This is a genomic window from Kineosporia mesophila, from assembly GCF_021129235.1.
GTDB lineage: Bacteria > Actinomycetota > Actinomycetes > Actinomycetales > Kineosporiaceae > Kineosporia > Kineosporia mesophila.
In genome coordinates, this window is sequence record NZ_JAJOMA010000031.1 from 1 (window position 1) to 83906 (window position 83906).

Here is an 83906-nt window from a genome sequence, read left to right on the forward strand (position 1 = left end):
CCACGACGTCCTCGCGGGTCAGGTACTCGTTCCAGCACATCGATCAGGGATTTGGCGTGGTTTGCGCAGGCGTGGGTGTGATGGGGGAAGATGACATCGACGGGCGTGGTCCTCGGCTGGCTGGTCAGGCGTGAGAAGCGCCATCCACACCGCAGCGGCCGCGTCCTGAGGTTCCCCCGGGATGGTGGGCACCAATTGAGCAGGACCGCAGTTCCTGCTGGAAGGATGCCCTCATGCCTCCTCGTAAGCGCCGGTCGTACTCGACCGAGTACAGGATCGAGGCTGCCCACCGCGTGATCGACTCCGGACGAACTATCTCTGAGGTCGCCCGGGAACTCGGGGTCGACCCAGGAATGCTGGGCGTCTGGGGCAAGGACGAACGCCGGCGCCTGACCGCCGCCGAAGCCGTCCGGGACTAGTCGTTGGGTGCCGCCGAGCGGGCCGAGCTGTTGCGGCTACGCAGCCGGGTTTCGGAGCTGGAGAAGGACAATCAGTTCCTGGCAAAAGCTTCGGCATACTTTGCAGTGAAGCAGCAGAACCCGCGCGGTTCGAACTGATGGCAAAGTACGCCGGTCCCGAGCAAGACCCCGAAAACCCATCTGAGAGCGACGTTATCGCTATCACGCAGGCGGCCCGGCAGGAGCAGGCCGGTTGGTTCTCGGTGCGGCGGATGGCCCGTCTGCTGAGCGTGTCCACGTCGGGTTTCTACGCCTGGCGCAAACGCTGCAGCGCAACCGGGCCCACCGAACGACAGCAGCGCCGGGTAGATCTGACGGTGAAGATCCTCGACGTTCACGCCGATTCCGACGGAACCTACGGCTTCCCAAGGATCACCGACGAACTGCACGAACGCGGAGAGATCGTGAACGCCAAGACCGTCGCGGCGATCATGGCCGAGATCGGGATCGAGGGCATCAGCCCCCGAACATTCAAGTCCGCACCACCGTTCAGGACCCAACCGCATCGTTCCCGCCCGACCGCATCGCCCGGCAGTTTGACCTGGGCCGCCTGAACGCCGCGTGGTCCACCGACATCATCTACCTGACCTGCGGCGAAGGCGACATGTTTCTCTGCGCAATCCGGGACGGGCACTCCCGTCGCGTTCTCGGCTACGCCATCGACGACCACGTCGACGCGCCGATGGTCGCACGGACCATCGACGCCGCCGTCGCCACCCGCCTCGAACAGGGCCAGGTCGTGGCCGGGATCATCCTGACGTGGATCCGCTGGTTCAATCACGAACGTCGTCACCCAGGAGCAGAAGGGCTCAGCTCCATCCGCTACGAGCAGACCCTGACAAGCACAGCCCACGCTGCTTAACCACCTGTCCACCGTTTCGGGGAAACCTCATTCGACGGCGTACTGGGTGTAGGTGCGTCGACCGCCGTCGTTCCGCTCCGGAGGCAGCAGCCCCTGCTCCTCGTAGTACCGCAGCGATCTGATCGACACGGCGGTGCGGTCCGCGAGTTCCCCGATCCGCATTGCCCCCCTCTCTGCGCTCCTCATGAGCTTCCGTGCGCGCGTGCGCGCACGCATTTGCACCTCACATTGGTGTGAGGTTGCAGTCTAGGTCCATGAACATCAACGAATCCATTGCACTGGTGACCGGCGCGAACCGCGGTCTCGGCCGCGCATCGCACAGGCGCTGCTCGAGCGGGGCGCGAGCAAGGTCTACGCCGCCGCCCGCAACCCGGAGGCCATCGACCTCCCCGGCGTCGAACCACTCAAACTCGACATCACTGACCCCGAATAGGTGGAAGCCGCAGCACAGCGGGCCGCCGATACGACGCTTCTGGTCAACAACGCCGGGATCATCACGGGCGGCCCGATCATGTCCGGCCCACTAGACGGTCTTCACGCCGAGCTCGGCACGCAGTTGTTCGGCACACTCGACATGATGCGTGCTTTCGCTCCCGTGCTCGGGCGCAACGGCGGCGGTGCCATCCTCAACGTGCTCTCGGCCATGGCGTGGTTCCCCTACGTCGGCGGCAACGCCTACCACATCAGCAAGGCCGCAGCGTGGGCTGCTACCAACGGCGCGCGCGTGGAACTCGCTGAGCAGAACACCCTCGTGACGGGTCTGTTCCTCGGTCTCGCGGACACCGACATGAGCGCATGGTCAGACGCACCCAAGCTGAGCCCTGCCCAGGTTGCGACCGCCGCTCTTGATGGCATCGAAGCCGGTGCCGCCGAAGTACTCGCTGACGAGTGGAGCCGCACCGTGAAGCGTCATCTCGCCGAGCCGCCGGAGGCATTCGCCTCGATCGTCATCCCCGACTGAGCGTCAACGCTTCGTACATACGATCCAATACAGAGGAAAAACACTCATGCTCCTGATCGCTGGATACGTCTACGTCCCGCCCGCCGACATCGACGAGTTCATCGCCGACGCACAGGCCACCTACCCGGTCGGTGCCGCCAACCCGGGGAACCACCTGCTGTCGTTCGCCCTTCACGATGCCACGGCAGGTGCCGTGACAGTGCTCGAGAAATGGGAGTCTCGCGAGGCGCTCGACCACCACCTCGCAACTCCCGAGGTCACCGGCATCTTCGCCAAATGGGCTCCCCGCATGCGCAACGAGGTGCGTCTCTACGACGCCCTCAACGAACGCGACCCGAGGGCCTGATCCCGGACGCCGTGCGGTCGTCCCCCGACGCAGGTGAACGTCCCAGACGAGCGTGCGGAAATAGGCTGAATCTCGGTTGGCGCGTCGGTGCCTGGGGCAGTGTCGAGGCCTCCCGAGTATGGAAGTTCTGACGCTCACCATCTGGAAGACCTCGACGTGTCCGACGCTACCGTGCCGGCCGGGTTCGGCCGCCCTGACCTGACGACCTTCGCCAGGCTCGACGGCTCGGCCTGACCGTGATCGGCCAGCGCCTGAGCCCGACCGTGCTGTGCTGGCCTGTCGTGTCGTCGAGCCCGACCGCTGGTGCCGACGCTGCGGCAGCGAGGGCATTGCCCGCGACGCCGTCATCCGACGACTCGCGCACGAGCCCCAGGGCTGGCGACCGACCACGCTGCAAGTCGCGGTGCGTCGTTACTGGTGCCGCGAGTGTGGCCACGTGTGGCGACAAGACACCACGGCCGCGGCCTAGCCAAGAGCGAAGCTCTCGCGCACCGGGCTGGCCTGGGCGCTGGAAGGGATCGTGGTCCAGCACCTGACCGTGACCCGGGTCGCCGAGGCCCTCGGGGTCGCGTGGAACACCGCGAACAACGCGGTCCTGGCCGAAGGCAGGCGGGTCCTGATCGACGACCAGCACCGCTTGGACGGGGTCACCACGATCGGCGTCGATGATCACGTGTGGCGCCACACTCGCCGCGGCGACAAGTACGTCACCGTCATCATCGACCTCACTCCCGTACGCGACGGCCGGGGTTCTGCACGGCTGCTCGACATGGTCGAAGGCCGCTCCAAGCAAGCGTTCAAGACCTGGCTCGTCGACCGCCCACAGGCCTGGCGCGACGCTGTGGAGGTGGTCGCGATGGACGGGTTCACCGGGTTCAAGACCGCTGCGGCCGAGGTAACCCCCGGTCGCGGTGATGGATCCCTTCCACGTGGTGCGACTGGCCGGCGACGCACTCGACCGGTGTCGACGTCGCGTACAGCTCGCGGTCCACGGACATCGTGGGTTCAAGGACGATCCGCTCTACAAGACCAAGCTTACTCTGCACACCGGGGCCGGGCTGCTCGCCGACCGCCAATGCGACCGCCTGCAGACCCTGTTTACCGATGACCGGCACGTCGAGGTCGAAGCCACCTGGGGCATCTATCAGCGGATGATCACCGCCTACCGCGAGCCCGATCGCGCTGTCGCTCGGAGCCGGATGAAGAAGCTCATCGCGGATATGAGCGCGGGCGTGCCGAAGTCGCTGGTCGAGCTCACCACGCTGGGCCGGACCCTGAAGAAGCGAGCTGATGACGTACTGGCCCACTTCGACCACCCGCGAACCAGCAACGGCCCGACAGGGGCCCTGAACGGAAGACTCGAACACCTCCGCGGCTCCGCGCTCGGGTTCCGCAACCTGGAAAACTACATCGCTAGATCACTGCTCGAGACCGGCGGCTTCAGACCCCAACTACACCCCCGATTGTGAAGAGCCCGTTTAGATAGCGGATCAAAAGCACCGCACGACAATGACTCAGGACACAAATCAATCGCATCTCGTCAGGCCGCGGCTGGAACTATGACCGTTCTAACGAGTGCTAGTAATGGGCCGGTCGAAGATGGCAAGAGTTTTGGTGGCGGCCTCACGGAGATCACGCCAGCCCTCCATAGTGTTCTGGTGCAATGACTTGTTAAGACAGCTGACGAAGCGGCTCAGAGAATCTACCTCATGCTCGTCGTAACAGATTTGTCCTAGCTGAATGGACGGTGATTCCAGGATTGCATAGAAATCAAAGATTTCAAGCATAGCCGCAAATCCTTCATCGCTCCGACCGTGCGCACCTTCTTCCCATTCGCCATTTTTCAGGTAGAGCAAGCTTTCGATCAACTTTTCCCGCACTCCAGGCATTTCCAGGCGCACGCTCTTACGGCGCATCCCATGTCCTCCACTTCTGCCACTCCTTGAGCGGAATGTGGGCCGCAGCTTCCTTGCTTGGCTTGGCACTTTGAAGTTGCTTTCTATCCGATCCGACGATATGCCCTCTAGCATGCACAACGACGTGATCCACTTGCCGGCTTGGCAGTTCAGGTTCGGGGTTTCCTCGGTCAATACGAACGATGTTGCCCTTATTGTCAGCCCAGCGCCAGCCAATTTTTACTCCTGTTGGCGTTGTTCCCCGAGTGACTTTTGGGCCCGACCATTTGCCACCGCGAGGAATCTTATTTGTGTCGTATGGAAACCATCCAGGACCTTGCTAAAGACTAGATGTGGTACTTTAAAATGTAATGGCTACCTCGCCGCCTGATGCGCGTGCTGCTCCAGTTCTGGAAATCGGTGCCCGTGCTGACCCAGCCCCGGCAATCAGAGAAGCCGCCTCACCGCTGGCATGGGTAGGGATCGCAACCGGAGTGAGAGCGGTCCCAGGGCATTGTCGATGCATGTTGCCCTGATCGTGTACGACGAATCGGCGCCCACGGTCCAGGCCAACTTCATCGGTGCGCGGGTTTACCTGCAGCACTCAGCTTCCAGGCCGCAGCGCTGCCCTCGGCCGTCGCGGTGGTGATGTCCCGGGGTGCGAGCGCGTCCCCGATCACCGTGGTCGCCGCGCCGGCTTGTTCCAGTTCGTCCTGGAGCGGGTTGAAGGACGACCACGGGTAGGCCGTGACGAGTTGGGTCACCTGGTCCAACGGGATGCTCACGTCCGGGCCGCCCCCATCTGAGTAGACCGAGACTGCCACCAGGATGCCGTCCCGGACCTGCACGCGGGTGGCTGGCCTGATCGTGACGCCGGCTGTGACCAGGCGGGCGTGGGCCTGGCTGCGGACGGTCTCGTTCGCTCCTTCGCCGATCACGTTCATCTCGGTCAGCAGGGTCACCCGGGCACCGTGGGCGGCGAGGTACTCGGCCGCGGAAAGGGCGGGGCGCCGGCCGATCGCGTCGGCGATGACGATGTGGGCTCCTGTCTTGACGGGGCCGAAGGCATCGCGGACGTCGATCGTGGGGACGACCCTGAGGAGATGGGCGGGTGGCTCGGCTCGGGAGCCGGTCGCCAGGATGACGGCGTCGGGCTGCTCCTGCAGAACGGTCTCGGCAGTGGCCAGGACGCCGGTGCGTATCTCGACGTCCGCGAGGTTCAGTTCCTGTTCGAACCAGTGGACGACTTCGGTCACCTCGCCACGGTGCGGTGCCTTGGTGAGGGTGTTGAGAAGGCCACCGACCTGCTTGGCTTGTTCGATGAGGATGACGTGGTGACCGAGAACCGCTGCTTGGCGGGCTGCTTCGAGTCCGGCGGGGCCACCGCCGACCACGACGACCTTGCGGCGTTCGTTGCCGTGCGGGGCGATGCGCAGGTTTTGGAGGGAGGCTTCGGTGCCGGTCTCGGGGTTGAACGCGCAGCGCATTTCCAGGCCCACCGAAACTCGTCCCCAGCAGCCGTCCTGTAGTCCTACGCACGGGCGGGTGCGGTGTTCCTGCTGGGTGGCGGCCTTGATCGGCAGGAACGGGTCGGCGGCCAGGGGGCGGGCCATCGCCACTGCGTCGCAGGCCTTCTCGCGCACCAGTTCGGCGCCCAGTTCGGCCGTCGCGATCCGGCCGACCAGGAAGACCGGGGTGCTGGTGCGCAGCTTCACCGCCGTGCCGTAATCGCGCCAGGCGCCGCGCGGGAAGCTGGAGTCGGGCAGGTTCTGGGCGGTGGCCAGGGCCGAGGAGTAGTGCCCGACCGACACCGAAAGGTAGTCCAGGACGCCGAGGCCATCGAGGTCGTCGATGCGGTCCAGGCAGGCCTGGGATGCGTCCTCGTCGCCGGGGACACCGCCGGTGACTCGTGCCCCGACGATGAAGTCGTCGCCGACCCGGGAGCGGACCGAGCGCAGCACCTGGGCCGCGAACCGCAGGCGGGCCTCGCGCGAACCGCCCCACGCGTCCGTGCGCAGGTTGGTTGCGGGGTGGTGGAACTGCTCGATGAGATTTCCGTGAGCACAGTGAATCTCGACGCCGTCCAGGCCGGCCGCCCGAGCGCGCTCGGCCGCGTCGGTGAACTGGCGGATGGCGCGTTGAATGTCGGTTTCGGTCATCGGCCGGGGGACGATGACCGGGCCGCCGAGGAAACGGATCGGGACCGGCGAGGGGGACAGCGTGGTGCCGGTTCCTGGTCCGGTGTAGACGCCCTGCGCGCCCGGGTGCTGCAGCTGGGCGATCGCCAGCGCGCCGTGTTCCTGGATGCGCTGGGCCAGCTGTTTCCATGGGGGGACGATGGAGTCGTCGCTCGCCGTGATGTCGCCGTAGTCGGGGGAGACGAAGTTGGCCTGGCTGATGACCATCGCCGCGCCGCCCCGGGCGCGCTCGGCCATGTAGGCCAGGAGCTGTTCGCTGTAGCCGCCGTGACCGAGACCGGTTCCGTGCCCGGCGTTGACGATCCGGTTGCGCAGAGTGCGTTGTCCCACCTGCAGGGGCGTGAAGAGCTCGGGGAAACGGGTGGTCATGGTGTGCCTTTCAGGCAGCGCCACAGGTCATCGACAGTCGCGGAGGGCTCGTCGAGCGTGGCGCGCAGATCGGTGATGTTTCGTGTGCTCAGGCGGGTGCTGAGCGCGGTGGTGTGCTTGCGTTGGAGTGTCTTCGGGGACAGGGGGCGGGCTGCGCTGCCGAGGTTGTCGCCGACGGCGTGCTCGAGGGTCGTTCCATCGTGACGACGCAGGCGAACCCGGGCCGGGTAGCCACCGCCCGGGGCGGTAGATTTGCCCGGGTGCAGTCGGACCCGTGAGGCCAGCCTCACCACATCGGGTGAGGCGAAGTCTTCGGCGCGAAGCTGAGCCGGCTCACCCCGCAGCAGGGTCACAGCCGCGAGCCAGGGCAGGGCGTACTGGGCCTCGCTCAGATTGGCTGGTTCGGCCACATCAAGTGTGACGGCACCGGGAACCACGTCCACATCGATGGTCTCGACGGTCTCGGTGTCGAGGCAGAGCAGGCACTCGATCATGGCGTGAGCAGCACGGCAGGTGGGCCACGGCTTGACATACGTCTCTAGGCAAGCAAAGCCTGCTGAATGCATGGCGGTTTCGAAAGGGGTCGGCCCAGCCGGGGCTCGGTGCCGCCGGTCCTCGTCTTCGGCGCCGAACCCCGCGGACGCCAGCTCGGCCGTGGCCACGGCAGTGGCCGCAGCCCAGCCAATCGATTCCCGGGAGGCCGCGGACGTCATGCGCGAGTGCGGCGCGTGCGCGAAGGCCGTGCGCACGGCGGAGGCAATCACGTCAGATGTGCCCCCTCGGACCGCCGTCAACGCGGCCGCGGCACCGATGCAGGCGGCGTAACCGCTGGCCCGGTACGACTCGCCGGTGTGCTCGGGCGCGTTGAGGGCCCCGGCGCGGATCGCGACCTCGTACCCGGCGACAATGGCGTGCAGCAGCCTGGCGATGGTGATGTCACCGGCCCCGGCCAGAAGGACCGGGACGACGGTGGATCCGGCGTGAATGCCGCCCCCGCGATAGTGACCGTCGTCGAAATCCAGTGCGCTGGCGGCCACCGAGCCCAGATGCGCGGCCCAGAGTGCCGAGGTGCCGGCCGGAACGTCGAAGGCCGGCCGCGAACCCGGGTGGGCGGCTGCGGTGCGAACGACGGCCTGATACAGCGGGGTCTGGGTTCCGGCGACGAGAACCGCGAGCGTGTCCTCGAGCGCCTGGCGCGCCCAGGCCGTCACCTCCTTCGGCAGAGACCCGTCGACGATGCGGAACACCTGCTGCCCGACCTCGAACGGCATGTCAGGCACCCTCGGACAGAGCCGGAGGCAGGCTGGCCAGCAGCGACTTGGTGTAGGCGTGCTGCGGACGCTCGTAGACATCGTCCGCCGTTCCGCTTTCCACCACGTGCCCGTCCTTGAGCACGATCACCTCGTCGCTGACCTGGCGCACCACGGCGAGGTCGTGCGAGACGAAGACCATGCTGATCCCTCGCTCGGCCCGGATCCGTTCCAGCAGAGCCAGAATCTGCGCCTGCACCAGTACGTCCAGGGCCGAGACGGCCTCGTCACACAGCAGCACCTCGGGCTCGGCGGCCAGGGCCCGGGCGATCGCCACGCGCTGACGCTGCCCGCCGGACAGCTCCAGAGGACGCCGCTGGAGTACGTCCACGGGCACGGCGACGGCTTCGAGCGCCTGTGCACACTCGGCCCGCCCGGCTTTTCCCGGTAGCGCCTCGGTCAGGATCTGGCGCACTGTCCAGCGTGGGTCGAAGGAGCTCAGCGGGTCCTGCGGCACCACCTGGATGCGTCGGCGCCGCTGGCGCCGGGCCTTCTCGGGCAGGTCACTCCACGGCTGCCCGTCCAGCAGGACCTGCCCGCTCTGCGGCTGCTGAGTGGCCAGCAGCACGCGCAGCAGCGTGCTCTTGCCCGAACCGGACTGGCCGACGACACCGACGGTCTGCCCGCGCTTGAGCGTCAGGGAGACATCGTCGAGGGCCGTCAGCGTGCGGTACTGCACCCGGATCGACTCGGCGTGGAGAACGACCTCCGGGGCAGGGCTCTCAGCGGTCCGTTCGGTCCTGTCGGGGCGGTGGTGGAGTCGGGGAATGGCCTGGACCAGTTCGCGCGTATACGGGTGCCCGGGGGAGTGCAACAGTGCGGAGGGCGGACCCTGCTCGATCACCTTCCCGCCACGCAGCACGATGACGTGATCGGCGATGTCGGCGACAGCGGCCAGGTCGTGGCTGACCAGCAGAATCCCCAGGCCCTCGTCCCGCTTGCGGGCGAGCAGGTCGAGCACCTGCCGCTGCACCGACACATCGAGCGCGGTGGTCGGTTCGTCGGCGATCAGGAGCCGGGGCGATCCGCCCAGCGCCGAGGCGATCAGCGCGCGCTGCCGCAACCCGCCGGAGAGCTGGTGAGCGAACTGGCCGGAACGTTTTTCGGGATCGGGGAAACCGACGTCGCGCAGCAGGCCGAGTACCTTCTCGGGGGCCTCTTTCCGGGAGGCTCCGCCGGCCCGGACCGCTTCGGTGACCTCGCGCCGCACCGAGCGCAGCGGGTCCAGGGAGACCAGCGCGTCCTGAAGTACCAGTCCGGCGAACCGGCCGCGAACACGACGCCAGTCGCGTTCTGTCCAGCCCGAGGCGTCCACCCCGTCAATCAGCATCGTCGTCGATGACGTCCGGGCCGCCTGGTCGCCCAGTCCGAGGACGGCCCGGGCGATCGTGGACTTGCCCGAGCCGGACTCGCCGACCAGAGCCACACAGGTGCCGGCCCGGACGCTCAGGCTGACATTGGAGACCGCGGTGTGTTCGCCGAAACGGATCGACAGGTCGTGGATCTCGACCAGAGGCGCGTTCATGAGTGCCGTCCCTGGACACGCCGCTGCAGGTAGCGGCCGACGGTGGTGATGGCGAAGATCGTCACGACGATGGCCAGGCCGGGGAACACGGTGGGCCACCACGCGTAGGAGATGACGGCCTGACCGTCCGCGAGCAGCGATCCCCACTCCGGGGCCGGTTTACCCGGCCCGAGACCGACGAAACTCAGACCCGAGACGGTGAGGATCGACGTCCCCACTTCGATGGTCGCCAGGAGCAGGACCGGAGAGACCGCGTTGGGAAAGATGTGGCGGACCACGATCGTCCACGGACGGTGTCCCAGGGTGCGGGAGGCGAGCACGTAGTCGGAACCGCGGATCGCGATGGCCTGACGCCGGATGATGCGGGCCAGGCTGGGGATCAGCGCCAGCCCGATGGCGGTGGTCAGGCTCACGGTCCCGGGGCCGAAGAAGGCCGAGAACAGCAGGGCCATCAGCACCGACGGGAAAGCTGAGAGCAGGTCGAACACCCGGGAGAGGCCCTCGTCGACCACCCGGCCCGACAGCGCCGCGGTGAGTCCCAGGACGACTCCGCCGAACAACCCGAGGGCGACCGCGAGGAAGGCGATCACCACCGAGTAGCGGGCGCCGTAGATCACCCGGGCGTACACGTCCCGGCCCAGTTCGTCGGTGCCGAACCAGTGATCCGCGCCGGGCGCCAGCAGGTTCGAGATCGGGTCGGTGTCGTTGGGCCCGCTCGCGGCGACCAGACCGGGGTGGATCAGCGCTGCGAGCACGATGAGCAGGTACAGGCCCGCGACGAGGACGCCTGCTGTCGGCCGGGAGGGCCGGGTTCTGGGTGCCTGACGGGCTGGTGCGATCTCGCTCATCCGTGCGCCTCCTGCCGCAGTCGTGGGTCGATGATCAGGGCCGCCAGGTCGATGGCGGTGGTGATGAGGACGTAGGCGGTGGTGATGATCAGGACGACGGCGACGGTGACCGGGGCGTCGGAGTCGGTCACCGCGTCCAGGGCCACGCGGCCCAGTCCCGGCCGTCCGAAGACTGATTCGACGATCACCGCGCCACCGATCAGCAGGCCGAGTGTGTTCCCGGCCACGGTGAGGGTGGAGATCGCCACGTGCGGCATGAGATGTACCGAGCGCAGCCGGAAGCCGGACGCGCCCCGGCTGCGCACGGTCAGGACCCAGGGCTGGCGCAGGGTGAGCGCTATCTCCTCGCGCATGTACTGCGACAGCAGCCCGGCGATCGGCAGCGCGAGGGTGATCATCGGCAGCACCAGCGAGGAGAAACCGTCCGCGCCGACCGAGGGGAACCACTGCAGGTGGAACGAGAGGCCCAGCTGCAGCAGGGAACCTACCCAGAAGGTGGGGAGGCAGATGGCCAGCAGCTCGAGCACGTGCAGCACCCGCTCGGTGCCGGGCCCGGCCCCGGCGCTGAGCACGGCGATCAGCCAGGCCAGTGCCCCGGCCAGGACCACCGAGGCGGCGGCCAGGCCCAGCGTGGGCAGCAGCTGGGCACCGACCACATCGGTGACGTCGGCGTTGAGCACGTACGAGCGCCCGAAGTCACCACGCAGCAGGCCCAGCAGGTAGTCGCCGTACTGCACCAGGAACGGCCGGTCCAGGCCCAGGCTGGAGCGCACCTGCTCGGCCAGTCCCGGGTCGTTCAGGTGCACGCCCAGCACCACCGACTCGACCGAGCCGGGCAGCGCCCGTAACCCGACGAAGGTCAAGGTCGCGGCCGCCCAGAGCAGGAGAACGGCTCCTGCGAGGCGTCGGGCGACGCCTCGCAGGAGCTGCAGACCTGAGGTCACTTGCTGAGCCAGACGTTGTAGTTGCTGTCCGGGACACCGCTGGAGTAGTCGAACCCGGTGCCGTGCAGTGCGCTGCCGGCAGCGATCTGGAAGGTGGACTCGACCAGGGGGATGAACAGCGCCTGGTCGTTCACCAGGTACTGCTGGATACCGTCCAGGGCCTTCGCGTACTGATCGGCGTCGGTGGTGGTGACGGCGTCCTGGGCGAGGTCGACAGCCTCGGTGGGCTTCCACTGGCTGGCGCCGTAGAAGTAGCCGGCCCAGGTGCCGATGACGCTGTTGGCGTAGTCGACCTTCCCGTAGCTGCCCGGGTAGACACTCCAGTTGCCGGCAGCGATGTCGGCCGAGAGCGCGGCCCAGGTCGGGGTGGTGAAGTCGACCTCGATGCCGGTGTTCTGCTTGGCGGCGTCCTGGATCGCCTCGATCAGGGTGTCGCGCTGATCGCGCACCGAGTCCGCGTCATAGGTGACCTTCAGGCTGAGCCGCTGACCGTCCTTGGTACGAAAGCCCTCGGAGTCGCGGGTGCTCCAGCCGGCCGCGTCCAGGGCGGTGTTGGCCGCGTCGACGTGGTTGCCCCAGCTGCCTTTCAGCGTGGTGTCGAACTCGGCGCTGTCCTTACCGACCCAGCTCCAGGCCCGCGTCTTCTGGCCCTTGTAGATGGCCTTGACGATGGTGTCCAGGTCGAAGCTGTCGCGGAAGGCCTTGCGCAGCTCCACGTTGTCCCAGGGGGCGTTCTCGCTGGAGCCGTTGACGGTGAGGCCGAAGGTGCTGGAGCTGGCCGGGCCGTCGGTGTAGGTGATGTCGTCGGAGCGGGTCAGGCCGGCCACGCTCAGCGCCGGGACGCCCGAGATGGCCTGCACCTGGCCGGACTGCAGGGCGCCGGTGCGGGTCGAGTCCTCGGCGATGAACTTGTAGGTGACCTCGTCGAGGTAGGCCGGGCCGTCGTGCGAGAGCGACTGCGGGGCCCAGGCATAGTCGGTGTTCTGCTTGAACACCACCTGGCTGCCGCGGGTGTAGGAGTCCAGGACGAACGGTCCGGACCCGGCCAGCTTCTTGCCGGGGGTGCAGAGGTCCTTGCCGTCCTTGATGCTCGCGGGGTCGATGATGCCCAGCGCCACGCTGCTCAGCGAGCTCAGCAGTGAGCTGTCGGCCTGGCTGAGGGTGATCGTCAGGGTGCTGCCGTCGGCCTTGATGCTCTTGACCGACCCCAGCAGGCCCGCATAGCTGGAACCGTGTGCGCTGTCGCGGGTGTAGTCCAGGTTCGCCTTGACCGCGGCGGCGTCCAGAACGGCTCCGTTGCTGAACTTCACGTCGTTGCGCAGCGAGAAGGTGTAGGTGGCGCCGTCGTCGGAGGTCTGCCACTGGGAGGCCAGCCAGGGCGAGAACGTGCCGTCCTGCTCCTGGTACACCAGCGAGTCGACGAAGTTGCGGGTGATCGCCCGGTCGGCCAGCACATCGTCGAAGGCGGGCGCGAAGCAGGAGGGTTCGGCCGCCACGGCCCAGGTGGCGCTGCCGCCGCTGACCGGAGTCGTGGAGGCGGCGTCCTGGGCGCCCGAGCCGGAGCCGGAGGAGCAGGCGGCCAGGGCCGCGACCGTGAGGAGGCTGGTGGTCGCAACGGTCAGTCTGCGAATGGTACGCATGGCAAGTCTCTTTCTCATGATGTCTGGAACCAGTCCGTGGCCGTGCCGGCCTCGATCACAGCGATGAAATCGGCGTCGTACTCGACGACCCGCTCATCGAGATGCTTCTGGGTGACGACGCGGTGCGAGATCCGCCAGCCGGCGTCTGTTTTGAGCCAGGTGTCGGCATACAGGCTGCTGCCCTCGGAGAGCTTCAGCGTCGTCGGGTCGTCGGTGCGCTGCAGGGTGAAGTGCAGGACCTCGCTGACGCTGCGGGCGGTGGGTGAGGTCACCTCGATCAGCGTGTTGGCGATCAGGTGCTGCCCCGACAGCCGCGTGGAGTTGAAATCCCTTAAGAACTGCCCGAAAGCCTGGGCCGGGAGGGTGCCAGCCGGCAGCCCGACCAGGTCGACCTGTGCTTCGTCGGTGAAGACGTGGTCGAGCAGGTTCCAGGCGTTCTGGTCCTGCGCCTGGGCGTACCGGTGCAGGGCGTCCTCGATGCCGGCCCGGTCGAGCAGTTCGTCGATGCTGATACTCATCGGTGGTCCTCCTACAGGCCCGCGACGGCGGGGTTACGGGCTGCGTTGCGGGTCAGCGCGGCGGTGCGCTGGTCGTAGTGGACGACCTTGCGGTTGTCGCTCTTGCGCACCAGGGTGCGGTGGGCGATCAGCCATCCGCCCTCGGCCCGGACCAGGTCGTCGACGTAGAGCCCGGCCGAGCGCTGCACCGCGACGTCCTCGTCCTGCTGCTCGGTGGTGTACGCCAGGAACTCGGTGACCGTGCGGGCCCGGTCGCCGCGCAGGTCGAACAGGGTGTTGCCCAGTACGTGCTGTCCCGACAGCCGGTTGCGGTCGAACGTCCCGGACAGGAATGTCACGAATTCCTTGGCCGAGATGCGCTTTTCCAGGTAGCCGGGAATCTCCACGGTGCCCTCGTCGGTGAAGGAACTCAGGTACAGGTCCCACTGGCGCTGGTCCACGCCCTGGCTGTACCGGCGCAGGGTGCGCAGGATGGCCGCCCGGTCCAGCAGGTCCTCGGGCGTCGTCATCGGGCGGCGCTGCCGGTCAGCGGCTCGGTGATGGTGAGGAAGGTGTTCGGGTGCTGCGGTTGCAGGGCCTCACCGATCGCGAACGTGGCCAGGTCGGCGTAGGTGATCCGCGAGGTCTCGTCCAGCACGATCTTCTCGTGTACAGCGTGCGGCGTCCCGAGCGGCCCCTCGTAGATGTAGGGGTTGCGGATCACGGTCCAGGCGATCTCGGTGTCCGTGTCGAGCAGCTGCTGTTCCATCCGGTCCTTGTCGAAGACCCGGTTGCCCACCATGTCGCGCAGCTTCACCACGTACGGGCTGCCGTCGTTGCTGGAGCCGGCGCCGTGGGTGCTCATCAGCACGATCCGGCGCAGCCCCACCGACGAGCCCACGGTCAGCAGATGACGGGTGGAGACCTCACACACGTCGACCGGCTGGGAGTCATCGATCTCGTCCTTGGTCCGGCCCGACTCCGGGCGCCCCAGGGAGGCGATCACCGCGTCCTGGCCCTGCGCGATGCTGCGGATCGTGTCCTTGTCGCGGGCGTCACCGACCACCACGGTCAGCAGGGCGTCCCGCACGGGCAGCGCCTCGGGGCGCCGCACCAGCGCCGTGACGTCGTGCCCGGCCTCGATCGCCCGGCGCACGATCTCCTGCCCGGTGCGTCCTGTCGCTCCCAGTACTGCCAGCCGCGCCACGTGTATTCCTCAGTCTTTCGGTCGAGAAACTAGAGAAGTACACTAGAACACAGTGTTCCAAAGATCCGGAACAACTTGTTCCTGAACTTCGCTTGTTTGTGATGTACGTCATGCGATGACTCATGGAGGAGACCAGCGTGGATCCCCGTCTCGAGCGGACCCGGCGCTCGGCGCACAGCGCCGCCCTGACCCTGCTGTCCGAGGGCGGGATAGCGCACCTGACTCCCCAGAACCTCTCGCGGGCCTCCGGGCTGGGGCGCACCACGCTGTACCGGCACTGGCCGACCACCCCACACCTGGTGCTCGACCTGCTCAAGACCTTCCGGATGCCGGACTTCGAGATGGTCGAGGGCGATCTGCCGGCCCGATTGCGGCACAACATCGCCGCTCAGCACGCCCGGCTGCTCGACCCGGAGTACAGCGTCATCTACCTGACGATCCAGACCGTGGCGCTGGACGCGCAGGTGCGCGCCGCGCTGGTCGAGATCAACCGCGAGCGGGTGGAATCGGTGGCCCGGGTGCTGGCCCCGGAGTACGACCTGCACGGTCAGACCGACGCCGTCACCGACCTCTTCGCGCTGATCAACGGCCCGCTCCTGCAGCTGACCACATTCACCGGTGCGACCAGCCCCCGGCTGATGCCGGCCATCGTCGAATCGGTGCTGGCCTACCTGCGGGCCAACGATCCGGCTGAGTAGCCCTGATCCTGCTGACTTGCCCGATCCCGCAGGGAGCCACCGATCGGCAGCCGGCCAGGCAGGGCGTGGGCGAAACAGATCGAGTCTGGCTCAGCGGAGTTGTCAGTCGCTTAAACGCCGAACACTCGGGTGCAGCCCATCCGTAGCGATCAAGGGCTGCTGAGCGATCGAGGGCTCGTGGATCCCAGGTCTCGGTAGCCCGCTTCGTAGGCGGCATCGGTCGACGGCCAGGGAGCGGCAGGAGGGACGGCCGGCTCAGCACCGGCGGCGATGAGCCAGCGAGTGCCGTCCCAGACCATGCGCTGGCAGTCGGCGATCGTGATCTGGGTGTTCTGGTTCCCGCGGACGATGTCGACGGTCATGTCGAGGCAGGGCACGGCCCAGTCTTCTCCCACGGCCTGAGCAGCAGCGTTTTTCAGTAGCCCCATGGACGGTTCGGCCGACATCGCGACGTTGGCGGATCCGGTGGCGGGAGCGTCGAAGTCGGCCAGGAGTTCGGTCATGGTCGCTGTCCATGCCCAGGTGGATGCTGTCGGCCCGCCCGGTGCGGTCCACTGCGCGATGATCGCTCGGATGCCGGTGGTCGAAGCGGAACGGATGACCGCGATCTCGATGCTGGCCAGCTGCGCGAGTGCGCCTTCCTGGGTCGGGGGATATCCGGATTGCACGCCGGCGATGCTGGAACCGTCGTCAGCAGGTAACAGGAGCGGCGCCGGTGCGTACGTGGCTTCTTCGGGCCGGCCGTAGGGGCGGCCGCTGCCGGTGTCGGGGAGCGGACTCGCAGCAACACGGTCCCGGGCCGCCGCAACGGGTTGGGAAACCGCTCGAACCCGGTGCGCTGCTGTGAATCCCCGTTGGTCTGATGCGTCCTGAGACGACGAACGGGCCGTGATGGAGCCCAGGTTATTGATCCAGCCGCCCTTGCCGAACACGCATGCTCCTACGAGGGACGCGGCTATCGCGGTGACGACGAGGACGCCGGCGATTTGGTGGTCACGCAAGACTCCCTTCACCGACGGCCACTCCGAACGAACGCGATGCGGTGGGCTGTCCGTGCGGTGAAGCATCAGCTGCCTCCTCGAGAATGAATGCCAGTCCGCTCATTCAGTCGAAGAGACCGTCCATCCTTCGTTCCACCCAGCACTCAGAACGACGTGCCGCTGGAGAGTTACCGGGCCAGGGACCGGCCTGACGCAACGAACGTGGGTGGTGGGGGAGAGCTCCTCGTTCGTCAGTGCCGGGTGCTGTCACAGCGGCGAACAGGTGCCGCAGTAGCGCTACCGCCACGGGCCTGCACTGCCCACGTGGTGGAACACCCAGGGCGCAAGCGTCCACAGGCGTCCCGGAATGGAACGAACCGCGGACGAGCACGTGGAACACATCGTGGACGGGTGCGGCCGTAGAGGATCCAGTCGCACCACCATGTCCGTGACGCGAGCTTCAGCGCAGGCCACTGCTGTAACTGCACCGGCAACGGACCAGCTATCGCACCACCATCCCGCCGCCGTCATCAACGCTCCTGCGAACCGTCGGCCACGAAAGCATCCCCGCCGCCCGCCGTGCCCTCATGCGCCCTTCGGTCGCCCTGCGTCTTATGAGCTCCTGGCATAAGGGGCAGCGACCCAGTGAGCCAGGGCTCTGCGCGACCCGCTCGGAAGCGCAGAAAGGACTAGGTATGGCCGCGCCGAGGTCCCACCTGTGACCACCCCCACGTTTGCGGCCGGGCAGGATGGCGCCTACGTTTGTTATTGGTCAATCACTAACCAGGGAGCGACGATGAGTTCCACTGCAGTCCGCGAGCAGCTCACCCCGGCACAGCACGCCCTGACCCAGCACCTTCGCCTGGTGTCGTCCGGTCAGATCGACGAATGGATCAGCCTGTATGCCGTGGACGGCATCATCGAATTCCCCTTCGCCCCCGCCGGCGTGCCCACCCGGGTGCAGGGACGCGAGGCGTTGATCGCTCACATGCGCGGCTTTCCCCAGACTTTCGATGTGCAGTTCGTCGATGTGAAGTTCATCGAGACCGTCGACTCTCGAACGGCGGTTGCCGAATACCGCTCTACGGGGCAGGCGGTCAGCACTGGCAAGCCGTACGAGCAGACGGTCATCTCGGTCATCCGCCTCGACAAGGAAGGCCTGGTCGAGCGTTTCGTCGACTACTGGAATCCTCTCGTGGCCATCGAAGCCATGACCCCTGACACGGCAACAAGCGACCACGACGTGTCGTGGCCATCCACGCACTGATCCCGGTTCGAACGAGGCGAGGCGGGGCGGGGCGCCCGCCCCGTCCCCCCGCGGGCGTGAAAGACTGCACGTCATGCCTGCCCCTGGCTCGAGCGTGAAGAGCGATCAGCGCCGTCGAGTCGTACTGGACGCCGCGGTGGCCTGTTTCGCCCGCAAGGGTTTTTACGGCACGACGACGGGTGAGATCGCCGAACAGGCCGGGATCTCTCAACCCTACGTCTACCGTCTGTTCGCCAATAAGGAAGCGCTGTTTGCTGGTGCCGTCCTCCATGTGTCCGAGCTCATCTCGAATGCTCTGACCGGGGCCGGCGTCGATCAGGCCGGGGCGCCCCGACCGTCGGAGGCTGCCATGAGCGCAGTCCGGTCGGCCTACGGCACCCTGATCCAGGACAGGGATGTCATGCGGTTCCTCATGCACGCCAACTGCGCAGCCGACGAACCGCTCGTCGCCGAGGCGGTGCGGGAGTGCTACGCCAGGCAGGTCCAACTCGTCAGTGAGATCCTGAACCACGACGACGAAGCAGTCCGGCACTGGTTCGGCGCAGGCATGCTCGAAAATGTCACATTGACCCTCGGTCTTGCCGACGTCGACGAGCCCTGGGCGCGGACCCTCAGCGGATGAGCCTGGTGGTCAAAGGACTCACCACGACTACCGTCCCCGCCGGCGTAGCTGACTGAAACTACGCCTCACCGCAGGCATGCCGCACCTCCATGACCTCCCTGCCGTGTGCCTGTCAAAATCCCACTTCTGGCGACATGCCTTCTGCGCATATCCAGATCGCAGCCGGTGTCGGGGAGCGGACTCGCAGCAACGCGGTCCCCGGGCCGCGGGAGCGGCCTGGAACTGAGGGGCCTGCTTTAGCGCAGGGGCAGGAGCCTGACCCGGAGAGCGTCTTTGCCGAAGGCAGCGATGGCGCCGGAGCGTAGCTGTTCTTCCCTGAGATCGAGGTGCCCGGCTACGGTGGAGGCGAGTTGGGCGGGGCGCTGGGTGATGATGGCGCGGACCAGGATGACGGACAGAGCGGTGGCCCGGCTGCTGGCCAGGAGGGCGCCAAAATCAGTGTCGGCCGAGATGATGATGCGGGACTGGGAGACGGTCAGAGCCATGATCCCGTCGTCCGGAACGCCCTGTGGGCCGAGCTCATCGACGTGGACGGCATCGTGACCCAATTCAACCAGAGTCTTTGCCGCTGCGGGCGAAAGGTCTCGTCGACAAGGAATTTCACGCAGAATCTCGCAGCGGGTACACGTGCACATTGGAAGCGGCGGCCGCGTATTCGAGAGCTTGGGTGATGTCGTCGCGCTCAAGGTTCGGATAAGACTCGAGGATCTCCTCGAAGGACCACCCGGCAGCGACCAGGCGAACGACGCTCTCGACTAAGATACGTAGGTCACGGATGCAGGGCTGACCTTCGAGCTTGTCTGGCTCGACCGTGATGCGGTCGAAGCGCATGGTCCACCCCCAACGCTCTGTTGCGGAACTACTACAAGAGCTCGGGAACCGTCTCCCGCTCATTGAATCGACAGGCTATCTGGCTGGCCGACTGGCGGCGAGCGGCCCCCACCGACCCTCGCGTGTCATGGGCTACTGGCCGTGGATCCGGCCGCTAGACCGAGCCGCCGTGTGCCGGTCTCAACCCCACGCCGCGAGCGCTCCGCGCGAACAGCGCGCTGGAGCACCAGGGCCGGGCATCGGACACCTGGCGAACGTAAGCAGGTTGGCCGGGTGCAAGGACGCCCGGACCGGTATCGCAACTGGATAGCGGGTGATCTCGCGGCTGGTGAGTCTGTGTTCGCGAGTAGGTGTCTCTGTGCGTGCACCCACCACGCCACGCCCGCTGGCCTTCCGGCACGGCACGGAGGTTCAGTCCGCGGCCAGCTCGCGCCGCAGGTGCTCCAGCCGGACAGGATCAGACCGCGGTCCTGGACCCACAGCGTCCGCTCGGCGAGACGAGCAGGAGGTCGGCGTCCCGAGAGGTCCCGGAGTGGAATGAACCGCGGACGAGCGCGTGGAATGAACTGCGGACGAGCGCTTGGAACGAATCGTGGACGGGCGCGGGCGTGGGATGGGCGCACGAACGGCGCGCAGAGTGCAAGGAGCCCCGATGCGAGGTCACCATCCTCACCCCCACGACAACGGAGGGCATGGCAGCCACCAGCACGTCACCGGCCGTCGCGACCGCAGCCGGCCGAGACTGATCAGCGAGGTGCACGGCCCGCTCGAGGTGCCATTTTTCCGGTTGCCCGGCACCCGGTCGATGCCCTGTGAAGCGTCGGCTACCGGGGGCCCGGAATGATGCGCGCGCCGCAACGTCTTCGAGCATTGGTTCTGGCCGCTGCCGCCGCTGTTGCGCTGGTGGTGCTGCTGCTGGGGCCACCCGTAGTCCTCTACCTCGCAGCCGGAGCGCCGTGGGAGACCGTCCAGCGGTGTCTTCAGGCTGCGTACACCGCGGAGGTCACCTCAGCGCTGCTTCACCTGATGGTGCTGGCGGGATGGTGCTGCTGGATCCGCCTTCTGGGACGGGCCGTTCAAGCCATCGGTGCTGTGCGCCGGATCCGCCGACAGCAGGGCAGCCTTACACCATCGCTTGCGCAGACTGCCCACCAGAGGACGATGCTGCCCAGTCGCGCCGGAGGCCTGATCGGTGGTCTCCTGCTGGCTTTCCTGGCCGTGCCTGCATCTGCGTCGACCCACCTCCCGTCGACGCACGCCACGGCCACCGACTCCAAGAGCATTGCCGACCACGGACGTACGACCGTGCTGGCGGAGCCGGAACGCATAGCGGCCGCCGTCACCAAAGCCCCACCCCTCTCCTCGGTGCAAGGCAAGGGCGGGCACCGCGAAGTACGGGTTCAGCCCTCCGGCCCGACCTCCACGTTGTGGGGGCTGGCAGAGGAGTACCTCGGCGACGGCACCCGGTGGCGGGAGATCTGGACCCTCAACGCCGGACGTCAGCAGGCAGACGGCACCGTCATGCACTCCCCGAACATGCTGATCCCCGGCTGGACGGTCCTGGTCCCCACCAGCTCGCCCGTGCCCGCAGCCGATGCCTCCGCCGGCGAGAACGACGAAGCCACGCTGAGGTACACCGTTGTCGCCGGCGACCGGCTCGGCGACATCTCCGCCCGATTCCTGGGAGACCTGGACTACCAGCCCATCCAACGGGCCAACCACGCCACCGTCACCGATCCCGACCACATCGAGACCGGCGACACCCTCACTCTGCCTGCCGGCGCGCACGACCGTGGAACCACCCGGCACGCCCACGGCTCGACGCACTCGCTCCGCGGCAAGAGACAAGGCCCGCCCGAGCCGACCTCCGCAGATCCCGACCGCGGCACACCCACGACAGCGCCCCGCCGCCCGCCCACCCCCAAGGATTCGTCCCCAACGCCCAGCGCGACGGCACCGACCGGACCCACGAGCACCCTGCAGCCCCAGAACGCACGACCCGGTCCGACGGGGGAGACCTCGGCCCCGGACAACCACACCACCAGCCCGGGGCAGGACAACCCAGCGTGGATCGTCCCCTCTGCTCTGTCCGCGCTCATCGCTCTGGTGGCCCTGCACCTACGGCGCCGATCCCGACGACGATCACGCCACTCCGACACCGCGATGCACGCGCAACCAGCCGCGCACGACGCCGGAGAAGACCTCCTCCCGCACGAGCAACCGCAACTGTCCGAAGCGGCGCTCCAGGACGGCCTGAGCTCTCCGCAGAAGGGCCCGTTCGAGCACACCGACGCCGCCGTCGACCGCGCACGTGCCCTCATCCATCGAACCGCACAAGACATCAACGAACGAACCACCGCCTGTCACCAAGGGCCAACTGCACCGGCAGAACTCACTGCGCCCGAACGCCCCTCGACGCCAGCCCGGACAAACCGGCACCGCCCAGAGCGGACCGCCCAGCCCCACCCATCCGCTGTGGCTCTCCGGCCTGAACACCGGCCCGATCCGGTGCCGTCCACGCGCGAAAACTTCCGGCCGCCCGATACCCAGCCTGCGCTCGCCACGTCAGCACCAGCCGTGGCGACTACCAGCAGGGGACGACACACGGCCCCGCCCACCACCACACCAGCCTCACCCGGTCGCCACGCACCCACGGATCCCTGGGCCGACCCTCGACCAGCCGACCCACTCGTCAACGACCACGACATCGAGCCCAACGCCGGACACCGTCACGTCCACCCAGCAGCCAATTCCGAAAAGATCAACTCCACCGCAACAACATTCACCACCGACACCCCTCAGAAACCGAACCCCGCGCTGCGCGTACGCGTCACTCTCTTCGCCGACCCCGCCGTCTGGGACCTCAACGGCAACCGCGTCCACGGACTACGCCGCAACGCCCTCCAGGTCCTGCTCTACCTCGCCCTGCACCCCGACGGCGCCCAACTCAACGCCCTGCGCGAACTCATCTGGCCCGACATCACCATGAGCAAAGCCGTCAAACGCCTCTCCACCGAAGTCGCCAACCTCCGCCGCACCATCCGCACCGCAACCGGAAACCCCGAAAACCTCGACATCAACGCCGTCATCAACACCGGAAGCCACTACAAGCTCGCCCCCTTCATCGACGTCGACACCCACGCCTTCGAACAAGCCCTCACCACCATCCAGAACGCCAACACCCCCAGCACTCGCGAAACCGCTCTGCGGCAGGGGCTCGCGCTGCACACCGGCCGTCTCGCCGACCGATCCAGCCTCGACTACCCCTGGCTGCAACCTCATCGACGTCGCCTGCTGCGAGCAGGCGCCAAGGTCCGCATCGCTCTGGCCGAGATCGTCCACGACGAGGATCCCGACGAGGCCGCCGCCCTTCTGCATGAGGCCGCCCAGCTCGACACCACGGATCGCGCCATCCACGAGCGGGTCAGCAGCATCCGCGCCCAGATCACCGCCTAACCCCGCCGCACGCGTCCAGCATGAGGATCTCCATGCCCAAAACTGAGCAGCAACAGTCACTACCCGCCATCATCGCCTGGATGCGCGCCGATCCGGACCGCACCGGCGCCGCCGTCGTCCTGGCCGGCCTGGGCCTCATCAACCTGGCCGGATCAGCCACCCACGTCCTGCACGTGGGCTCCTACCCCGACGTGGGCGTACGGGGCTGGATGGTCTGGACCGTCGCCGGGAGCCTGGAAGTCATGGCCGCCTATGCCGCCTGGGAGATGCGCCGGCGCACCGACTGGCGCCGGATCATCCCGGCCCTGGTCCTGCTCCTGACCGTGGCCTTCATCATCCTGGCCAACCTGGCCGCTGCCGACCCCCACAGCTGGGCCGCGCAACTGCCGTGGGCCGAGGCCTTCGCCGTCGCACCCCCGATCTCCTTCCTGTCCGTCGCCGCGATCGCCGAGACCCGCGGCTGGCAGCGCGCCAGCCGCCGCAGCCGCACGGCCAATGCCCACCAGCGACCAGCGGAGCGAAAGGCCACCACCGGACAGCGCCGACAGGCCAACCGCGGTGCCCCCACGGACGGTCGTCCAGCACTTCCGGCCAGAGACCGATCCCGTCGGACCGCCGGCGACCACGGGCCGGAACCGCTGAGAGTCGAACCCAGCGACCAGGACCGCACTCACACCATCTTGCGGTGGCTGTCCCAGGGCCACGACGAGAAGACGATTCGTTCCCGGGGACCGGCGATCCTCGGGGTGAGCGAATCAACGATCAAACGGGAACTGCGAGGCGTCTCAGCGCACGACACCGGTCACCGCGACGGGCCCTCCTCTCGACGACCGGAGCAGATCAACGCCCCCGCCGCCTAAAGGCAACGCTGCCGACATCTCGGCGATCGAGCGATCACGCTACCCACATCTCACGAAAGACGCTGCCATGGTCTGGTTCAGCATTGACGACGGGTTTCCCGAACATCCCAAAACTGTCGCCATCCAGCGAAGCCACCGCCTGAACGCAGTCGGCTTGTGGACGGTGTCAGGCATCTGGGTCTCACAGCAGCTGACCGACGGGCGCCTGCGCACCAGCCTGGTGACCGAGAAGGGCGGCCGGACCCTCCACATCCGCGCGCTGGTTGCGGCGGGACTGTGGCACGACAGCGACTCCGTATGCCGCCACGGTGCCAGTCACTGCCCCGGCATCCCGGACAAGGGCGGCCTGACCTTCCACGACTGGTTCGACTGGCAACGCAGCCGCCGCCAGATCCTGCGCGAACGAGAGCGCAAAGTGGCAGCCGGACGCGCTGGTGGGAAGGCATCCGGAGCCAGTCGTCGCGAACGCAGCCCCAGCAAACCTGAAGCACCTGCTTCGCCGACCGTTGAACCCCCTGTCCCTTACCTCAACCCTCAACTACTGACTTTGGTCTGTCGTCGTCTGTTTGGTGGGGCGCCCCTCGACGAGACGACGGTGAACGAACTGATGGCGGCTTGGGAGATGACCGTCGGCGCCGGTGACCTCGAGACCGAGCTGCGCAGCTTCCTGATGCACAACGTCGATACCGACCTGCGCAACCCCGCCGCAGCTCTGAAAGGGTGGCTGGCCGAAGCGGCCGAACGCGCCCGCAAGCCGGGCCTCAAGCCCGTGCTCGGCTGCGCGAACTGCCGTTCCGGGTGGCTGCCCGACGACGTCGAAACGGGGATGCCGGTGCCCTGCCCGGTGTGCAAACCCCATCGCTATGTGGCCCGTGCCGACGCCCAATGACACCTCATCAAGACGAGGCAATGGTTCGCCAGGACAACGAGCCGACTGGCCTCACCGTCCGCGTCGAAGGTGGCCGGCGGCAATACGGAGGCGCTCGGGCCCCATAGGCAAAACGGTCTCCACGATGGGACTGTCTGATCAAGGCTGGAACACAGCCCAGCTCGGCCGCGGCCGTGGAGATGGGTCCAAGATCCTTGGCGGGCTTGTCCCAGACCTGACGCGGTGCCTATCGAAAGGTTTCACTCAGCAAGTAGACGACGTGGCTCGGGACGATCGTCTTCGGCCACACGTTGCGGCCCGAGGCCGGTCGGCCCTTCAACCCGTCACAGACGAGCATGAGGACGTCCTCAACGCCCCAGTTCTTGACCTCTGTCACGAGGGGCGAGCCATTCTGTGTCCGGTCGGCGCCAAGGATGAGCGTGAGTCAGAGCGGTCGCAGCATCCAACCCTTGACGCTCTGGTATATCCACAGATGGAACTGCTCCTTCGGATCCTCCGGTATCCCGAAAGCAACCGATTCCTTCTCCAGGTGAGCCAGGGAGCCGAGCAAGCCGGCGCGATCCTCGAGGCTGGCCCTCACCCAGGCTTGCGCGGTCTCGACGAAAGCCACACAGGCAGGCGGTAGTTCCTCTGCATCAGAGGCGTCAATGCCGTACCGCGCGTACTTCTCGCGCTGGTCCTCGGCCAGATCGGTCCACCAGGTCAAGCCAGTCACATCCACGTCCATGCCAGGCACCGTAGTTGCCTACCGGCCAGTCTTCCGGTCCCGACACCTCGAAGCGAGAGGTTCGAAGAGGCTCTGTGCGGTGAGCAAGTCGATCGCGCCGAGATAGCTGATCAAAATCGACGGGAAAGGCGGTAATCGGGCCAGTCTGCGACCGACCTCGCCGATGGTGCCCCGGACCCGTCCTTCGCCAAGGAGAAGCCCGTTGCGGATCCGGTCCGCGACGAGCAACCTGGCCTTGCACTGCGCAACCTTCGGAGGTGGTGTGTGTCGCCGGCTCGCGAGACACATCAGAGCAGCGCGGGGTCCAGCGAGCTGAACTGCAGCGCAACCAGCCGCCAGCCCACCCCGGGCACCTCCACCCACACCGCGCCCACCCGGGTGACCAGCGTCATCGAAGTCCCACCCCAGACCGACGAACTGCGCTGGACACCCCGCAGGATCGCCGTCGACCCGTAGCGGCGCACGTCCACGTCAGAGACCTCCAGCACCGTGTACGACAGATCGGAGAACTTACCGATCCACTGCCGCTTGTCCAGCACATACCCGCGCTCGCCGATGGACGCGAAGTCCACGGCCAGCAGGTCGTCCAGTCGGGTGGTATCGGCCCGTAGCTCTGCCTCGACGAAGTCCTGGTGCAGTGCGCGGATGTCCGGTGTCATGACCTCACCCTGCCACGCCCATCCATCGGATCGGATCCACCCCTACTGCGCGGGGTTCCCGAACTCCGAGGTCTGTGAGTTCGCCGGATCCGGGGCGCTGGTTTCCGCTGCGTGCGGCTGCCCCGTCCAGCTGGCCAGGAAGGAGAGCGCCTGCTTGGAGGCGCTGTTCGGTTCCACCGTGTAGGTGATGATGACCAGGCCGGGGTCGCCGGGGAGGGTGAGCGCCTCGCCGGTGAGCTCGATCTCGCCGACGGCCGGGTGGTGCATCTTCTTGGTCGAGCGGGTGTGCAGCTTGACGTGGTGGGCGGCCCACCAGGTACGGAATTCCTCACTGCGGGTGGAGAGTTCGCCGACCAAGTCGGTGAGGGCGCGGTCGTAGGGGTTCTTTCCGGCCTCGACCCGCAGGGCAGCCACCAGATCCCGCGCCACCTTCTCCCAGCGGATGTAGAAGTCGCGTGAGCGAGGGTCCAGGAACAGGAAGCGGGCCATGTTGAACCCGTCGGCGTCATCGGAGTAGGCCGGGCTGAACAGCGCCCGGCACAGCGCGTTGGCGTACAGGATGTCCCCGCGGGTGTTCCGGACGTAGGCCGGGGCGGACATGCTGTCGATGATGCGCTTGATGCCTTCCCGCACGCGGGGCTGCCCGGCCGGGCGGGGCGATCGCGACGGGGCAGAGGCACCGACGGTGCGCCCGGCGCCGTTGGCGACCGCAGCCAGGTCGAAAAGGTGGATCCGTTCCGACTCGTCCAGTTGCAGGGCCCGGGCCAGCGCATCGAGGACGGACTGTGAGGCACCGGAGAGGTTCCCCCGCTCCAGACGGGTGTAGTAGTCGGTGCTCATCCCCGCCAGCATCGCGACCTCCTCACGACGCAAGCCTTTGACGCGTCGTCGACCGTTGTGCATCGCCACCCCCGCCTGGTCGGGAGTCAGCCGGTCGCGGCGGGTGGTGAGGAAGGTGCGGACCTCGCCCTGGTTGTCCATGCCATCGACGGTAGAGGCCGGCCGAAGGGCCAGGGAGGGTCTGGCATTACCGGGTAACGGCGTCACTGGTAGGCGCCGCCGAACCGGGGTTCCTTGGTACCGGCGCGACGGCGCGATGACCGTGCCCCCACTGACCTCCCTGACCCTGGATGCGGTCCCGACCGCGCAGGCAGGAACCACCGGCGCGGGTGCTCAACACGGCCCGCCAGGTCGGCGGCTCCCTGGGGGTGGCGGTCATCGCCGCAGCCCTCAGCAAGGGCATATCTTCCCGACCACCCCAAGGAGAGCGTGCATGACATCCTTCATCTCCCGAAGACTCCTGCTACAGAACGGCCTCATCGGCGCGGCGCTCACCGCCACCATGACCGGCTGCTCCAGCGACGAGCCGGTGTCAACCACCCCCGAAGCGACGCGAGCCAGCACCGATCCGGCCCCGTCGGTGCCCGGCGCCGGCGTCCTGCTCGTGTACTTCTCCCGGGCCGGCGAGAACTACTTCAACGGAGGCAGAAGGGTTCTGGAGGTGGGGAACACCGAGGTTCTGGCCGACATGATCACCGAACGCATCAAGTGCGACGTCTACCGGATCGAGGCGGCTGACTCCTACCCCGAAGCGTACGAACCCACGGTGCAGCGCAATTCACAAGAGCAGGAGGACGACGCCCGGCCGAAGATCGCCGAACCGCTCCCGGACCTCAACACCTACGACACGGTACTGATCGGCAGTCCGGTGTGGGGCACCCAGGCACCCATGATCATGCGGACCTTCATCGAGAACGCCGGCCTGGCCGGCAAGACCGTCCTGCCGTTCGTCACCTACGCGGTGAGCGGGATGAGCGGTGTCGACGCCGACTACCGCGAGGCGCTGCCGGACACGCGAGTGGGCCAGGGCCTGGCCGTGCGCGGCGAGACCGTGTCCGACGCAGCCGAGGAACTCGAAGCCTGGCTCACCGCAGCTGGACTCAACTGATGGCCGACAAGCCATGACAACCGCGCAAGGAAACATCATGAGTGCCACGAACGCTGGCGTCGCGGTCATCACCGGAGCCTCCTGCGGGATCGGCGCGGCCACCGCCCGAGCCCTGATCGCCGAGGGCTACCAGGACGTGGCCAGGGGCAGCCCCGCGGAAGTGGCCGAGCTCACTGCTTTCATCCTGGCCCGTCCCCGTCATCTGGTGATCAACGAGGTGCTCCAGCGTCCCGCCGACCAGCTCGGCTGAGCAGCCATCCGGTTCCGGCCCGCCGGCGCGGGGGACCGGAACCGGGAGGTTCATGCGTCGAAGTCTGTGCTCCGGCTGACCGTTTCCCAGGAATCCACCTCGGTACGCAGGTCGTCGAGGGCGGCCCGGAACGCGTCGGAGGCGTCGTTGCCGAGCAGCAGCATGTACGGCGGCCGCGAGGACTCCACCGCATCGATCAGGGCGGCGGCGGCCCTGGCCGGGTCGCCCTTCTGCGTGCCGTGGACAGTGTCGTGTTCCTTGCGGCGCCGGCCGGCAGTCTGGGCGTAATCCGCGATCGCCACGTCTGCCTGGGTGAGCGAGCGGCCTGCGAAGTCGGTCCGGAAACCACCAGGTTCGACGACCATGGCGGTGATCCCCAGAGGCGCAACCTCTTTACGCAAGGACAGGGTCAGTGCCTCGACCGCGGCCTTGACGGCTGCGTAATAGCCGGAACCCTCCGGCGAGATGCGCGCACCGATCGACGAAATATTCACGATTGTTCCCGAACGGCGGGCGCGCATACCCGGCAGGACGGCCTTGACGGTTCGGGCCGCCCCGAAGACATGAGTCTCGAAAAGCTGCCGGACAGCTTCGTCCTCACCTTCCTCGACGGCCGCCCGGTAGCCGTATCCGGCGTTGTTCACCAGCACGTCGATGCCGCCGAAACGTTCCACCCCGGCCGTAACCGCAGCCGAAACCTGCTGCTGATCGGTCACATCGAGGGGAAGAGCCAGGGCGGCGTCTGGGTAGCGATCCGCCAGGTCCTGCACCGTGGTGACATCTCGGGCGGTGACGACCGCGTGGTGGCCGCGGGCCAGCACCGCTTCGGCGAATGCGCGTCCCAGGCCGGTCGAGCAGCCGGTGATCAGCCAGGTGGTCATGGATTTCCTTCCTTCAGGACTCGGGGATCTCGCGGCCGAAGGTCTCCAGTGTGATGACGTCCGGTTCCGGGCCCCCGCGACGGCCGGTGTCGAGCTTGTCGATCGAGGCGAGCTGGTCGTCGGTGAGATCGAAGTCGAAGACGTCGAGGTTCTCGGCGATGCGCTCGGGACGGGTCGACTTCGGGATCGCGGAACGTCCCTGCTGCACGTGCCAGCGCAGCATGACCTGGGCCGGGGTCTTGCCGTGGGCCTGGGCGATCTCGCCGATCAGCGGGTCCTGCAGGGTACTGGTGTGCTCGCCGTCGCGGTAGAAGGTGATGCCGCCGATCGGGGACCAGGCCTGGGTCAGGATGCCGTGCTGGGCGTTGAACGCCTGGACCTGCGGCTGGGTGAAGTAGGGGTGGACCTCGATCTGGTTGACCGCCGGCACGACGCTCGCGTGCTCGAGCAGGGTGGTCAGGTGCTGCACCATGAAGTTGCTGACGCCGATGGCGCGGACCCGGCCGTCGGCGAGCAGCGTCTCCAGCGCGCGGTAGGCGTCCAGGGTCTTGGTGAAGTCCGAGGGCAGGGCCTGGTGCAGGATCAGCAGGTCGATCTGCTCCAGGCCGAGCTTGCCCACGCTCTTGCCGAACCCGTGCAGCGTCTGCTCGTAGCCGTAGTCGCTGATCCAGATCTTGGTCTCGATGAAGACCTCGGACCGGTCGAGACCGGACTGCCCGATCGCCTCGCCGACCTGACGCTCGTTGCCGTAGGCCGCGGCCGTGTCGATGTGCCGGTAGCCGGCCTGCAGGGCCGATGCGACGGACGAGCGGGTCTCCTCGGGCGGGGTCTGGAAGACTCCGAACCCGATTGCGGGGATCTGGACACCGCTGTTCAGGTTCAGGTGGGTAACGGGCGACATGAGCGAAAACCTCCGGTGGCGGGAACGCTGGCGTAGCCACGTGAATCGGCTACCTTCGCGAGGTTATGACGGCCATCCCGTAAATACCTGCCGGATAAGGCTCTTAAGGGGTGCCTGTCATTACCCCCTTGTCCGCGGCGCCCCCCAAAAATGCTGTCTTACGGTGCGTTCGGGCCGCGGCCGACGGGACTCCCTGACAGACCCACGATCGGCCGCGACCCTTCGATCCTATGCAGTCCGACACCGAAAAGTCACACGCCGGACACGTAGAGTGCCCTTTTTTGCACCTATGGACACCCGTGGGCGCCCTCGCTGCCTGCTGATCGGACGTCAGCCGCCGAACTCCGCGTCGGAGATCACCCGGTCGAAGCGGCCCTGTCCCAGGTCGGTCCGCCGGATCATGAACCGGGCGTTGGTGTCGGGGTAGTCGTCGTCCAGCAGCCCGAACTGAGCCAAGGGGAGCCATTCCCGCTGCACCTGGGCATGGGCCCGGTGGAAGTCTTCCCAGCTGTCCACAGAGGGAAGTAGCCCCTGGGTACCGAGCTCGTACATCACGGTCTGTTCCGGGCTGTTGTGGGCGACGTCCCCGTATCCGCCGATGCGCATCCGGTCGCGGCCGGGCTGATCGACCTCCGGCCAGTAGGTGCGGGCCAGTTCCGTCAGCTGGTCGAAGTGCCGGGTCGTGCTGGGATCCGGGGTGGTGTCGCGGCTGAACCGGACCGACGGATAGAGGTCGACCCGTTCATAGTGCGGAAGGTGGCTCTGCTCCGGCCCGAGGGCGGGAACGTGGAGCACCTGTTCCGGCAGTCCCGGCCCGTCGGTGTCCCAGGGCTCGTCGTGACTCTGGAAGAACAGGAGATGGCCCTGCTGGGGGAGGGCGAGGTCCGAGGCGGCCGGCCGAGGCAGCAGGGCGCAATGGATGGCGGCCAGGAAACCCAGCGGCTGGCCTTGCGGGTCCACGGGCCACGACACATCGGTGGGCAGCGTCGGCCAGCCATCGATCTGAGCGGCGGGCGGACCCTCGCCCGTGACGTCCAGTTGCCAGCAGAACCGGGTCCCGGCCAGCCATGCGTCCACCTGGGTGGTACTCGCGCCCTGCTGCCGGGCATCCGCCCGGAACGCTTCCAGCTCATCCATACCGGTATTCAACCAAAAGAGGTACGGGGCGAGGGCGCTCACACGTGGCCGCGGCAACCGTCGGGGTGGGCCATCCGAGGAGATTGAGGACGAGGATGCAGGTTTCGTTGCCGAGATCGACTGCTGGTTCGTCAGTCAGGAAGGGGGAAGAGCTCTTGGCCTTCTGGCTGCAGGAGTGAACTGGCCTTCTGGACATGGGTCTTCGAAGCCAGGGCCGGTGGCCCGGTCCGGGTCACCGGCCCCGTATCGTTCAGGGGCGATCAGCTGGCCGAGAGTTTGACAGAATTGTAAGGCGTGTAGTCGTAGTCGTAGTAGGTCCCGGCCCTCTGAATACCAGCGCAGTTCGTGCCGTTGGTGCCGTAGCAGTTACGGACGACAGCCCCGCCGGTCTGATTGTTGAAAAGGCGGTGGGTGCCGTACTGGTTCGTGAGATTGTGCCCGCCGTAGGTGTACCACTTGTACGACGGCACATCGTTGTTCCAGCCGGCGCTCTGCGGGTACAGACAGACGTATCCCGAAGGGCAACCGTGAGAAGTGGCGGCCTGAGCCGTCGCCGACGTCGCGATGCTCAGCGACACCGCGGAACCGGCCACCATCAGGGCCGTGGCGAACTTCTTCGTCAACCGATGCATGTCGTCTCCTGGATCGTGGGTGACTTCCTCGCACGGAACCCGCCGCTGCGGAACGTGTCCTGGGCCGGTCAGCCCGACCGACGGCGTGTACGGACGATCGTGCTGGCGTCACAGCCCCCACACCAGGAGTTTCCCATTGCCCATGGCGGTAGCGTCGATCGTCAGGGCCGCCGACCACGACATGGTGCACTCCATCATCGCCGACGAGAGCCGCCACGAGTATCTGCTCGGCCTCATCCTGCGCGGCATCCGGCGGATTTTCGACGCGGAGTAGGTCATGGTTCGGGTGATCGACGAGACGCCGAGGACTTCCGTGGCACGAACCCCGAACGTCCAGCTGCCCGGTGCCCGTCCCGGCCAACGGGACGGGCACCGGAACGCCGCAGGTGGCGGGGCGATCCTGGGCAGCCAGTAGCGCTGCCGCAGCGTACGGATCGAGGCCCACATGAGCTCATCACCCGCGCCCGACATGGCCAGGACCGTACAGGCCGCGCCCATCAGCCGACGCGCGGTCGGCACGACCATGGGATCTGCCCTGATCGCCGCCGTGGCCTACATCGACCCGGGAAACTTCGCCACGAACGTGACCGCAGGCGCCCGGTTCGGGCCCATGCTGGTCTGGGTCGTCGTCGCGGCGAGCGCCGTCGGCCTGCTCGTGCAGTACCTGGCGTCCAAGCTGGGACTGGTCACCGGGCGCAGCCTGCCCGAACACTGCCGCGAGAGGATGCCGTCCTGGGCGCGGGTCGGGATGTGGTTACAGGCCGAACTGGTCGTCATCATGACCGACCTGGCCGAGGTGGTCGGCGGCGCGATCGCCCTGCACCTGCTGTTCGGTGTTCCGATGCTCGCCGGGGCTACGGCCATGGTCCTGACGTCTCTGGCCGTTCTCGGCCTGAAGGTCAACGGCTACAGCCTCTTCCGCCCAGTGGTGTACGCAGGCCTGGCAACGGTGGCCGCGGCGTTCGGATACCAGGTCCTTCACGCGGACCTGGGCGCGGGGGAGTTGGCCTCCGGCCTGATACCCCGGCTGCAGGGGATCGACAGCGCCTACCTGGCCGCGGGTGTGGTCGGGGCGACGGTGATGCCGCACGTGGTCTACCTGCACTCGGACATGACCAAGACCGAGCTCGCGGTGTCGGGCCGCGCGGTGCCGGAGCTTCTGCGCCGTTCCCGCCGCGAGATCTCGGCCGCCATGCTGGTCGCGGCCTCCATCAACGTCTGCATCATGCTCGCCGCCACCACGCTCGGAGCGCAGCAGGCCGGTTCGCTGGCCGACGCGCACGCAGGGTTCGCCTCCGTGATGGGGGCCGCCGCCGGCTGGGCCTTCGCGCTCGCCCTGCTGGCCTCGAGCCTCGCCTCCACCTGTGTAGGCGTCTATAGCGGCCAGGCCATCATGGCGGGCTTCCTGCGCCGTCATGTGTCTGCATGGTTGTTACGCTGCGTGTCTGCCGTTCCGGCCCTGGCTGTCCTGGCCGCCGGGGTCGACCCGACGGCCGCGCTCGTCCTGAGCCAGGTGGCGCTGTCCTTCGGCATTCCGCTGGCCCTCGCGCCGCTGCTCTGGCTCACCAGCAGCAGCACGGTGATGGGGTCGGCGGCGAACACATCGTTGACGGTCGGTGCCATCGGAACGGTGCTCGGCCTCGTCATCGGGCTGAACGTGTTTCTCACCGGCAGCCTACTGATCGGCTGACACCGGTGCTCCCGCGCAGGACGAGATCGCATTCCTAGGAGGATCCGTGGCTCCGGTGAGTCAAGGTCTGTGCGCCGATCCAGACACGGTACGGCACGGGGACGGTGCTGGGACCGGGCCACGTCGGGTCCCGGCCGCGTGTCCGTGATCCGGGCAGGACGGCCGGGATACCAGTCAGTGGCCCGGCTGCTTCGCGGCCGGGATGTTGGGGATGGCCAGCGCGATGGCTGCGGCCAGGACCGAGGCGACGGCGCAGATGGCGAACAACTGCCGGTAGGCGTCGAGGCTCGGGATCTCCGCGCCGCCGAGGGCGATCGTGCTGGCGGCCATGATCGCCCCGCCGACCGCGCTGGCCAGGGAACTGCCGACCGAGCGCACCAGGGTGTTGAGGCCGTTGGCCGCCGCCAGTTCGTTCGTGGCGGTGTGGGCGTTGATGATGGCAGGCATGGCTGCGTAGCCGATCCCTGTGCCGGCGCCGACGACGGTCGTACCGACGATGACCTGCCACAGCGAGTCCGTGGCCACGATCCGCGCGGCCCAGCCGACCGCCACGATGACCGCACCGATGGCCAGGGTGCGGGGGGCTCCGATCCGCTGGGCCACCTTCGCCGAGACCGGCGCCAGGATCAGCATCGCCAGGCCGCTCGGGAGCATGGCCAGCCCGCCGGTCAGCACCGACGACCCGAAGCCGTAACCGGTGGCCGCCGGGGCCTGGACGTAGGAAGCCGTACCGATCAGTGAGGCGAACAGGGCGAACCCGAAAAAGATCGAGGCGATGTTCGTCAGCAGGATCGGACGGCGCCGCAACGTCGCCAGATCGACCAGCGGCTGGGCGATCCTGGTCTGAGCGACCGCGAAGACCACGAACAGCGCGGCGGACAGCCCCAGCAGACCGACGACCTCGACCGAGCCCCAGCCCCACTTGGTGGCCTGCGACAGGGGGAAGAGCAGCGACACCAGCGCGCCTCCCAGAAGAACCGTGCCCACGAAGTCGATCCGCCCGCCGGTGCGGGAGGCGTCCTCCGGGACCAGGGCCCAGATACCGGCCAGGGCGAGAAGACCGGCCGCGGCGGTGATCCAGAACAGGACGTGGAAATCGGCATGCTCGGCGATCAGAGCGGCGAGGGGCAGGCCGAGGGCACCGCCGACCCCGAGCATCGCGCTGACGGTGGCGATGGCCGTGCCCGCCTTCTCCCGCGGGACGAGTGCGCTCAGCAGGCTCACCCCCAGAGGGATGGCCGCGGCGGACAGACCCTGGATGGCGCGACCGACGATCAGCAGCGTGATGTTGCTGGTCAAAGCGGTGAGGAGTGATCCGGCGACAAGGGAGCCGACACTCACCAGCAGAAGGCGGCGCTTGCCGAACATGTCTCCCAGACGACCCATCAGCGGGACGGCGACCGCAGCGACCAGAAGTGTCGAGGTGAGAAGCCACTGCACGTTCGACACCGATGTGTCGAGTTTCTGCGGCAGTTCACCGAGGACCGGGATGAGGATCGACTGCGAGAGCGACACGACCAGAGCAGCTGTGCCGACGAAGAAGAGCCACAGCCCGATGGGCTGGTCGGTCTTCGCTACTGGGGTGTCGGCCGCGGGAACAGTTGCGGGCACGGGTTTCTCCCTCCATTAGGTTCAGATTCAGGCGGATTCGGGTGTGTCACGCAGCAGGGCGACCCCGGCACCGAGGGCGACCACTCCCATGCCGGCCGCGGTCATGACGGCCTGGGCGCCGTCCAGCGCGAGCGGCGCCACGACCGCGACCCCCAGGTTGAAGAGGAAGAGGAACCACAGGACGGCACGACTGGGCAGGAAGCGCTTCATGACGGGGTGTCTCCTTGGTGGACGGTGGCCGGGATCGGCATGACACGAGTGTCGGAGCCGGGGCCGGCCCGGTCGTCAGCCCACCGGTGCGGTCGGGGTACCGCTTTCGTGGGAGGCCCGGTCGTTGGGACGGCGCCCGCCCCAACGCCTACCGTGATCGCGGTAGGCGCGGTACAGCCACCGACCGACGATTTACGGTGCCCGGGTGGCCAGGCTCGTCGAGGCATACAGGTCACCGCAGGCTCATGTGCACCGCGGTCCGACCACGCTGCTGTCGCCTCGACATATCGATCTGGAGTCCTGATGAAGCGCCTCGAACTTGGTTCACGCACCCCTCGTGCCCTGGGCATCTGCGCGGTCCTGGCAGCAGTCGTCGTACTGTCCGGGTGCGACGACGCCACGGACGGCATCGGCTACACCTCGGGTCTTTCCGGCACCGAGACGGCCGGGCCGGGTACGGCTCCGGACAGCACCCCCGGTACCCGGGACGCCGGTGACGAGGCCCCGGTCACCAGTGCCTCGTTCTGTGCCTTTCTCGAGGATGAGGCCACGAAGGTCGACGGGATGAGCACGGTGACGGTGCGCCGGACCCTGGTCGACGACATCTCCGACCTCTACGCATCGGCCGGGACCGCACAGGTCGACGAGAGCGACAGGCTGGAGATGGATGCCCTGGCGAAATCCTGCCCGGGCGACGCCGCCGCGGTCATGCTGGAGGCCCGGATCATTTCGTTCGCGCAGTTGTGACGGCCAAGGGCAGCGTCGCTCGCACCCCTGCTGTGGTTCGCCGGCCGGCTCGTGTCCCTGACCGGCAGCCTGATCCTGGGCTACCGTCCCGTCTCGGGAGGTCCTGACCGGACGTCGCCGCCATGATCGCCCAGCTGTCCCGGACCCGGCCGGTCACCGGTTCGCTCGGTGCTGACCTCCTCGGCGACCCGGCCCAGGACCTGGGGCCCGTCCTGGTGTTCCTGGCCGGAACGGGCTCCCGCTTCATGACCGGTCAGCTGCTCCCGGTGACCGGTGGTTCCCTGATGCTGGGAGCGTGATCCCCGGCTGGGACCACGCGGGTCTCGGCGCCGTCGGAAGTCCAGGCCCGGGGCGGTGGCCGCCGGCGCGGTACCGCAGCAGACGTACGGCAGATGCTTCCGGGAGGTGATGTCCGGACCCCTGGGGTGCGAGATCGTCCTTGTACGCCCGATCGACCGGGGAGAAGCCCGGCCGACGGGCGGGATGAGGAAGGACCGCCATGACCGACTCCGAGAACGACCCAGGGGTCTACGAGTACACGAGGACGCAGGTCCCTCGGCGTCTGGAATGGGTGTACCGGGATGCCTACCGTCATTTCGGCTGGAACCTGGAGACCCAGGGGACCGGGCGCCGGATCGGCAGCACGGTGACCATGAGTCTTCGGCGCGACCGGTCACTGGTAGAGCAGCAGCCGGCGCTGCGGGAACTGGAGACCGAGTGCCGTCGGGAACTGGCGGTACTCGGCGCCAAGGAGACTCTGCGAGCGGCTGTTCCCGCCTCGGCTGCTCTGCTGTCCTTGGTCGTGGGTTCCGGACTCGTCATCAGTTCTCTGCTGTCCCTGCGGGCCGGGGACGACATGCTGACGACGGCAGGCCTGGGTGCTCTTGGTCTCATGGCCTGGTTGGTGGGGGCCGTGGGGTACCGGATCGTGCGTCGCAGCGTGAACGAGCACTATGCCGTCAGCGTCGCGGACCAGTACGCCGCGATCGACGAACTCGGTGAGCAGGCGGTCTCATGGGTCCGGCCGGGGAAGGCGCAGGACCCGAACGGTCCCGCGCGCTTCCCGGCTGCGGAGGTGCGGGTCAGGCCGCCGTCACCGCGACGGCCGGTGCATCACCCCGCGCCTCACGTTCTTCGGATCCCACGGCCCGCAACAGCGCCCAGATCATCATGATCTTCCAGATCAGGAAGCAGATCGACGGGATCACCATGGCGAAGAGGCCGTTCCAGGCGAACGGACCGTCGAAGTCGACATAGACGAAGACACCGGGGAAGAACCCGGCGGCCAGGACGAGGTTGGCCCACCCGAACCAGCGCGGGAACACCGGGTTCTCGCGTCGGTCCACCAGTGCCGAGATCCCGATCACGGCCACGTTCAGCACGAAGATGACGGCGACCCCCACGTACGTGAGCCAGTACTGGTCGCTGAGCATCTGGATGATCTCCGGCGGCCGCTGCCGGTAGGTCGCGGTGGCCACCAGGGCCAAAGGGTAGATCCAGCCGGTCGGTGCGACGATCGCGGTGGTCAGCTGGACCATGGACAGCAGGCCCCAGCCGCCCTCGATCCGGTTCATCTGCAGGCTCGTGACCACGGCGAACGGATAGAACAGCGGGGCGAAGATCCCCATCAGGACGACGGCCCAGAGGATGCCGTCGTGGTGCTCCTGGAAGAAGGCGACCAGGGAGTCGGTGCTGGCGCCGGGCGAGGGTGGGGCGAGCTGGCCCACCACGTAGTAGGACACGGTGGCGGCGATCGCCACGACCGCGCCGCACCACACCGACCATCGGTACAGTCTGAACTTCACTTTCTCGTCCACACAAATCTCCTTTGATTCGCCGTCGGGTGGGAAAGTGTTGTGAGACATTGAATCTCAGTTTCCGGCAAGGTCCAGCACGGCCTGGTAGGCGAAGGCGACGGACGAGCCGATCGGGGTGCCCGCGCCGGGGTAGACATGGCCGGACATCGCCGCCATCGTGTTTCCGGTCGCGTACAGACCGGGTATCGCCCGGCCGTCGGTCCCGAGCACGCGGGCGTCCACGTCGGTCTTCAGGCCGCCCTTGGTGCCGATGTCCGAGAGCAACACGGTGGCGACGTAATAGGGAGGGCTGTCCAACGGCGGCAGGAGAGGGTTCTTCAGGCTCTCGTCGGGCATCGCCAGATAGTTCAGGGAAGCCGGCGGCCCGGCCGGGTAGCCGACGATGTAAGACATCGTCCGGTCCCAGGTGCTCTCGCCGCGGTGGAACTTCTCGTCGACGCCGGTATCGGAGAAGTGGTTGTACTCCTCCACCGTCGCCTTCAGGTTCGCGTGCGGCACCCCGATGAGTTCGGCCACTCCCTCGAGGGTTTCGGCCTTACGCAAGGCACCGGAGGCGAACCACTCCGGTGCGGTCGGCTCCCCGGGTGGGCCGCCGATGTTGAAAGTGTCCAGGTGTCGCTGGTCGAACACCCAGGAGATCGGCAGGTGCGAGGTCGCCGTCGTGGTGTGGGCCCGGTAGATGGCGTGGCCGGACTGGTCGTAGGGAGCCGTCTCGTTGCAGAAGCGGCGGCCCTCGCCGTTGACCCAGACACCGCCCCGGGTGCCGGTGTGGAACAGTGGTTTTCCGTAGGGCTGGAGCACGCCGGGGATGAACCAGGCCTCGTCGAGCAGTTCGGTGTCGGCGCCGACGGCCACACCGGCCAGCAGCGCGTCACCGGTGTTGCCGGGTGCGCCGTTCGACCATGCGCCGGTCAGGTCCGACGACTGGTAGCGGGCCCTGAGTTCGGCATTCCGCTCGAAACCCCCGGCGGCCAGCAGCACGCCCCGGGTGGCGCGAAGGGTCACGTCGCCGTCCTCGACCGCGGCGACCAGCCCGACGACCCTGCCCTCCTCCACGACCAGGCTCTTCAGTGCGGTCCCGGTCCGGACCTCACCGTTGCCCGTCTCCAGGAACGCCTTCAGGGCCCGGCCGATCAGGGAACGCCCGCCCACCCAGACCGGCCCCTCGTCGATGCCGCGCTGCTCGGTGTAGATCGGACGGCGGACCAGGGCCGCCTCCTTGCCGAGCTTCGCGACCGCGAGGGCCGGTGGGAAGATCGTGCGTCCGGTCGGGCTGGCTCCCGGCAGCGCCGAGTAGTAGTCCGGCACGGGCTGGAACTCGAAGCTCTGGAACCAGGGGTTGCGCTCCAGTTCGTCGATGACGGCAATGCCGGCCCGCAGATAGGCATCCTGCAGATCGGCCCGGGAGTCGTCGGCCACGGCCGCGCGCAGGTACGTACGACCGGCCTCCACATCGTCGTCGGCCCCGGCCCGGGTGATCGGTGCCGAGCCCGGGTACCAGATACCGGCCCCGGAGTAAGCGGTCGTCCCGCCGACCTGATCGGTCTTCTCGATCAGCAGGGTCCGCAGCCCACGGGACGCGGCCAGATAGGCGCCCACCAGGCCACCCGCCCCGGACCCGACCACGACGACGTCGTACGTGGTCGCATCTTCAGATGTCACGATCTCTCCTCATCCGTGAGCCACATGGTTCTCGCGACAACAGCGTTCATCCCCATCCGAGGGACCAGTCGGGCAGGGCGGAGGCGTGCGGGCCGAAGGCGCCGTACTCGCCGCGGAAGAACAGCAGGGGCAGCTTGCTCGAGACCACCCGGAGGTCCTGCACGGCCCCGAGGGCCAGGAAGTGGTCACCGGCCTCCACCACCTGATCCATCGTGCAGTCGACCCGGGCCACGATGCCGTCCAGGACCGGTGCCCCGGTGGAGGAGGGTGACCAGGTCACTCCCCGGAACCGGTCCGGCCCGCGGCCCGCCATCGAGCGGCAGAGGCCGACCTGGTCGGCGGCCAGCACGTTGACGGTGAAATGCCCGGCGTCGCGGATCTTGGGGAAGGTACTGGATGCCCGGTCGGCCAGGAACATGACCATCGGCGGGTCGAGGGAGACCGAGGAGAACGAGCCGACGACCATGGCCAGCGGCTCGCCCTCGCGGCCCGGCGCCGTCACCACGACCACACCGGTCGGGAAGTTGCCCAGTACGTCGCGGAAGTACCGGGCCGGGGTAGCGCCCTCGGGAACACTGGGGAAGCCCCAGCCGGCGTCCGTCACCTCGGCCATCCGATCAGATCACCCCGCGCAGGTGGTCCGGCAGGTCGACACCCATCTCCAGGACGGCGCCGGCGTGGTAAACCGGGCCCGGCATGTGGATGAAGTGCTGCAGTCCCATGTGCGCATCGCGCCAGAAGCGCTGCAGCGGATTGTCGCGGCGTCCCGCGTTGCCACCGGAGCGGGCGAAGATCTCGTCGACCGCGTTCACCGCTCGCCAGGCACAGCGGATCTGGTTGCGCCGGATCTGCCCGGCCTGCTTCGTGGTGATCGGATGGCCGGCCTCGAGCTGGGCGTAGGCCCCGGTCACGCCGTCGAGCAGCTGGGATCGGGAGGCCGCGATGTCGGCCGCTGCCTCGGAGATCGCGTAGAGCGAGTACGGGTCGTCCTTCATCCGCCCGCCCGCGGCGTTGACCCGGTTGCGCTGATAGGCCAGGTGCTGACCGAGCGCGCCCTCGGCGATACCGACCACCGCCGAGGTGATGCCCAGCGGGAACAGCACCGCGAACGGCAGCCTGAACAGCGTCCCGGTACGCCCCACCCGTTCGGCCGCGATCCCCTGGGCCACGTCCAGGTGCGAGACCGTCCGGTAGGCGGGCACGAACGCGTTCTTGACCACCACGTCCTTGCTGCCCGTTCCCTGCAGGCCGATCACGTTCCAGGAGTCCTGGAGGATCTCGTAGTCCTGGCGGGGGATCAGCACGTGCAGATAGGTCGGTGAGGCCGCCGGCCGCCCCGAGCCGTCCCCGGTGAGCGCTCCGAGGAACACCCAGTCGGCGTGATCGGTCCCCGAGGAGAATTGCCAGTGGCCGGTGACGACGTAGCCGCCGTCGACGGGTTCGGCAATACCGCTGGGGGTGTAGGGCGAGGACACCCAGGTATCCTGGTTCTGGCCCCAGACCTCTTCGCCCACACGGGGATCCAGCATGGCGATCTCCCACGGATGAACGCCGACGACGCCGGCCACCCACCCGCTGGCACCGCACCGCCGGGCGGTGGCCATGACCGCCTCGCCGAATTCCCGGGGGTGGACCTGATACCCCCCGTGTTCCTCCGGGGCCAGCAGACGCATCAGACCGGCGTCCTTGATGGCCTGGACGCTCCGGTCGGACAACCGGCCGAGTCGCTCCGTCTCCTCCGCTGCGGCCTCGAACTCGTCGGCCACCTTCTCGACGCGACGGACGGCGTCGCTCCCGGCGGTATCCGTACTAGCTGGCGTGGGCACGGTGGCACCTCCAACTGCTGGTCGGTTCACGGCCTTCATCGGCTGCGATGCGCAACATCGTGCGGGCCGGTTGTTTTCCCGGAGAAGGGTCATCCCACTGATCGGGAATCGCCGTGCTGGCGAGCGCCGAACGTCTGCTTGAGTCGAGGTGGAGAGCGGAGGTTCGAGCCATGACCGAGACACCTGTGGCACCGGAATTGCTGACCCACGAGAGCACCCTGCGGGAGCTGACCACCGACAAGGGCGTGCTGCGCTACCACGAGGCCGGGCAGGGGCCACCTCTGGTGCTGCTGCACGGCTCGGGTCCGGGCGTCAGCGGCTGGCGCAACTTCAGCGGCAGCCTCGGCCTGTTCGCCGGGCACTTCCGTACCCTGATCCTGGAGTTCCCCGGGTTCGGGATCAGCGATCCCACCGATGAGCACGCGATGCTCGGCGCCCCGGCGACCGTGCTGCGGTTCCTGGACGGTCTCGGCCTGGACCGCGTGGACCTGATCGGCAACTCGATGGGCGGGCAGGTCGCCACGAAACTGGCCCTCACCCGCCCGGAGCGGGTGCGGCGCCTGGTCACCATCGGGGGCATCGGGCGCAATCTGTACGCGCCGATGCCCAGTGAGGGCCTGCGGCTGCTGACCGACTTCGTCGACGACCCGACCCGCCCGAACCTGGTGCGCTGGCTGCGCGGGATGGTCTTCGACCAGTCGCTGATCACCGAGGAACTGATCGAGGACCGCCTGAGCACCGGCACCGAGGCACAGACCCTGGCCACGGCCCGGTCCATGTTCGGCAGTGAGGCGCTGAAGTTCCTGATCGCGGCCGCCCAGGCCGGCGGTGTCCCGGAATGGGCGCAGCTGGGGAACATCACCGCGCCGACCCTGCTCACCTGGGGCCGGGACGACCGCGTCACCCCGCTGGACTCGTCCATCATCCCGATGCGCGCCATTCCCAACGGTGAGCTGCACGTGTTCCCGAACAGCGGGCACTGGGTGATGATCGAGGCGAAAGAAGCCTGGGAGAGCGTGGTCCTGGCCTTCCTGACCCGGCCCGACGCCTGCTCAGACGCGTCGTGACGACCGATCTCACTCTGCCGGGCCGTGTCCAGCAGGCCGCCGACCGACTGCTGACCGCGCAGCGGGAGCGCCGCCCCGGCGCGCCGGTCCGTGACCTGATCGGCAGCACCGACATCACCGCCGCCTATGCGGTCCAGCAGCGGGTCGTCGACTCCCGGCTGGCGGCCGGTGCTCGCCGGGTGGGCCGCAAGATCGGCCTCACCTCCGCGGCCGTGCAGCAGCAGGTCGGTGTCGACCGGCCGGACTTCGGGGTCCTGCTCGACGACATGCTCTTCCACCACGGCGACCAGATCCCGGCCGGACGGCTGCTCCAGCCCCGGGCCGAGGGGGAGATCGCTTTCGTGCTCGCGACCGACCTCGAGGACCCTGACCTGCCGCGCGAGCGGCTGCCACAGGCCGTCTCCCACGCCGTCGCCGCGATCGAGGTGGTGGACAGCCGGGTGCGTGAGTGGGACATCGCCATCACCGACACTGTCGCCGACAACGCTTCCAGCGGCGCCTTCGTCCTCGGGCGGGAGCAGGTGCCGCTCGACGCGTTCGTGCCCCGTGACGTCACCATGCGGATGACCGTCAACGGCACCGAGATGTCCACCGGCACCGGACAAGCCTGCCTCGGCGACCCGCTGGACGCGTTGTGGTGGCTGGCCCGCACGTCCATCGAATTCGGCGCCCCCCTGCGCGCGGGCGAGATCATTCTCTCCGGTGCCCTCGGGCCGCTGGTCCCGGTCCGGGCCGGGGATGCCCTGGACCTCGAGGTCAGCGGCCTGGGCCGTGTCTTCGTCACTTTTACGCGAGGTGAGTACTCATGACCACGAAGGTCGCCGTGATCGGTTCCGGAAACATCGGGACCGACCTGATGTTCAAGATCATCCGAAGGTCCACGGTCCTGGAAATGGCGGCCATGGTCGGCATCGACCCGCAGTCCGACGGCCTGGCCCGTGCCTCCCGGCTGAGCATCCCGGTCACCTCCGACGGGGTCAAAGGCCTGATCGCAATGCCGGGCTTCGACGAGATCGGGATCGTCTTCGACGCCACCTCGGCCCGCGGGCACCTGGAGAACGCGCAGGCCCTGGCGCCGTTCGGCAAGCGGCTCATCGATCTCACACCGGCCGCGAGCGGACCGTTCGTGGTGCCCCCGGTGAATCTGACCCAGCACCTGGACGCACCGGACATCAACATGGTGACGTGCGGGGGCCAGGCCACGATCCCGATCGTGGCGGCGGTCTCCCGGGTCACCCCGGTGCCCTACGCCGAGATCGTGGCCTCGGTGTCGTCGCGCTCGGCCGGTCCCGGTACCCGGGCGAACATCGACGAGTTCACCGAGACCACCGCCCACGCGGTCGAGAACGTCGGCGGAGCGGTACGGGGCAAGGCGATCATCATCCTCAACCCCGCGGACCCGCCACTGATCATGCGCGACACCGTCTACTGCCTGACCGGGGACGTCGATCACGACGCGGTCCGGGAGTCCATCACCCGGATGGTCGCCGACGTCGCCCAGTACGTCCCCGGGTACCGGCTGAAGCAGAAGGTCCAGTTCGCCGCAGTGGATCCCGCAGCCCTGACACCCCTGCTGGGTGACGCCGCTGCGGGCGTGCGCTGGAAGATCAGTACCTTCCTCGAAGTCGAGGGTGCAGCCGATTATCTGCCGCCCTACGCGGGCAATCTCGACATCATGACCGCAGCTGCCCTGCGCGTGGGTGAGCTCGTCGCCACCGGTACGACGTCAGGAGCCCGTCCGTGAACATCTACCTGCAGGACGTCACCCTTCGCGACGGCATGCACGCCATGCGGCACCGGATCGGCCTGCGCCCCCTGGCCGCCGTCGTCGCAGCTCTCGACCGTGCCGGGGTGAACGCGATCGAGGTGACGCACGGAGACGGGCTGTCAGGCTCCAGCCTGAACTACGGCATCGGCAGTCATTCGGACTGGGAGTGGATCGAGGCCGCGGTGGCGCAGATGCAGCAGGCCGTACCGACCAGCCTCCTGCTGCCCGGTGTCGGCACCATCGAGGACCTGCGCCGGGCTGCCGGGCTGGGCATCCGATCGGTCCGGATCGCGACCCACTGCACCGAGGCGGACATCTCGGCCCAGCACATCTCCGCCGCCCGTGAACTGGGCCTGGATGTCTCCGGTTTCCTGATGATGGCCCATCTGGCCCCGCCGCCGGAACTGGCCCGGCAGGCAAAACTGATGGAGTCGTACGGCGCCCACTGTGTCTACGTGACCGACTCCGCCGGCGCCCTGACCATGGCCGGCGTCCGGGACCGGATCCGCGCCTACCGGGAGGTGCTCGACGACGCCACTCAGATCGGGATCCACGCCCACCAGAATCTGTCGCTGTCGGTGGCCAACTCGGTGGTCGCGGTCGAGGAGGGCGCTCACCGGGTGGACGCGTCGCTGGCCGGTCACGGGGCCGGCGCGGGCAACACCCCGATCGAGGCGTTCGTCGCGGTCGCCGATCGTCTGGGCTGGGAGACCGGCTGCTCGGTGTTCGAGTTGCAGGATGCCGCCGACGATCTCGTGCGCCCCCGGCAGGAGCGGCCGGTGCAGGTCGACCGGGAGACCCTGACCCTGGGCTACGCCGGGGTCTACTCCAGCTTCCTGCTCCACGCCGAGGACGCGGCGAAGACCTACGGCCCGGACGCGCGGCGGCTACTCACGGTGGCGGGGGAGCGGGCCCTGGTGGGAGGCCAGGAGGACATGCTGGTGGACATCGCACTCGACATCGTCGACAAGTGATTCGCGACGGTTCGGAAAGACCCACAAACGCAGCCATTCCCATCCGTGAATCAGGCGTTATAGTCAACTGATTATCTGTTCGCCGACAAAGATGTCAGTGGGTCGATAGAGATGAGCGTCAGATCCTCGAACGGTCCGAAGGACGCTAACCCCTCTTCCGGGACTGAACCTCCGTCGATGGTGGAGCGAATCACCCAGATCATGGATGTTTTCGCCTTGCCGATGGCCACGCTGTCCCTGGATGAGGTCACCCGCCGGTCCGGGTTACCCCGCTCCACCACGCACCGGATTCTCACCAAACTCGTCCAGTTCGGCTGGGTCAGCTACATCGATGCTCAGTACAGCCTGGGCCAGCGGGCTCTCGGTCTCGGTGCCCGGGAACTGGTGTACAACCAGCTTCGCTCCGCCGCACACAGCCGGCTGCACGATCTGTCCTGCCAGACCGGGCTGACGGTGCACCTGGCCGCCCTGGACGGCCCGAACATCTACTATGTAGACAAATTTGGAGGCCAGGGGTCTGTGCGCGTGCCCTCCGAGGTCGGAGGCCGGGCCCCGGCTCACTGCACGGCGCTCGGCAAGGCCATCCTGGCGCAGTTGCCGCCCGAAGCCGTGCACGAGCAGTATGCCGACGTGCTCGGCTCGGCCCGGCACACGAACCGCACGATCGTCACCATGTCCGCCCTGCACCGTGAACTCGCGCGCATCCGCGGACGCCATGGCCTGGCCTTCGAGCGCGGAGAATGCTTCTCGGACATCGCCTGCGTGGGGATGCCGGTGAGCGACAGCCGCGGCCCGGTCGCAGCCGTGTCGGTGGTAGCCGATTTCCGTTCCAACATCGAACGTTTTGCGCCGCTGGTGGTGGAGGTGGCCCATGCGGTGTCACGCGACCTGATCCAGAAGGAGTCCGTGAGCACCGGTCAGCCGGCGCCCAATGCCTCGCGGGTCAGTCGCTGGGAATCGTCCTGGCTACTGGGGGATGGATCTCAGGTCAGCTCGGCCTGAACCGGAACGGTGGAAGCGGTGGGGAAGGCATCCAGGCCCTCTCCACCGCTTCGGTTCGACCGCTTCAGGACTTGGCGGTCCCCTTCTCCAGAACCGAGGCCAGGGGCGAAGAATTGGTTGACGACATCATCGAGCTGTCCGGACCGATCTCCAGCGGGTCGCCGTACCAGGTGGCTCCCCACTCCATGGCCGGAGTCCACTCCAGCGCTTTCCAGTCCGGGTCGAAAATGTGGTAACTGCCGGCGTACAGCTCGACCCGGTGACCCGAACCCGGATCCCGCAGGTACAGGTACATGGCCTGGGATACACCATGTTTGCCCGGGCCGAGGTCGAACGTGACGTCGTGGTCCCTCAGCACGTCCGCGGCCACCAGTACATCGCTGTGGTTCTCCAGGTTGAACGCCACGTGATGCATCTGGGCGTTCTTGCCGTCCGCGCTGACCGCGATGGCCAGGTCGTGCACCTGCGGTGTGACCGAGAGCCAGGAAGCCACGAGCATGTTGTTCGCCTCCGGAACATGGACGAATTCACGGCGTTTGAATCCGAACGATTCCCGCAGCCAGCCTTCTGCAGCACCGAGATGCTCGGGGGCAGCCTGCACGTTGAAGTGGTCAATGCGGCGCACCCCCAGGCCACGCCGACGGGAGCTGTTGCTCGGGAGTTTGGAACGGATCTCCTCGGGTGCCTGTGGGGCGTCGATGTCGTAGTACAGCTCGAAAGGGTGCTCGGAGTGCGGCAGCAGGAACCGTGTGGCCGTGCCGCGCCCCGCCTGGTGACCGGACGGTAGTTCGACCGCCTCGACCTCCTGCGCGATCAGCTGCTGGTGGAACAGCTCGACGTCCTGCGGTCGCGCCACCCGGAAGCTGTACGAGTCCACCACCGCCTCAGCGCTACTGAACAGCACCAGGGAATGATGTTTGAGTTCCTGGTACCCGCGCAGGTAAGAGGTATCGCCGATCCGTTCGACTTCTTCCATACCCAGCAGATCGCGGAAGAAGTGCAGTGACTTCTCCAGATCGGGCGTTCCCAGCGAGACGGCGCCCACCTGGGCGATTCTCGGGCCACCGGGTGGTGTCGTCGTCATGGAGTGCTCCTTCGGGAAGTCGTCGACGCACCGGGCTGATCGGTGCTTCTCAGCTCACCACGATTCTATTTTTCTGCTGGGCAACGACTTCCGAAACAGTCCCAGTGGCCGGGATGAGGCGCCGATGCGCCGCACAGCACACAGAACCTTGCTCGCAGGCTTCTGGCCGGATCCGGACCCTCAGGGCAGGTAGCGCCCGCCGTTGGGGCCCAGCGTCTGCCCGGTGACGTAGGAGGCCTCCTCCGAGACCAGGTACGCCACCGCGTAGGCGATGTCCTCGGGACGTCCCGCCCGCTTCATCGGCATCGTGGCGGCGACCTTCTCCACGTCGATCGGCCCCTCCCGCACGAGCGGTGTGTCGACGAACCCCGGGGGCACGTGGTTCACGGTGATGCCCGAACCGATGTACTCCACGGCCAGGGCCTTGGTCAGGCCGATGACACCCCCCTTGGACGCCACGTAGTGGGCCATCGCCGGGGCACCGGTCTGGGCGGAGGACGAGGAGATGTTGACGATCCGGCCCCAGCCGGCCCCCAGCATGTCGCCGATCAGGACCTGGGTGACCAGGAAGGGGCCCTTGAGATTGATCCGGATCATCCGGTCCCACTCGTCCTCGGTGAGGTCGGTGAAAGGGATGTAGTTCGTGGTCCCGGCGTTGTTCACCAGGATCGTCACCGGCCCGAGCTCGGCCCGGGTCTGCTCGGACGCTGCCACCACGGACGTGCGGTCGGCTGCGTCACCACCCACGGCCACGGCACGTCCGCCGGCTTTCTCAATCAGGGCGGCCGTCTCCTGGGCGCCTTCGAGGTTCAGGTCCCAGACGGCCACCGCGGCACCCCGGGCGGCCAGTTCGACGGCGATCCCCCGGCCGATGCCGCGGGCCCCGCCGGTCACGACAGCGTTCTTCCCGTCCAGGGACACGATTGCTCCTTTGCCTGCGCGTACTGATTCCGTCACTCGCCCAATGCCTCTCGGGTGGCCGTGCGTGCGGCTACCGCTCGCGGGAAACCGGCGTACCCGGCGGAGTGATAGATGACCTCGGCGATGTCCTCGCGGGTGAGGCCATTGGTGAGACCGATGCGTACGTGGGTCTTCAGCTCGGTCTCGGCGCCCAGCGCGATCAGCATGGCGATCGTGATCAGGCTGCGGTCACGGGGGGCCAGCTGCTCGCGGGCCCAGAGCGAGCCCCAGACGCTGGTCGTGCCGATGTCGACGAGTTCCTCCCCGAGCTTGCCGTCACGCAGGCTGATGGGCCCGTCGGGGAAGACGCCGGGCATCGCGGCCCGCATCGCATTCTCGCCGGCTGTTCGCAGGTCCGGGCCGGGGGCCGGGGACGCCGCACTGCGTTCCTCCGTCGTCATGCTGGAAAAATTAGACCAAGCGGTCGGTACAGACAAGAGGCAAGGACCGGTCCTGCGCGAGGCGGTCCCCGTAGGCGTTGTGCCGGAGGTGATCCGAACCCCCTGGCCGTTGTCGGCGTCCACCGGCTGTTCTACGCTCACTCTGATTCGTAGACCGACCGGTCGAAACAACACGGTCGCGTGAGTGACCGTGGTCTGGAGAAAAGATGAGCGAACCGTCGAAGGTGCCGGCCGCGCAGGTGCGCGAGGAGGTCGAGGTCCTGATCATCGGGGCCGGGGTGACCGGGCTCTACCAGTTGCAGCAGGCGCTCGAGGCAGGCCTGTCGGTGCGGCTTCTCGAGGCCGGGGGCGGCGTCGGTGGCACCTGGTACTGGAACCGTTACCCCGAGGCCCGTTTCGACTCTGAGAGTTACTCGTACGGCTTCCTGTTCTCGGAGGAGCTGTGGCGGGAGTGGGAGTGGAGCGAGAAGTACGCCGCCCAGCCCGAGGTGGAGCGTTACTTCAACCATGTGGTCGACCGGTTCGGCCTGCGGCAGTACATCACCTTCGGCTCGAAGGTGATCTCGGCCGTGTTCGACGAGGCGAGCGGCACGTACACGGTTGGGACGCAGGGCGGTGACTTCTACCGCACCCGGTTCCTGGTTGCGGCCAGCGGAAACCTCTCGGTGCCGTTCATCCCGGCGATCGCGGGGCGAGAGTCGTTCCGCGGCGGCCAGTACCACACCGGTCGCTGGCCTGAGGAGGGCGTGGACCTCACCGGTCAGCGGGTGGCCCAGATCGGGACCGGCTCCAGCGGGGTGCAGATCGTGCCCGCGATCGCCGGCCAGGTGGAGCAGCTGACGGTGTACCAGATGAAGGCCGACTGGGTCACCCCGCTGAACAACGGCCCCCTGACCGAGGACGAGAAGACCTGGATCCGGGAGAATTTCGAGGAGATCCGGCAGACGCTGAATACCTCGCCGAGCGGGTTCGCCCACGATATGAGGGGAGGAATGTCCACCGACGCCACCCCGGAGGAACATCAGGCGATGTTCGAGAAGATGTGGGCCAGCGAGGGGTTCCGCAAGCTGACCGAGACCTACTGGGACCTCCTCCTGAATTCCGAGATCAACGGCAAGTGGTGCGCGTACCTGGCCGGGAAGATCCGGTCGATCGTCAAGGACCCGGTGACCGCCGAGCGGCTGATACCGAAGGACAGCGGTTACGGCGGTCGCCGGCCCCCGTTCGGCACCGGGTACTTCGAGGCGTACAACAACCCGAACGTCGAGCTGGTGTCGCTGCCGGAGACCCCGATCCTGCGGATCACCGAGACCGGTATCGAGACCACCGAGGGCCTGCGTGAGGTCGACCTCATCATCTGGGGAACCGGCTGGGACTTCGGCACCGGAGCGCTGAACCGGCTGGGTCTGCGCGGGCGCGAAGGGCTGGCACTGGAGGAGTACTGGTCGGCCGGCCCGCAGACCTACCTGGGGATCATGACGGCGGGCTTCCCGAACTTCTTCTTCCCCGGCGGGCCGCACGGGGCCACCGGCAACAACCCGCGGTACGCCGGCGATCAGGTGGAGTACACCACCGAGGTGATCAGGGCGGCGAAGGAGCGGGGGAGCGACGTGGTCGAGGTCGAGCCGGGAGCGCAGGATCAGTGGACGACCATGGTCAACGACCAGTCGCACCTGTCGTCGTTCCTGGACAGCAGCTACTTCTCCGGCGGCAACATCCCCGGTAAGCCGGTGAAGCAGCTGCTCAACCCGACCGGACGGCCGACGCTGCAGAAGATGATCGCGGATGACACCTCAGCGGGGCATCCGGCGCTGCGGTTCTCGAGGGCGAGCCGGTCCGGGCCGGTTTCCTGACCGGAGCGCCTCATCCGGTGCCCGGGGGGCCGGCGGGCCTGACGCACAGGCCGCACCGACCCCCCGGGGGGGCTCCGGCCCGGTCAGCGGAACTGCAGCACGCGGCGGCTGAATCGCCACACGCCGTCGTCGAGCCGGAGGGTGTCCTCGTAACGGCCCACGAACGCAACGGCGAAACCGGCTTCACCGCGAGTGGTGAGGGCCAGGTCGCTGCGGGCCGAGGCGGTGTTCTCGTCCCAGTCGGTGATCAGTGTGTTGGTCACCAGGTGGACCTGTGGGGAGGCGGGCGGCCAGGCGGCGTAGGCGGCCTCGATCGCGGACCGGCCCTCGAAGGTGCCCTGGCCGGCGATCTCGGAGACACCGTCGGCGACGAACAGGCCGGCGACGTCGGCCGGGCGGTTCTCGTCGAGGGCCTGGGCGTAGGCGGCGATGGCGGCCAGGACGCCGCTGGCAACTGCGGCCGGAACGGGGGTGCCGGGGGTCTTGGGCATGAGGTCTCCTGCTGGTGGGCTCGGGCGGGCGATTCGGGTGGGGATCAGGACTCGAAGCTGGTGACGCGGCTGCGGATCTTCCAATGGCCCTCGTCCAGTGCGTACTCGTCCTGGTACCGCCCGCGGACCTGCGGGACCCATCCGCTGTCGGTGCGCTGGAGGAAGAGGACGTCGGCCCGGGCGGTGGCCCGGGTGTCGCTGAGGACGGTGACGTGGATGTTGGCGCCCAGGTGCAGCTGCGGCTGGGTCGGCGTCCACTGGCCGTAGGCGGCGAGCAGGGCGTCGTGGCCCTCGACGGGTTCGGCGCCGGGCAGTTTCAGGACGGCGTCCTTGGTGTAGAGCGCCACGATGTCACCGGCGCGGCCCTCGTCCTGGGCCTGGATGTGGGCGGCGATCAGGTTGCGTACAGAGGCCTCGGGGGAATCGGCCATGTCTTCTCTCCTGGGTCGGCCCTGACTCACGGAACAAACTATGTTTCGACCGGTCAGTCTAGAAGTCGAAAGAAGTACGACGGAAGAGGTCTGCCTCCCTTGAACTTTTCGATCGGTCGGTACAAGAATTCACTCACGCCCGGCGCCGTCGACGACGACGGTGACCATGAAGGAGGAGCGACCGTGACGAAGCGGTGGAAGAAACGCCCGCCCGACTCGACCTGGGGCGACTGGGGCGAGGACGACGAGCTGGGCCGGATCAACCTCATCACTCCGGAGAAAGTGCTCCAGGGCGTCCAGGAAGTGAAGGCCGGCAAGGCTTTCGGTCTCAGCATTCCCCTGGACTACCCGGGCGGGTCCGCGCTGAACCAGCGCCGGTACCCCCCGATCACCCACCCCACCGAGGACCTGCAGCACAAGCCCGACACGTTCTACAACGTCGTGGCCAAGGAGTCGATCGACCCCTCGTTCGTCGACGTCTGGTCGGACGACCAGGTCACCCTCTGGCTCCAGTACTCCACCCAGTGGGACGCCCTGGCCCACCAGGGGGCGCTCTTCGACGCCGACGACGACGGCGAGGCGGAACCGGTCTACTACAACGGCTTCCGGGCCCACGAGGACATCGTCGGCCCCAAGGAGGACGCCAAGGGTGACGGCAGCGGCAGCACCAGTTTCGCCCGTCACCTCGGGCTGGAGCACATGGCGGCGCACGGAGTGCAGGGCCGGGGTGTGCTGATCGACCTGGAGCACCACGTCGGCAGCGACTGGACCCCGGTGAACTACGCCACCCTGCGCGAGATCATGGCGGCCGACAAGGTCGTGGTCGAGCCCGGGGACATGGTCGTCCTGCACACCGGGTTCACCCGTCAGGTGATGGCCTGGGAGAAGAACCCGGACCCACAGAAGATCATGGCGATGCACCCCTATCTCGACGCCTCGGACCCCGAGATCCTGCAGTGGATCATCGATTCCCAGCTGTCGGCGCTGATTGCGGACAACTACGCCGTCGAGGGGTTCCAGGCGCCCACGCCCGAGCCGCACACGCTGCTGCCGATCCATCACCTCTGCCTGTTCAAACTCGGTGTGCCGCTGGGTGAACTGTGGTGGACCCAGGACCTGGCCGACTGGCTGCGGGCCCATCAACGCAACCGTTTCCTGCTCACGGCGCCGCCGCTGCGCCTGCCCGGCACCCAGGGCAGCCCGCTGACCCCGGTCGCCACCGTCTGACTCGCCCGCCCGTGGCCAGGTGTGGTCCCCCGGGGAGGCCGTGCCTGATCACGGGAGTCACGGGAGTCACGGGAGTCACGGGAGTCACGGGAGTCACGGGAGTCACGGGAGGTGCTCCAGCCGTCCCTGCTGACCCGATCGTGTACGGTGACCACCGAAGTTTGCTGGTATCGCTCGACCACGCAGGACGCACCCTCCTGACGTCCGGGTGGCGGTGGACCCGGACATCAGGAGAGGTGACATGCCCGCAGCAGGCGCCGAACGGGGTAAGACCGAGCGCTACTACCGCCAGCGCGAGAGAGTCATCGACGTCGCCGTCGAGCTGTTCTCCAAGAACGGTTACGCCAGTACCGGGGTGGCCGACATCGGCGAGGCCGCGGGCCTGGCCCGCGGTGCCCTCTACTACTACATCGGCTCGAAGGAAGCGCTGCTGGCGGAGATCCACGACCGGGTCATGGATCCGCTGCTCAGCGAGGCCGCGGCGATCGCCGAGCTGGACGTGAGCTTCGAGGTGCGGCTGCGGCTGCTGTCGGAGTCGCTCCTGTGGCAGATCATCAACCGGCACGATCACGTCTGGGTGTTCCTGCACGAGTATCACCAGATGCAGGGGGAGTACCGGGAACTGTTCCGGGACAAGCGCTCGAGGTTCGAGCAGCACATCCACGTCACGATCGCCCAGGGGCGCAAGCAGGGGCTCGTCCACGTCAAGGACATGGAACTGACCACCCTCGCCTTTTTGAACCTGCACAACTACACCTACCAGTGGCTCAGCGGCCGCCGACCGCTGAAGGTGGAGGAACTCTCGCAGTTCTACTGCCACATCTTCCTGACCGGCATCACGAACGCCTGGCAGCAGCCGGCCGGGGCCACCAAGGAACTGCGGCTCGGGCGGACCCGGCTGCAGGCGGTCCGCAAGGCCGCCGGCAGCTGAGGACCGCACCGGCTGCGGGAGGACGGGTGCAGGGCCTGTCCTCCCGCCCTCTCACCCGCCGAACTGGTGTTTCAGGAAGGATCCGGACCAGGCCATCAGGCCGTCCGGGACGTAGTAGCCCTTCTCGTCGTTGATCGTCTCCCAGGCGCCGGCGACGTCCTCGACCGTCGCATCCCCGTCCGTGTGCACATATCCCTCGGTGGCGGCGATGAACAGGCGGGCGAAACGCCCTCCACCCGCGATGTACACCTCGCCGCTCACCGGGCAGTCCTCGTGGGCGAGGTAGGCCACCATCGGCGCGACGGCCCGGGCGGGCAGGTGCGGCTCGCCCGGTCGGGCCGGGGCGTCGTCACCGCCGAGCGGGTCGCCGCCGCCCATCCGGGTCATGGCCGCGGGTGCGATCAGGTTGACCTTGATGTTGTGTGGTTCACCGGCGATCCGGGCGCTGCGGGCCAGGCCGATGGTGCCGGCCTTGGCCGCTGCGTAGGCCTGGTTGTTGTCCAGGCCCAGGAGCCCGGTGGAGGTGGTGTGCACGATCCGCCCGTATCGCTGGCGCCGGAGGTGCGGCCAGGCGGCGCGAGTCGTGTTGTAGGTGCCGTAGAGGTGTACGGCGATATGCCGTTCCAGGTTTTCCAGAGGCATGTCGGGAAGCGATCCGTACCGCACGATGCCGGCGTTGTTCACCAGGATGTCGACGCGCCCGAAGGTGTCCAGAGCGGTCCCGACGATGGCTTCGCCCCCTTCCGGGGTGGACACGTCATGGGTGTCGGCGACTGCCTCGCCACCGGCTGCGACGATCTCGTCGGCCACGACCTGGGCGGGCCCGGTGTCCTGGCCGTCGCCCTCGATGCTGCCGCCGAGGTCGTTCACGACGACCCGGGCGCCCCGGGCGGCCAGCAGGTGCGCGTAGGCCCGGCCCAGTCCCCGGCCCGCACCGGTGACGACCGCGACCCGGTCGTCGAAGCGGAACTCGCTCATCCTTTACTCCTGTCGTACATCATTGTGACTCAGGGTTGGGCACACGTTAGACCGATCGGTCAATACAATCAATACGTCCGACGGTGGTTCAGTCATGGCCGAAAGCGGCCTGGCCAGGTCCGTTACGGAGGAAACTGGACAGTCCCTCCTGACCGTCCCGGCTGCTGAAACACCACTCGATCGCCTCGGCCTCCAGAGCCAGGCCGTCCTCGATCGGAAGGTCCAGCCCGGCCTGCACAGCCCGTTTGGCGTGGCGAAGGGAGAGGGGGCCCCGGGCGAACGTCAGCGCCAGGTCGAGGGCGGTCTCGAACGGGTCGGGGGCTATCCGGTCGACCAGGCCCATCTGCAAGGCCTCCTGCGCCTCCACGTGGCGTCCGGACAGGATCAGATCCTTGGCCCGGGTCAGGCCGACCACCTGGGGCAGGCGCTGGGTGCCCCCGGACCCGGGCATGATGCCCAGGGTCACCTCCGGAAGCCCGAGAACCGCATCCGGCCCGCCGATCCGGAAGTCGGCGGCCAGGGCCAGTTCGAAGCCGCCGCCGAGGGCGTACCCGCTGATGGCCGCGACGCAGATCTGCGGCGCCGTGGCAATCAGGTGGAAGGCTCTCTGCAGGATCCGGTTGCGTCGGCCGAACTGATCGGGGGTGAGTCCGATCATCTGCTGGATGTCCGCACCGGCCGCGAAATGATGCTTCCCGCCGGTGATCACGACGGCCCGGTACCGATCGTCGGCGTGCAGGGCGAGACCGGCCTCGAGCAGTGCGTCCCACATTCCCTGGTCCAGGGCGTTGACCGGTGGGCGGCTCAGGCTGAGCACCGCAAGTCGTTCGCTCGCGGGATGGGGTTCGAGGAGAACAGTTCCTGGTTCGGGCGTTTTCGTCACAGCAGGACCTCCGTTTCTGCCACGGCAGCTGGCAGGATGTTAATGTACCGACCGGTCGAAAAGCTGACCATCGCCCGCGGCTCGCTGCCTGTACTGATGGAGAGTGATGCGCATGAACGGCCGCTACGGCGATCTTGCCGGCCGCCGGGTCGTGATCACCGGCGCCGGACGCGGTCTGGGGCGCATCCTGGCCTCGGCGTTCGACGAGAACGGGGCCCGGCTGGGGCTGGTGGCCCGTTCCGCCGGGGCCCTGCAGGACGTGGCCGACGGCCTGTCCGGGGAGGCCCTGGTGCTCCCGGGCGATGTGCGTGACGCCGAGTTCAACGAGGCCGTGGCCAAGGCGATGGTGGACCGGTTCGGTGGCGTCGACGTGTGGATCTGCAACGCCGCTGTCTCGCCGGAGGTCTCGCCTGTCGTGGAGATGGAACCGGAGTCCTGGCGCCAGATCGTCGACGTGAATCTGACCGGGGCCTTCCTCGGTGCCCGGGCCGGGGCGGCGGTGATGGGGACCGGCGGCCGGATCATCGTCACCGGATCGGTGCTCGGGTCCCGGCCCCGCGCGGGCCTGTCGGCCTACGCCGCATCCAAGAGTGGGATCGAGGCCCTGGTCAAGGCTTTGGCACAGGAGGTGGGACCTCGCGCAATCACGGCCAATGCGGTGGCCCTGGGCTGGTTCGACACAGGTCTGGGGGCGCACTGGCATCGTGACGCCGAGCTCGAGGGCGACATCGTCCGGCACACCGCCCTGGGCCGGTGGGGGCACTCGGGCGACCTGGCCGGGGCCTTCCTGTTCCTGGCCTCCGAGGCGTCGGCCTACGTCACCGGAACCACGCTCACCGTCGACGGCGGCTACTCGCTGATGTGATCCCGCCGGGGTATTGCGGTTCCATCCATCAGCCGACACAGTTGTACCGATCGGTCGAAATAATTGCGCAAGGGAGCGTGAGGACCGCGATGAGGGCTCTGCGCTGGCACGCCGCCCGCGACGTGCGACTCGAGGAGATCGACCGCCCGGTGCTGCTGCCGGGAACGGCGATCGTCGAGGTGTCCCACGTCGGGCTGTGCGGGACCGACGTCCACGAGTACGCTCACGGCCCGGTCATGATCAGGTCCGGGCCGCATCCATTGGGCGGTCAGGCCCCGCCGGTCACACTGGGGCACGAGTTCAGCGGGCGGATCGCCGAGATCGACATCGGCGAGAAGAACCTCGCGGTCGGTACGCGCGTCGTCACCGACCCGTGCCTGCGCTGCAACAACTGCCGGTGGTGCCTGCGGGGCGACTACCACGTGTGCGCCAAGGGCGGATCTCTCGGTCTGGCCGCGGACGGCGGGCTGGCCCGCTACGTGCGGGTCCCACTGATCCAGCTGCACGTCGTGCCGGACGGTGTCCCGGACCAGCACGCGGCCCTGGCCGAACCACTCGCGGTCGGCCTGCACGCCGCGGGGCGGGCCGGAGTCGAGCCCGGCGACAATGTTCTCGTCCTGGGAGCGGGCCCGATCGGCCTCGCCGCGCTCATCGGAGCACGGCTGCGCGGCGCCGGGCAGGTGTTCGTCAGCGAACCCCATCCCGCGCGGGCGAAAGTCGCTCTGGGACTGGGGGCCACCGGCGTCCTCGATCCGACCGGGACCGACGTGCGGCGTGAGTTGTTCGCCGCGACCGGCCGGATCGGGCCGGACACGGTCATCGACGGCACCGGGCGCCCGGAGGCGATCGAGCTGGGACTGCGCAGTCTTCGCCGGGGCGGCACGCTCGCGATCGCGGGCATCTCTCCCGCCGAACTCCGCCTCGATCTGCGACAGCTCGTGCTGTTCGAGCGGACCGTCACCGGATCACTCGGCTACAACTTCGACATCCCCCGGGTGCTGGCCCTGATGGCCGCCGGGCAGATCGACCCCTCGCCACTGATCAGCGACACCCGTCCCCTGTCGGCGGGCGTGCAGACGCTCGAAGAACTCGCTGAGCCCAACCAGCACATCAAGGTGCTGATCACCCCGCAGGAGCTGTGATGGACTTCTCGCTCGACCCCGAGATCGTCTCCCTGAAGAAGATGGTGCGGGACTTCGCCGACCGGGAGATCGCCCCGCACGCCGCCGGCTGGTCCGAGCGGCACGAGTTCCCGGTCGAGGTATTCCACCAGCTCGGCCGGCTCGGGCTGATGGGAATGCTGCTACCCGAGCGCTGGGGCGGCGCCGAGGCCGGGCACGTGGCCTACGTGGCGGTGATGGAGGAACTGGGCCGGGCCGACCAGTCGGTGGCGGCCGCCTGGAACGCCCACTCCACCATCGCTTCTCTGCCGCTGGCGTTGTTCGGGACCGACGAGCAGAAGGAACGGTGGCTGCGGCCTCTGGCCGAGGGCCAGAAGCTGGCGGCCTTCGGTCTCACCGAACCGGACGCCGGCTCCGATGCCGCCGGCATCATCACCCGGGCGCGCAGGGCGGACGGCGGCTGGATCCTGAACGGGGCCAAGCTGTTCATCAGCAACGCCGGCACCGCGATGACGCTCGGCGTGACCGTCCTGGCCCAGACGGGCGTGTCCGAGGCCGGGCGCAAGGAGTTCGGCGCCTTCTTCGTGCCGACGGGCACTGCTGGGTACGGACTGGGGGAGCCGCTGAAGAAACTCGGCTGGGGGGCGCTCGACACCCGCGAACTCTCCTTCACCGACTGCTTCGTCGGCGACGACCACGTGATCGGTGACCCCCGGGCCGGGCTGACCCACTTTCTGTCGGCCCTGGATCCCGGCCGGATCAGCGTGGCCGCCCTGTCTCTCTCCCTGGCCCAGGCGGCGCTGGAGATGGGCCTGGAGTATTCCAAGGAACGGCACCAGTTCGGCCGCCCGATCAGCTCCTTTCAGGCGATCGGGCACAAGCTCGCCGACATGGCCACCGAGGTGGAGGCCGCCCGCTGGCTGGTCTACCGGGCCGCCTGGCTGGCCGACGAGGGCCTGCCGCATCGCAAGGAGGCGGCCATGGCCAAACTCTACGCCTCGGAGGTGGCCAACCGGGTGGCCAGCGCCAGCGTCCAGATCCACGGCGGGTACGGCTGGATGCGGGAGTCCCGGATCGCCCGGTTCTACTCCGACGCCAAGATTCTCGAGATCGGCGAGGGCACCAGCGAGATCCAGCGCAACATCATTTCCCGCCTGATCCTCGACGCCCCGACCCGCTGACCCGCTGCTCACCCGGCCATCCGACGAAGGACCAGCTGTGGAGAATTTCGCGTCCACCCTCGACCACCACGCCGACCGCCGGCCCGACAAGGTGGTGCTCACCCACGGTGCGACCACCCGCACGAACACTGAGCTCCTGGCCCGCGTGAACGCCCTGGCAGCAGCCCTGCGCGGCGCCGGCGTGGGGCGCGGCGACGTCGTGGCCCTGCTGCTCGCCAACGGCGTCGAGTTCCTCGAGACGCTCTATGCCGTCAACCGTCTGGGTGCCGCCTTCCTGCCGCTGAACGTGCGCCTGGCCCCGGCCGAGTGGGAGTACATCCTGGGCAACAGCGAGGCGGTGGCCTTGATCGCCGGTGCCGAGTATGTGCCCCTGGCCCCGGACCTCCCGGCGATCCGCACCCGGATTGTGGTGGGTGAGCCGGCCCCGCCCGGGTGGGAGCCCTACGAGCAGGTGCTCGGTGCCCACCACGGACGCGAGGTTCCGGTCGAGGACGTCCCCGGGTCGGCTCTGCAGCGGCTGATGTACACGTCGGGCACGACGTCACGTCCCAAGGGCGTATGCATCACTCACGCCAACCTGCTCGCCAAGAACCTCGGTCTGATCATCGAGTTCGGGCTCACGCACCAGGACGTGACCGCGGTGGCCGGCCCGCTCTACCACGTCGGTGCCCTGGACATGGGCGGCCTGACCACCCTGCACGTGGGCGGGAGCCTGTTGCTGCAGAAGAGGTTCGACGCCCCGGGGCTGATCTGCCTGATCCAGCGGCACCGGGCCACGACCGTGTGGCTGGCCCCGGCCATGGTCAACGCGCTGCTCCAGGATGCGTCGCTCGCCGGGGCCGACCTGAGTTCGCTGCGGGTGATCATGTCCGGCGGGGAGAAGATGCCCGAGGCCCGTCTCAAACAGATCCTCGACATCCTGCCCGGGGTCTGGTTCGCCGACGCCTACGGGCTCACCGAGACCGTCTCCAGCGACACCTTCCTGCCCCGCGAGTACATGCACGCCAAGCTCGGATCGGTCGGCAAACCCCTGGCCCAGCACCGGGTACGGGTTGCCGACGACCGCGGCGACGAACTGCCGCCGGGTTCGGTGGGGGAGATCCTGGTGCGTGGCCCGAAGGTCTTCTCCAGGTACTGGCGGGACCCGGCGGCCACGGAGAACGCTTTCGTCGGCGGCTGGTTCCGCACCGGGGACATCGGCCGGCTCGACGAGGACGGGTTCCTCTACATCGAGGACCGCAAGAAGGACATGATCGTCTCGGGTGGGGAGAACATCGCCACACCGGAGGTCGAGCGGGTGCTGTACGAGCACCCGGACATCGTCGAGGTCGCCGTCGTCGGGCACCCGGACGAGCGCTGGGGAGAGGTACCGCACGCCTTCGTCGCCCTGCGCCCCGGAGCTGTGCTGACCCCCGCCGACGTCACGGCGTTCTGCACCGGCCGGCTGGCCCGGTTCAAGATCCCGGCCTACGTCACGATCGTCGAGGCGCTCCCACGCACCGCCTCGGGCAAGGTCGTGAAGAGGGAGTTGCGCTCGATGCCACAGACCGGAACCGACCCGGGGAACGGGGAGACGCGCGCATGAGCACTCTGGAACACCCGGCCGGGCCGGCGGCCGCCGCCGTGAGTGCCGAGGACCTGCTCGAGATGTACCGCCGCATGGTCACGATCCGCCTCTTCGAGCAATCGGCGTCGAGACTGTACGCACAGAGCGAGGTCCCGGGCTTCCTGCACCTGTCGATCGGGCAGGAGGCCACCGCCGTCGGGGCGTGCTGGAACCTGCGCCGCAGCGACGGCATCACCTCCACCCACCGCGGCCACGGACACTGCCTGGCCAAGGGCCTGGACCTCACCTCGATGTTCGCCGAGCTGATGGGCCGCGAGGGCGGTACCTGCCAGGGGCGCGGCGGCTCCATGCACATCGCCGACCCGGGTCTGGGCATCTTCGGTGCCAACGGCATCGTCGGGGCCGGCCTGCCCATCGTCACCGGTGCCGCCACCGCGGCGAAACTGCGCGGCGACGGGGGAGTGGCCGTCGGCTTCTTCGGTGACGGAGCCGTGGCCCAGGGCATGTTCCACGAGTCGGTCAACCTGGCGGCGGTCTGGGACCTGCCGGTGGTGTTCTTCTGCGAGAACAACCACTACTCGGAGTTCTCCCGGGAGCAGGACCAGCACCGGGCGGGCCTCGCCGCCCGGGCCGCGGGCTACGGGATCCGTTACGAAGCCGTCGACGGCAACGACGTCGTGGCCGTCGCCGAGCTGATGGGCGGCCTGGTGGAGGGCCTGCGCCGCGGTGAGGGCCCGGTGCTGGTCGAGGCGGACACCTACCGCTGGCACGGGCACTACGAGGGTGACCCGCTCCGTTACCGCACCAGCGACGAACTCGACGAGGCGAAGCTCCGGGACCCGCTCCTGATCGCCCGGGCCCGGCTCGCGGAACTGGGCACCCCGCCCGGGACGCTGGACGACGTGGACGCATCGGTCGCCGCCGACGTCGAGGCCGCGATCGAGGCGGCCCGCAGGTCGCCCCTGCCCGACCCGGCGACGATCTTCGATCACGTCTGGGTCGAGGAGGAGGACCCGGTGGAACCGGAACCCGAGCAGGGGGAACGGTTCCGGATGATGGACGCCGTACGTGAGGCGCTCACCCTGGAGATGGAACGCGACGAGCGGGTCTACGCCGCCGGGATCGACGTCGGCGAGGGCGGGAACGTCTTCGCCCTGTTCCGGGGCATGACCGAGCAGTTCCCCGGCCGGATGCTCGACACCCCCATCTCGGAGTCGGCGATCGTCGGCAGCGCCGTCGGGGCCGCGATGGCGGGAATGCGGCCCGTCGTCGAGATCATGTACATGGACTTCATCGGGGTCTGCCTGGACGCCCTGATGAACCAGGCGGCCAAGCTGCGGTTCATGACCGGGGGCCGGGCCGCACTGCCCCTGGTCGTCCGCACCCAGTTCGGCGCCGGCCGCTCCTCCGGCAGCCAGCACTCCCAGAGCCTGGAGGCGATGCTGGCCCACATCCCCGGGCTGACCGTGGTGATGCCCTCCGGCCCGGTGGAGGCGTACGGGCTGCTGCGGGCCGCGATCCAGAGCCCCAACCCGGTCGTCTTCGTCGAGAACCGGCTCCAGTACGGTCTGAAGGACGCCCGTCCGCAGGCCGACTACATCATCCCGCTCGGCCGGGCCCGGATCGTGCGCCCGGGCCGGGACATCACCGTGGTCACTTACTCCCGGATGCTCCAGGAGGTCGTCGCCGCGGCGGAAGAGGTCGCCGGTGACGGCATCGACGTCGAGGTCGTCGACCTGCGAACCATCTCGCCCCTGGACCGGGACACGATCCTGACCTCGCTGAAGAAGACCCGCAGGCTGATGGTCGCCCACGAGGGGGTGCAGGACTTCGGGGTCGGTGCGGAGATCGCGGCGCTGGCCGCCAACGAGGGTTTCTGGCACCTGGACGCCCCGGTGGTACGGATCGCCCCACCCGCCATGCCGGTGCCCTACTCGCCGTCGCTGGAGAAGGCCTGGCTGCCGGACCGGGTGGTCGTCGCGGATGCGCTGCGGCGCCTGGCGGAGGTCGGTCCCCGATGAGGATCCAGCGGGCCCCCCTGGCCTCCGAGCAACCCCAGAGCCCGCCTGCCGGGTACATCCACCCCCACCCCCATGAGCAGGCGCAGGAGCAGGCGCTGTCCGGGCCGCGCACCGCACCGGCTCCAGGGTCTCGCGCGGCCGCGGTCACCCCCTTCCGGTGCGAGATCGATGTGGACGTGACCCGGTCGGCGGCCGGTTCACGCCGTGCGGCGCTGGTGGCCGACCTGGTCGTCGCCCTGCTGGCTGCCGGTCGCCGGGAGGGCCTGATCGGCGACCGGAACGGAGTGCGGCTGGCCCGCTGGTCGCACGACGGGCTCGTCGGGGAGCACCTGGACGAGGTCTGGCTCAGGAACGGCTCGGCCGTGGCGGCGGCCCTCGACGCTCTCGGTCCCGGTCTTGAACCCGCGCTCGCCGGAACCCTGACCGTCGTGGATCTGGGCGAGCGGGCTGTGCGCCCGGCCGGAGACTGGGGCGCGGGTGGCTGGGGGGTGGTGACGATCGGGCCGGCCGAGGCCGTGATCCGGCCCGGGGACAGCGACGACGGAATGGTCATCACCCGGCGCACTCTCGTGCGGCTGGCGTTCGAGGTGGCGGACGCCGCCGGTCAGGCCGGCGCCGTGGTGAGGGCACTGGAGTCGGCGGCGTCCGCGTTGTCCCGTCTCCGTTGACGGGACCTGGATCAGGAGTCGGCCCCGGCGGATGACCTCCGCCGGACCGCGCTGCTGCTGCAGCACCCGGATCAGCTCGACCTGCTGCGGCGCCGTTCGGACGACGAGAAGTTCGTCGCCGGGGCGGTCGAGGAGTTGCTGCGGTACCTGTCGATCCCGCATCTGCTGGCCCGACGGGTGGCGATCGAGGACGTCGAGATCGAGGGGCAGCGAATCAGGGCCGGTGAGGGCGTCATCACCGCGCTGCCGGCGGCCAACGGGGATCCGGCCGTCTTCCCCGATCCGGGCCGGCTGGACCTGACGCGCAGGGCGTCGGGGCATCTGGCCTTCGGATGGGGACCTCACCAGTGTGTGGGTCAGCAACTGGCCCGGATCGAGCCGCAGGTCGTCTTCAGCACGTTGTTCCGGCGCCTCCCTGACCTGGCCCTGGCCTGCGATCCGCAGGATCTGCAGTTCACGGAGGACTCGCAGGCTTACGGCATTCACGAACTGCCGATCACCTGGTGATGTCGGGGGGCAGTGGGCCCGGGCCCACTGCCCCCCCAGTGGATCCAGCAGGATTACCAGGTCACGGGAAGCTCGTAGATTCCGTAGGCCTGGGAGTCTTCCTTGAACCTGAGCTCGCTCGGGTCGACGGCCAGGGCGAGGGTCGGGATCCGGCGGAAGATGGTGCTGTACACCACCTGTAGCTCGATGCGGGCCAGCTGCTGACCCACGCACTGGTGCGGTCCCCAGCCGAAGGCGTGGTGATGAGCGGCCTTGCGGGTCAGTTCGAGGCGCTCGGGCTCGGGGAAGGCCGCCGGGTCCCAGTTGGCCGCCGGCAGCGGCAGGATCACCCCGTCGCCGGCCTTGATCTGCTGCCCCTCGATTTCGATGTCCTCGACCGCCACCCGGCGGGCCAGGAGATGGGGAATGGTGAGGTAGCGCAGCAGTTCCTCCACCGCCCCCATGACGAACTTGTCGTCGTCGGCGTGACGGCGCATCAGCTCGAGCTGATCCGGGTTCTGCAGGAGGAGCGCAACGCCCAGGGTGATCATGTTGGCGCTGGTGTCGTGACCGGCCACCAGCAGGATGTGCCCGAGGGTCTTGGCCTCGTCCAGCGTGAGCGACCCGGAGGCGACCTTCTCGCCCAGGTCGCTGAGAACGTCCTCACCCGGGTTCTTGATCTTGGCTTCGATCAGGCCTCCGATGTACTCCTGAAGGGCCTGCATCGTGGCCGCCGACTCCTCGGCGGTCTTGAACCGGGCGTTGGTGACGCCGGCGTGCTCCTGGAAGAACGGGTGGTCCTCGTAGGGCACACCGAGCAGCTCACAGATCATCAGCGAGGGCAGGGCCAGTGACAGTTTCTCGTTCAGGTCAGCCGGTTTCGGGCCGGCCAGGAGCTCGTCGACGATCTCGTCGGTGATTCTCTGGATCTCCGGGCGCAGCTTCGCCATCCGGCCCCGGGTGAAGGAGTTCGTCAGGGATCGGCGGAACCGGGCGTGCTCGGGCCCGTCGGCACTGTTGATGGAGACCGGGAAGTGCCCGGCGTGCTCCTTCATGGCCTGGGTCGTGTGCGGGTACCCCGGCGTGCCGATGTTCGCGCTCAGGCGGGGATCGGTGAGGACCTGACGCTGGGCGGCATGGCTGGTGACCAGCCAGGGCGTGGATTCGTCCCAGGTCACCGCCTTCTGCACGGGGCAGCCGCCGCCGTGCAGGCGCAGCAGGTCCGGGGGCGGGGCGAACGGTGCCTGCGGGTCGCGTGGCGTGGGGTACGTGGGCAGCGGCACGGGCGTTCCGGCCTGGTCCTCGGTCATGATCGTCTCTCCTGTCGTCGGGCTTCGTCGTCCGGGAGCAGAGCTGTCAGCGATGGTCAGTCGACGATCGTGATGGCCAGGGCGGGGCACACGGCGGCCGCCTGGCGGACGTCGTCCTCCAGCTCTGCCGGCGGGGTCGCGTTCAGCAGGACCACCACGCCGTCCTCGTCGCGCTGGTCGAACACGTCCACCGCGGCAGCGACGCACTGACCGGCCGCGACACACTTCTCCTCGTCGATGACAACCTTCATCGGGACACCTCTTCGGACCGGGAACGGGTGGGGGACTGGTTCAGGGCGTCGACGATCTCTTGTCGCCGAAGACGCGCCTGCTTGGGCATGTTCCAGCCCAGGACGCCGGCGACCCGGCCGTCGATGTGATACCGGACGACGAATCGTCCTGCCGATACGGAGCCCTCGACGACCTCGGCCTCGGCGTCAGCGGCGATCATCCCGTAGACCTGGATCTTCACGTCGAACTGGTCGCTCCAGAAGTACGGCACGGGCAGGTAGGGCTCGTCGTGACCCAGGACGACCCGGGCGACGGCGGTGGCCTGCTCGGTGGCGTTCGTGCGGTTCTCGAGCCGGACCAGCCGGCCCAGCTGTTCGTGCCGGAAACGGGCGACGTCCCCGACCGCGTAGATGCCCTCCGCGGCCCGGCAGCGGGAGTCGCACACCAGTCCGTTCTCCAGGGGCAGGCCACTGTCCTGGAGCCAGTCGGTGTTGGGGACGGCGCCGACGGCCTCCACCACGACGTCGGCCGCAAGCTCCTGGCCGTCGAGCAGCCGCACGGACCGCACCCGCCCGTTCTCGCCCTCCAGTGCGGCCACCCCGATCCCCAGGCGCAGGTTCACCCCGTGGGCCCGGTGCCGTTCGGCCAGCAGGGCGGAGACCATCGGGCCGACCTGGAGCGCCATCGGGGCGGTCAGCGGGCCGGTCATGGTGGTGTGGAGCCCGAGCTGGGTTGCTGTCGCGGTGATCTCGGAGCCCAGGACGCCCTCGCCGACCACGACCACCCGCTGCGCGGCCAGTAGGTCGGTGCGCAGTGCCAGCGCGTGGTCGAGGGTGCGTAATCGGTGTACCCGCTCCAGGCCGTCGCTCCCCGGCAGAGAACGGGCCCGGGCGCCGGTGGCCACGATGATCACCTGCGCGGTGTGGGTGGCGCCGGAGGTGGTCCGCACCGCGCGTCCCGGCACGTCGAGGTCCACGGCGGCGTCGCCGAGCACGAGTTCCGCGTCCAGGCCCGCCAGTACCTCCCGGGAACGCAACGTTGAGCGCTCCGGTGGCCAGACACCGGAGAGGATCTGCTTGGACAGGGGCGGCCGGTCGTAGGGCGGATGTACCTCGTCACCCACCACCGTGATCCGGCCGGTGTACCCCTGGCGCCGCAGGGCCTCGACGCAGGCCAGACCGGCGGCGGATGCACCCACCACCAGGATCCGTTCCGGAATGGCGATCACACTCGCTCCGGACATGAAGGCCTCTCGGCCAAGAGCATTTTCGTCATCGATAGAGCTCCGTTCACACAGCAAAATTAGACCGAGCGGTCGGTACAGTCAACGCCTTGTCTTGTACCGACCGCTTGGTTTAAGTTCCGCGATGTGATGACCCGCACAGCGAGGTGCGAACGCCCTCAGGCGTTCCGGCCGTCACGGACAGGTCTGGGGGAAGGCCATGACGGTCAGCATCCTGAGACGGGCCGGGCACAGCCTGCTCGTCGTCATCCTGGTCTCGGTCACCGCGGTGGGGTTGCTCAGCCTCGCGCCGGGATCGGTCGCCACCGTGATCCTCGGGGAGAACGCGACTCCGGCGGCGGTAGCCGCGATGAACACCGAACTTGGTCTTGATCAACCACTTTGGCGCCAGTACGGGAACTGGCTGGGTCGGGCGCTCGGCGGTGACCTGGGCACCTCGCCCCTGACCGGGCAGGACGTCACCCAGGCGATCCTCGACCGGCTACCGGTCACTCTGGAGCTCTCGCTCCTGGCCCTGACCCTGTCGGTGAGCCTTGCCGTTCTGCTGGCCGTGCTCTCCGCAGCCGCCCCGGGCATCTGGCTGGACCGCGTGATCAACGCGGTCTCCTCGGCGTTCCTGGCCGTGCCGGCGTTCATCGCCGGGCCGGTGCTCATCTACCTTTTCGCGCTCAAGGCCGGCTGGTTCCCGGTGTCCGGCTGGGCGCACATCGAGGACGGGCTGGGGGCCAACCTGCGCAGCGCCCTGCTGCCCGCGCTGGCGGTCTCGCTGACCGAGATCGCGTCTTTCCATCGGCTCCTGCGCACTGATCTGATCGGGACACTCCGCGAGGACTACGTGGCGGCGGCCCGGGCCAAAGGGATGCCCCGTGGCTACGTGATGTTCCGGCACGCCCTGCGGCCGTCGTCGTTCTCACTCGTCACCCTCGCCGGTATCAGTCTCGGCCGTTTGATCGGGGGCACGGTGGTCGTCGAGATCCTCTTCGGGCTGCCAGGACTGGGACAGCTGGTCTCGGCATCCATCACCGCGCGGGACGTCATCACCGTGCAGGGGGTGGTGGTCTTCGTCGCCGTCACCTACGTCGTGGTCAACATGCTCGTCGACATCAGCTACGGATTCCTCGATCCACGGGTACGAAAGGCGGCGCGGGCATGAACCTGAGCACATCACCGCCACGGCCCAGAAGTCCTTTCGCCGCGCCGATCCTCCGGCCCGTGCGCAAGCGTCGCCCGGTTCTGGTTGGGGCCGCCTATGCCTGGCTCGCCCTGGTGATCGCCCTGGCGGTGCTGGCCCCCTGGCTGCCGATCGCCGGCTACTCCGTTCCCGCCGGTGCCTCCCGGCTGAGCCCCGGACCGGGCTCGGTGGACCTGCTCCTGGGTACGGACAGCTTCGGCCGGTCCCTGCTGTCCCGCTGTATCCACGGGGCCCGGGTGTCCCTGCTGGTGGGCACCGGGGCCGGGCTGGCCGGCCTCGCCGCCGGAACCGTACTGGGGCTGCTGGGCGGATACCTGCGGGGACGGGTCGACCGGCTCATCAGCCTGATCACCGATGCCCTGCTGGCCTTCCCGCCCCTGATCCTCCTGATCGCCCTCTCCGCCGTGCTGACCCCGAGCATCGAGGTCATCCTGATCGGGCTCACCCTGGTGACCGTTCCCAACTTCGTCCGTCTCTCGCGCGCCCAGGCCATCTCCTGGTCCTCCCGCGAGTTCGTGCGGGCGGCGAGGAACATGGGAGCGGGCAGTGCCCGGATCATGACCCGGGAGGTGCTGCCCAACCTGCTGCCGGCCCTCGGATCATTCCTGCCGGTCGTGGTGGCCGCGCTGATCGTCGCCGAAGGCTCCCTCAGCTTCCTGGGCCTGGGCGTCCCACCGCCACGGCCCAGCTGGGGCGGGATGATCAACGAGGGCAAGAGTGCGCTGGCCACGTCGCCGCACCTGGTGCTCGTGCCGGCGACCGTCATCTTCCTCACCGTCTTCTCGCTCAATCAGGTCGGTGACCACCTGCGCCTGCGGTTCGACCGCACGCTGTAGGACGCCGGCTGAACCTTCGGAACCGCTCGCGCTGTTCAACGTCGAACACACGAAAGGTGCAGTCATGCCAAGAAATCCCAGAACCCTTGCCGCGGCGAGCGTCCTGTCCGCGGGTCTTCTGCTCGGTGCCTGCGCCGGCGGCAGCGACGCGGCCGACTCTCAGGCGCAGGCCCCGCAGGGCGAGGCGGTGAAGGGAGGCACCGCTCGCATCATCGAGGACGCCGAACCCCGCAGCCTCGACCCGGCGGTGATCGCCAACTCGTACGCCAACTCGCCGATCCTGGGCAACGCCCTCTACGGAGAACTGCTGGTGGACAACCCGAAGACCGGAGAGATCGGCTACCGGATCGCCCAGAGCCTGACCACCGACGACGGAGGGACAACCTTCACCCTGAAACTCCGCCCCGGAGTCAAGTTCTCCGACGGAACACACTTCACCGCCGCGGCGGTGAAGTTCGCCTGGGAACACGTCAAGGACCCGAACACCAACAGCCCCGACCTGCCCCAGGCCGCACTGATCAAGAAGGTGACGGCAACCGACGACAGCACACTGAGGATCGAACTCACCGATGCGGTACCGCGGTTCGCCAACGCCGTGCTGCAGACCAGCCTGAACTGGGTCGCCCGACCGCAGAGCCTGCAGTCCGGAACGATCGACACCGCACCGGTCGGCGCAGGCGCCTACACACTCGAGCAGTGGTCCCGCCAGGACGTCATCAAACTGAAGAAGAACCCCGGCTACTGGGACACCGAGCACGTCAACCTGGACGCCCTCGAGATCCGCGCCGTGATCGACCCCGACCAGCGCTGGAACACCCTGCTCAGCGGCGGGGCCGACCTGGCGATGGAAGGACAGTGGCAGAACGTCGACAACGCGCAGCACAACGGTTTCCAGAACCAGACCCTCGACTTCGGCGGCGGCATCGCCCTGGTGCTGAACACCCGCAAACCACCCTTTGACGATGTGCGGGCCCGGCAGGCGCTCGCGGCCGCGCTCAACCTCGACACCGTCAACGACGCGGTCTTCAACGGCACCGGCCGGGTCCCGGACACCCTCTTCGACAAGAGCTCGACGTTCTACCAGGACATCCCGCTCCAGAAGAACGACCCCGCACAGGCCCAGAAGCTGTTCGACGAGCTCGCCGCCGAAGGCCGGCCGGTGTCATTCGCCGTCTCGCTCTTCCCGGGAAGCTCGGCCCTGGGGAACAGCATCCAGACCCAGCTGAGCCAGTTCTCGAACGTGCAGGTCAAGGTCGGCACCATCGACCTGGCCCAGTACGGCACGATCATGGCGAAGAAGGACTACGACGTGATCACCAGCTCAGTGACCTTCGGCGATCCCGAGCCCCGGCTCTGGTTCGGCCTCAACGGCCGCTCGAGCGGCAACTACAGCGGCATCGACGATCCCCGGCTGAACGCGTCGCTGGATCAGGGCCGGACCGCGCACGACGATGCCGAGCGCACAGCGGCCTATCGGTCGGTCCAGGAGCGGCTGGCCGAGCTGGTACCGGTGATCTTCTACACCCGGGCGTCTCCATCGGTGCTGGCAGCCAGGGACGTCGGCGGTATCACCCAGTACGGGTTCGGGTCGGTCCTGCCCGAGAACCTCTGGATCCAGCCGTGACCGGCGAGCCTTTGCTGCAGGTGCGCGGTCTGCACACCTACATCCCCACGTCCCGTGGGGTGGTCCGGGCGGTCGACGGCGTGGACCTCGACATCGGCCGGGGCCAGGCGCTGGGGGTCGTGGGCGAGTCCGGGTCGGGTAAATCGGTCATGGCCAGGGCCGTCATGGGCCTGCTGCCCGCCCACGCCCGGTCCACCGGGCAGGTCCTCTTCGACGGCGTCGACCTGCTCACCCTCGGGCGCAGACAGCGCGAGCAGGTGTGGGGCAGGCGCATCGCGATGATCTTCCAGGACCCGGGGCGGTCGCTGAACCCGGTCGTGCGGATCGAACGGCAACTGACCGAGGGCATGCGCCGTCATCTCGGGCTCTCCCGGACCTCGGCGCACGAGAGTGCGCTGCGCCTGCTCACGGAGGTCGGCGTCCCCGATCCGGAGCGCCGGCTGCGTAACTACCCGCACGAACTGTCCGGAGGCATGCGCCAGCGGGTGATGATCGCCATGGCCCTGACCTGCGGGCCGGAATTGCTGATCGCCGACGAGCCGACCACCGCCCTGGACGTGACGATCCAGCGGCAGGTCCTCGACCTGTTGCGCCGGGTCCAGACCTCGCACGGGACCGCCCTGATGCTGATCAGTCACGACCTGGCGGTGGTGGCCGGGCGCACCGACCGGGTGAGTGTCATGTACGCCGGGCGGCTGGCCGAGGTGGGCGCCACCCGGGAGGTGTTCCGGGCGCCACAGCACCGCTACACGCAGGCGCTGCTCGGCGCCACCCCCACGGTCGATCACCGGCGGCACACGCCGCTGAACCTGATTCCCGGTGCGATGGCATCACCGGTCGACCCCCCGCCCGGCTGCCGGTTCTCGCCCCGTTGCGAGTTCACGGTGCCCGGTTGCACCCGTCCCGGGCCGGATCTGGTCCGGGTGGGCGACGACCATGAGGTTGCCTGCCTGAACCCGGTGTCGGTGGCTCCCGGAGGTGAGCTCGTTGGCCGGTAGCGGAACCGCTCACCTGCGCGCTGAGGGGGACAGCCTGCTACGGGTCGAGGGCCTGCAGGTGGAGTACCGGATGCGGGGAGGAACGTTCAAGGCGGTGGATGGCATCAGTTTCGATGTCGGAAAGGGCGAGACGCTGGGCATCGTGGGGGAGTCGGGGTGCGGCAAATCCACCACGGGCCGAGCCGTCCTGCGCCTGGACCCGATCGCGGCCGGCCGCATCTGTTATGCCGGTGAGTGGATCGAGTCGGTGCCGGAACGACGCATGCGGGAACTGCGCCGGGAGATGCAAATGATCTTCCAGGACCCGGTCGCCTCGCTGAATCCTCGCCGGGCCGTGAAAGACCTCGTGGTGGAGGGGCTCACGATCAAGGGCGTTGCGGCCCGCGAGCGGGAGACGGCGGCGCAGGAGGTGCTGGCACAGGTCGGGCTGCCGGGCGTCCGGTTCGCGGGCCTGGTGGCGCGGCAGTTGTCGGGCGGTCAGGCCCAGCGGGTTGCGATCGGGCGGGCCCTGGCTCTGTCGCCACGTCTGCTGATCTGCGACGAACCGGTCTCGGCGCTCGACGTGTCGGTGCAGGCTCAGATCCTGAACCTGATCGAGCGTCTCAAGCAGGAGTTCGACCTCACCGTCGTCTTCATCGCGCACGACCTCGGGGTGGTCCGGGCCGTCAGCGACAACGTTCTGGTCATGTATCTGGGCAAGGTCTGCGAGTTCGGGGACGCGGTGGAGGTGTACGACCAGCCGGCGCACCCCTACACCCGGGCACTGCTGGATTCCGTTCCCCTGACCGACCCGGACCAGGGGTTCGCCGGACCGGCTCTGGGTGGGGACCTGCCGTCCCCGCTGGAGCCGCCCACCGGCTGCCGCTTCCGTTCGCGTTGCCCGACGGCCCAGGACCGCTGCTCGTTGGAGGAACCGGTCATGCGGGAGGTGCGGCGTGGGCAGTTCGCGGCCTGTCACTTCCCCCTGACCTGACCAGACGGGGCCGGGTCGGACGAATCAGCCGAACACGACCGAATGTGCTGCTGGGGAGGATGTCTCGTCCGTATCCGGGCCGGCGGCTGGTACACCGGGCGTGAAACACGATAATCGGCGATCACGGTGCTCCGGGACGTCGAAGGCGATCAAGGGAGATCCTCATGGCGGGACGGATGGACGGCAAGGTTGCCCTGGTGACCGGCGCAGCGAGGGGGCAGGGCCGCAGCCACGCGCTGCGACTGGCGCAGGAGGGCGCCGACATCGTGGCGATCGATCTCTGCGCGCAGATCGAGACGGTGAACTACGCGATGGCCACCGAGGCGGACCTGGCCGAAACCGTCCGGCTGGTCGAGGGCCTGGACCGGCGCATCGTGTCGGGGGTCGCCGACGTCCGTGACCGTGCGGCTCTGGCATCGGTGGTGGACGCGGCTGTCGCCGACCTCGGCCACCTCGATGTGGTGATCACCAACGCGGGCATCAGCCCGATCGGCCCGGACATCCCGATGATGGCGTGGTTCGACACGGTCGGCACCAACCTGAGCGGTGTCGTCAACACGCTCCAGGTGACATTCCCACACCTGAGTGAAGGCGCCTCGATCGTGTGTATCGGATCGATGGCGGCCCTGATGCCCGGCACGATGGACAGCCCCGCTGCCGGTCCAGGCGCCGGCGGTTACGGTTTCGCGAAGCAGACGGTCGCGCGGCTCGTGCACACCCTGGCCCTGACACTGGCGCCCCATTCGATCCGGGTCAACGCCGTGCACCCAGGCAACATCGACACGCCCATGCTCCAGAACGAGGCGATGTACAAGCTGTTCCGCCCGGACCTGGAAGAGCCCACCCACGAGGACGTTCAGGCGGCCTTCGGGTCCATGCACAAACTACCGGTGCACACGCTGGATCCCCACGACATCTCCGAAGCCGTCCTGTTCCTCGCCTCCGACGCTGCCCGGTACGTCACCGGCGCCCAGCTGCGGGTGGACGCGGGTGGGTTGCTGCCGTACCTGACCTCCGGTGCCCCCTCCTGACCGAGGACCGGCCTCACCGTCTTGGCTGTCCGAAACATCCCGGGCACACTCGGACCGTGGAACGTCACGAGTTCGGCGCTGCGGTGCGCCAGTTGCGGGAAAGTACGGACGCACAGGCGCTGGGGCTGGCGGTCGGGCGCCGGCGGGTGCGGGGGTTGCGGCGCGAAGAGCTCGGTGAGCTCGCGGGCATGTCGGCCGACTACGTACGGCGCCTTGAGCAGGGGCGCAGCCATCCCTCGGCGGGCGTGGTCAACGCCATCGCCCGGGCGTTGCGGGTCGGGCGGGGCGAGTACGAGCGGCTCTGCGCGCTGGCCGGGTACGCCGCGGCCGACGGACAGGTGCCGACCGAGATCGGTCCGGGCGCGATGCGCTTGCTGGAGCGGTTCTCCGACACCCCGATGTTCGTCTCCGACGCGGCAATGAACCTGGTCGCGGTGAACAACGCCTTCCTGGCGCTGGGGCACTGGGACCTGACCGGCGACCCGTGGGAGTGGAACGTCGCCTGGCGCACGTTCTGCGATCCGTTCGACGGATTCAAGCAGTCCTCGGCAGACGCGACCGATCATGAGGCGGTCCTGGTGGCCCGCCTGAAGGCCGCAGTACTGCGCTACCCCACCGACACGTCGCTGGCCGCGCTCGTGGACGAGATGCGCACCCGCAGCGGCCTGTTCGACATCCTGTGGCGCACCCCGCGGCCGGTCGCGGCCTACGAGAGCAGCGCCGCGTTCGTCCACCCGGACGGTGATGCCGTCACCCTCGTGGGCAACCTGCTGGCCATCCCGGGCGACGACCTGGCGGCCCTCATGCTCACCGCGGCCCCCCGCTCGACCGACGCGGCGCGTCTGGCCGAGCTCGTCGACGCGGCCGGAGAGCCCTCGATCATCAGGGTGGGCCAACCCGGCCCAGGATAACCGCGCCGGATCCTGCGAAGTTGAGTGACGTCCCCGGCAGCACTCATGAAAAGCAGGTACAGCGATGAAGGTAGTGCGTTTCCACGAGTTCGGCGGCCCCGAGGTCCTGCGCTACGAGGACGTCGAGCAGCCCACCCCCGGCGCCGGTCAGGTCCGCATCCGGGTCGCCGCGACCTCGTTCAACGGTGTCGAGGCCAACATCCGGGCCGGCTACATGCAGGGTCCGATCCCCGTCGAGCTGCCCCACACCCCCGGCATCGACGTCGCCGGCACGGTGGACGCGCTCGGTGAGGGAGTGGACGACCTCGCGGTCGGTGAGGCGGTCATCGGTTTCCTGCCGATGACCGGGACCGGCGCGGCCGCGCAGTACGTGATCGCGCCGGCGGAGATCCTCACCGGGGCGCCCAGGAACATCCCGCTGGCCGACGCGGCCGCGCTGCCGCTGGTGGGCCTGACCGCCTGGCAGGCCCTGTTCGAGCACGGCAAGCTCAGTGCCGGTCAGCGGGTGCTGATCAACGGCGCCGGGGGAGCGGTCGGCGGGTACGCCGTGCAGCTGGCCAAGGAGGCCCGCGCCCACGTGATCGCGACGGCCAGCCCGCGCACCGCCCAGCCGGTCAAGGACGCAGGCGCCGACGAGGTCATTGACCACACCGCCACCGACGTGACCGCAGCCGTCACCGAAACAGTCGACCTCGTCCTCAATCTGGCCCCCGTCACCCCCGAGCAGCTGGCCGCCCTGGTTCCGCTGATCCGCGACGGCGGCACCCTGGTCAACACCACCGTCTGGATGCCCGCCCCCTCCGACGAGCAGCGCGGCGTGCACGGCATCAACCTGTTCGTGCGCAGCGACGCCGACCAGCTCGCCGACCTGGCCGCCCGCGTCAGCACCGGTGAGCTGCACGTCGAGGTCGCCCGCCGGGTGGCCCTGGCCGACCTGCCCGCCCTGCACGCCCAGGCCGGTGCGGGTGAACTGGCCGGCAAGACCATCGTCCTTGCGCCCACCGCCTGATCCCGGCCGACTTCCCAGGAGAACCCGATGATTCCCGACGACGACCCGTCCCGTTCGCTGACCGTGGCGAACCCCGACGACCCCGGCACGACCTACGTCTCGCTGGTCGGTAACACCTACGGCATGCTGATCACGGGGGAGCAGACGAACGGGCAGTACTGCCTGATCGACATGCGCGTGCCCGACGGTGGCGGGCCACCGCCGCACCGCCACGACTTCGAGGAACTGTTCACAATCCTTCAGGGCGAGATCGAGTTCACCTTCCGCGGCGAGAAGCACGTGGCCCGGGCCGGTACCTCGGTGAACATCCCGGCCAACGCCCCGCACAACTTCCGCAACGTCTCCGGTGCCCCGGCCCGCATGCTGTGCCTGTGCACCCCGGCCGGTCAGGACGAGTACTTCCTGAAGATCGGTGACGTCATCGCCGGCCCGGACGCCCCGGCCCCGGAGCTGTCGCAGGACGAGGCCCTGGAACGACGCCGCCGGGCGGCGGAACTCGCCGACACCTACCGCAGCGTTTTCCTCTGACCCAGTCACCTCGTCCCCCGGTGCAGGAGCTCCTGTCCACGTGCGTTGCTCGTCACATTCCCGGGTGTTTACACCCAACCGACGGGGGTTGTGGCTTACGCTCCAACCGATAGCTGCCGTGCCACCCCCGGCCAGCGGCTATCCAGAACGGCCTCGCTCCTCCTCCCCCCCGAGGAGCGGGGCCGTTCGTCTGTCGGCCCGGGGGAGTGGGAGAGCCAAGCCATGGCCAGGTACTACCTTGGCGCGATCGATGACGGACCCTGGCAGCTGATCTTGAGTCGGGCGCTGGACCGGGCGGATGCCTTCCAGGTCCTGATGCCGGACGGTGAAGGCCCGCTCAGCTATGGACGTGAGCAGTTCCTGGCCCTGCCGGACCTCGCGGTGGAGAGCTCCAGCAGGATGTGGGATGCGGTCGTGTTCTCGGGGACGGTGACCGATCAGGTCCGCAGCTTCATCGCCTCGTCGGAGGCGTCCCTGACCGAGTACGACGCGGCGGTCAGGCTCTGGGACTTCCAGCTCCTGAGCAGCGGGGTCGAGATTCTGTCCATCAGCGACTTCACGGACCTGATGATCGAGGCGACGGACGTGGACATGGCCGACCTGGAATCGGCCGGTGTCCAGACCCAGGGGTGGATCCGGATCGAGCAGATGGAGGACGAGCGGGTTGAGAACGTGGTGGACGGCTGGGGGTGGTGAACTCGCGCTGCTTCGTCTCCGTGTAACAAGCGTGACCGTCGGCAACCGGGTCGGCGGCCGCTGATCGGGGAGAGGTTCCGCATGTTCCTGTCTGCTCCATCCCTGCGCCCTCGCCGTCTGCTGCTGCAGGCCGGCGCCGGACTGGTCGCACTCGCGATTCTCACCGCCGGCGCATCGAGTGCCCAGGCTGTGGCTCCGGCCTCCGGTGAGGTCCAGATCGACGTCGGCGGGAGCGGCGACGGGGCGACCTTCGTGCCGGACACGTACGGGTCCGGGGGCATCGTCGACACCAAGCCGGCATCGGTCACGGCCCTGCCCAACTGGAGCCAGACCGTCACCCACCCCATTCCGGCGGCGGTCTGGAACACCTCCCGTTTCACCGATTCCAGCTACTCGGTGCCGGGCCTGACGCCCGGTGGTAGCTACCAGCTGCGGCTGTATTTCATGGACTGGTATTTCAAGGGCGCCGGCAAGCGCCTCTTCAACGTCGAGGTCAACGGCACCCGCGTGCTGACCGATTTCGACATCAACGGCACCGCCATCGCCCGCGGCGCCGACGGCGGTGCTGCCTTCGGGGTCGAGCGTGACTTCGACGTGGTCGCCGACGACAGTGGCGTCGTAAAAATCGATTTCCTGCGGGGTTCCGTGGATCAGGTGCAGATCAACGCCATCAGCATCATCCCGCAGTAGGGGAGAGCGGGCTTCCTTCCAGGCCCACTTTCGCCCGCCGGTAGCAGCTGTTTGTTTTTCGTTGCGCCGGAAGGGGCGCCTCGGCCGGCTCCGTGCCGGGTCCGGCCGAGGCGTCCAGCAACATCAGTCAATGCGTTCGGGTGGGGACCGGCCAGGCGGCAGTGGCGGCCCACTGATCGAATGCCAGCAGCTCGGGGTGGATGGCACGTAACCCGTTGATATCGCGGTCCCGGGTGGCGATGTCACGTTCCTGCAGGAAGGCGCTCATCGCCGCGAGGTCATGGCCCACCTCGGGGATGGCGGCGACGACGACCTCCAGCGGAAGGTTCTGGTACTCGGCGGGAATGCCGGTGCGCTGCTCGACCGTCCGGGCGATGTCCGCGCCGGAGAGACGGTCACCGACCACGGCGAGGTCGCGGCTGCCCCAGGACTGCCAGTTGGCGAACATGTAGGCGGCGAACCACCCGATGTCCGAGAGCGCGATCATCGGGTAGTGGCCTTCGCCGAACGGCAGAACGAACCTGAGACCCTCACTCCCGCTGGTGAGCTCACCCGCGGTGGGTGCCAGAGCCGAGGTCAGGTTCTCGTAGTAGGGGGCGGTGGTGAGGATCGAGACGTGGTCGGTGAACCACCCGTCGTCCACCTGACGCATCATCTCCTCGGCCCGCTGCAGATTGATGGACGAGGCCACTGCCGCTTTGGCGTCGTAGTGCGGAACCGCGATGCTGCCGCCGGTCAGGGTCAGTGCGTCGTCGAGCGACGACCAGATGAACCGGTCGACCTGGTGGCGGTGCGCGCCCGCTCGCAGCTGTTCCACTACTTCCCGCAGGGCAAGAGCGGTCTGTTGCGGGCGGTCTTCGAGCATGAGATCGCCGAGCTGACGGCCGCGCAGGAACCGGCGCTGCACGACCTGTCCAGCCGGCAGTCATGGGAGGCGTGGCGCGAAGGCCTCGACGACTACTACTTCGTCCAGGGCCGCTGGACCTGTCCGCTCACGGCCCTGGCCGCGCAGGTGGTAGCCACCGACGAGGATCTCGGCGCCTGGCTGATCGCACAGAGCACCACCTGGCGGCGGGCGCTGGCCACCGGTGTCGCCGCCATGTGGCACCGGCAGCACCCGAACAGCCACGACGAGGACCTCGCGGCCACGATGATCTGTCAGCTTCAGGGTGGCTTGATCATGGGCCGGATCGACCGCAGCCCGGAGAGCCTACGCGCCGCTCTGCGCCGGATCCTCGACTGGATCCCCGCACAGGCGGCGTGACCCTCGAAGGGATGTGAAGGGTCGGGGGACATGCCGGGGGGATCCCGATATTCGCCTCAGAGGGTGAGGTCTCGCAGCAGCTGCTGGACTCGGTCCCGATCGAATCGGGTGCCCACGTCCTCGTACAGCTCGGCCGCCCTGGTCAGTTCCTGGACAGCGACGCCGGGATCACCGAGGTGGATCGCGACCTTGCCGAGGCCCTCGCGCGCGTGTGCCTCCTCGTAACGGTCGACGCCGTTGATCGAGGAGGCCAGCGCCTGCTCGTAGTCGAGTTGTGCGGCGGCAGGCCTACTCACCTCGAACTCCAGGTCTCCCAGGCAGTTGCGTGCTTCGATCTCCAGTATTCGGGAACCGATCGCCTGGGCGATCTCGATGGCCTGGCGGAGGTATTCCTCGCCCGCGTCGTACGTACCGGTCCGTCGGCAGACATTGCCGAGATTGGTGAGGGTGGCGCATCGCTGGGCCCGGTCGTCAATGGCGGAGCCCAGGTCCAGCGCTTCGGTGAGAGCTTCGCGGGCTTCGGCCAGCATCCCCATCCTCTCGTAGGCCAGGCCGACATTGTTGAGGGTCTGGGCTGTACCGATTCGCTGCCCGAGCGAGCGACGTAGGCTCAACGCGAGGCGATAGTGATCGAGCGCGGCCTGCCATTCGCCGAGTTGCCAGTGCACGGCACCGATATTGCTCAAAGATGTGCCCTGGCCCTTCTGGTCCCCGACGTGCTCCTGCAGGGCCAAGGCCTGGTGGTAGTGCTCCAGCGCCTGCGGGTACCGGTTGCGGTACCAGAAGATGTTGCCCATCTCTTTCAGGGCCGATCCCTGGCCTGCCTGGTCATTGATCTCGTCGAAAGCCTTGAGGGCGCCATTGCAATGGGTCAGGGCGGCCTCGTAGTTCCCGAACCTGACGCAGGACTGGGTCATCGCCAACTGGGTCAGGGCAATAGCCCTGACATTCGATGTCTTCCTCGCGGCACCCAGCCGTAACTCGGCCACCGACAAAGCAAGTGCGTACTGGCCGGCGATGAAAAGCGGACTCTCCAGCGCCTGTGCGAGGTCGATCACCACATCCGGTTCAGCGTGAGAGTTCGCTGCCCGGACCGTTGCCACCAGGTTGTCACGCTCGACGGTGAACCAGTCCCGGGCCGCTTCCACCCGTTCCGCGCGTTCGTCCGAGGCCAGCAGATCTGCGCCTCGGGATGACGCGGACCGGATCGTCCATTCGAAAAGTATTCTCAGTGCTGCACTCTCTTCGTCCCGGTTCTCAGCGGCCTTGCCGGCGGCATAGGCGCTCAACAGGTCGTGGAGCCGGTAGCGTCCAGCGGTGAGCTGGATGAGGAGATTCGCATCCAGCAGATCCTCGAGAAGGTGATCGGCTTCCCGTACGGTGAGACCGGTCAGTGCGGCAGCACGATCAGGGTCAATGTCGATACCCGGTGCTGCTCCCAGGAGCCGGAAGAACCGGCGTCCATCCGCGGGAAGGTCCGTATAGGACAACTCGAATGCGGCGACGAGATTGCGTTCTCCGTCGTCGATCTCGGAGAGCCCGATTCGCTGGTCGTCCAGGCGGTCCGCCAGGTGGCCGACGGTCCAGGCCTGGCGTCGCACCAGTTTCGCGGCGACGATCCGCAGGGCGAGGGGCAGACCTTCGCAGAAGCGAGCGATCCGCCGGAGGTCGGCCTCCTGGTCGTGCCTGCGCCGGGGCGGGATGATCGCTCGAAGGAGGTCCAGCGACTCCTGTTCGCTGAGCACCCTGAGGGGCAGGGGAAACACTTCGTTCAAGGACGGCAGCTGATGCCGACTGGTGATCACGGTGCGGCTGGGGCCCGGGCCGACGAGCAGACCCGCGAGTTGGTGCGAAGCCCGCACATTGTCCAGGATGATCAAGGTCGGTGATCCTGCCAGGAACTCGCGGTATGCCTCGACCCGCTGGTCAGGATCAACCGGTGCCTCTGTCTCAGGGTCCAGCTTGCGCAGCAGTAGGCCCAGCACATCGTAGGGAGTCCGCGGAGGAGTCGATCGCGAAAAACCGCGAAGATCGACGAAGTGGCACCCTCCGGGGAACAGGTCGGTCACGTCGTGCGCGACCTGGACGGCCAGGGCTGTCTTGCCGACGCCGGCCATCCCGTCGATGACCACGACGGCCGGCGCTACCGGGTCCGGAGACGTCAGGAGCGCGCTGCGGAGCTTGGCGAGGCTGGCGTCCCGTCCGTGAAAGATGGAGACAGGCAACGGCAACCGGCCCAGAAGCAGTTCCTGCCCGGCCTCGCTGCCGGCCGCCCGGTCGGACGGTAGGGGGCGGTTCCGGTGCCAGGCGGCGTGCCAGGCATCTTTCCGGTCGGGGTCGTATCTTCGCGCCAGCAGCTGAACGGTCGCTTGCTGGGGGAACTGGGCCCGGTCCAGAATCTGGGCGACGGTGGTCTTCGACACCCCGGTCTCGCGGGAGACTTCCCGGAGGCTGCCGCGCTCGCGCACCAGTTCCGCCAGCGCCTCCTGGAACTGCGCGGGGGTGTCAGCTGTATTCGGGTCGGGAATTTGCACGCTCGCGTGTCACCTTTCACGACTGCCTGGAAACCAGGCTAACCGCATGTCCCATTCGGGCGGACCGTCCCGCTTCACCGGGCGGACAGTTCGGGACAGCTCAGGTCATCGACCGGGTTACCGGGCGCGCCGGAAGATGCGAGGTATGAAAGATGTCGACACACGCGACACGCACCTGCCCGACCGGAGCCGTCGAAGGTCGCGCCGGCTCCTGATCGCTGCCGTCGTGCTCCTGGCATTGGGGGTGGCGTTCGACCTCTTCCTGGTCGAGGCCTACCGCTGGGAACGCGCTTCCGCCATCGTCCAGGTCACGAGCCTGCCCATCGCTCTGGTCTCTCTCCTGCTGGCCGGACTGAGCGTGCGCGGTGGCTCTCCCCGGGGCGCTGACGAACCGACCTCGCTCGGCCAGGTCGCTGATCAGCTGGCCACGGCGGTGCAGAGCCAGTGGGACGCGGAACTGAACATTCACGGTTTCCACGGTCACCGATTTCTGGCCGTCCGCTGGTCCGCAGTGGTGTCGGAGCTGACCGACGACTGGGACTCGCTGCGGAAACTGGCGACGACGTGGCCTTCGGAACGGCGTTCCGACGAGCATGGCTGGGCCGCGAGCCCCACCCACATCCACGGTTCCGACGGTGAACTGGCTTTGTGCCTGACCCAGGCGGTGCCGACCGCCCGGGTGATGGTGCTCGGCGCGGCCGGATCGGGGAAGTCGGTGTTGCTGATCAGAACCCTCCTGGAACTCATCGCGAGCCGGAGGGAGGGTGGATCGGTCCCTGTGCTCCTGTCGGTCGCGTCCTGGGATCCCGTCGAGCTCTCCTTCTCCTCCTGGATCGAAAAGCAGCTGATCAGGGACTATCCCGGTCTGGGCGAACCGGCACCGGGAGTGGGCCTCGCCACCACCAGAGCTGCGGATCTGCTCCGTCAGCGCAAGCTCATCCTCCTGCTGGACGGTCTCGACGAGATGGCCTCCGGTGCCGGCGGACGGGCCCTGTCCATGATCAACGACAGTCTTCTGCCCGGACAGGCGGTCGTCGTGTCCAGCCGGACCAGTCAGGAGGACGACCGGTACGACCCGATGGCAGGGTCGGGGGAGCGCCTGGCGGCCTGCGTCGTGGTCCGGCTGATCGACGTCAGCGCCGCAGCCGTCAGCGAGTACCTGAACGAGGTCTCGCGAACCAAGGTCTCCCGGGAACGCTGGGATCCGGTCGTCGCCGCCCTCACCTGGGAGGGGCCACTGTCCGAGGCGTTGAGAACCCCGCTCATGGTGAGTCTGGCCCGGGCGGTCTACAACCCGCAGTTCGGGGAGACCTCGGGAAGGATTCCGGATCCGGGAGAGTTGTGTGATGACAAGCGGTTCGACACTGCCGAGAAGATCCGCCAGCATCTGTTCGATCTGTTCGTGCCGGCCGCCTACCGACGATCGACCCGCTGGAGCGTCCCGGAGGCCGAACGCTGGTTACGCCTGCTGGCGGAGCACCTGAACGAACCAGGTCCCTCCGACATTCGCTGGTGGGAGTTCCGGCAGGCGGCCCCGCGCCGTCTGTCCGGGGTGGTCGCCGGGCTCGCCGCTGGTGGGGTCGCCGGGGTCACCGCCGCCTTCAGCGGCCATGAGCTCGGTGCCGGTATCGGCGCCGGCCTGCTGGGGGGAATGGCCATCGCCCTCCTGATCCGGCGCACGATGGGGGCCATCGGTTCGGTGAACGCCAGTTTCGCCGTTGCTGTTCTGGGGGCATCGATCGGAGGGCAGCTCGCGGTCCTGGCGAGCCAGGGAGTCTGGGGGTCGACGCCGTCGGCGACGGTGAGTCTGGTGGGCGGGGTGGAAGCCGGTCTCGCGGTGGCGCCGGTGGGACGCCTGGTGGGGGGATTCCTGGGCGGCGCGGTGGGCGGGGCGTTGGTGACGATCTTCGCGGGACACGGTTCCGGGCTTGTGTTCGGCCTGGTGGACGGTATCGCGGTCGCGGTCATCGTGGCGGTCACGGTCGAGCTGGAGGGCAGGCGCAGCCCGTCGAAAGGCTTGTCGGGTCTGCGATGGAACCCGCTGGGAAGCCTGGCCGGGATCGGGGTCGGCCTGGTCATCGGCACCAACGCTGGCCTCAGCCCCACCGGCCTGGTGCTGTGGGCCGTCGCCGGTCTGGCGACCGGGACCGTGGCCGGCCTGGCCGGCAGTGCGGCCGATCTGACCCAGGCATCGAGCCCGGCAGCGACGTTGCGGCGTGATCGCAACGGCTTCCTGATCACCGGTGTGGCCACCGCCCTCGCGCTCGGTCTGACAGTGGGGCTGGGGATTACGCCGGCGATCGGTATTGCGGCCGGCCTCTGCTACGGAGTGACCTTCAGCTTCCTGCAGGCCGCGTGGGGGTCCATGGCCGTGACCCGGCTCTGGATGTGGATGACGGGCCGTACCCCGCTGCGGCTGATGACGTTCCTGGCCGACGCGCACGAGAACCGTGAAATCCTGCGCCAGGTCGGGTCGGTCTACCAGTTTCGCCATGCGGAGCTACAACGATCGTTGGAAGTGAGCAGCCCTGCCCCGGTGCATCAGGAGGGTGCGGCGGCGGTTCCATGGATCAACGCCGAAGTGTGACCGGTGCTCCACCGCCTCACCCGGGCCAATACCTTCACACGGCAGGGGTCACTGGTTCGAACCCAGCATCGCCCACCCGAAAGTTGCAGGTCAGAGGCTCGGATCCCAGCCGCCCATCACGTACACCAGTAAATGAGTTTGCTTACTACTGCGGACTTTCATGAAATTCACCGACCTTCCCTGATACTGCCTGAGCCCGGAAGACACGAAAAGGCCCTCCCGAAAAGGATTTTGATGGTACTGAGGACGGCTCGAGCAAGACATCCGATGTTTTTAAGAGCGTAAGTCCCTGACCGGCGCCAGGTCATTGGAAGGCGTATCAGGGTTCTGGGCTGGTCAGGGAGTGGTGACTGGGGGTGGGATGTACGTCGAGCCAGAACAGGCCTAGACCGGCGGCCAGAGTGAGGAAGTTCTCGGCTTCCAGGGGTTTGGTGACGTAGCCGTTGGCCTGCACGTCGCAGCTGTCCAGGGCTTCCCGGTCGTGGGGTGAGCTGGTCAGCAGGACGACCGGCAGGTGCCGGGTGCGGTCCTTGACCCGCAGCCGCCGCAGGGTCTCGACGCCGCCCAGGCGCGGCATGTTCACGTCCATCAGCACGATCGAGGGTTCCAGGGGCTCGCGGCCGTCCTCGGGCAGGAGCAGGGCCAGGGCCTCCAGACCGTCACGGGCCACGATCAGGTCGTTGGCGATGTGACTGCGGTGCAGGGCCCACCGGGTCATTTCCACGTCGTTGTCGTCGTCATCGACCAGCAGGATGGATCGCTCACGAATACTCACCATCGTGATCAGCGGTTCCTTTCCGGGGCCTCAGGCCTGCGGCTGAGCGGTGATGTCGGGCTGACCCGAGCTACCTGCCGCAACCCTGGCGTGCGTGAGCAGGCCCGCGGTCCCGGCAGAACCCGGAGTTCCGGCCGTGCCGGCCGGGGTGAGT

Annotated in this window: 84 protein-coding genes and 4 pseudogenes; 48 read left to right on the forward strand and 40 right to left on the reverse strand. The window is 68.1% G+C overall.

All coding sequences use genetic code 11. The features are described from left to right. Positions 1 to 233 precede the first annotated feature (233 nt). Genes LR393_RS30515 through LR393_RS30525 form a run of 4 tightly spaced genes read left to right on the forward strand, consistent with a single transcriptional unit; the run spans position 234 to position 1320 of the window. On the forward strand, positions 234 to 419 hold the full coding sequence (locus tag LR393_RS30515) for a transposase (RefSeq protein WP_231488595.1): 186 nt from the start codon (positions 234 to 236) through the stop codon (positions 417 to 419). 3 nt (positions 420 to 422) lie between these two features. Continuing rightward, positions 423 to 557: a hypothetical protein gene (locus LR393_RS35925; RefSeq protein ID WP_269328146.1), complete on the forward strand. Its 135-nt coding sequence runs from the start codon at positions 423 to 425 to the stop codon at positions 555 to 557. Continuing rightward, positions 557 to 1012 carry an IS3 family transposase gene (locus tag LR393_RS30520; RefSeq protein ID WP_231488597.1) on the forward strand — a complete coding sequence of 152 codons (456 nt, stop codon included), beginning with the start codon at positions 557 to 559 and terminating at the stop codon, positions 1010 to 1012. The genes LR393_RS35925 and LR393_RS30520 overlap by 1 nt, the downstream gene beginning before the upstream one ends. Positions 1013 to 1062: 50 nt before the next feature. Beyond that, a complete protein-coding gene (locus tag LR393_RS30525) occupies positions 1063 to 1320 on the forward strand; it encodes a hypothetical protein (protein ID WP_231488599.1) in 258 nt (85 codons plus the stop codon). 30 nt (positions 1321 to 1350) lie between these two features. Here the strand turns inward: LR393_RS30525 and LR393_RS30530 are convergent. Beyond that, positions 1351 to 1482, reverse strand: a pseudogene (locus tag LR393_RS30530) (MerR family DNA-binding transcriptional regulator); the annotation flags it as partial. 92 nt (positions 1483 to 1574) lie between these two features. On the opposite strand from LR393_RS30530, the pseudogene LR393_RS30535 reads away from it, so the two are divergent. The 3 genes and pseudogenes from LR393_RS30535 (at position 1575) to LR393_RS30545 (ending at position 4096) form a co-directional block, all read left to right on the forward strand. Continuing rightward, positions 1575 to 2281, forward strand: a pseudogene (locus tag LR393_RS30535) (SDR family oxidoreductase). Between the two features lie 46 nt (positions 2282 to 2327). Further along, the gene (locus LR393_RS30540) at positions 2328 to 2627 is read left to right on the forward strand and encodes a putative quinol monooxygenase (RefSeq protein WP_231488603.1); all 300 of its coding nucleotides are present in this window, start codon (positions 2328 to 2330) and stop codon (positions 2625 to 2627) included. A gap of 156 nt (positions 2628 to 2783) precedes the next feature. Continuing rightward, positions 2784 to 4096, forward strand: a pseudogene (locus tag LR393_RS30545) (ISL3 family transposase). A gap of 99 nt (positions 4097 to 4195) precedes the next feature. Here the strand turns inward: LR393_RS30545 and LR393_RS30550 are convergent. The 10 genes from LR393_RS30550 to LR393_RS30595 form a co-directional block, all read right to left on the reverse strand. After that, on the reverse strand, positions 4196 to 4543 hold the full coding sequence (locus tag LR393_RS30550) for a hypothetical protein (RefSeq protein ID WP_231488605.1): 348 nt from the start codon (positions 4541 to 4543) through the stop codon (positions 4196 to 4198). A gap of 554 nt (positions 4544 to 5097) precedes the next feature. Beyond that, a complete protein-coding gene (locus LR393_RS30555) occupies positions 5098 to 7089 on the reverse strand; it encodes an oxidoreductase (protein ID WP_231488607.1) in 1992 nt (663 codons plus the stop codon). Beyond that, positions 7086 to 8360 carry an MmgE/PrpD family protein gene (locus LR393_RS30560; protein ID WP_231488608.1) on the reverse strand — a complete coding sequence of 425 codons (1275 nt, stop codon included), beginning with the start codon at positions 8358 to 8360 and terminating at the stop codon, positions 7086 to 7088. Before LR393_RS30560 ends, LR393_RS30555 begins: the two co-directional genes overlap by 4 nt. Position 8361: 1 nt before the next feature. Beyond that, a complete protein-coding gene (locus tag LR393_RS30565; RefSeq protein WP_231488609.1) occupies positions 8362 to 9924 on the reverse strand; it encodes an ATP-binding cassette domain-containing protein in 1563 nt (520 codons plus the stop codon). Further along, positions 9921 to 10772 (reverse strand): ABC transporter permease, encoded by an 852-nt coding sequence (locus LR393_RS30570; protein WP_231488610.1) that lies wholly within the window; start codon positions 10770 to 10772, stop codon positions 9921 to 9923. The genes LR393_RS30565 and LR393_RS30570 overlap by 4 nt, the downstream gene beginning before the upstream one ends. Continuing rightward, on the reverse strand, positions 10769 to 11716 hold the full coding sequence (locus LR393_RS30575; RefSeq protein WP_231488611.1) for an ABC transporter permease: 948 nt from the start codon (positions 11714 to 11716) through the stop codon (positions 10769 to 10771). The genes LR393_RS30570 and LR393_RS30575 overlap by 4 nt, the downstream gene beginning before the upstream one ends. After that, complete coding sequence (locus LR393_RS30580) at positions 11713 to 13356, reverse strand: ABC transporter substrate-binding protein (RefSeq protein WP_231488612.1); 1644 nt, start codon at positions 13354 to 13356, stop codon at positions 11713 to 11715. The genes LR393_RS30575 and LR393_RS30580 overlap by 4 nt, the downstream gene beginning before the upstream one ends. A gap of 14 nt (positions 13357 to 13370) precedes the next feature. Further along, the gene (locus tag LR393_RS30585) at positions 13371 to 13874 is read right to left on the reverse strand and encodes a nuclear transport factor 2 family protein (protein WP_231488613.1); all 504 of its coding nucleotides are present in this window, start codon (positions 13872 to 13874) and stop codon (positions 13371 to 13373) included. Positions 13875 to 13885: 11 nt separating this feature from the next. Beyond that, positions 13886 to 14383, reverse strand: a complete 498-nt coding sequence (locus LR393_RS30590; protein WP_231488614.1) for a nuclear transport factor 2 family protein — start codon at positions 14381 to 14383, stop codon at positions 13886 to 13888. Beyond that, positions 14380 to 15060, reverse strand: a complete 681-nt coding sequence (locus LR393_RS30595; RefSeq protein ID WP_231488616.1) for an NAD(P)-dependent oxidoreductase — start codon at positions 15058 to 15060, stop codon at positions 14380 to 14382. Before LR393_RS30595 ends, LR393_RS30590 begins: the two co-directional genes overlap by 4 nt. 137 nt (positions 15061 to 15197) lie before the next feature. Between LR393_RS30595 and LR393_RS30600 the strand changes: the two genes are divergently transcribed. Continuing rightward, complete coding sequence (locus tag LR393_RS30600) at positions 15198 to 15758, forward strand: TetR/AcrR family transcriptional regulator (RefSeq protein WP_231488617.1); 561 nt, start codon at positions 15198 to 15200, stop codon at positions 15756 to 15758. Between the two features lie 149 nt (positions 15759 to 15907). Here LR393_RS30600 and LR393_RS30605 read toward each other — a convergent pair whose 3' ends face one another. Beyond that, positions 15908 to 16690 (reverse strand): hypothetical protein, encoded by a 783-nt coding sequence (locus LR393_RS30605; RefSeq protein ID WP_231488619.1) that lies wholly within the window; start codon positions 16688 to 16690, stop codon positions 15908 to 15910. A gap of 844 nt (positions 16691 to 17534) precedes the next feature. Between LR393_RS30605 and LR393_RS30610 the strand changes: the two genes are divergently transcribed. Beyond that, a complete protein-coding gene (locus tag LR393_RS30610; RefSeq protein ID WP_231488620.1) occupies positions 17535 to 18005 on the forward strand; it encodes a nuclear transport factor 2 family protein in 471 nt (156 codons plus the stop codon). Positions 18006 to 18099: 94 nt separating this feature from the next. Further along, the gene (locus LR393_RS30615) at positions 18100 to 18627 is read left to right on the forward strand and encodes a TetR/AcrR family transcriptional regulator (RefSeq protein WP_231488621.1); all 528 of its coding nucleotides are present in this window, start codon (positions 18100 to 18102) and stop codon (positions 18625 to 18627) included. A 236-nt stretch (positions 18628 to 18863) separates the two neighbouring features. On the opposite strand, the gene LR393_RS30620 is transcribed toward LR393_RS30615, so the two are convergent. Continuing rightward, the gene (locus tag LR393_RS30620) at positions 18864 to 19262 is read right to left on the reverse strand and encodes a DUF5615 family PIN-like protein (protein WP_231488720.1); all 399 of its coding nucleotides are present in this window, start codon (positions 19260 to 19262) and stop codon (positions 18864 to 18866) included. Next, positions 19228 to 19458 carry a DUF433 domain-containing protein gene (locus LR393_RS30625; protein ID WP_231488622.1) on the reverse strand — a complete coding sequence of 77 codons (231 nt, stop codon included), beginning with the start codon at positions 19456 to 19458 and terminating at the stop codon, positions 19228 to 19230. The genes LR393_RS30620 and LR393_RS30625 overlap by 35 nt, the downstream gene beginning before the upstream one ends. 840 nt (positions 19459 to 20298) lie before the next feature. Between LR393_RS30625 and LR393_RS30630 the strand changes: the two genes are divergently transcribed. From LR393_RS30630 to LR393_RS30640, 3 genes are all read left to right on the forward strand, one after another. Continuing rightward, positions 20299 to 22914 (forward strand): LysM peptidoglycan-binding domain-containing protein, encoded by a 2616-nt coding sequence (locus tag LR393_RS30630; RefSeq protein WP_231488623.1) that lies wholly within the window; start codon positions 20299 to 20301, stop codon positions 22912 to 22914. 32 nt (positions 22915 to 22946) lie between these two features. After that, on the forward strand, positions 22947 to 23774 hold the full coding sequence (locus LR393_RS30635) for a hypothetical protein (RefSeq protein ID WP_231488624.1): 828 nt from the start codon (positions 22947 to 22949) through the stop codon (positions 23772 to 23774). Positions 23775 to 23841: 67 nt separating this feature from the next. After that, positions 23842 to 24663 carry a hypothetical protein gene (locus LR393_RS30640; protein WP_231488625.1) on the forward strand — a complete coding sequence of 274 codons (822 nt, stop codon included), beginning with the start codon at positions 23842 to 23844 and terminating at the stop codon, positions 24661 to 24663. 424 nt (positions 24664 to 25087) lie between these two features. On the opposite strand, the gene LR393_RS30645 is transcribed toward LR393_RS30640, so the two are convergent. The 3 genes from LR393_RS30645 to LR393_RS30655 all read right to left on the reverse strand — a co-directional run bounded on the left by LR393_RS30645 (position 25088) and on the right by LR393_RS30655 (position 27030). Beyond that, positions 25088 to 25390, reverse strand: a complete 303-nt coding sequence (locus LR393_RS30645; RefSeq protein WP_231488627.1) for a hypothetical protein — start codon at positions 25388 to 25390, stop codon at positions 25088 to 25090. A gap of 287 nt (positions 25391 to 25677) precedes the next feature. Beyond that, positions 25678 to 26049: a nuclear transport factor 2 family protein gene (locus tag LR393_RS30650; RefSeq protein ID WP_231488628.1), complete on the reverse strand. Its 372-nt coding sequence runs from the start codon at positions 26047 to 26049 to the stop codon at positions 25678 to 25680. Between the two features lie 42 nt (positions 26050 to 26091). Further along, entirely contained in the window at positions 26092 to 27030 is a 939-nt protein-coding gene (locus tag LR393_RS30655) for a helix-turn-helix transcriptional regulator (protein ID WP_231488630.1), read from the reverse strand. A 292-nt stretch (positions 27031 to 27322) separates the two neighbouring features. Here LR393_RS30655 and LR393_RS30660 point away from each other — a divergent pair, with 292 nt between their 5' ends. Next, positions 27323 to 27997, forward strand: coding sequence for a flavodoxin (locus LR393_RS30660; protein WP_231488632.1), 675 nt, complete (start codon positions 27323 to 27325; stop codon positions 27995 to 27997). Between the two features lie 37 nt (positions 27998 to 28034). Then, the gene (locus tag LR393_RS30665) at positions 28035 to 28247 is read left to right on the forward strand and encodes an SDR family NAD(P)-dependent oxidoreductase (protein WP_231488634.1); all 213 of its coding nucleotides are present in this window, start codon (positions 28035 to 28037) and stop codon (positions 28245 to 28247) included. Positions 28248 to 28297: 50 nt separating this feature from the next. Here the strand turns inward: LR393_RS30665 and LR393_RS30670 are convergent, their stop codons facing one another. From LR393_RS30670 to LR393_RS30685, 4 genes are all read right to left on the reverse strand, one after another. After that, complete coding sequence (locus tag LR393_RS30670; protein WP_231488636.1) at positions 28298 to 29128, reverse strand: oxidoreductase; 831 nt, start codon at positions 29126 to 29128, stop codon at positions 28298 to 28300. Between the two features lie 13 nt (positions 29129 to 29141). Next, complete coding sequence (locus tag LR393_RS30675) at positions 29142 to 30029, reverse strand: aldo/keto reductase (RefSeq protein ID WP_231488638.1); 888 nt, start codon at positions 30027 to 30029, stop codon at positions 29142 to 29144. A gap of 330 nt (positions 30030 to 30359) precedes the next feature. Then, positions 30360 to 31166: a DUF1963 domain-containing protein gene (locus LR393_RS30680; RefSeq protein ID WP_231488640.1), complete on the reverse strand. Its 807-nt coding sequence runs from the start codon at positions 31164 to 31166 to the stop codon at positions 30360 to 30362. A gap of 260 nt (positions 31167 to 31426) precedes the next feature. Further along, positions 31427 to 31798, reverse strand: coding sequence for a hypothetical protein (locus tag LR393_RS30685; protein ID WP_231488642.1), 372 nt, complete (start codon positions 31796 to 31798; stop codon positions 31427 to 31429). Positions 31799 to 31940: 142 nt separating this feature from the next. Here LR393_RS30685 and LR393_RS35930 point away from each other — a divergent pair, with 142 nt between their 5' ends. Both LR393_RS35930 and LR393_RS30690 read left to right on the forward strand, forming a co-directional pair. Then, positions 31941 to 32072, forward strand: a complete 132-nt coding sequence (locus tag LR393_RS35930) for a hypothetical protein (RefSeq protein ID WP_269328149.1) — start codon at positions 31941 to 31943, stop codon at positions 32070 to 32072. 171 nt (positions 32073 to 32243) lie between these two features. Then, positions 32244 to 33488 carry an Nramp family divalent metal transporter gene (locus LR393_RS30690; RefSeq protein ID WP_231488644.1) on the forward strand — a complete coding sequence of 415 codons (1245 nt, stop codon included), beginning with the start codon at positions 32244 to 32246 and terminating at the stop codon, positions 33486 to 33488. 174 nt (positions 33489 to 33662) lie between these two features. Here the strand turns inward: LR393_RS30690 and LR393_RS30695 are convergent, their stop codons facing one another. Together LR393_RS30695 and LR393_RS30700 are read right to left on the reverse strand one after the other, a co-directional pair. Next, positions 33663 to 35099 (reverse strand): MFS transporter, encoded by a 1437-nt coding sequence (locus tag LR393_RS30695; protein ID WP_231488645.1) that lies wholly within the window; start codon positions 35097 to 35099, stop codon positions 33663 to 33665. Between the two features lie 27 nt (positions 35100 to 35126). Then, the gene (locus tag LR393_RS30700; RefSeq protein ID WP_231488647.1) at positions 35127 to 35309 is read right to left on the reverse strand and encodes a hypothetical protein; all 183 of its coding nucleotides are present in this window, start codon (positions 35307 to 35309) and stop codon (positions 35127 to 35129) included. A gap of 303 nt (positions 35310 to 35612) precedes the next feature. Between LR393_RS30700 and LR393_RS30705 the strand changes: the two genes are divergently transcribed. From LR393_RS30705 to LR393_RS30715, 3 genes are all read left to right on the forward strand, one after another. Beyond that, positions 35613 to 36056: a hypothetical protein gene (locus LR393_RS30705; protein ID WP_231488649.1), complete on the forward strand. Its 444-nt coding sequence runs from the start codon at positions 35613 to 35615 to the stop codon at positions 36054 to 36056. A gap of 122 nt (positions 36057 to 36178) precedes the next feature. Next, the gene (locus LR393_RS30710) at positions 36179 to 36355 is read left to right on the forward strand and encodes a hypothetical protein (RefSeq protein WP_231488651.1); all 177 of its coding nucleotides are present in this window, start codon (positions 36179 to 36181) and stop codon (positions 36353 to 36355) included. Positions 36356 to 36555: 200 nt separating this feature from the next. Beyond that, positions 36556 to 37230: a hypothetical protein gene (locus LR393_RS30715; RefSeq protein WP_231488653.1), complete on the forward strand. Its 675-nt coding sequence runs from the start codon at positions 36556 to 36558 to the stop codon at positions 37228 to 37230. Here LR393_RS30715 and LR393_RS30720 read toward each other — a convergent pair. The 4 genes from LR393_RS30720 to LR393_RS30735 all read right to left on the reverse strand — a co-directional run bounded on the left by LR393_RS30720 (position 37139) and on the right by LR393_RS30735 (position 41361). After that, positions 37139 to 37861, reverse strand: coding sequence for a hypothetical protein (locus LR393_RS30720; protein ID WP_231488655.1), 723 nt, complete (start codon positions 37859 to 37861; stop codon positions 37139 to 37141). The genes LR393_RS30715 and LR393_RS30720 overlap by 92 nt on opposite strands. Before the next feature lie 66 nt (positions 37862 to 37927). After that, the gene (locus LR393_RS30725; RefSeq protein ID WP_345718727.1) at positions 37928 to 39538 is read right to left on the reverse strand and encodes an FAD-dependent oxidoreductase; all 1611 of its coding nucleotides are present in this window, start codon (positions 39536 to 39538) and stop codon (positions 37928 to 37930) included. Positions 39539 to 39581: 43 nt separating this feature from the next. Then, positions 39582 to 40148, reverse strand: coding sequence for a flavin reductase family protein (locus LR393_RS30730; protein ID WP_231488658.1), 567 nt, complete (start codon positions 40146 to 40148; stop codon positions 39582 to 39584). A gap of 4 nt (positions 40149 to 40152) precedes the next feature. Further along, complete coding sequence (locus tag LR393_RS30735; protein ID WP_231488659.1) at positions 40153 to 41361, reverse strand: acyl-CoA dehydrogenase family protein; 1209 nt, start codon at positions 41359 to 41361, stop codon at positions 40153 to 40155. A 170-nt stretch (positions 41362 to 41531) separates the two neighbouring features. Between LR393_RS30735 and LR393_RS30740 the strand changes: the two genes are divergently transcribed. The 5 genes from LR393_RS30740 (at position 41532) to LR393_RS30760 (ending at position 46172) form a co-directional block, all read left to right on the forward strand. Continuing rightward, entirely contained in the window at positions 41532 to 42428 is an 897-nt protein-coding gene (locus tag LR393_RS30740; protein WP_231488660.1) for an alpha/beta fold hydrolase, read from the forward strand. Further along, positions 42425 to 43237 carry a 2-keto-4-pentenoate hydratase gene (locus LR393_RS30745; RefSeq protein ID WP_231488661.1) on the forward strand — a complete coding sequence of 271 codons (813 nt, stop codon included), beginning with the start codon at positions 42425 to 42427 and terminating at the stop codon, positions 43235 to 43237. The genes LR393_RS30740 and LR393_RS30745 overlap by 4 nt, the downstream gene beginning before the upstream one ends. Beyond that, the gene (locus LR393_RS30750) at positions 43234 to 44172 is read left to right on the forward strand and encodes an acetaldehyde dehydrogenase (acetylating) (protein ID WP_231488662.1); all 939 of its coding nucleotides are present in this window, start codon (positions 43234 to 43236) and stop codon (positions 44170 to 44172) included. The genes LR393_RS30745 and LR393_RS30750 overlap by 4 nt, the downstream gene beginning before the upstream one ends. Then, the gene (gene dmpG, locus LR393_RS30755; RefSeq protein WP_231488663.1) at positions 44169 to 45170 is read left to right on the forward strand and encodes a 4-hydroxy-2-oxovalerate aldolase; all 1002 of its coding nucleotides are present in this window, start codon (positions 44169 to 44171) and stop codon (positions 45168 to 45170) included. The genes LR393_RS30750 and dmpG overlap by 4 nt, the downstream gene beginning before the upstream one ends. Before the next feature lie 177 nt (positions 45171 to 45347). Next, entirely contained in the window at positions 45348 to 46172 is an 825-nt protein-coding gene (locus tag LR393_RS30760) for an IclR family transcriptional regulator (protein WP_231488664.1), read from the forward strand. Between the two features lie 64 nt (positions 46173 to 46236). On the opposite strand, the gene LR393_RS30765 is transcribed toward LR393_RS30760, so the two are convergent. The 3 genes from LR393_RS30765 to LR393_RS30775 all read right to left on the reverse strand — a co-directional run bounded on the left by LR393_RS30765 (position 46237) and on the right by LR393_RS30775 (position 48617). After that, on the reverse strand, positions 46237 to 47256 hold the full coding sequence (locus tag LR393_RS30765) for a VOC family protein (RefSeq protein WP_231488666.1): 1020 nt from the start codon (positions 47254 to 47256) through the stop codon (positions 46237 to 46239). Positions 47257 to 47436: 180 nt separating this feature from the next. Then, a complete protein-coding gene (locus tag LR393_RS30770) occupies positions 47437 to 48177 on the reverse strand; it encodes an SDR family NAD(P)-dependent oxidoreductase (RefSeq protein WP_231488667.1) in 741 nt (246 codons plus the stop codon). A 32-nt stretch (positions 48178 to 48209) separates the two neighbouring features. Continuing rightward, positions 48210 to 48617 carry a carboxymuconolactone decarboxylase family protein gene (locus LR393_RS30775; protein ID WP_231488668.1) on the reverse strand — a complete coding sequence of 136 codons (408 nt, stop codon included), beginning with the start codon at positions 48615 to 48617 and terminating at the stop codon, positions 48210 to 48212. A 206-nt stretch (positions 48618 to 48823) separates the two neighbouring features. On the opposite strand from LR393_RS30775, the gene LR393_RS30780 reads away from it, so the two are divergent. Beyond that, the gene (locus tag LR393_RS30780) at positions 48824 to 50470 is read left to right on the forward strand and encodes a flavin-containing monooxygenase (RefSeq protein ID WP_231488669.1); all 1647 of its coding nucleotides are present in this window, start codon (positions 48824 to 48826) and stop codon (positions 50468 to 50470) included. An 83-nt stretch (positions 50471 to 50553) separates the two neighbouring features. Here LR393_RS30780 and LR393_RS30785 read toward each other — a convergent pair whose 3' ends face one another. Together LR393_RS30785 and LR393_RS30790 are read right to left on the reverse strand one after the other, a co-directional pair. Next, positions 50554 to 50961, reverse strand: coding sequence for a nuclear transport factor 2 family protein (locus LR393_RS30785; protein ID WP_231488670.1), 408 nt, complete (start codon positions 50959 to 50961; stop codon positions 50554 to 50556). 44 nt (positions 50962 to 51005) lie between these two features. After that, entirely contained in the window at positions 51006 to 51392 is a 387-nt protein-coding gene (locus LR393_RS30790; protein ID WP_231488671.1) for a nuclear transport factor 2 family protein, read from the reverse strand. A 183-nt stretch (positions 51393 to 51575) separates the two neighbouring features. On the opposite strand from LR393_RS30790, the gene LR393_RS30795 reads away from it, so the two are divergent. Together LR393_RS30795 and LR393_RS30800 are read left to right on the forward strand one after the other, a co-directional pair. After that, positions 51576 to 52619, forward strand: coding sequence for a cyclase family protein (locus LR393_RS30795; protein WP_231488672.1), 1044 nt, complete (start codon positions 51576 to 51578; stop codon positions 52617 to 52619). 241 nt (positions 52620 to 52860) lie between these two features. Next, positions 52861 to 53550: a TetR/AcrR family transcriptional regulator gene (locus LR393_RS30800; protein WP_231488673.1), complete on the forward strand. Its 690-nt coding sequence runs from the start codon at positions 52861 to 52863 to the stop codon at positions 53548 to 53550. A gap of 51 nt (positions 53551 to 53601) precedes the next feature. Here LR393_RS30800 and LR393_RS30805 read toward each other — a convergent pair whose 3' ends face one another. Together LR393_RS30805 and LR393_RS30810 are read right to left on the reverse strand one after the other, a co-directional pair. After that, positions 53602 to 54528 (reverse strand): SDR family NAD(P)-dependent oxidoreductase, encoded by a 927-nt coding sequence (locus LR393_RS30805; RefSeq protein ID WP_231488675.1) that lies wholly within the window; start codon positions 54526 to 54528, stop codon positions 53602 to 53604. 88 nt (positions 54529 to 54616) lie between these two features. Continuing rightward, positions 54617 to 55411 carry an enoyl-CoA hydratase/isomerase family protein gene (locus LR393_RS30810; protein ID WP_231488677.1) on the reverse strand — a complete coding sequence of 265 codons (795 nt, stop codon included), beginning with the start codon at positions 55409 to 55411 and terminating at the stop codon, positions 54617 to 54619. A 112-nt stretch (positions 55412 to 55523) separates the two neighbouring features. On the opposite strand from LR393_RS30810, the gene LR393_RS30815 reads away from it, so the two are divergent. From LR393_RS30815 to LR393_RS30845, 7 genes and pseudogenes are all read left to right on the forward strand, one after another. Continuing rightward, positions 55524 to 56276 carry an SDR family NAD(P)-dependent oxidoreductase gene (locus LR393_RS30815; protein WP_231488678.1) on the forward strand — a complete coding sequence of 251 codons (753 nt, stop codon included), beginning with the start codon at positions 55524 to 55526 and terminating at the stop codon, positions 56274 to 56276. Positions 56277 to 56365: 89 nt separating this feature from the next. Then, positions 56366 to 57418, forward strand: coding sequence for a zinc-binding dehydrogenase (locus LR393_RS30820; protein WP_231488680.1), 1053 nt, complete (start codon positions 56366 to 56368; stop codon positions 57416 to 57418). Next, positions 57418 to 58578, forward strand: coding sequence for an acyl-CoA dehydrogenase family protein (locus LR393_RS30825; RefSeq protein ID WP_231488682.1), 1161 nt, complete (start codon positions 57418 to 57420; stop codon positions 58576 to 58578). Before LR393_RS30820 ends, LR393_RS30825 begins: the two co-directional genes overlap by 1 nt. 37 nt (positions 58579 to 58615) lie before the next feature. Beyond that, a complete protein-coding gene (locus LR393_RS30830; protein ID WP_231488684.1) occupies positions 58616 to 60163 on the forward strand; it encodes an acyl-CoA synthetase in 1548 nt (515 codons plus the stop codon). Beyond that, positions 60160 to 62166, forward strand: a complete 2007-nt coding sequence (locus LR393_RS30835) for an alpha-ketoacid dehydrogenase subunit alpha/beta (protein ID WP_231488686.1) — start codon at positions 60160 to 60162, stop codon at positions 62164 to 62166. The genes LR393_RS30830 and LR393_RS30835 overlap by 4 nt, the downstream gene beginning before the upstream one ends. Next, on the forward strand, positions 62163 to 62834 hold the full coding sequence (locus LR393_RS30840; RefSeq protein ID WP_231488687.1) for a hypothetical protein: 672 nt from the start codon (positions 62163 to 62165) through the stop codon (positions 62832 to 62834). The genes LR393_RS30835 and LR393_RS30840 overlap by 4 nt, the downstream gene beginning before the upstream one ends. Positions 62835 to 62879: 45 nt before the next feature. Further along, a pseudogene (locus tag LR393_RS30845) lies at positions 62880 to 63341 on the forward strand (cytochrome P450); the annotation flags it as partial. A gap of 53 nt (positions 63342 to 63394) precedes the next feature. Here LR393_RS30845 and LR393_RS30850 read toward each other — a convergent pair. The 3 genes from LR393_RS30850 to LR393_RS30860 are packed head-to-tail and all read right to left on the reverse strand — an operon-like array spanning position 63395 to position 66104. Beyond that, positions 63395 to 64630: a cytochrome P450 gene (locus tag LR393_RS30850; RefSeq protein WP_231488690.1), complete on the reverse strand. Its 1236-nt coding sequence runs from the start codon at positions 64628 to 64630 to the stop codon at positions 63395 to 63397. Between the two features lie 56 nt (positions 64631 to 64686). Next, positions 64687 to 64881 carry a ferredoxin gene (locus LR393_RS30855; RefSeq protein ID WP_231488691.1) on the reverse strand — a complete coding sequence of 65 codons (195 nt, stop codon included), beginning with the start codon at positions 64879 to 64881 and terminating at the stop codon, positions 64687 to 64689. Then, positions 64878 to 66104, reverse strand: a complete 1227-nt coding sequence (locus tag LR393_RS30860; RefSeq protein ID WP_231488693.1) for an NAD(P)/FAD-dependent oxidoreductase — start codon at positions 66102 to 66104, stop codon at positions 64878 to 64880. Before LR393_RS30860 ends, LR393_RS30855 begins: the two co-directional genes overlap by 4 nt. Before the next feature lie 199 nt (positions 66105 to 66303). Here LR393_RS30860 and LR393_RS30865 point away from each other — a divergent pair, with 199 nt between their 5' ends. The 11 genes from LR393_RS30865 to LR393_RS30915 all read left to right on the forward strand — a co-directional run bounded on the left by LR393_RS30865 (position 66304) and on the right by LR393_RS30915 (position 76592). Further along, positions 66304 to 67257: an ABC transporter permease gene (locus LR393_RS30865; protein WP_231488695.1), complete on the forward strand. Its 954-nt coding sequence runs from the start codon at positions 66304 to 66306 to the stop codon at positions 67255 to 67257. Positions 67258 to 67316: 59 nt separating this feature from the next. Continuing rightward, a complete protein-coding gene (locus LR393_RS30870) occupies positions 67317 to 68132 on the forward strand; it encodes an ABC transporter permease (protein ID WP_231488697.1) in 816 nt (271 codons plus the stop codon). Positions 68133 to 68196: 64 nt separating this feature from the next. Then, positions 68197 to 69756: an ABC transporter substrate-binding protein gene (locus LR393_RS30875; protein ID WP_231488699.1), complete on the forward strand. Its 1560-nt coding sequence runs from the start codon at positions 68197 to 68199 to the stop codon at positions 69754 to 69756. Further along, positions 69753 to 70754 carry an ABC transporter ATP-binding protein gene (locus LR393_RS30880; RefSeq protein ID WP_231488701.1) on the forward strand — a complete coding sequence of 334 codons (1002 nt, stop codon included), beginning with the start codon at positions 69753 to 69755 and terminating at the stop codon, positions 70752 to 70754. Before LR393_RS30875 ends, LR393_RS30880 begins: the two co-directional genes overlap by 4 nt. Further along, on the forward strand, positions 70744 to 71727 hold the full coding sequence (locus LR393_RS30885; protein ID WP_231488703.1) for an ABC transporter ATP-binding protein: 984 nt from the start codon (positions 70744 to 70746) through the stop codon (positions 71725 to 71727). The genes LR393_RS30880 and LR393_RS30885 overlap by 11 nt, the downstream gene beginning before the upstream one ends. Before the next feature lie 164 nt (positions 71728 to 71891). After that, complete coding sequence (locus tag LR393_RS30890; RefSeq protein WP_231488705.1) at positions 71892 to 72758, forward strand: mycofactocin-coupled SDR family oxidoreductase; 867 nt, start codon at positions 71892 to 71894, stop codon at positions 72756 to 72758. Between the two features lie 56 nt (positions 72759 to 72814). Then, positions 72815 to 73669, forward strand: coding sequence for a helix-turn-helix domain-containing protein (locus tag LR393_RS30895; protein ID WP_231488706.1), 855 nt, complete (start codon positions 72815 to 72817; stop codon positions 73667 to 73669). Between the two features lie 64 nt (positions 73670 to 73733). Further along, positions 73734 to 74678 carry an NADP-dependent oxidoreductase gene (locus LR393_RS30900; RefSeq protein ID WP_231488707.1) on the forward strand — a complete coding sequence of 315 codons (945 nt, stop codon included), beginning with the start codon at positions 73734 to 73736 and terminating at the stop codon, positions 74676 to 74678. A 27-nt stretch (positions 74679 to 74705) separates the two neighbouring features. After that, a complete protein-coding gene (locus LR393_RS30905; protein ID WP_231488708.1) occupies positions 74706 to 75206 on the forward strand; it encodes a cupin domain-containing protein in 501 nt (166 codons plus the stop codon). Positions 75207 to 75428: 222 nt separating this feature from the next. Beyond that, positions 75429 to 75902 carry a hypothetical protein gene (locus tag LR393_RS30910; RefSeq protein ID WP_231488709.1) on the forward strand — a complete coding sequence of 158 codons (474 nt, stop codon included), beginning with the start codon at positions 75429 to 75431 and terminating at the stop codon, positions 75900 to 75902. An 81-nt stretch (positions 75903 to 75983) separates the two neighbouring features. Then, positions 75984 to 76592, forward strand: coding sequence for a malectin domain-containing carbohydrate-binding protein (locus LR393_RS30915; RefSeq protein ID WP_231488711.1), 609 nt, complete (start codon positions 75984 to 75986; stop codon positions 76590 to 76592). Between the two features lie 127 nt (positions 76593 to 76719). On the opposite strand, the gene LR393_RS30920 is transcribed toward LR393_RS30915, so the two are convergent. Further along, a complete protein-coding gene (locus LR393_RS30920; protein WP_231488712.1) occupies positions 76720 to 77409 on the reverse strand; it encodes an NmrA family NAD(P)-binding protein in 690 nt (229 codons plus the stop codon). Here LR393_RS30920 and LR393_RS30925 point away from each other — a divergent pair. After that, entirely contained in the window at positions 77383 to 77856 is a 474-nt protein-coding gene (locus tag LR393_RS30925; RefSeq protein WP_231488714.1) for an LmrA/YxaF family transcription factor, read from the forward strand. The genes LR393_RS30920 and LR393_RS30925 overlap by 27 nt on opposite strands. Positions 77857 to 77912: 56 nt before the next feature. Here the strand turns inward: LR393_RS30925 and LR393_RS30930 are convergent, their stop codons facing one another. Continuing rightward, on the reverse strand, positions 77913 to 80390 hold the full coding sequence (locus LR393_RS30930; protein WP_231488716.1) for an ATP-binding protein: 2478 nt from the start codon (positions 80388 to 80390) through the stop codon (positions 77913 to 77915). Here LR393_RS30930 and LR393_RS30935 point away from each other — a divergent pair. Next, positions 80359 to 82977 (forward strand): NACHT domain-containing protein, encoded by a 2619-nt coding sequence (locus LR393_RS30935; protein WP_231488718.1) that lies wholly within the window; start codon positions 80359 to 80361, stop codon positions 82975 to 82977. The genes LR393_RS30930 and LR393_RS30935 overlap by 32 nt on opposite strands. 319 nt (positions 82978 to 83296) lie before the next feature. Here the strand turns inward: LR393_RS30935 and LR393_RS30940 are convergent, their stop codons facing one another. Continuing rightward, a complete protein-coding gene (locus LR393_RS30940; protein WP_231488719.1) occupies positions 83297 to 83755 on the reverse strand; it encodes a response regulator in 459 nt (152 codons plus the stop codon). Between the last annotated feature and the right edge of the window lie 151 nt (positions 83756 to 83906).

What these genes read in the sequence shown, in the direction of transcription:
- LR393_RS30540 (WP_231488603.1), top strand. Translation starts at nt 2,328, where the DNA reads ATGCTCCTGATCGCTGGATACGTCTACGTCCCGCCCGCCGACATCGAC.
- LR393_RS30900 (WP_231488707.1), top strand. Translation starts at nt 73,734, where the DNA reads ATGAAGGTAGTGCGTTTCCACGAGTTCGGCGGCCCCGAGGTCCTGCGC.
- LR393_RS30915 (WP_231488711.1), top strand. Translation starts at nt 75,984, where the DNA reads ATGTTCCTGTCTGCTCCATCCCTGCGCCCTCGCCGTCTGCTGCTGCAG.
- LR393_RS30655 (WP_231488630.1), bottom strand. Translation starts at nt 27,030, where the DNA reads ATGGACAACCAGGGCGAGGTCCGCACCTTCCTCACCACCCGCCGCGAC.
- LR393_RS30785 (WP_231488670.1), bottom strand. Translation starts at nt 50,961, where the DNA reads ATGCCCAAGACCCCCGGCACCCCCGTTCCGGCCGCAGTTGCCAGCGGC.
- LR393_RS30515 (WP_231488595.1), top strand. Translation starts at nt 234, where the DNA reads ATGCCTCCTCGTAAGCGCCGGTCGTACTCGACCGAGTACAGGATCGAG.
- LR393_RS30635 (WP_231488624.1), top strand. Translation starts at nt 22,947, where the DNA reads ATGCCCAAAACTGAGCAGCAACAGTCACTACCCGCCATCATCGCCTGG.
- LR393_RS30815 (WP_231488678.1), top strand. Translation starts at nt 55,524, where the DNA reads ATGAACGGCCGCTACGGCGATCTTGCCGGCCGCCGGGTCGTGATCACC.
- LR393_RS30800 (WP_231488673.1), top strand. Translation starts at nt 52,861, where the DNA reads ATGCCCGCAGCAGGCGCCGAACGGGGTAAGACCGAGCGCTACTACCGC.
- LR393_RS30685 (WP_231488642.1), bottom strand. Translation starts at nt 31,798, where the DNA reads ATGCATCGGTTGACGAAGAAGTTCGCCACGGCCCTGATGGTGGCCGGT.
- LR393_RS30805 (WP_231488675.1), bottom strand. Translation starts at nt 54,528, where the DNA reads ATGAGCGAGTTCCGCTTCGACGACCGGGTCGCGGTCGTCACCGGTGCG.
- LR393_RS30580 (WP_231488612.1), bottom strand. Translation starts at nt 13,356, where the DNA reads ATGCGTACCATTCGCAGACTGACCGTTGCGACCACCAGCCTCCTCACG.
- LR393_RS30875 (WP_231488699.1), top strand. Translation starts at nt 68,197, where the DNA reads ATGCCAAGAAATCCCAGAACCCTTGCCGCGGCGAGCGTCCTGTCCGCG.
- LR393_RS30610 (WP_231488620.1), top strand. Translation starts at nt 17,535, where the DNA reads ATGAGTTCCACTGCAGTCCGCGAGCAGCTCACCCCGGCACAGCACGCC.
- LR393_RS30775 (WP_231488668.1), bottom strand. Translation starts at nt 48,617, where the DNA reads ATGACGACGGAGGAACGCAGTGCGGCGTCCCCGGCCCCCGGCCCGGAC.
- LR393_RS30650 (WP_231488628.1), bottom strand. Translation starts at nt 26,049, where the DNA reads ATGACACCGGACATCCGCGCACTGCACCAGGACTTCGTCGAGGCAGAG.
- LR393_RS30865 (WP_231488695.1), top strand. Translation starts at nt 66,304, where the DNA reads ATGACGGTCAGCATCCTGAGACGGGCCGGGCACAGCCTGCTCGTCGTC.
- LR393_RS30780 (WP_231488669.1), top strand. Translation starts at nt 48,824, where the DNA reads ATGAGCGAACCGTCGAAGGTGCCGGCCGCGCAGGTGCGCGAGGAGGTC.
- LR393_RS30860 (WP_231488693.1), bottom strand. Translation starts at nt 66,104, where the DNA reads ATGTCCGGAGCGAGTGTGATCGCCATTCCGGAACGGATCCTGGTGGTG.
- LR393_RS30520 (WP_231488597.1), top strand. Translation starts at nt 557, where the DNA reads ATGGCAAAGTACGCCGGTCCCGAGCAAGACCCCGAAAACCCATCTGAG.
- LR393_RS30705 (WP_231488649.1), top strand. Translation starts at nt 35,613, where the DNA reads ATGAAGCGCCTCGAACTTGGTTCACGCACCCCTCGTGCCCTGGGCATC.
- LR393_RS30670 (WP_231488636.1), bottom strand. Translation starts at nt 29,128, where the DNA reads ATGACCACCTGGCTGATCACCGGCTGCTCGACCGGCCTGGGACGCGCA.
- LR393_RS30645 (WP_231488627.1), bottom strand. Translation starts at nt 25,390, where the DNA reads ATGGACGTGGATGTGACTGGCTTGACCTGGTGGACCGATCTGGCCGAG.
- LR393_RS30675 (WP_231488638.1), bottom strand. Translation starts at nt 30,029, where the DNA reads ATGTCGCCCGTTACCCACCTGAACCTGAACAGCGGTGTCCAGATCCCC.
- LR393_RS30620 (WP_231488720.1), bottom strand. Translation starts at nt 19,262, where the DNA reads ATGTGCACGTGTACCCGCTGCGAGATTCTGCGTGAAATTCCTTGTCGA.
- LR393_RS30715 (WP_231488653.1), top strand. Translation starts at nt 36,556, where the DNA reads ATGACCGACTCCGAGAACGACCCAGGGGTCTACGAGTACACGAGGACG.
- LR393_RS30625 (WP_231488622.1), bottom strand. Translation starts at nt 19,458, where the DNA reads ATGCGCTTCGACCGCATCACGGTCGAGCCAGACAAGCTCGAAGGTCAG.
- LR393_RS30660 (WP_231488632.1), top strand. Translation starts at nt 27,323, where the DNA reads ATGACATCCTTCATCTCCCGAAGACTCCTGCTACAGAACGGCCTCATC.
- LR393_RS30710 (WP_231488651.1), top strand. Translation starts at nt 36,179, where the DNA reads ATGATCGCCCAGCTGTCCCGGACCCGGCCGGTCACCGGTTCGCTCGGT.
- LR393_RS30525 (WP_231488599.1), top strand. Translation starts at nt 1,063, where the DNA reads ATGTTTCTCTGCGCAATCCGGGACGGGCACTCCCGTCGCGTTCTCGGC.
- LR393_RS30825 (WP_231488682.1), top strand. Translation starts at nt 57,418, where the DNA reads ATGGACTTCTCGCTCGACCCCGAGATCGTCTCCCTGAAGAAGATGGTG.
- LR393_RS30665 (WP_231488634.1), top strand. Translation starts at nt 28,035, where the DNA reads ATGAGTGCCACGAACGCTGGCGTCGCGGTCATCACCGGAGCCTCCTGC.
- LR393_RS30700 (WP_231488647.1), bottom strand. Translation starts at nt 35,309, where the DNA reads ATGAAGCGCTTCCTGCCCAGTCGTGCCGTCCTGTGGTTCCTCTTCCTC.
- LR393_RS30840 (WP_231488687.1), top strand. Translation starts at nt 62,163, where the DNA reads ATGAGGATCCAGCGGGCCCCCCTGGCCTCCGAGCAACCCCAGAGCCCG.
- LR393_RS30730 (WP_231488658.1), bottom strand. Translation starts at nt 40,148, where the DNA reads ATGGCCGAGGTGACGGACGCCGGCTGGGGCTTCCCCAGTGTTCCCGAG.
- LR393_RS30565 (WP_231488609.1), bottom strand. Translation starts at nt 9,924, where the DNA reads ATGAACGCGCCTCTGGTCGAGATCCACGACCTGTCGATCCGTTTCGGC.
- LR393_RS30910 (WP_231488709.1), top strand. Translation starts at nt 75,429, where the DNA reads ATGGCCAGGTACTACCTTGGCGCGATCGATGACGGACCCTGGCAGCTG.
- LR393_RS30550 (WP_231488605.1), bottom strand. Translation starts at nt 4,543, where the DNA reads ATGCGCCGTAAGAGCGTGCGCCTGGAAATGCCTGGAGTGCGGGAAAAG.
- LR393_RS30765 (WP_231488666.1), bottom strand. Translation starts at nt 47,256, where the DNA reads ATGACGACGACACCACCCGGTGGCCCGAGAATCGCCCAGGTGGGCGCC.
- LR393_RS30890 (WP_231488705.1), top strand. Translation starts at nt 71,892, where the DNA reads ATGGCGGGACGGATGGACGGCAAGGTTGCCCTGGTGACCGGCGCAGCG.
- LR393_RS30855 (WP_231488691.1), bottom strand. Translation starts at nt 64,881, where the DNA reads ATGAAGGTTGTCATCGACGAGGAGAAGTGTGTCGCGGCCGGTCAGTGC.
- LR393_RS30905 (WP_231488708.1), top strand. Translation starts at nt 74,706, where the DNA reads ATGATTCCCGACGACGACCCGTCCCGTTCGCTGACCGTGGCGAACCCC.
- LR393_RS30555 (WP_231488607.1), bottom strand. Translation starts at nt 7,089, where the DNA reads ATGACCACCCGTTTCCCCGAGCTCTTCACGCCCCTGCAGGTGGGACAA.
- LR393_RS30835 (WP_231488686.1), top strand. Translation starts at nt 60,160, where the DNA reads ATGAGCACTCTGGAACACCCGGCCGGGCCGGCGGCCGCCGCCGTGAGT.
- LR393_RS30680 (WP_231488640.1), bottom strand. Translation starts at nt 31,166, where the DNA reads ATGGATGAGCTGGAAGCGTTCCGGGCGGATGCCCGGCAGCAGGGCGCG.
- LR393_RS30690 (WP_231488644.1), top strand. Translation starts at nt 32,244, where the DNA reads ATGAGCTCATCACCCGCGCCCGACATGGCCAGGACCGTACAGGCCGCG.
- LR393_RS35930 (WP_269328149.1), top strand. Translation starts at nt 31,941, where the DNA reads ATGGCGGTAGCGTCGATCGTCAGGGCCGCCGACCACGACATGGTGCAC.
- LR393_RS30590 (WP_231488614.1), bottom strand. Translation starts at nt 14,383, where the DNA reads ATGACGACGCCCGAGGACCTGCTGGACCGGGCGGCCATCCTGCGCACC.
- LR393_RS30850 (WP_231488690.1), bottom strand. Translation starts at nt 64,630, where the DNA reads ATGACCGAGGACCAGGCCGGAACGCCCGTGCCGCTGCCCACGTACCCC.
- LR393_RS30750 (WP_231488662.1), top strand. Translation starts at nt 43,234, where the DNA reads ATGACCACGAAGGTCGCCGTGATCGGTTCCGGAAACATCGGGACCGAC.
- LR393_RS30570 (WP_231488610.1), bottom strand. Translation starts at nt 10,772, where the DNA reads ATGAGCGAGATCGCACCAGCCCGTCAGGCACCCAGAACCCGGCCCTCC.
- LR393_RS30585 (WP_231488613.1), bottom strand. Translation starts at nt 13,874, where the DNA reads ATGAGTATCAGCATCGACGAACTGCTCGACCGGGCCGGCATCGAGGAC.
- LR393_RS30790 (WP_231488671.1), bottom strand. Translation starts at nt 51,392, where the DNA reads ATGGCCGATTCCCCCGAGGCCTCTGTACGCAACCTGATCGCCGCCCAC.
- LR393_RS30820 (WP_231488680.1), top strand. Translation starts at nt 56,366, where the DNA reads ATGAGGGCTCTGCGCTGGCACGCCGCCCGCGACGTGCGACTCGAGGAG.
- LR393_RS30630 (WP_231488623.1), top strand. Translation starts at nt 20,299, where the DNA reads ATGATGCGCGCGCCGCAACGTCTTCGAGCATTGGTTCTGGCCGCTGCC.
- LR393_RS30640 (WP_231488625.1), top strand. Translation starts at nt 23,842, where the DNA reads ATGGTCTGGTTCAGCATTGACGACGGGTTTCCCGAACATCCCAAAACT.
- LR393_RS30940 (WP_231488719.1), bottom strand. Translation starts at nt 83,755, where the DNA reads ATGGTGAGTATTCGTGAGCGATCCATCCTGCTGGTCGATGACGACGAC.
- LR393_RS30560 (WP_231488608.1), bottom strand. Translation starts at nt 8,360, where the DNA reads ATGCCGTTCGAGGTCGGGCAGCAGGTGTTCCGCATCGTCGACGGGTCT.
- LR393_RS30740 (WP_231488660.1), top strand. Translation starts at nt 41,532, where the DNA reads ATGACCGAGACACCTGTGGCACCGGAATTGCTGACCCACGAGAGCACC.
- LR393_RS30760 (WP_231488664.1), top strand. Translation starts at nt 45,348, where the DNA reads ATGGTGGAGCGAATCACCCAGATCATGGATGTTTTCGCCTTGCCGATG.